Origin of the sequence: Pannonibacter anstelovis (assembly GCF_036881715.1) — a bacterium.
Classification (GTDB): domain Bacteria; phylum Pseudomonadota; class Alphaproteobacteria; order Rhizobiales; family Stappiaceae; genus Pannonibacter; species Pannonibacter anstelovis.
Genome location: NZ_JBAKBF010000002.1, coordinates 455,684 through 551,890, shown reverse-complemented (window position 1 = coordinate 551,890; position 96,207 = coordinate 455,684). Strand labels below are relative to the sequence as shown.

Annotated in this window: 83 protein-coding genes (1 of these 83 running past the window's edge); 46 read left to right on the top strand and 37 right to left on the bottom strand. The window is 61.9% G+C overall.

What is annotated here, in order from left to right; translation table 11 throughout:
* The coding region (locus V6L75_RS05305) for a Tar ligand binding domain-containing protein (RefSeq protein ID WP_334250466.1) at positions 1 to 893 on the bottom strand (893 nt) is incomplete at its 3' end.
* A gap of 767 nt (positions 894 to 1,660) precedes the next feature.
* Entirely contained in the window at positions 1,661 to 3,664 is a 2,004-nt protein-coding gene (locus V6L75_RS05300) for a HAMP domain-containing methyl-accepting chemotaxis protein (RefSeq protein ID WP_334250465.1), read from the bottom strand.
* Positions 3,665 to 3,785: 121 nt separating this feature from the next.
* Between V6L75_RS05300 and mobA the strand changes: the two genes are divergently transcribed.
* The 6 genes from mobA to V6L75_RS05270 all read left to right on the top strand — a co-directional run bounded on the left by mobA (position 3,786) and on the right by V6L75_RS05270 (position 9,518).
* Positions 3,786 to 4,412: a molybdenum cofactor guanylyltransferase MobA gene (mobA, locus tag V6L75_RS05295; protein WP_334250464.1), complete on the top strand. Its 627-nt coding sequence runs from the start codon at positions 3,786 to 3,788 to the stop codon at positions 4,410 to 4,412.
* 101 nt (positions 4,413 to 4,513) lie between these two features.
* Positions 4,514 to 5,776, top strand: coding sequence for a molybdopterin molybdotransferase MoeA (locus V6L75_RS05290; protein ID WP_334250463.1), 1,263 nt, complete (start codon positions 4,514 to 4,516; stop codon positions 5,774 to 5,776).
* Between the two features lie 260 nt (positions 5,777 to 6,036).
* Complete coding sequence (locus V6L75_RS05285; protein WP_334250462.1) at positions 6,037 to 6,813, top strand: ABC transporter substrate-binding protein; 777 nt, start codon at positions 6,037 to 6,039, stop codon at positions 6,811 to 6,813.
* A gap of 197 nt (positions 6,814 to 7,010) precedes the next feature.
* Positions 7,011 to 7,724: an ABC transporter permease gene (locus V6L75_RS05280; RefSeq protein WP_334250461.1), complete on the top strand. Its 714-nt coding sequence runs from the start codon at positions 7,011 to 7,013 to the stop codon at positions 7,722 to 7,724.
* Entirely contained in the window at positions 7,721 to 8,554 is an 834-nt protein-coding gene (locus tag V6L75_RS05275; protein ID WP_334250460.1) for an ABC transporter permease, read from the top strand. Before V6L75_RS05280 ends, V6L75_RS05275 begins: the two co-directional genes overlap by 4 nt.
* Positions 8,555 to 8,636: 82 nt before the next feature.
* Positions 8,637 to 9,518, top strand: a complete 882-nt coding sequence (locus V6L75_RS05270; protein WP_334250459.1) for an NAD(P)-dependent oxidoreductase — start codon at positions 8,637 to 8,639, stop codon at positions 9,516 to 9,518.
* A 45-nt stretch (positions 9,519 to 9,563) separates the two neighbouring features.
* Here the strand turns inward: V6L75_RS05270 and V6L75_RS05265 are convergent, their stop codons facing one another.
* The gene (locus tag V6L75_RS05265) at positions 9,564 to 9,953 is read right to left on the bottom strand and encodes a hypothetical protein (RefSeq protein ID WP_334250458.1); all 390 of its coding nucleotides are present in this window, start codon (positions 9,951 to 9,953) and stop codon (positions 9,564 to 9,566) included.
* A gap of 194 nt (positions 9,954 to 10,147) precedes the next feature.
* Here V6L75_RS05265 and V6L75_RS05260 point away from each other — a divergent pair, with 194 nt between their 5' ends.
* The 6 genes from V6L75_RS05260 (at position 10,148) to V6L75_RS05235 (ending at position 17,646) form a co-directional block, all read left to right on the top strand.
* Positions 10,148 to 12,229, top strand: a complete 2,082-nt coding sequence (locus V6L75_RS05260) for a S9 family peptidase (protein ID WP_334250457.1) — start codon at positions 10,148 to 10,150, stop codon at positions 12,227 to 12,229.
* Between the two features lie 141 nt (positions 12,230 to 12,370).
* Positions 12,371 to 13,426 (top strand): helix-turn-helix domain-containing protein, encoded by a 1,056-nt coding sequence (locus V6L75_RS05255; protein ID WP_334250456.1) that lies wholly within the window; start codon positions 12,371 to 12,373, stop codon positions 13,424 to 13,426.
* Positions 13,427 to 13,517: 91 nt separating this feature from the next.
* Positions 13,518 to 14,582 (top strand): efflux RND transporter periplasmic adaptor subunit, encoded by a 1,065-nt coding sequence (locus V6L75_RS05250; RefSeq protein WP_334250455.1) that lies wholly within the window; start codon positions 13,518 to 13,520, stop codon positions 14,580 to 14,582.
* Positions 14,579 to 15,292: an ABC transporter ATP-binding protein gene (locus V6L75_RS05245; RefSeq protein WP_334250454.1), complete on the top strand. Its 714-nt coding sequence runs from the start codon at positions 14,579 to 14,581 to the stop codon at positions 15,290 to 15,292. The genes V6L75_RS05250 and V6L75_RS05245 overlap by 4 nt, the downstream gene beginning before the upstream one ends.
* Positions 15,292 to 16,434 (top strand): ABC transporter permease, encoded by a 1,143-nt coding sequence (locus V6L75_RS05240; protein ID WP_334250453.1) that lies wholly within the window; start codon positions 15,292 to 15,294, stop codon positions 16,432 to 16,434. The genes V6L75_RS05245 and V6L75_RS05240 overlap by 1 nt, the downstream gene beginning before the upstream one ends.
* A gap of 3 nt (positions 16,435 to 16,437) precedes the next feature.
* Positions 16,438 to 17,646, top strand: coding sequence for an ABC transporter permease (locus tag V6L75_RS05235; RefSeq protein ID WP_334250452.1), 1,209 nt, complete (start codon positions 16,438 to 16,440; stop codon positions 17,644 to 17,646).
* A gap of 68 nt (positions 17,647 to 17,714) precedes the next feature.
* On the opposite strand, the gene V6L75_RS05230 is transcribed toward V6L75_RS05235, so the two are convergent.
* Together V6L75_RS05230 and V6L75_RS05225 are read right to left on the bottom strand one after the other, a co-directional pair.
* Positions 17,715 to 19,415, bottom strand: a complete 1,701-nt coding sequence (locus tag V6L75_RS05230) for a methyl-accepting chemotaxis protein (RefSeq protein WP_334250451.1) — start codon at positions 19,413 to 19,415, stop codon at positions 17,715 to 17,717.
* Between the two features lie 72 nt (positions 19,416 to 19,487).
* On the bottom strand, positions 19,488 to 19,943 hold the full coding sequence (locus V6L75_RS05225; RefSeq protein WP_334250450.1) for a cache domain-containing protein: 456 nt from the start codon (positions 19,941 to 19,943) through the stop codon (positions 19,488 to 19,490).
* Positions 19,944 to 20,353: 410 nt separating this feature from the next.
* On the opposite strand from V6L75_RS05225, the gene V6L75_RS05220 reads away from it, so the two are divergent.
* A complete protein-coding gene (locus V6L75_RS05220) occupies positions 20,354 to 20,701 on the top strand; it encodes a hypothetical protein (protein WP_334250449.1) in 348 nt (115 codons plus the stop codon).
* Between the two features lie 75 nt (positions 20,702 to 20,776).
* Here the strand turns inward: V6L75_RS05220 and V6L75_RS05215 are convergent, their stop codons facing one another.
* From V6L75_RS05215 to V6L75_RS05200, 4 genes are all read right to left on the bottom strand, one after another.
* Positions 20,777 to 20,977 carry a YgaP family membrane protein gene (locus tag V6L75_RS05215; protein ID WP_055456088.1) on the bottom strand — a complete coding sequence of 67 codons (201 nt, stop codon included), beginning with the start codon at positions 20,975 to 20,977 and terminating at the stop codon, positions 20,777 to 20,779.
* A 135-nt stretch (positions 20,978 to 21,112) separates the two neighbouring features.
* The gene (locus V6L75_RS05210) at positions 21,113 to 21,796 is read right to left on the bottom strand and encodes a Crp/Fnr family transcriptional regulator (protein ID WP_334250448.1); all 684 of its coding nucleotides are present in this window, start codon (positions 21,794 to 21,796) and stop codon (positions 21,113 to 21,115) included.
* Positions 21,797 to 21,883: 87 nt separating this feature from the next.
* Positions 21,884 to 22,801, bottom strand: coding sequence for a c-type cytochrome (locus V6L75_RS05205; protein WP_334250446.1), 918 nt, complete (start codon positions 22,799 to 22,801; stop codon positions 21,884 to 21,886).
* Positions 22,802 to 22,825: 24 nt separating this feature from the next.
* A complete protein-coding gene (locus V6L75_RS05200) occupies positions 22,826 to 23,275 on the bottom strand; it encodes a c-type cytochrome (protein WP_334250445.1) in 450 nt (149 codons plus the stop codon).
* A 201-nt stretch (positions 23,276 to 23,476) separates the two neighbouring features.
* On the opposite strand from V6L75_RS05200, the gene V6L75_RS05195 reads away from it, so the two are divergent.
* The 5 genes from V6L75_RS05195 to V6L75_RS05175 all read left to right on the top strand — a co-directional run bounded on the left by V6L75_RS05195 (position 23,477) and on the right by V6L75_RS05175 (position 28,238).
* Complete coding sequence (locus tag V6L75_RS05195; protein WP_334250444.1) at positions 23,477 to 24,601, top strand: ABC transporter substrate-binding protein; 1,125 nt, start codon at positions 23,477 to 23,479, stop codon at positions 24,599 to 24,601.
* Positions 24,602 to 24,683: 82 nt separating this feature from the next.
* Positions 24,684 to 25,727: a FecCD family ABC transporter permease gene (locus V6L75_RS05190; RefSeq protein WP_334250443.1), complete on the top strand. Its 1,044-nt coding sequence runs from the start codon at positions 24,684 to 24,686 to the stop codon at positions 25,725 to 25,727.
* The gene (locus tag V6L75_RS05185; protein ID WP_334250442.1) at positions 25,724 to 26,515 is read left to right on the top strand and encodes an ABC transporter ATP-binding protein; all 792 of its coding nucleotides are present in this window, start codon (positions 25,724 to 25,726) and stop codon (positions 26,513 to 26,515) included. Before V6L75_RS05190 ends, V6L75_RS05185 begins: the two co-directional genes overlap by 4 nt.
* 26 nt (positions 26,516 to 26,541) lie before the next feature.
* On the top strand, positions 26,542 to 26,991 hold the full coding sequence (locus V6L75_RS05180; RefSeq protein ID WP_334250441.1) for a pseudoazurin: 450 nt from the start codon (positions 26,542 to 26,544) through the stop codon (positions 26,989 to 26,991).
* An 83-nt stretch (positions 26,992 to 27,074) separates the two neighbouring features.
* Positions 27,075 to 28,238 (top strand): YbfB/YjiJ family MFS transporter, encoded by a 1,164-nt coding sequence (locus V6L75_RS05175; RefSeq protein WP_334250440.1) that lies wholly within the window; start codon positions 27,075 to 27,077, stop codon positions 28,236 to 28,238.
* A 13-nt stretch (positions 28,239 to 28,251) separates the two neighbouring features.
* Here V6L75_RS05175 and V6L75_RS05170 read toward each other — a convergent pair whose 3' ends face one another.
* A complete protein-coding gene (locus V6L75_RS05170) occupies positions 28,252 to 29,109 on the bottom strand; it encodes a branched-chain amino acid aminotransferase (RefSeq protein WP_334250439.1) in 858 nt (285 codons plus the stop codon).
* 282 nt (positions 29,110 to 29,391) lie between these two features.
* Between V6L75_RS05170 and V6L75_RS05165 the strand changes: the two genes are divergently transcribed.
* The 5 genes from V6L75_RS05165 to V6L75_RS05145 all read left to right on the top strand — a co-directional run bounded on the left by V6L75_RS05165 (position 29,392) and on the right by V6L75_RS05145 (position 32,395).
* Positions 29,392 to 30,003, top strand: coding sequence for a LysE family translocator (locus V6L75_RS05165; RefSeq protein WP_334250438.1), 612 nt, complete (start codon positions 29,392 to 29,394; stop codon positions 30,001 to 30,003).
* Positions 30,004 to 30,244: 241 nt separating this feature from the next.
* On the top strand, positions 30,245 to 30,598 hold the full coding sequence (locus tag V6L75_RS05160; protein ID WP_094462154.1) for a TM2 domain-containing protein: 354 nt from the start codon (positions 30,245 to 30,247) through the stop codon (positions 30,596 to 30,598).
* On the top strand, positions 30,595 to 31,020 hold the full coding sequence (locus tag V6L75_RS05155) for a TM2 domain-containing protein (RefSeq protein ID WP_334250437.1): 426 nt from the start codon (positions 30,595 to 30,597) through the stop codon (positions 31,018 to 31,020). The genes V6L75_RS05160 and V6L75_RS05155 overlap by 4 nt, the downstream gene beginning before the upstream one ends.
* A gap of 275 nt (positions 31,021 to 31,295) precedes the next feature.
* Positions 31,296 to 31,958 (top strand): haloacid dehalogenase type II, encoded by a 663-nt coding sequence (locus tag V6L75_RS05150; RefSeq protein ID WP_019962823.1) that lies wholly within the window; start codon positions 31,296 to 31,298, stop codon positions 31,956 to 31,958.
* A 110-nt stretch (positions 31,959 to 32,068) separates the two neighbouring features.
* Positions 32,069 to 32,395, top strand: coding sequence for a hypothetical protein (locus V6L75_RS05145; protein WP_334250436.1), 327 nt, complete (start codon positions 32,069 to 32,071; stop codon positions 32,393 to 32,395).
* Positions 32,396 to 32,548: 153 nt separating this feature from the next.
* On the opposite strand, the gene katG is transcribed toward V6L75_RS05145, so the two are convergent.
* From katG to V6L75_RS05115, 6 genes are all read right to left on the bottom strand, one after another.
* Positions 32,549 to 34,726, bottom strand: coding sequence for a catalase/peroxidase HPI (katG, locus tag V6L75_RS05140; protein WP_334250435.1), 2,178 nt, complete (start codon positions 34,724 to 34,726; stop codon positions 32,549 to 32,551).
* 582 nt (positions 34,727 to 35,308) lie between these two features.
* Complete coding sequence (locus tag V6L75_RS05135; protein ID WP_334250434.1) at positions 35,309 to 36,793, bottom strand: aldehyde dehydrogenase family protein; 1,485 nt, start codon at positions 36,791 to 36,793, stop codon at positions 35,309 to 35,311.
* A 33-nt stretch (positions 36,794 to 36,826) separates the two neighbouring features.
* Complete coding sequence (locus V6L75_RS05130; RefSeq protein ID WP_334250433.1) at positions 36,827 to 37,213, bottom strand: type III PLP-dependent enzyme domain-containing protein; 387 nt, start codon at positions 37,211 to 37,213, stop codon at positions 36,827 to 36,829.
* Between the two features lie 617 nt (positions 37,214 to 37,830).
* Positions 37,831 to 39,153: an NAD(P)/FAD-dependent oxidoreductase gene (locus tag V6L75_RS05125; RefSeq protein ID WP_334250432.1), complete on the bottom strand. Its 1,323-nt coding sequence runs from the start codon at positions 39,151 to 39,153 to the stop codon at positions 37,831 to 37,833.
* Between the two features lie 489 nt (positions 39,154 to 39,642).
* Entirely contained in the window at positions 39,643 to 41,808 is a 2,166-nt protein-coding gene (gene scpA, locus V6L75_RS05120; RefSeq protein ID WP_334250431.1) for a methylmalonyl-CoA mutase, read from the bottom strand.
* Positions 41,805 to 43,910, bottom strand: a complete 2,106-nt coding sequence (locus V6L75_RS05115; protein ID WP_334250430.1) for a methylmalonyl-CoA mutase subunit beta — start codon at positions 43,908 to 43,910, stop codon at positions 41,805 to 41,807. The genes scpA and V6L75_RS05115 overlap by 4 nt, the downstream gene beginning before the upstream one ends.
* A 290-nt stretch (positions 43,911 to 44,200) precedes the next feature.
* Here V6L75_RS05115 and V6L75_RS05110 point away from each other — a divergent pair, with 290 nt between their 5' ends.
* Entirely contained in the window at positions 44,201 to 44,902 is a 702-nt protein-coding gene (locus tag V6L75_RS05110; protein ID WP_334250429.1) for a helix-turn-helix transcriptional regulator, read from the top strand.
* An 84-nt stretch (positions 44,903 to 44,986) separates the two neighbouring features.
* Here V6L75_RS05110 and V6L75_RS05105 read toward each other — a convergent pair whose 3' ends face one another.
* On the bottom strand, positions 44,987 to 45,394 hold the full coding sequence (locus V6L75_RS05105; RefSeq protein ID WP_334250428.1) for a DUF4332 domain-containing protein: 408 nt from the start codon (positions 45,392 to 45,394) through the stop codon (positions 44,987 to 44,989).
* 185 nt (positions 45,395 to 45,579) lie between these two features.
* Here V6L75_RS05105 and V6L75_RS05100 point away from each other — a divergent pair, with 185 nt between their 5' ends.
* From V6L75_RS05100 to panC, 3 genes are all read left to right on the top strand, one after another.
* Positions 45,580 to 47,139, top strand: coding sequence for a helicase HerA-like domain-containing protein (locus V6L75_RS05100; RefSeq protein ID WP_334250427.1), 1,560 nt, complete (start codon positions 45,580 to 45,582; stop codon positions 47,137 to 47,139).
* Between the two features lie 148 nt (positions 47,140 to 47,287).
* Positions 47,288 to 48,127, top strand: a complete 840-nt coding sequence (panB, locus tag V6L75_RS05095) for a 3-methyl-2-oxobutanoate hydroxymethyltransferase (protein WP_334250426.1) — start codon at positions 47,288 to 47,290, stop codon at positions 48,125 to 48,127.
* Positions 48,124 to 48,978 (top strand): pantoate--beta-alanine ligase, encoded by an 855-nt coding sequence (gene panC, locus V6L75_RS05090; protein WP_334250425.1) that lies wholly within the window; start codon positions 48,124 to 48,126, stop codon positions 48,976 to 48,978. Before panB ends, panC begins: the two co-directional genes overlap by 4 nt.
* Before the next feature lie 12 nt (positions 48,979 to 48,990).
* Here panC and V6L75_RS05085 read toward each other — a convergent pair whose 3' ends face one another.
* The gene (locus tag V6L75_RS05085; RefSeq protein WP_334250424.1) at positions 48,991 to 50,376 is read right to left on the bottom strand and encodes a multicopper oxidase family protein; all 1,386 of its coding nucleotides are present in this window, start codon (positions 50,374 to 50,376) and stop codon (positions 48,991 to 48,993) included.
* A gap of 239 nt (positions 50,377 to 50,615) precedes the next feature.
* Here V6L75_RS05085 and V6L75_RS05080 point away from each other — a divergent pair, with 239 nt between their 5' ends.
* Positions 50,616 to 52,004, top strand: coding sequence for a dipeptidase (locus V6L75_RS05080; protein WP_334250423.1), 1,389 nt, complete (start codon positions 50,616 to 50,618; stop codon positions 52,002 to 52,004).
* Between the two features lie 45 nt (positions 52,005 to 52,049).
* Here V6L75_RS05080 and V6L75_RS05075 read toward each other — a convergent pair whose 3' ends face one another.
* Together V6L75_RS05075 and V6L75_RS05070 are read right to left on the bottom strand one after the other, a co-directional pair.
* Positions 52,050 to 52,796 carry a YoaK family protein gene (locus V6L75_RS05075; RefSeq protein ID WP_123193821.1) on the bottom strand — a complete coding sequence of 249 codons (747 nt, stop codon included), beginning with the start codon at positions 52,794 to 52,796 and terminating at the stop codon, positions 52,050 to 52,052.
* 636 nt (positions 52,797 to 53,432) lie between these two features.
* Positions 53,433 to 55,595: a malate synthase G gene (locus V6L75_RS05070; RefSeq protein ID WP_334250422.1), complete on the bottom strand. Its 2,163-nt coding sequence runs from the start codon at positions 55,593 to 55,595 to the stop codon at positions 53,433 to 53,435.
* Positions 55,596 to 55,933: 338 nt separating this feature from the next.
* On the opposite strand from V6L75_RS05070, the gene V6L75_RS05065 reads away from it, so the two are divergent.
* The 4 genes from V6L75_RS05065 (at position 55,934) to V6L75_RS05050 (ending at position 62,105) form a co-directional block, all read left to right on the top strand.
* A complete protein-coding gene (locus tag V6L75_RS05065; RefSeq protein ID WP_334250421.1) occupies positions 55,934 to 56,875 on the top strand; it encodes a DMT family transporter in 942 nt (313 codons plus the stop codon).
* 81 nt (positions 56,876 to 56,956) lie between these two features.
* On the top strand, positions 56,957 to 59,467 hold the full coding sequence (locus V6L75_RS05060) for a cation:proton antiporter (protein ID WP_334250420.1): 2,511 nt from the start codon (positions 56,957 to 56,959) through the stop codon (positions 59,465 to 59,467).
* Between the two features lie 129 nt (positions 59,468 to 59,596).
* On the top strand, positions 59,597 to 60,355 hold the full coding sequence (locus V6L75_RS05055; RefSeq protein WP_334250419.1) for an SDR family oxidoreductase: 759 nt from the start codon (positions 59,597 to 59,599) through the stop codon (positions 60,353 to 60,355).
* Positions 60,356 to 60,695: 340 nt separating this feature from the next.
* A complete protein-coding gene (locus V6L75_RS05050; RefSeq protein WP_334250418.1) occupies positions 60,696 to 62,105 on the top strand; it encodes an autotransporter outer membrane beta-barrel domain-containing protein in 1,410 nt (469 codons plus the stop codon).
* Between the two features lie 5 nt (positions 62,106 to 62,110).
* Here the strand turns inward: V6L75_RS05050 and mnmC2 are convergent, their stop codons facing one another.
* On the bottom strand, positions 62,111 to 62,869 hold the full coding sequence (gene mnmC2, locus V6L75_RS05045) for a tRNA (5-methylaminomethyl-2-thiouridine)(34)-methyltransferase MnmC2 (RefSeq protein WP_334250417.1): 759 nt from the start codon (positions 62,867 to 62,869) through the stop codon (positions 62,111 to 62,113).
* A gap of 137 nt (positions 62,870 to 63,006) precedes the next feature.
* Here mnmC2 and V6L75_RS05040 point away from each other — a divergent pair, with 137 nt between their 5' ends.
* The 3 genes from V6L75_RS05040 to V6L75_RS05030 all read left to right on the top strand — a co-directional run bounded on the left by V6L75_RS05040 (position 63,007) and on the right by V6L75_RS05030 (position 66,038).
* Positions 63,007 to 64,155 (top strand): NAD(P)/FAD-dependent oxidoreductase, encoded by a 1,149-nt coding sequence (locus V6L75_RS05040; protein WP_334250416.1) that lies wholly within the window; start codon positions 63,007 to 63,009, stop codon positions 64,153 to 64,155.
* Positions 64,156 to 64,376: 221 nt separating this feature from the next.
* Complete coding sequence (locus V6L75_RS05035; protein ID WP_334250415.1) at positions 64,377 to 64,862, top strand: YbaK/EbsC family protein; 486 nt, start codon at positions 64,377 to 64,379, stop codon at positions 64,860 to 64,862.
* Between the two features lie 81 nt (positions 64,863 to 64,943).
* Entirely contained in the window at positions 64,944 to 66,038 is a 1,095-nt protein-coding gene (locus tag V6L75_RS05030; RefSeq protein ID WP_334250414.1) for an OmpA family protein, read from the top strand.
* Positions 66,039 to 66,113: 75 nt separating this feature from the next.
* On the opposite strand, the gene V6L75_RS05025 is transcribed toward V6L75_RS05030, so the two are convergent.
* From V6L75_RS05025 to V6L75_RS05015, 3 genes are all read right to left on the bottom strand, one after another.
* Positions 66,114 to 67,421, bottom strand: a complete 1,308-nt coding sequence (locus V6L75_RS05025; protein WP_334250413.1) for a UDP-glucose dehydrogenase family protein — start codon at positions 67,419 to 67,421, stop codon at positions 66,114 to 66,116.
* 18 nt (positions 67,422 to 67,439) lie between these two features.
* A complete protein-coding gene (gene cysQ, locus V6L75_RS05020) occupies positions 67,440 to 68,315 on the bottom strand; it encodes a 3'(2'),5'-bisphosphate nucleotidase CysQ (RefSeq protein ID WP_334250412.1) in 876 nt (291 codons plus the stop codon).
* A 112-nt stretch (positions 68,316 to 68,427) separates the two neighbouring features.
* Entirely contained in the window at positions 68,428 to 68,703 is a 276-nt protein-coding gene (locus V6L75_RS05015; protein ID WP_334250411.1) for a hypothetical protein, read from the bottom strand.
* 321 nt (positions 68,704 to 69,024) lie between these two features.
* On the opposite strand from V6L75_RS05015, the gene V6L75_RS05010 reads away from it, so the two are divergent.
* A complete protein-coding gene (locus V6L75_RS05010; RefSeq protein WP_334250410.1) occupies positions 69,025 to 69,606 on the top strand; it encodes a transglutaminase-like cysteine peptidase in 582 nt (193 codons plus the stop codon).
* Between the two features lie 371 nt (positions 69,607 to 69,977).
* On the opposite strand, the gene V6L75_RS05005 is transcribed toward V6L75_RS05010, so the two are convergent.
* A complete protein-coding gene (locus V6L75_RS05005; RefSeq protein WP_334250409.1) occupies positions 69,978 to 70,364 on the bottom strand; it encodes a hypothetical protein in 387 nt (128 codons plus the stop codon).
* A gap of 419 nt (positions 70,365 to 70,783) precedes the next feature.
* On the opposite strand from V6L75_RS05005, the gene V6L75_RS05000 reads away from it, so the two are divergent.
* The 5 genes from V6L75_RS05000 to V6L75_RS04980 all read left to right on the top strand — a co-directional run bounded on the left by V6L75_RS05000 (position 70,784) and on the right by V6L75_RS04980 (position 77,236).
* Positions 70,784 to 71,407 (top strand): hypothetical protein, encoded by a 624-nt coding sequence (locus V6L75_RS05000; protein ID WP_334250408.1) that lies wholly within the window; start codon positions 70,784 to 70,786, stop codon positions 71,405 to 71,407.
* A 43-nt stretch (positions 71,408 to 71,450) separates the two neighbouring features.
* Positions 71,451 to 72,896, top strand: coding sequence for an O-antigen ligase family protein (locus V6L75_RS04995; RefSeq protein ID WP_334250407.1), 1,446 nt, complete (start codon positions 71,451 to 71,453; stop codon positions 72,894 to 72,896).
* Complete coding sequence (locus V6L75_RS04990; RefSeq protein ID WP_334250406.1) at positions 72,893 to 73,717, top strand: metallophosphoesterase; 825 nt, start codon at positions 72,893 to 72,895, stop codon at positions 73,715 to 73,717. Before V6L75_RS04995 ends, V6L75_RS04990 begins: the two co-directional genes overlap by 4 nt.
* An 82-nt stretch (positions 73,718 to 73,799) precedes the next feature.
* Positions 73,800 to 75,938 (top strand): GumC family protein, encoded by a 2,139-nt coding sequence (locus V6L75_RS04985; RefSeq protein ID WP_334250405.1) that lies wholly within the window; start codon positions 73,800 to 73,802, stop codon positions 75,936 to 75,938.
* A 395-nt stretch (positions 75,939 to 76,333) separates the two neighbouring features.
* Positions 76,334 to 77,236 (top strand): sugar transferase, encoded by a 903-nt coding sequence (locus V6L75_RS04980; RefSeq protein WP_334250404.1) that lies wholly within the window; start codon positions 76,334 to 76,336, stop codon positions 77,234 to 77,236.
* Positions 77,237 to 77,332: 96 nt separating this feature from the next.
* Here the strand turns inward: V6L75_RS04980 and V6L75_RS04975 are convergent, their stop codons facing one another.
* A complete protein-coding gene (locus V6L75_RS04975) occupies positions 77,333 to 79,765 on the bottom strand; it encodes a methyl-accepting chemotaxis protein (RefSeq protein WP_334250403.1) in 2,433 nt (810 codons plus the stop codon).
* Between the two features lie 274 nt (positions 79,766 to 80,039).
* Positions 80,040 to 80,555, bottom strand: coding sequence for a hypothetical protein (locus tag V6L75_RS04970; RefSeq protein ID WP_334250402.1), 516 nt, complete (start codon positions 80,553 to 80,555; stop codon positions 80,040 to 80,042).
* Positions 80,556 to 80,819: 264 nt separating this feature from the next.
* Here V6L75_RS04970 and V6L75_RS04965 point away from each other — a divergent pair, with 264 nt between their 5' ends.
* Both V6L75_RS04965 and V6L75_RS04960 read left to right on the top strand, forming a co-directional pair.
* Positions 80,820 to 81,083, top strand: a complete 264-nt coding sequence (locus tag V6L75_RS04965) for a hypothetical protein (protein WP_334250401.1) — start codon at positions 80,820 to 80,822, stop codon at positions 81,081 to 81,083.
* Positions 81,084 to 81,232: 149 nt separating this feature from the next.
* Positions 81,233 to 83,266 carry a methyl-accepting chemotaxis protein gene (locus V6L75_RS04960; RefSeq protein ID WP_334250400.1) on the top strand — a complete coding sequence of 678 codons (2,034 nt, stop codon included), beginning with the start codon at positions 81,233 to 81,235 and terminating at the stop codon, positions 83,264 to 83,266.
* A 97-nt stretch (positions 83,267 to 83,363) separates the two neighbouring features.
* Here V6L75_RS04960 and V6L75_RS04955 read toward each other — a convergent pair whose 3' ends face one another.
* Positions 83,364 to 84,851, bottom strand: coding sequence for an ATP-binding protein (locus tag V6L75_RS04955; RefSeq protein WP_334250399.1), 1,488 nt, complete (start codon positions 84,849 to 84,851; stop codon positions 83,364 to 83,366).
* A 330-nt stretch (positions 84,852 to 85,181) separates the two neighbouring features.
* Here V6L75_RS04955 and trhA point away from each other — a divergent pair, with 330 nt between their 5' ends.
* Positions 85,182 to 85,832, top strand: coding sequence for a PAQR family membrane homeostasis protein TrhA (gene trhA / locus V6L75_RS04950; protein ID WP_334250398.1), 651 nt, complete (start codon positions 85,182 to 85,184; stop codon positions 85,830 to 85,832).
* 66 nt (positions 85,833 to 85,898) lie between these two features.
* Here the strand turns inward: trhA and V6L75_RS04945 are convergent, their stop codons facing one another.
* Entirely contained in the window at positions 85,899 to 86,669 is a 771-nt protein-coding gene (locus V6L75_RS04945; protein WP_334250486.1) for a L,D-transpeptidase, read from the bottom strand.
* Positions 86,670 to 86,899: 230 nt separating this feature from the next.
* Here V6L75_RS04945 and V6L75_RS04940 point away from each other — a divergent pair, with 230 nt between their 5' ends.
* Both V6L75_RS04940 and V6L75_RS04935 read left to right on the top strand, forming a co-directional pair.
* Positions 86,900 to 87,967, top strand: coding sequence for a dipeptidase (locus V6L75_RS04940; protein WP_334250485.1), 1,068 nt, complete (start codon positions 86,900 to 86,902; stop codon positions 87,965 to 87,967).
* Positions 87,968 to 88,299: 332 nt separating this feature from the next.
* A complete protein-coding gene (locus tag V6L75_RS04935; protein ID WP_334250397.1) occupies positions 88,300 to 89,016 on the top strand; it encodes a GntR family transcriptional regulator in 717 nt (238 codons plus the stop codon).
* A gap of 14 nt (positions 89,017 to 89,030) precedes the next feature.
* Here the strand turns inward: V6L75_RS04935 and V6L75_RS04930 are convergent, their stop codons facing one another.
* From V6L75_RS04930 to V6L75_RS04895, 8 genes are all read right to left on the bottom strand, one after another.
* A complete protein-coding gene (locus V6L75_RS04930; RefSeq protein ID WP_334250396.1) occupies positions 89,031 to 90,416 on the bottom strand; it encodes a TIGR03808 family TAT-translocated repetitive protein in 1,386 nt (461 codons plus the stop codon).
* Between the two features lie 101 nt (positions 90,417 to 90,517).
* Entirely contained in the window at positions 90,518 to 91,516 is a 999-nt protein-coding gene (gene meaB, locus V6L75_RS04925) for a methylmalonyl Co-A mutase-associated GTPase MeaB (RefSeq protein ID WP_334250395.1), read from the bottom strand.
* A 56-nt stretch (positions 91,517 to 91,572) separates the two neighbouring features.
* Positions 91,573 to 92,196: a DUF1131 family protein gene (locus V6L75_RS04920; RefSeq protein ID WP_334250394.1), complete on the bottom strand. Its 624-nt coding sequence runs from the start codon at positions 92,194 to 92,196 to the stop codon at positions 91,573 to 91,575.
* Between the two features lie 167 nt (positions 92,197 to 92,363).
* Positions 92,364 to 92,945, bottom strand: a complete 582-nt coding sequence (locus V6L75_RS04915; RefSeq protein WP_334250393.1) for an LOG family protein — start codon at positions 92,943 to 92,945, stop codon at positions 92,364 to 92,366.
* Positions 92,946 to 92,959: 14 nt separating this feature from the next.
* The gene (locus V6L75_RS04910) at positions 92,960 to 93,997 is read right to left on the bottom strand and encodes an asparaginase (RefSeq protein ID WP_334250392.1); all 1,038 of its coding nucleotides are present in this window, start codon (positions 93,995 to 93,997) and stop codon (positions 92,960 to 92,962) included.
* A 37-nt stretch (positions 93,998 to 94,034) separates the two neighbouring features.
* On the bottom strand, positions 94,035 to 95,216 hold the full coding sequence (locus V6L75_RS04905) for an aminotransferase (RefSeq protein WP_334250391.1): 1,182 nt from the start codon (positions 95,214 to 95,216) through the stop codon (positions 94,035 to 94,037).
* Positions 95,217 to 95,400: 184 nt separating this feature from the next.
* On the bottom strand, positions 95,401 to 96,081 hold the full coding sequence (locus V6L75_RS04900) for an ATPase (protein ID WP_334250390.1): 681 nt from the start codon (positions 96,079 to 96,081) through the stop codon (positions 95,401 to 95,403).
* A gap of 3 nt (positions 96,082 to 96,084) precedes the next feature.
* Positions 96,085 to 96,207: the 3' portion of a hypothetical protein gene (locus V6L75_RS04895; protein ID WP_334250389.1), read on the bottom strand. Its footprint extends 54 nt past the window's final position; the window shows 123 of its 177 coding nt (coding positions 55-177); its start codon lies beyond the right edge, outside the window — the gene reads right to left on this strand; it ends in the stop codon at positions 96,085 to 96,087.

Below are 96,207 nucleotides of genomic sequence, written 5' to 3'. Positions count from 1 at the left end.
AGCGTCGTGGACAGGGTGTTGTCAATCCCCGCCTGCGCCTTCGGCCCAATCTCGTTCTGTGACGCTAGAACTTTGTCAGTGACAGCATCAAATGCAGCCGAAATCTGAGGTCCGACCTTGAATACGCGCTGAATAAGAGCGTTCTGACGAGCTGTGATACCCCCTTCAAGTTCATCAACTTTCAAAACTACTTCTTTGAACTTGGAGTCCAGCCCCGAAGTGATCTTGGCCAGCGCAGCGCTCTGTTCCAGCGTCTTGAACTCGTCAATCAAAGGCGGCACGTTGGCGTAACGTGACCGCGCCGCCGCAAGATCGGCCGGTGAGGCATTATATGCGTACCGCTCGACGAAGACGCGCCCGACGAGGAAATTCTCCGTCAGCTTTGCTGCAACACCAAGCGCCTGCGCATTGTCATCCTTGACAGCCTGATCAACGACGGCAGTAAGCATGGCTCTGAACTCTGAACCGAGTTTCTCAATGTTAACTACGTCCTCATTCGCAGCATCAAGCGCAAGGCGGTAGTCCTCAAAGGCTGACTGATATTCCGCCATTGCAGGATCAATAGCCAGAATGTCCGAAGCATACGGACTGCCCGCCATGAACTCGTTTAGTTTCTTTTTGCTCTGGACAGCCCCGGCAATCAGCGCATCAGCCTGCTCGCCGAATTCCTTGCTCGGCACGATGGCGTAGCGCGCAATCGCCAGACGGGATTCAGTCAGTTCACCTGTAACCCCGGACACGCTGACACTCTGGCGCGCAGCCGAACGGTAGCCTGAAAAGTAATCTGATGCGGTTTGAAGCCCGCTGTAGCCGAGCCAGGAGACCGTCAGAAGCGCGGCGACAGAAAGCCCGAAGCCACCGAAGAGTTTGGAGCGCACAGTGAGGTTTAGCATTTTTACCCCCGGTTAATTTACCTTTCAAAGCTGCACGAAAACAATATAGACATGGTTAACAGGCCTGACTTTATCTAAAAACGAAACCCAACCACCCCACCGAAATCTATTATCGTTAATCAGAGTCGATTTATTTTTTAGTTTTTCAATCAAAGATTCGAATAATAATATAATTAATACTAAAGAACTAAGCATCAAGCCCTGCAGAAACAATGCCGCTCGACTTAATTATGAAAAGGTTGCGCCTCCGAGGACAAAATCAATCATTGAGGCATATACAACCAAAATCTGGCGGAAAACTTGACTTCTTAGCAATACCACCATAAATAGCACTCAAAATAACAAACACCTCTCAGGCTTGGTTCATTTTTTCTTTTGGCGAATGAAAATTATCCCAGCTCACCAAGTGCTGGATTAACGTGACCGCCTGCAAGAAAATGACGCTGAGTTATTGTTAATTTTAACCAACGTAAAAAGCCGTACACGCTTCGGTCATTTCAAGCGAGAGAACCGCCGGAACGGCCGTTGCGCAAAAAAGCCAGCCACCTCGGAAGCCTGCGCGGCAGACACCGCCTGAACACAGCCCCGGCGTTGGCACCCAGCCGGAACTGCGGCAAACAGCAAAAGGCCGGACATTGCTGCCCGGCCTTTTGCCGTGTCTGATATCAGCGCCCTCTAGGTTTCTCTGTACACGCAGGGCTCAAGCCCGTACCGCGTCCGGGACCTTCAACCATCAAGGGACCGCATCGAAGGCGCAAGCGCCTCTCTCACGCCGCGCGCACCTGTGCGATGAAGCGGGCGACCTCGACCTTGAGGGTTTCTGCGTCCCTGGCAAGTCCGCCTGCGGAACCCAGAACTTCTGAAGCTGCAGCCCCCGTCTCTTCGGCAGCGCGGCTGACGCCGGTGATGTTGGAGGAGACTTCCACCGTACCGGCCGACGCCTGCTGCACGTTGCGGGCAATTTCAAGCGCGGCGGCATTCTGCTCCTCCACCGCAGCTGCGATGGTTGCAGCGATGCCGTTCAATCGCGCAATCGTATCCCCGACGTTCTGAATCGCATCAACAGAGGCGTTCGTCGCTGCCTGGATCTCCGCAATCTGTCCAGAGATTTCCTGCGTGGCCCGGGACGTCTGCTCGGCAAGAGCCTTCACTTCCGTTGCCACAACCGCGAACCCCTTGCCAGCCTCACCGGCGCGCGCTGCCTCAATGGTCGCGTTCAGGGCCAGCAGGTTCGTCTGGCCTGCAATGTCCGAAATCATGCTCAGCACATCGCCGATTTTCTGCGAGGCCGAGGACAGGAAGGCAATGCGTTCGCTGGCGGTCTGGGTGTCCCCGACAGCCCGGTGCGACATGCTCGAGGATTCCTCCGCCTGGCGGCCGATCTCGCGCACGGAGGCTGCCAATTGCTCGGTGGCAGCTGCAACTGTCTGCACATTGACCGCCGCCTCTTCCGATGCTGCGGAAACGGCCGTAGACTGATGTGACGTCTGTTCGGCCGAGGCACTTAGCGTGTTCGCCGCAGCCTGCATTTCCCGCGATGCGGAAGACACGGTATCAACAATCCCTCCGACAGCACGTTCGAAGCTGTCAGCCAGTTCATTCATCAACCTGCGGCGCTCTACTTCCTGCTGTTCCTTGACAGCGGCCTGCTCACGCTCAAGCTGCTCTTTCTCGATGCCATTGGCCTGGAAGACCTGCACTGCGGCAGCCATCTTGCCGATTTCGTCGGAACGGCCCGCTCCGAAAACCCTCATGGTCAGGTCGCCCGCCGCAATGGCCCGCATGCATTCAGTGATCGCGTTGATGGCGCGGGAAATGGATGTGCCCAGGAACACCGCGATGGCTGCCATCACCAGAGTGAAGAGGCTCGCCAGCATCAGCGTCGTCGAACTCGTGTTTTCAATGCCGGCTTCTGCCACCGGGCCCATTTCGTTCTGCGCATCGATCAACTTGTCGACAGCCGCCTGATATCCGGACATGATCAGCGGCCCAAGCACGTCGAGCTTGTTCTTGCGAATGTCAGCGGCTTTGGAAATAGCGATTTCCAGATAGGACGCCTCGCTGATCACCTCTTCCATCTGCGCGGGCAGCGGTGCCACAAGCCGGTTCAGCTCGGGCGACTTCTGGGCAAACTGCAGCCGCTGAAGCAGGGATGTGGCCTCATCGTAATAATTCATGGCCTCGTTCAGGTCGTCCGCATTTCCGCCGCTCGCGTAACGCTCGACATAAATCCGCGCCAGCAGAAACTCCTGCATGGCAGGAGCCACCGTTTCCAGAGCGGGATAATTCTGCTCCTCAATGGCCTTCTGCATCACGCCAGCCATGCTCTGCCGGAAGGCATCGCCCCCTTCTTTCACCTGGGTAAGGCTGAGGGCAACTTCCTCATTCACCGCGCGCAGCTCGTCAAAGGCAGCTTGATAGGCGTCAACCTGCTGGATCAGTTCCCGCAGCTCGTCCAGCAGAGGAGATCCGGCGAAAACCTCCTCGATCTGCGATGCGCCCGAGCTGATCTTTCCGATCAGGTCATTCGCCTGGGCCGCGCTATCTGCAGTTTCCTCCAGCTGATAGCGCAAGATGGCAAGCCGGGCTTCCATCAGTGCGGCCTGGGCCTCATAACCCGTCAGGCTCTGCTTCGCCGTTTCGCGAAACTGGCTGAAATAGGTGGCAGCAGTCTGCAAACCACTGTAGCCGATGTACGATACGACAAGCAGGGCGGCGACAGATGCACCAAATCCGCCAAAAAGCTTCGCACGAACGGTCGAGATAAACATGACAGCTCCTGTTCTGGATTGCGCAACAATAGGTCATGAAATCTCTAGGTGAAGTTAACAAGTCCTGCTCAACAATGCGGTGCAAACGGCCAATTCAAACACGGGAAAGTTAGAGACCACGATGATCATGGGCTTTATTATTGCCGGCGGCTCTGGCAAACGTATGACATCTGGCCATAAACCATCAACGGCACTTACGGAACTTCCGTTGATTTCGCACGTAGCAGCAAGACTTCAGAAGCAAATCAAACCTGTCATAATTATCAATAATGATCCCGGCTATTTGCCTGAAACTCTTGATCTACCGGTTGCTCGAGATTTTCAGCCGGGACGCGGAGGGCCATTGGTCGGTATTATTACGGCAATGCTTTACGCAAGGGCAAATCAGACCGAATGCAACCATCTGGTAAGTGTTCCTTGTGATGGCCCATTCTTCCCTGAAACGCTTGTTGAGCGGCTGACTGGCGCCAGCGGCCCGGATACGCCAAGCATAGCGGTGTCCAATGGCCGCAGGCATCCGCTGTTTGCCTGCTGGCCCGTTTCGCTGCTGCCGCACTTGCAGGACTGGGTGGCCGCCGGCAATGCGCGTGCAGGGCAATTCCTGAAAGACTGCGGCGCTATCGAAGTGGATTTTCCGCTGCATGAGGACGGCACTGACCCCTTTTTCAACATCAACACGCCAGAAGATCTCGCCGAAGCAGAACGAATCCTTGCTGCGCGGCGGAGCGCAGGCATGAAATATCCCTGACCTCTTGACGCATGCCCCCGATGCAGCTTGCACGCAGGCGCAAAGCAGGGAATGGTCGGCACAGCCACACAAGAGCGGCAAAAGGACAGCAGGAAAAGCGGATGCGGGGTGAGGATTGTTTCGGCGCTGATGACAGGCGCCTTCTCCATGACGAGGCACTGGACCTGCTCGCACGCCTTCCCCTGCCTGCAGCCGGTCAAGAAACCATCAAGCTCAGCGAAGGGCGGGGCCGCATTCTGGCAGCGCCGGTCATTGCCCCGCGCAATGTGCCCCAGCACGACACCTCAGCCGTCGATGGCTACGCTTTCCGCCATCAGGACTTTGATCCCTGCGGCGGGTTCTTCCGGCTGGAGACGCGCGTTCCAGCTGGCCACCCTGCCGGGCAAGCCCTGACCCCGTGGGCAGCAGCCCGCATCTTCACTGGCGGCGTGATGCCGGAGGGCACCGACACGGTGGCCATGCAGGAAGACTGCCGCCTTGAGATCAGTGGCAGCCAAAGCGTTGTTGTCATTCCTGCAGGTCTGGCCAAAGGCGCCAACCGGCGGCTGGCCGGGGAAGACCTTGCGGCGGGCACGCAGATCCTTGCGCCCGGTCATAAGCTGCGAGCCCAGGACCTTGCCGCCATCGCCTCTACCGGAACAGCAGCGGTTCCTGTGTTTACGCGGATCCGCACCGGTGTGATCTCGACAGGCGATGAGCTCGTCCGCCCCGGCACCGCCCTTGGCGCGGGCGGGCTTTATGATGCCAACCATTTCCTGCTCGCATCGCTGCTGGAAAGCTGCCCGGCAGACGTTACCGATCTCGGCATCTGCCCGGACCGGCGCGATGCGCTGCAGCTTGCCCTGTCCGAGGCATCCGGCCGCTGCGATGTCATTCTCACCAGTGGCGGTGCCAGCCACGGCGAGGAAGATCACCTTCTGGCCGTGCTGGAGCGCATCGGTGAGGCACAGGTGTTCGACCTTGCCATCAAGCCGGGCCGGAGGCTGATCACGGGCCGGGCCGGAGACTGCCTGATCATCGGCCTTCCCGGCAATCCCGTGGCGGCGATGGTCTCTTTCCTGCTCTATGCCCGCCCGCTGCTGCTGCGCCGCGCCGGCATGCCCCCTGCCCCTGCCCAGGGCTTTCAGGTGCAGGCTGCCTTCGACCTGCCCCGCCGCAAGACCGGGCGGCGGGAATTCAGCCGCGGACGTCTGGTGACGCTTGCCGATGGCACAGTCCAGGCCGAACTCTATCCCCGCTCCGGCTCCGGACTGATTTCAAGCCTCAGGGAGGCGGACGGCCTCATCGAAATTCATGAGGAAACGACCGCCATCCACAGGGGGGATACCGTCCGCTTTCTCCCTTTCAGCGGTTTTTGGGCCTGATATCGCACGAACAGACCGAGCCGGACGCTGCGTCATCGGGCAGATACCCGCAAAAATGCCAGTGCACATCTTCTGTGCCAGCATGTTTTTTCATCTGGGCGAGCCGTATTCGCCGGGATATGTTCATACAATGGGCGCTGTATCGAGCCGCTTTCTCAAGTGCAGCGAACCGCGCCCGGATGAATGAAAGAACAAGCAACCTGAGGCACAGCAGCCGCCACGGTCTGCTGCCGCGACACAAGGCGCGAGGGGTGAGTTACATGGGTATGAAGACGATTGCCGCCGCTGCAATCCTGTCCGTTGCCGCATTCGGCGCAGCCGAGGCAAAGGACTGGAGCAAGATCCGCATGGGTACGGAAGGTGCTTATCCTCCGTTCAACGTGCTGGGCTCCGATGGCCAGCTGACGGGCTTCGACATCGACATTGCCAAGGCGCTTTGCGAAGAAATGAAGGTGGAGTGTGAATTCGTCACCTCCGACTGGAACGGCATCATCCCGGCACTGCAGGCCGGCAAGTTCGACACCATCATTGCTTCCATGTCGATCACGGAGGAGCGCAAGCAGCAGGTCGACTTCACCAACAAGTACTACAATACCCCCCCGGCCATTGCCGTACCGAAGGACAGCCCGCTGACCGAAGCCACCGATGCGGCCCTCGCAGGCAAGGCCATCGGCGCGCAGAGCTCCACCACCCACTCCAACTATGCGGAAGTGAAGCTGCCGTCGACCGACCTGAAGCTCTATCCGACCTCCGACGAGTACAAGCTTGACCTCGTCAACGGCCGCATCGATGGCGTGATTGACGACGTTGTCGTGCTCTCGGAATGGGTCAAGAGCGAAGATGGCGCCTGCTGCAAGATCCTTGGCACTCTGAAGCCAGATCCGGTGATCAACGGCGAAGGCGCCGGCATCGCCATCCGCAAGGAAGACCAGGACCTCAAGGAAAAGCTGAACGCGGCCATTGCCGCCATCCGCGCGAACGGAAAGTACAAGGAAATCAACGACAAGTACTTTGAGTTCGACGTTTACGGCGACTGATGAAGTGCAGGCGGGCGGGGACCTCCCCGTCCGCCACGCTTCTGACAATTGGCCGGAACGCCGGATACAGGCACAGTCCGGGTGGCACGGTGGCGCATGCGCCCAGCCACTGCGGTTCAAGGACCTGACAAGGCGCATGTCCGGCCAGAGCCAGGATCAGGGGCACATGCCCCTGAGGCGCAGGGTCCGGGCAACCGATGGACAAATATCTGGAACTTCTCGCATTAGGCCCCACAGGATGGGGCGACGAGCTTTTGGGCGGCCTGTTCATCACGGTCAGTCTGGCTCTGGCCACCCTGCCCTTCGGGCTTGCACTCGGCTTCGTGATCGCGCTTGGCAAGAAATCGCCCGAGCCATCCCTGCAGCTTGCCAGCACCATCTACACCACGATCTTTCGTGGCCTGCCGGAACTGCTGACGCTGTTCCTCGTCTATTTCGGCTTCCAGATCGCCATCAAGACGCTGTCCGAGCGCATGGGCTATGGCATCACCATCGAGGTGAACAGCTTTCTTGCCGGCATGATTGCGCTGGCACTGGTGTTCTCCGCCTATTCCAGCGAAGTGTTCCACTCCGCCTTTCTTGGTATCCCGCAAGGGCAGTATGAGGGGGGCAAGGCGCTTGGCCTCAGCCGTTTTCAGACCTTCCGCCTCGTGGTCATGCCGCAACTGATCCGCCTTGCCCTGCCTGGCCTTACCAATCTCTGGCTCATCCTTCTGAAGGAAACCTCCCTCGTTTCTGCCGTGGGCCTTGTCGATGTGATGCGCCAGACGGGCATTGCGGCCCGCAACACCAAGGAAGCATTCTTCTTTTACGGGCTCGCCTGCCTGATCTATCTGACGCTTGCGATCCTGTCCTCCATGGTCCTGCGCCGCACTGAAGGCTGGGCCAAGCGTGCGGAGATGGCCCGATGAGCACACCTGCCGCTTCAGCCCTCAGCCGCCCGCCCCTGGCTGCCCGCCGCCCCTGGACGGCGGCCCGCATCGCCGGCCATTTTTTCATGGGCTTCTGGATTCTCAGTGGACTTGCACTCGCTCTCTATCTCGGCCAAAGCCTCTTCAGCACCTTTGCCAGCCAGTACTTGCCGAAGTACTTCAGCGGCGCGCTGGTCACGCTGCAGCTGACTGTCTATTCCTTCCTGATCGGCGCCGCGCTGTCCGTGCCGCTTGCGCTCGCCTGCTCCTCCCGGTTCTTCGCCCTCCGGAGCGTCGGCAACGCCTACGTCTACTTTTTTCGCGGCACCCCGCTTCTGGCGCAGGTTTTCCTGATCTACTACGGCCTTGGCTCCTTCCGCAGCGCGCTTGACACGGTTGGCCTGTGGTGGTTCTTCCGTGATGCTTGGAACTGCGTGCTCCTGACCTTCGCGCTCAACACGGCTGCCTATCAGGCGGAAATCCTGCGCGGTGCTGTCCAGTCCATGCCGAAGGGCCAATGGGAAGGCGCGCTGTCACTTGGGCTTTCGCGCGGCGTCACCTTCTTCAAGGTCATCCTGCCGCAGGCGCTGATCGTGGCCCTGCGCCCTTATGGCAACGAAATCATTCTGTTGCTGAAGGGCTCGGCCATTTCCTCCATCGTCACCATCTATGACATCATGGGCGAAGCAAACCGGGCGTTTTCCCGCAGTTTCGACTTTCAGGCCTACATCTGGGCGGCACTCGCCTACCTGATTGCGGTGGAAATCATTCGCCGCGCTTGGGACCTTATGGAGCGGCGGCTGACCCGTCACCTGCGCCGCAACGCCTGACACTGCCGTATTGATTAGCCATTGCACCCGCCGCCCGGCTGTGCGAGCAAAACGCAACAGTGCGCTTAATGGGAGTTCTGGCATGGCAAAGGTTGCATTCATTGGTCTGGGCGTCATGGGCTATCCCATGGCTGGTTACCTCGCCTCGCGTGGCGGCCATGAGGTCACAGTCTACAACCGCACCGCGGCCAAGGCGGACAAATGGGTGACTGAGCATGGCGGCAAGTCCGCAGCCACTCCGCGTGAAGCGGCAGAAGGCTGTGACTTCATTCTCGCTTGCGTTGGCAATGACGACGACCTGCGCGCCGTCACCACCGGCCCGGACGGTGCCTTCCACGGCATGAAGAAGGGCGCCATTTTCATCGACCACACCACCGCCTCCGCAGAAGTCGCACGCGAACTTCATGCCGCCGCCAAGGCAGCCGGCTGCGGCTTTGTCGATGCCCCCGTTTCCGGCGGTCAGGCGGGTGCAGAAAAGGGCGTTCTTACCGTCATGTGCGGTGGTGAGGAGGCTGATTTCAACGCCGCCAAGCCCGTTATCGAGAGCTTTGCCAAGTTCGTGGGCCTGATGGGCGCACCGGGTGCCGGTCAGCTCACCAAGATGGTGAACCAGATCTGCATCGCCGGTCTGGTGCAGGGCCTTGCCGAAGCCATCCACTTTGCCAAGAAGGCGGACCTTGATGTTCCTGCCGTCATTTCCGCCATCCGGGGCGGCGCGGCCCAGTCCTGGCAGATGGAAAACCGCTGGGAGACCATGCTGAACGGCAAGTTCGACTTCGGCTTTGCCGTGGACTGGATGCGCAAGGATCTCGGCATCGTGCTCGACACCGCCCGCGAGACCGGCGCACGCCTGCCTGTGACTGCGCTGGTGGATCAGTTCTACGGCGAAGTGCAGGACATGGGCGGCAACCGCTGGGACACGTCCAGCCTCATCGCCCGGCTGGAGAAGTCCGGCAAGGCCTGAGACTTCTTCAAGCCCCCGCTTCGCGCACCTCTGGGGCCGCCGCTTTTACCCCGCCGGCCCCAGCAACAGCCGTACGCCTTGAAGCGCTGCGGCCAGCACCAGAAACAGCCCGCAGAGCCGCGCCGAGTACCAGGCCTTTTCCAAAAGCTCATCGCGCATCGCCGTCGCAATGAGCGGCAGGGCAACCGCCTTGGCCGGACGGTCTTCGGGAGCAAGAAGCAACCAGACTTCCGTGTCTTCCACCTTTCGCCGGTGATGATACGTCAGGCCATACCACGCCATCACCAGCCCGGTTATGCCGCAGCCCAGCGCGCCAAAAGTGAAGCAATAGGGCGGATGTGAGGCCGTGCCCATCATCACCATGAGAATGGCGAGGCCGCAGAAGCCCCAGGCGCGCGTCACGGAAATGCGGGCAAGTCTGGTAATCCGCTCCATCAGCCCTGCTCCCTTTGAACCAGATTCCGATGCTGCCAGATACGCCATGCCTTGCAAGCCGGTTCACGCGGCACGCCTTCTGAAATCACTGTGAACGTGCCAGCGAATATGCTGCGGCCATTTCATCCATGCGGTAGTGTCGGAATCAGGTTCATGCCCTTGCTACCTTTCCTGAAAAGCCCTACCTCCCCGCCATGACACACACACTTCCCCCCCGCGCCGAAGCGCGCCCCCTCGCCCTCGAAGCTCACGGCATCACCCGTCAGGACGAATTCGCCTGGCTGAGGGCCGAAAACTGGCAGGACGTGATGCGTGATCCGTCCGTGCTGGCTCCCGATATCCGCGCCTATCTGGAAGCGGAGAACGCCTATCTGGAAACGGTGATGGCTCCCACGAAAGAGCTTCAGGACAAGCTCTTTGCCGAGATGAAGGGCCGGATCAAGGAAGACGACAGTTCCGTGCCGATGCCGGATGGCCCCTTCGAATATGGCGTGAGCTACGTCACCGGCGGCCAGCACCCGCGCCTGGTCCGCTCGCCTCTTGGTGGCGGCGCGCAGGAGATCCTCGTCGATGGCGACAAGGAGGCCGAAGGCAAGGCCTATTTCCGCATGGCCGGCGCCATGCACTCCCCCGCCCATGACCGGCTTGCCTGGGCCTTTGACGACAAGGGCTCGGAGTTCTTCACACTGCTCATCCGCGATCTCGCCACTGGCAAGGACTTGCCCACCCGGATCGAGGATACCGCTGGCGGCGGAGTGTTCTCCGCCTGCGGGCGCTACCTCTTCTACGTGCGCCTTGACGCAAACCACCGCCCGTCAAAACTGTTCCGCCATGAGATCGGCACAGATCCGGCTGCTGACGTGCTGGTTTACGAAGAAGAGGATGCCGGCTTCTTCATGGGCGTCGGCAAGACCCAGTCGGACAGCCACATCCTGATCGATATCCACGATCACGAGACCTCGGAAGTCCACGTCATTCCGGCAGACCAGCCGCTTGCAGCCCCGCGCCTCATCGCAGCGCGTGAGACCGGCATCGAATATTCGGTCGAGGAAAACGGCGGCACCTTCTACATCCTCACCAATGCGGATGACGCCGAGGACTTCAAGATCGTCACCGCCCCTGTGGAAGCTCCGGGCCGGGAGAACTGGCGCGACTTCATCCCGCATGAGGCTGGCCGGCTGATCCTGTCGCACACGCTCTACAAGGCGTTCATGGTCCGGCTGGAGCGGGCCGAAGGGCTGCCGCGCATCATCATCCACCGGCTTGCGGACCACCTCGAACACCCGATTGCCTTTGCCGAGGAAGCCTATTCCCTGGGCCTTGCCGATGGCTACGAGTTCGACACGAACATCATCCGTTTCACCTATTCGTCCATGACCACGCCTGCGCGGGTCTATGACTACGACGTGGAAACGCGCCAGCGCACCCTGCGCAAGGAGCAGGAAGTGCCCTCCGGCCACAATCCGGATGATTACATCACCCGGCGCCTGATGGCTCCTGCCCCGGACGGGGAGCTGGTGCCGGTGTCGATCCTCTACCGCAAGGACACGCCGCTGGATGGCTCAGCGCCCTGCCTGCTCTATGGCTACGGCTCCTATGGCATCTCCATCCCTGCAAGCTTCAGCACCACCAGCCTGTCACTGGTGGACCGGGGCTTTGTCTATGCCATCGCCCACATCCGTGGCGGCAAGGACAAGGGCTACGCCTGGTACAAGAAGGGCCGCCGCGAGTTCAAAACCAACACCTTCACAGACTTCATCGCCGCTGCATCGCATCTGGTGCAGGAAGGCTTCACCGCCCATGACCGTATCGTCGCACAGGGCGGCTCTGCCGGCGGCATGCTGATGGGTGCTGTCGCCAACATGGCGCCGGAGAAGTTCGGCGGCATCATCGCCGAAGTGCCCTTCGTCGATGTGCTGAACACCATGCTCGACGACACCCTGCCCCTCACCCCGCCGGAATGGCCGGAGTGGGGCAACCCCATTGCTTCGAAAGAGGCCTATGACCTGATCGCCTCCTATTCGCCTTATGACAATGTGGCGGCGAAGGACTACCCGGCCATCCTCGCGGTCGGCGGCCTGACGGACCCGCGCGTCACCTATTGGGAGCCTGCCAAGTGGGTTGCGCGCCTGCGCGAGCGCAAAACTGGCGACAGTCTGCTGATGCTGAAGACCAACATGGACGCCGGCCACGGCGGTGCCTCCGGCCGCTTTGACCGCCTCAAGGAAGTCGCCCTCGTCCAGTCCTTCGCCCTGATGCTGACCGGCAAGGCCTAAAGAAATATCGGCACCGCCCCGGTCACTCGCCGGGGCGGCGCGGATTACCTGAAACCTTTCGTCCTCAAACGTGTTTCAGGTCGAATTTACCGGCCGGGGCAGGCATAGTGCGGGTTCTGCTGGCCCCGCGTGATCTCTTCCATGCTCTTCATTCCCTTCCCCTTTGCCGCAGCCATGGTGCTGCTGATGCTCTTCGCCGGATCGCTGCGCCGGTCCGGGGGTGAAGGCCGCAATGTTCCGTTCCTCGCCCTGATCCTTCTGGCGGCCGTGCAATCGGTCCTGATTGGCCTGCGCTGGGGCTATGGCATCACCGCCATCATGCATGTCCTGCCTGTCACCGCCGCTCTGGTCCCGCCGCTGGCTTATTGCGGAGTCGCCCGGCTGGTGCGCCGGAGCACGCTGTCCCTCTTCCAGCGCCTTGCCCTGCACAGCGCCCCGGCTGTGCTTGTGGCACTGATGCTGGCCGTCCTGCCCATGGCCATCGATGTCACGCTTGTCGCCATCTTTATCGGCTATGCGGCCGCGATCCTGCGGCTCATGCGCCAGGGCACGGATGCTCTGCGGCTTGCCGCCTTCGAGGATGCCGCCCACGCCCACAAGGCCATTCTCTTCGCCGCTGCCGGACTGATCCTGTCCGCGCTCGTGGATATCTACCTTGCCCTGGATTTCGTCTGGCTTGATGGCCGTCATGCGCTTGGCGTCATCACCGGCGGCAACATCGGTGTGCTGATCGTTCTCGCCATCGCAGCTTCCGCCGCCAGCCGCACACCGGTTGACCCCTCCACATCAGACAGAAGCCTTCCGGTTGAAGCCCCGCTTCCCGAAGCAGCTGAACCAGCCGCAGACACAGCAGCAGCCGACCGTGAGGTCATGGCAGGCATCGAAGCCCTGATGCAGGCCCGCACGCTTTACCGGGACGCCAATCTCACACTGGACCGGCTGGCCCGGCGTGCCGGCATCCCTGCCCGGCAGATCTCTGGCGCGATCAACCGCACCACCGGCAAGAACGTCTCCCAATATGTCAACGAGTTCCGCATCGCAGAGGCCTGCCAGCTTCTCCAAAGCACGGACAAGCCAGTGACGGCCATCATGTTCGAGGCAGGATTCCAGACAAAATCCAACTTCAACCGCGAATTCCGCCGCGTGACCGGCCTGAGCCCGGTGGAGTGGCGCCAGCAGAAGTCCGGCGTGGCCTGAAACTCTCCTTGCAGGTCCTCGATCACGATCTGCACCCTCCCGGATCATGATCAAGGTCGAGCCGATGGGCTGACGGCGCCAGTCTGGGTCCATGACACCCCTGACAGACCAGAACCGCCAGCTCGCCGGGACGCTGCGGTCTCTCTCCCTCCCCGGTCCCGCGCACAGCGAAGAACAGCCGCAGCGCAAGCCGCGTCTTTTTCCCAGATGGCTTCTACTGGCAGGTTTTGGCACAGCCGCCCTTGCCATCGGAGCGGCCGCGCTCACCGGTACGGCCTCAGATCCCGCTTCAGTCGCGGCTCCCTTGCAGCAAGCGGGCATACCACCGCCTTTGCCTCCTGTTCCCCTTGTGCGGGAAATCACCGGCTCAGGCCATGTCATTGCCCTTCAGTCTGTGCCCGTTTTTGCCCGGTATGAGGGGCGCATCGAGCGCGTCACTGTCACGCTGGGATCTGAGGTCCGGGCCGGTGATGTCCTCGCTGTTCTCTCCGATCCTCCCGCCCGTCTTGCACTGGATCAAGCGTACGCACGGCTGCGCACTGCAGAGCTGACCCTCACAGCGCGTCAGATCACTCTTGCCCAGGCCAAAGCGGACCTGCACCGTGCTGAGACGCTTGCCGCCCGCGGCAGCCTGTCCCAAAGCGGGCTGGAAAACGCCGCCACCACCACCCGGACGGCCGCCAACAGCGCCGATCTGGCCAGCGCGGCCATTGAAGAAGCGCGGATAGCAGCAGCCATCGCCGCCGAGCGGGTGGAGGCCCTCACCATCCGCGCGCCCTTTGCCGGAACGGTCACGCAGCTGAACGCCCGCCCCGGCGCCATGATCCTCGACCGCTCCGACAGCATTCGCGAAGAAGAGAGCCTTCTCACACTTACCCGTATGGACAACCTCGCCATCGAGGCGGATGTGGCCGAGCGCAGCATTGCCGGTCTCATGCCCGGCCTTGAAGCTGAAGCAGAACTTGACGCAGCCCCCGGCGCGCCCTTCCCCGTGCGAATGACACTGGCCGCGCCCGAGGTGAACCCGGCCAAAGGCACCTTCAGCCTGCGTTTCGCCCCGCTCGCCCCACCGGTGCCCCTACGCCCCGGCATGGCGGCGCGCATCCGCATCAGCCTTCCCTCCACCACTCAAACTGCAGGAGCGACGTCCCAATGACCCAGGCCACACCACAGGACGAGACTGCTTTCATCAGCCTCCAGAACCTTGAAAAATCCTACCCAACAGGCGGCAGCCAGCTGCCGGTCTTCTCCGGCCTTGATCTCACCATTCCAAAGGGTGATTTCGCCGCGATCATGGGCCCCTCAGGCTCCGGCAAGTCCACCTTGCTCAACCTTTTGGCCGGCATAGACCATCCGGACCGGGGAGAAATCCGCATTGGCCGGGCCCGGCTGGACCAGATGGGAGAGGCCGCGCGCACCAGATGGCGGGCGCATCATCTTGGCATCGTCTTCCAGTTCTACAATCTGCTGCCCATGCTCACCGTCGCGGAGAATGTGGAACTGCCGCTGCTGCTGAAGCCGCTCTCCTCCCGTATGCGGCGCGAGCGTGTGATGATGGTCCTGGAGCTCGTGGGCCTCACAAGCCACGCCCGCCACCGGCCCTCCCAGCTTTCCGGCGGCCAGCAGCAGCGCACCGGCATTGCCCGCGCTATTGTCTCCGATCCTGAGCTGATCCTCTGCGACGAACCCACAGGTGATCTTGACCGAAAGTCCGCCGATGACATTCTGGCCATGCTGCGCGTCCTGAATGCGGAACTGGGCAAGACCATCCTCATGGTCACCCATGATCCCGTGGCCGCCGCCAGCGCAAGGCGGACCCTGCATCTCGACAAGGGCAGCTTCCTGGAAGAACGGAGGGCTGCGTGATGACCTGGCTCCGCCTTGCCCGCAAGAACGCCGCCCGCAAGCCGCTGCGCCTTGCCCTGCTCGTCTTCAGCGTGGCCATCGCCTTCCTGATCCACGGCCTCACCGCAAGCTTTCTGGCTGGTTCACAAGGCAGTTCGGCCGCAAGTGACGACCTGCTCGGTGTCATGTCTGCCGCAGGCCCAGCTCAGCCGCTGCCGCTCTCGTACATGCCCCGTCTGGAAGCGGAGCCCGGCGTCGCGGCCGTCTCCCATGTGGCCCGGCTGCGCGGCTTTCTGGACCGGGAAACCAATGTCATCGCGATCGCGGCAGTGGATCCGACCCGTGCCGCCGCCGTCAACGGACCGGAACTGGGACTGACCCCAACTCTCATGACTAGCCTAGACGAAAGTCGCGACAGTCTTCTCGCAGGCCGCGCGCTGGCCGAAGAACAGGGCTGGGCCGTGGGGGACAGCGTTGCCGTCACCGCCTTCACCATGGCGCAGAAGGATGGCAGCCGGGTCTGGCGCTTCCGTATTGCAGGCATCTTCGAGGGCGCATCAGCCAGCACCGACACCTATTTTGCGATTGCCCGCTACGAGTACATCAACGCTCTGCGGGCCAACGGCACGGATACAGCCGATGTCTTCGCCGTCCGTCCAGAACCTGGCACCAGTGCCAGCACGCTTGCTCCAGCGATTGATGCGCAATTTGCAAACTCTTCGGCGCCAACCCGCACCCAATCGGAAAAGCAGTTTCTCGAAGCCTTCCTGCGCCAGTTTGCTGATGTGAAGCTCATCACCGGCCTCGTCACTTCGGCTGCCTTCATCACCCTCTTGATGATCATCACCAACACCATGGTCTTTGCCGTGCGGGAGCGCCGCTTCGAGACCGGGGTGCTGAAAGCCCTCGGGGTGCCTCCGGCCCGCATTGCCGTTCTGATCCTTGGCGAAACAGGCTTCGTTTTCGTCATTGGCGGCGCCATGGGGCTCGGCCTCACCGGCCTCGCCGCTCTGTTCGGCCCGCCCGCTCTCGGGCTGGTGCTCACAGGTCCCGTCATCGCCGAAGCCTTGCTGCTCATGGCGGGCTTTGCCTTGCTGACCGGCCTTCTTCCCGCCTGGAGCGCCATGCGCATCCCGGTCATTGCCGCCTTCCGCAAGAGGTAACTCATGTCCGCTACCAATTCTCTTTTCCGCCAGACACATGTCCTCTTGCGCAGCAGTCTTCTCAGCCTGCCGCGCCGGGCAGCACTTGCCCTTTCCATGACGCTCTCCACTGCACTTGCCGTCAGCGTTCTGGCAGGTTTTCTCGCCATGGCCGCCGGTTTCGAGAAAACACTCAACGGCACCGGCTCACCGCGCACGGCCGTTGTTCTCGGCGGCACGCAAACGCAAGAGATAGGCTCCAGCATTTCCGCCGATGCCCTGCGCACGCTGCTCGCATCACGGGATGATTTTGGTGTCAGCAGATCACCGGAAGGCGCGCCGCTTGTCTCCCGCGAGATGGTCATTCCCGTCAGCCTGAAACAGGCGGACGGGCAGGAAACCATCCTCGCCCTGCGCGGCATGGAAATTGAAGGCCTGTCAGCCCGGCCGGACGTGAGGCTCGCCGCAGGGCGCATGTTTACTCCCGGCGCCCGCGAGCTGGTCGCGGGCAAAGGTCTGGCCCGCAGCATGCCCGGCCTTGCACCAGGCAGCAAGATCAGGCTTTCCGGTGTGGAGTGGACCGTGACGGGCCTGTTCAGCGCAGGCGGCAGCGCCTTTGAATCGGAGTTCTGGACCGGCCTTGAAGCCCTTCAGGCCGCTTTCAACCACGCCGGAGATGTCCAGAGCCTCCGGCTGCTGCTGACGGAACCGGGCATCCTCGCCCCTCTGCAGGAGAAATTATCCTCCCTTCCCGGCCCCGGTCTCACAGCCCTCACCGAAGCCCAGCTCTATGCCGGCCAATCGGCCCGTACGGCAGATCTCATCCGCCTGTTCGGCTGGCCTGTTGCCGGGCTGATGGCGCTCGGGGCGGCAGCGGGTGTGCTCAACACCATGTACAGCTCCGTATCGAGCCGCTCTGGCGAAATCGCCACGCTGCGAGCCCTCGGCTTTGCCCGTTTGCCCACCTTTCTCGCGGTCTGGATCGAGGCCATCTGCCTGGCCGGACTCGGAACAGCTCTTGGCATCTTCGGCTCATGGCTTGTCTTCAACGGCTGGCAGGCCAGCACGTCCGGTACCGGCAACACCCGCCTCTCCTTTGAACTTTCCATCGACAGCCACGTGATGCTCACCTGCAGCCTCCTCGGTCTCGCCCTCGGCCTTGCAGGCGGCGCCCTCCCCGCTCTGGCCGCAGCCCGCCTCCCCTTGCACAAGGCACTGCGGCAGATCAATTGATCTCGAAACAAAAAGGCCGGACAGTCCATAAGACTGCCCGGCCACACAATTCGCGCCGCCAGCCTTGATCAGGCTGCACGCACCTGATGCAGGAAGGCTTCCACCTGCTGGCGCAGATTGGCGGCATGTTTCGACAGGTCCACCGCCACATCAAGAACTTCCTTGGCGGCCGTGCCGGTCTGGGAGGCTGCGTCGGCCACCTCACCGATGGTGTTGCCAACCTCAGCCGTGCCAGCGGCCGCATGCTGGGTGCTCATGGCAATCTCGCGCGTGGCAACGCCCTGTTCGGACACAGCCGTAGAGATCGTGTCAGAGATCGCCTTGACCTTGGCAATGGTCGCGCCAATCGCCGAAATGGCCGACACGGCACTGCCGGTGGCTGTCTGCATGCCGGCAATCTGCGCGCCAATTTCTTCCGTCGCGCGGGCGGTCTGGCTGGCGAGGTTCTTGACCTCGGAGGCAACAACCGCAAAGCCCTTGCCAGCCTCCCCGGCCCGCGCAGCCTCGATGGTTGCGTTCAGAGCCAGCAGGTTGGTCTGCTCGGCAATGCCGCTGATCAGTTCGATGACCTCACCGATCTTGCTGCCTGCATCGGCCAGCCCGCGCACCGTTTCATTGGTGCGTGCAGCTTCGGCATCCGCCTGATTGGTGATCTGCGTGGCTTCGGCCACCTGACGGTTGATCTCACCGATGGAGGCGGACATTTCCTCCGCTGCAGAGGCTGCGGTCTGCACGTTGCTGGAGGCCATTTCGGCAGAGTGCGCCACGGTGCTCGCCTGCTGCTGGGTCCGTTCGGCCACCTGCGAGAGCGACTGCGCGGTCGTCTGCATCCGCTGCGACGAGCTTGCCACAGTTTCCACGATACCCATCAGACGGGCCTCGAACTCTCCGGCCAGCGCTTCCATGGCCGCTTTCTTTTCACGCGCTGCCTGCTCCTCAAGCGCCACCTTCTCGGCCTGCATGCGGTCAACCTCGATTGTCTTCTGCCGGAAGACCTCAAGCGCACGGCCGATCTGACCGATTTCATCCCGGCGGTCGCCGGTCATCACATCGATCTTGGTATCTCCATCAGCAAGACGTGTCATGGCCCCGATGATCTGTACCATCGGGCCGGAAATCATGCGCGAAATGATCCAGTTGACCAAAATCCCGGCAAGAACGACAACGCCGACTGTGATCAGAAACAACTGCATCGCACGGTCGGCACCGGCAAGACTGGATGCGGCAGCCCGCTCACGAATGGCACCAACCGTGGTGCTCAGATCATTCACGTCACGCAGCAGCTGGCCATGCAGTTTGATCGCTTCACCGGAAACGATGCTGGCCGCCGCCGCATCAATCTCGGCCATATCGACCGCGCTCGTGGCTGAATCGATGTACTTTCTTGAAGTTGCGATGATGTCATCACGCTTGGCATTCACTGCGCTGTCGCCGATGGCGCTGAGATCCAGTGCTTCCAGCCGCGGCAGGAATCCTTTCATCGCCGTCTGGGTTTCAGCCAGCAACACGCTGACACGATCGGCGTCAGACTCGGTCACCGCCGTCAGCAGCAGTGCGTAAAGCGCCATCTGCGCTTCCGACAGGATTTCCTTCGCCTGCCCCATGTCCGCAAGTGCAGAAATCTGCACCCGGTTCAGGCTGTCAATTGCGCTGCGCTGCGTGCCAATTGCCCGGTATGCGATGACCGAAACGACCGCGAGGCCAAGCATGAGAAGAATAGGCGTAATGAAGATCTTGGATGAGAGTTTCAGATTGGCAAACCAGCGCATTGTTCCCCCGGCAGTCGTCAAGGTATGAGCAGGGCCGGAAAACCGGCCCTGCCTTGCAGAAGTTCTCTGGTGTTACTTGTAGATACCGACACCGCAGATGCCGTCAGCAAAGGGCTTTGCGTAGGATGACTTCGGTTCGATCTTCTTGGAAACCGGATTGGCCCAGCGGTAATCCGTCCAGCCACCACCGGAAAGGCCGGTCTTTACCATCGCGCCGATGAACAGGTTTCCGTCCGCGTCCTTCAGCTCGGACAGGTTCTTGCCGATCAGCTTCTCGTTGGCACCATGCGCCAGAGCAACGCCGTCCTTGTCGAAGCAGAAGACATAGAGGTCACGGTCCTGCCAGCCTTTGTCCTTGCTGGAAAAATCGGCATAAGCCTGCTCGGCACCAGCGGCCTTGAAGTGAGCCTCTGCCTTGTCGAGCAGCTTCATGGCGTCGTCGGCGCTGGCGCGTTCTTCTGCGAAAGCAGCACCCATGGCCAGAGCCGATGAAACCACAGCAACAGCAACGCGGGAAATCTTGAGCATTCTCGCCCTCCTTTTATGTAACCCAGGAGAAAATGAACAAAAACGCGTTAAAATTCCGTTTTATACAAGCATAAAACGCGCAGTGAAAATTTTTTCCTTCAATTTATACATCGATATATTTCGGAAATATTTCGAAACAATTCAGATAAACTGATTTTTTAAACAATAAATCAGAAGTCCATTCCGTTCTTGGCAACGTAATTCCATAGCGCCCCAATCCTGCTGCCGGAGATGTGTCTTCCCAACTGACGTAACTCCCCTCATAAAGCAACAAGGGGCAGATCTGCAGGGGTACAACCCTGAGCGAATGCAATAGCCTCTGGCACGTTGAAGGTTCAGAGCAAGACAGTCACCGGATTTGTGATGATGGGAACACTTCAATCTGCCTCATGTTTGGAGAAGTCATGAAAATGTTGAACAGATCCGCGCTCGCTGCGCTGGCTCTCGTGCTGGGACAATCGGTCGCGATGGCACAGGGCAGCTTTCTGGAGCAGCTTCTTCTATCCCCGACCCGCACGCCGGGGGATGTTCCGGAAACCTATGGCACGGCTTATGACTGCCGTGCGCTAAAAGCTGCCGATCAAACGGCAGGTGTGTGGCGCGGCCTGATCGGTGGCCAGGTCTGGCCGGATGCAGGACAAAGCCGCCCCGTCAGCCGCGAAGGCTGTTTCAAGACCGAACAGGAATGCCAGGCCTACCTGGGCCTGATGAGCGGCTATATCGACTTCGTCTATTCGCGGGAATGCAAGCGCCTGTAAGCCTTCCCAGCAGAGGCAAGAAAGCCGGAGCATGGGGCTGCTCCGGCTTTCTGTCTGCGGGATCGATACAGGGGGTCAGTTTGCCCTGCAGGTCTTGATCCCGAACAGCGTATAGGCAGGGCACCAGCCGACAAGTGCAACCACTGCCGGAATGACGCCGAACCAGCCGATCCACTTCCAGCTGATGTCAGCTGGGCCGAAGAGTGCAAAACCGATCAGCGCAATGCCGATCAGGAAGCGGATAGCCCGGTCGAGGGTTCCCATGTTCACTGTCATAATCCCGTCCCCTTGGCTCAAGGTCTGTCCGGATTGTCCGGACGGTGAGACGACCCTAACGCCAGCGGACAGCCCCGTCTGTGACATGGTCACAATCCATACCAGGCAGCGTAGTTGCACTTATCTGTCTTTCATTCAGCCTGCAGCGGCAATCCGGCCCAAAGCCGCAGGGTCAAGCAGCCGCACCTCACCGCGGCCTTGCGCAATATGGCCAGCCTCGGCCCAGCGCCCCAGCAGCCGGGCGATCACTTCACGGGCGCTGCCGGTTTCCGCAGCAAGTGCAGCCTGTGTCAGGTGAATGGCAGATCCGTCTCCAGCAAGTTCCAGCAGCAACCGCGCCAGCCGGGCATCCAGCCGGTGGAACATGGCGTCTTCCATCTTCCGCAGGATGCTGGCAATGCGGAGGCTGAAGCCTTGAAAGATGCGCCTGCGGAAGACGGGCTCGCTGTCGAGCAGCCGCGCCACCACCCCAGCCGGTATCATGAAGGCCTGACAGGCCGTTTCGGTGACGCCCGAAGCGGCATAGGGCTCCTCACCCAGCAGGCAGGATGTGGTCAGCACACAGCTCTCGCCCGGGGCAACGCGGTAGAGGAGGATTTCCCGGCCCGTATCGGATGTCATCAGCACGCGTACGCTGCCGGAAGTGAGCACTAGCCAGCCGGGACAGGCCTGCCCGGGCGCAAAGACTTCGGTTCCGGCAGGAATGGTCATCTGCCGCAGGGCCTGTTCAACGGCGCGGCGGCCGGCTTCGGAGAGATCCGAAAGCCCCATAAGGCGCAGCGCCTCTTCAAAATTGCTGCCCGCCATCTGTCCACTCATGCCCCCAGCTCCGCAGCTTCCGCAATCGCTGCCAGTCTAGCGGCAGCAGATCGGGGCAAGCCAGTGCGGAAGACTGCGGCCTTTCGCCTACTGGCCCTGCGCGTGGGCGGGAATAGCCTTCAGATAGGCGGCAATGGCCTCCCGGTCTTCCGCCGTCAGCCGGGCCATGTTCTCCTGCACGGCCACCATTTCCCCGCCAACGGAGTCATAGGAGGGCGTGAAGCCGCTTTCGAGATAATAGGCGATGTCAGCAGCGGACCATTCCCCGATTCCCCCCTCTCCGCCGGTGATGTTGGGGATCGTGCCCTCTCCTGTGGGCGCCTTTGCGCCCGCAAGCCACTGGTCCAGCTTCAGGCCACCCGCCATATCCCGGGGCGTGTGGCATTCGCCGCAGTGCCCGGGCCCTTCCACCAGATACTGGCCCCGCTGCAGCTGCTCGTCGATCCTCTGCAGCACGACAGCCGGACCTGGATCGAGATACATGAGCTTCCATAGTCCCAGTCCCCGCCGCAAGGTGAAGGGAAAGGCCAGCTCATGGCCGGGCGTGGCGCCCTGCACCGGCTCCAGCGTCTTCAGGAACGCGAAGAGATCGGAAATGTCCTGATCCTTCATGCGGGCATAGGATGTGTAGGGAAAGGCGGGATAATAATGCTCGCCCTCGGGCGAAATTCCGGCCAGCATGGCATTGGCAAAGTCCGGCAGCGTCCAGCTGCCGATCCCCGCTTCAATATCCGGCGAGATATTCGGGGCAACGAAGACACCGAAAGGTGTTTCCAGCCTCAGCCCGCCACCCAGCTTAAGCTTGTCCTGACCGGATGCGCCTGGCGCGGCGTGACAGGAGGCGCAGCCGCCAGCCCAGAACATCACCTCCCCCCGCCCGGCATTGCCCTCCGGAAGGGCCGCAAGCCGCGCGGGATCAATCGGGGCAGGCGCAGTCAGCGCCCAGAAACCCATTCCACCTGCTCCCACAACAAGAGCGCCGGCAAGAGCCAGTTTCTTCAGCATCGGACCACGCCTTCCACGACTTGCTTATTTCTGCACCCTGTAGGCCTCGTGGCATGCCTTGCAGCTGCCCATGACCGGCCCCATCGCAGCCTTGAAGGCCTCCACATCAGCCGGGCCATCCTTGCCGGAGGCCTGCGCAGCGGCACCCGTGGCTGCAGCAAACTTCGCGAGTGCAGCTTCAAAACCTGCTGAATCCTCCCAGATCTTCGGGCTGGCAGACGAGCCTGCCGCATTCTGCGTGCCGTCCGGATAAAATGCCCCAAAGGCGTTGGCCGCTGCATTCATCGAAGCGATCGCTGCCTTGCCCGCTGCCGGACTGTAGGCAACGTCCCCCTTCATCATCGCACCGGCAAGACCGGCATTGGCAGCTACGGACTGCATGATGGCCTTGCGGGTCGCGACAGGGTCACCGGCAGCAGATGCCGCAGTCAGGGTTACAGCCAGCAAGGCGCCGGCGACAAAATATTTGCGCATCAAAGTCTCCCTCAAAAGAGCCGGCCGCGTCACTGGCCGGTGCGCCCATTCAGACCCGACTGCGCCGCAAAACTGAAATCACGGACGCGTGAGAGCTTCTGATCCACATAAAACTAAGGAGGATTACGGAGAGGACGGCTTTAAAGTTGACTATTTTTATCAGGTTTGACAAACGGGCACATCCTCAATCGGGAGTAGTCCATGCGCATTTTCAAGCACTTGAGAACCGGCACCCTCGCGGGTCTGCTGGGCCTTGCCGCCGCCACCTGCCTGACCACCGGCGCCTTCGCTGAAGAGAAAATCTTCACTGATGTGATCGGCCGTGAGGTCAAGGCGGACCTGCCGTCCAAGCGCGTGCTGCTCGGCTTCTATTTCGAGGACTTCATGGCCGTTGGCGGCGAAGCCTCCTACGACAACGTTGTCGGGCTTTCGCGCGAAGCCTGGGAAGGCTGGCGCCCGGCCTCCTGGACCCGCTATGTCAAACACCGCCCCTCCCTCGATGCCCTGCCGGATGTCGGCGAAGTGGAAGCCCAGACCTTCTCCGTCGAAAAGGTTCTGGAGCTGAAGCCGGACATGGTTGTTCTCGCCGACTGGCAGTACAAGGGCCTCGGCCTTGATGCCGACCGCATCGAAGAAGCCGGTATTCCGATCGCAGTCGTCGATTTCAACGCCCAGACGTTGGAACGCCATCTGGACAGCGCCCGTGTCCTCGGTTTGATCACAGGCCAGGAAGACCGCGCTGCGCAGATCGCAGGCGAATACAAGGCAATCTCAGATCTGATCACAAAGCGTATCGCCGATGCTGGCAAGCCAAAGCCGAAAATCTACGTCGAATTCGGCAACAAGGGTCCGGCTGAGCACAGCTTCACTTTTGGAAAAAACATGTGGGGCGCCATTGCCACCACGGCCGGCGGCGACAACATCGCAGCCCCCTTCGTGGAGTGGTGGGGCCCGATCAATCCTGAACAGGTGCTGGCATCAAAGCCGGACGTCATTGTGATCTCCGGGACAGAGTCCCGCAAAAATCCGGCGTCGATGCTCATGGGTGAGGATGTGACAAAGGCTGAAGCACTTGAGCGCTTGCAGGGCTTCACCACCCGCGCAGGCTGGAATCAGCTTCCCGCGGTGCAGAATGGGCGCGTCTATGGCGTCTATCAAGGCGCCTCACGCACCCTGGCCGACCAGGCCATGCTGCAATTCTTCGCCAAGGTGCTTTATCCGGACCTCTTCACGGATCTGAACCCGGAAGAGACCTACAAGGCCTTCTACAAGAAGTACCTGCCGGTAGCTCCCGAGGGCACCTTCACCCTCGCCATCAAGGAATAAGCCCTCCCATAGCCAGCGCCCGGGGCACGAACCTCCCGGGCGCGAGCATGCAAGCTGCCTCTTTCAGGGACTTCGCAAACAAGTGACCGGCACAACTCATGTTGCGACCGCGATTGCAAGCCAGCGCCACCGGGAACGGCGGCGCTGGCGCCTGCTTTTCGGCCTCACCCTCTTCTGCTGTGTGACACTGGTGCTGGACATCGGCACTGGCCCCTCCATGCTCAGTCCCGCCGACGTGCTGGCTGGCCTCCTGCGGCTGGAAGGCACGGACAGCATGACCTTGACCATCGTCAACGGCCTGCGCCTGCCTATGGCGCTGATGGCCCTTGTCGTCGGTTGCGCGCTGGGGGCGGGCGGGGCAGAAATCCAGACCCTGCTGAACAACCCCATGGCCAGCCCCTACACGCTCGGCCTTGCCGCCGCCGCCGGGCTTGGCGCTGCCTTCAGCATCTTCACCGGAGGCTTCGGCCTGCATCCGGCTATTGCCGTGCCGCTGGGCGCCTTCTTCTTCTCCATGCTGGCCGCCGCCTTCCTCTTCGCGTTGGCGGCCTTTGCCCGCGTGTCGTCCACCATGCTCGTGCTGGCGGGCATCGCACTTCTGTTTCTGTTCCAGTCGCTCCTGTCGCTACTGCAGTTCATCGCCTCGCCGGAAGTCGGCCAGCAGATCCTGTTCTGGCTGTTCGGCAGCCTGACCAAAACAACCTGGACCAGCCTCTGGGTCACGCTTGGCGTCACCGTCTTCTGCGTGCTGCTGCTGTTTCGCGATGCCTGGAAGCTCACCGCCCTGCGTCTGGGCGAGGCACGGGCACAGAGCCTGGGTGTCAACCTCACGCAGTTGCGCGTCACCACGCTGACCCTGACGGCGCTGATGACCTCCACCGCCATCAGCTTCGTCGGCATCATCGGCTTCGTCGGCCTCGTCGCCCCGCATGTCGCCCGGCTGCTGGTGGGCGAGGATCAGCGGTTCTTCTTGCCCATGTCGATGGTGGCAGGTGCGGCCTTTCTGTCCATGGCCTCGGTCATCTCCAAGGTGGTCATTCCCGGTGCCCTGTTCCCGGTCGGCATCGTCACCGCCATGGTCGGCGTGCCATTCTTCTTCTGGATCATGCTGGCGCGGCGGCGATGAACGATCTCACCCTCCAGGACATCACCCTCTTCCGCGGCAAGCACTGCGTCGCCCGCGATCTGTCCCTCAAATTCGAGCCGGGCAAGGTGCATGTCATCCTCGGTCCCAACGGCGCGGGCAAGTCCTCGCTGCTGCGTGCGCTCTTCGGCGAGTTCTGGCCTCAGGCCGGGCGCATCGCCCATGGAGAGGGATACCTCACCCGCGAAACCTTGCGCCAATGGCGCAAGGCCATTGGTTACATGCCGCAGGACACCGCTCTTGAAGCGTCCCTCACTGCACTGGAAGTGGTGCTTCTGGGCCGTATGGATGAACTGTCCTTCCATGTGGATGACGCAACGCTGCATGCCGCCGCCAACACCATGGAGGCGGCAGGCATCGCGCATCTGGCCAGCCACGACATTCTCTCGCTCAGCGGCGGTCAGCGGCAGCTAGCCCTGTTTGCGCAGGTTCTTCTGCGCGATCCGGACATCCTGTTGCTGGACGAGCCCGTCAGCGCACTGGACATGCATCACCAGCAGAAGTTGCTGGATATCGTCCACCGAGAAACCCGCGCCCGCAACCGCATCAGCATCCTGATCCTGCATGATCTCAGCCTCGCGGCCCAATATGCGGACCAGCTGATCCTGATCGGCGATGGCGAGCTGAAGGCTGCGGGCAGCCCCGCCGAGGTGCTGAAGGCAGATCTCATCAGCCGCACCTATGGCGTCGATGTGGAAATCCTCACCGACAGCGCCGGCGCCCCCGTCGTCCGGCCCCTGCGGACGCCTCACGCCACACTCCACCCCTGAACTACCGGATGCACAGCATGAAGCTCATGAGCCGTAACGCCCTTCTGGCCATCACCCTCTGCCTCACCCCGTTCAGCGCCTCGGTCAGCGCCTCCGCTGCCGATCACGAAGTGAAGATGCTGAACTACGGCACCGGGGGCAGCATGGTGTTCGAGCCTTCGTTCCTGCAGGTTGAGGTGGGTGACACCGTCACCTTCATCCCCACGAACTCAGGCCACAATGTCCGTTCCTACGTGGTGCCGGAAGGCGTTACGGCATGGAACACACCGCTTGATCAGAAGACGACAGTCACCATCAGCCAGCCAGGCGTCTATCTCTATTACTGCCCGCCGCATCTGATGATGAGCATGATCGGCATGATTCAGGCCGGCGAAGCCGTCAACCGGACCGACCTGGACCAGAAGGCGGCCAAGATCCGCTCCAAGCTGGTCATGAAAGGCGAGCGGCTGGATGAACTGCTGGCGCAGGTGAAGTAAAGACCCGCCCCGCCTTTCGGGGCACTCGCCAACGGTGCAGTCACCCGCTAGGCTCCGGCTCACCTGCCAGCCGGAGCCTCTCCGTGACCCATGCCGCCTCTTCCTCTCCCGTCCGCCTTGCCCTCGGCGGCCTACTGTCTCTGGCGGCTGCCATGGGCATCGGGCGCTTCGTCTATACGCCCGTCCTGCCCTTCATGATCGGGCAGATCCCCCTTAGCAAGGCAGACGGCGGCCTCATCGCCTCAGCCAATTTCCTTGGTTATCTGGTGGGGGCGCTGGCCGCTTCCTCCGGCTCCTTGCCTGGCAGCCGGCGTGTCTGGTTTCTCGCCTCGCTCGTGGCCAGTTCTGCCTTTTCCTTCGCAATGGCATGGACAGATAGCATTCCGGTCTTCATGTTTCTGCGGTTTCTGGCGGGCCTTGCCAGCGCCTTTGCCTTCGTCTTTTCCGCTGCCCTCATTCTGGACCGGCTGGCGCAGGCCGGACGGCCTGGCTTGTCAGCGCTTTATTTCTCGGGCGTCGGAGCGGGAATTGCGGGCTCGGCCCTCATTGTCTCCGGCCTTGCCGCCATGGGCGCAGACTGGCAGGGCTTGTGGACGGGCTGCGGCGTCATCAGTCTGGCGCTGACCGCAGTCATCGCTTGGATGATACCGGACGCGCCGGACACATCTCCACCGGCACCGGTCAGGTCCGGCCCTCGCCGCCTGCCGCCCGGGTTGCCGCAGCTGATTGCGGCCTATGGCCTTTTCGGCATCGGCTATGTGGTGACGGCAACCTTCATCGCCGTGATCGCACGCTCCGATCCCGCACTTGCCACCGCCGAACCCTATCTCTGGCTGATCGTGGGCCTTGCCGCAGCCCCTTCCATCTTCATCTGGAACCGGATTGCCGCCCGCATGGGCGTGCCGCGCGCCTATGCGCTGGCCTGTGTCATCGAGGCTTGCGGCGTTGCCCTCAGCGTCACCGCTTCCGGCCCGGAGGGCATCCTGCTGGCCGCCTTCCTGCTCGGCGCCACCTTCATGGGCATTACCGCTCTTGGTCTTATAGAAGCCCGGCGCCTGTCAACAGGAGATCCCCGCCGCACCATCGCACTGATGACCGCCAGCTTTGGCCTTGGCCAGATGCTGGGGCCAAGCCTTGCGGGCTTTGCGGCAGGCAGCACCGGCAGCTTTGCCCTGCCTTCAGCAGGAGCTGCCATCTGTCTGCTGCTGGCTGCCGGACTGGTGCTTATTCCCGCCCGGCAGCACTGAGAGAAAACAGCTTTCAGGCGTGGGCGAACTCCCAGTAGAGCTCCCGCGCCTTGGCTGCCACCGGTCCCGGCTGCAAGCTGCGCTCCTCGATACGGTTCACCGGCACCACCTTGGAATAGTTGCCGGTGGAGAAGATCTCGTCCGCCTCCTGGAACTCACGGTAACCAATGGTGCGCTCATGCACCGCATGGCCCGCCTTGCGCAGCAGCTGGATCACCCGCTGGCGCGTGATGCCATTGAGGAACGTGCCGTTGGGCGCGGGCGTGTGCACGGCCCCGTCCTTGACCATGAAGATGTTGGCGCTGGTCAGCTCGGCCACATTACCCAGCATGTCCAGCACCACCGCATTGTCAAAGCCGCGGCCCTTGGCTTCGGCCATGGCGCGGGCGTTGTTGGGATAAAGGCAGCCCGCCTTGGCATTCACCGGCATGGTTTCCATGGTCGGGCGGCGGAACGGCGACAGGGTGATCGAGAAGGAAGCACCGGCCGGCGCCATCGGCGCCTCGAACAGGCACAGGCAGAAGCGGGTGCTCTCCGGATCGCCCACGATCACCCCCGGCCCGTCGCCTTCCGCCCAGTACATCGGCTTGATGTAGACAGCACTGCCCGGCTTGAACTTGGTGACGCCCTCGCGGGTCATCTCGATCATTTCGCCAACGCTGACGGTGGGCTTGAGGCCGAGAGCCACGGCAGAATCATTCACGCGCTGGCAATGCAGATCGAGATCCGGTGTCACCCCCTCGAAGAACCGGGCACCATCAAAGACCGAAGATCCCAGCCAGGCCGCATGGGTGCGCGGCCCCATCAGAGGCGGATTGCCCTCATGCCAAGCGCCATCCACATAGGTCCAGGTCTCACTCCAGCCGCTCATCTTGCACTTCCTCCGTAGTTTTTTCACTGCCAGCGAACAAACGCCCGGAAAAAGGCAAGGTCAACCGTTTGACGCCTTTCACGCGAAAATCGGAAGACTTGCTCCAGCAAGGCCACGCCCGGAGCCGCTCTCATTCCTGAAAAGAGCCCTTGCAGGAAAATTGATCCGCAACATCGCTATCTGAGCCAGCGCGTCAGCATACAAAGCCTTTGATCTTTCATGGATTCCGCCTGATCCTTCTACCGTGCGCCCCTCGTCCGGGCGCTTCCCGGAGGACTAATCATGGACCTCTCCACCCTTCTTGCCTTCGCTGCCGCCTTCTTCGTCTTTGCCGCGAGCCCCGGCCCGGACAACATGACCATCATCGCCCGAACCCTGTCCCATGGGGCGGCATCAGGTCTCGCCTATGGCGCGGGCACTGTCACGGGCATCCTCATCTTCCTCTGCCTTGCCGCTTTCGGCCTGTCGCTGCTGGCTTCCGAAATGGGCATGGCCATGACCGTGCTGCGCTACGCCGGCGCCCTGTGGCTGATCTGGACCGGCATCCGCCTTTGGACGGCAGAGCCAGTGGTGCCAGCCCTGCAGCCCACCGGGAGCGGCAATCTGCTGTCCGCCTTTGCCACGGGCATCGCCCTGAACCTCGGCAATCCGAAGATGCCGCTGTTCTACGTGGCACTTCTGCCCAATGTGACCGGAACCGCTCTGCCCCCCCTTGGAGTGCTGGAGCTTGCCGCCGTCATTCTGGCAGTTGAAGTGGTGGTCATCGGCGGGCATGTTCTCCTCGCCATGCGCGCCCGCCGCATGCTGCGCAGCCCCGCCGTCGTGCGCCGGGTCAACCGCACCGCCGGAGCCGTCATGGCCGGAACGGGTGCCTCGCTCATCGTTACCCGCTGAACCTCCCCCTCACAGGAAGCCAGATCTTGGAACAGCGCCTTCAACCGGTTCCGGTCCCTGGATGAACATGGAGCCATCGTGATGCCGGGCTGACCTCCTGGCCTGGCCGTGGAGAAGCTGTGACTACCCGCCGGAAACCTGCAATTTGTGACCCTATGGACATGACCTTGCAGCTTTTACCGTGTTAAGACCCGCCCGCTTGTTGTGAAAAGCAACTCAATTTTCGATCAGAGGTCTTCAAATGTCGTCGAGCACCGTTTCGGTCCCCAACTCTGGCATGGGTGCCAATCCGTCCATGATTTTCTGTGGCACCTGCGGCCATCAGATTGCGTCAACGGCACCGTCCTGCCCCAAGTGCGGCGCACCGAACGCCCTGGCTGCAACGCCTGTTTCCGAGAAGAGCATGGTTGCTGCAGCACTGCTTTGCTTCTTCCTCGGCACCTTCGGCATCCACCGTTTCTACACCGGCAAGATCGGCACCGGCATCCTGATGCTGCTGACCCTCGGCGGTCTTGGCATCTGGTCGCTCATTGACCTGATCATGATCATCGTCGGGTCCTACAAGGACAAGCAGGGGCTGCCGCTCCGGCGATGAGCGAGACCCGTACAGAGCCGCAAGACGGCGGATGGAGCTTCTGCATCCACTGCGGGGACAAGATCGCTTTCCGGGCGAATTTCTGCCCGCATTGCGGTTCCCCCCAGCCGGAAACAGGCAATGCACAGGCTGAGAACGTCAGTGACAAGAGTTACGGCGTTGCTGTTGCCCTGTGCGGTGTTTTCGGCGTGATGGGGCTCCATCACTTCTACCTCGGCAACATCCTGCACGGCCTGTTCGACCTTGGGCTCTTCGCGCTCTGGATCTTCTGCCTTCTCGTGGCACCAGCCCAGGGCACGAACCTCGTCCTGATTGGCCTTCTGCTTCTGGCCATTGATGTGCTGCACACAATCTATGTGTTCTTCCGGCTCATCGTTGGAAAGCAGCGCGATGGCAGCGGACGGATTGTCGCCGTACCCTGAACCGGGACACATGTCCCTGAACAGCCCGGCCAGAGCAATTCCAGCAAAAACTAAAAACGGTTTTACGGCTGGAATTGCGTGAAACACACAGATAGAGCACTTTCGATGGCTCCGTTTTCATCGAAAGTGCTCCAGCATCCGCTGTTCAGGTCAACAGCGATATCGCCCTATACACTTTGTCCTGATTGCATCCCGGCAAATGATCGGCATATGTTCGGACACCCTTCAGCACAGCTGACGGCGGATCTTGTCCCGCGACCTCACGGAGCATTCAGATGGCCCATTCGGCCTATGTCTTTGACGCTTATGGCACCCTCTTTGATGTTCACGCCGCCGTGCGCAAGCATGCCGCCAAACTTGGGCCAGACGCACAGACATTCTCCTTCGTGTGGCGGCAGAAGCAGCTGGAGTATTCCTGGGTCCGCGCCCTCATGCAGCGTTACGAAGACTTCTGGGTGCTGACCGAGCAGGCGCTGGACACCACCTTCAACCTCTTCCCCTCCGCCGACCGGGGCCTGAGGGCTGACCTTCTCAACGCCTATTGGGCGCTTGATTGCTATCCGGAAGTGCCGGAAGTGCTCACCAGCCTGAAGCAGGCGGGGGCACGGCTGGCGATCCTGTCCAACGGCACACCCTCCATGCTGGAGTCAGCGGCCAAGGCTGCCGGCATCACCGAGCTTCTGGACGAGATTTTCTCTGTGCATGACCTGCGCACCTACAAGACCGATCCGCGCGTCTATGAGCTGGTGACCAACCATTTCCGGGTCTATCCGGAGGCGATTTCCTTCCAGTCCTCGAACCGCTGGGACATTGCAGGCGCCACCGCCTATGGCTTCCGAACCGTCTGGATGAACCGCACGGCCCAGCCGGACGAATATCCGGATCTGGCCCCCAGCGCGGTTCTGTCCGACCTGACAGGCCTGCCGTTTCTGGTCTGACCGCAAGCCCGGCAAGCTCCGGGCAAGTTAATGCGTCTAACCCTGTGATAACTGACAGGAGGATGAACGGCTGCGCATGCTGCGCGCCGCTATTGCCATTTGGACAAGCCATGACCCGCGCAACCCCGGCCCGCATAGGCCACCGTTTCCGCCCGCCGCAGCTCAAGCCAGCCTTAAGGGCCCGGATGCGCGGCGGCCGCCTGAAGACGGAAGACGGCGCGGACATCACACCTTGCACCCTGTTTGATGCGGAAAGCGGCGAGACAGGCGCCCTCATCGAGGTGAAAGTCACCCTTCCGCCCCGCGTTTTGGTTCTGGACGAACAGGACCAGACAGTCTGCACCGCGAGCGTTCTGTGGCACCATGGCCGTCAGGCTGCCCTCAGCCTGACGGGCGAGCCAATGCTCGCCAGCCAACACCCGGGTATTCAGATCTGAAGCCTTCCGGCAGGCCACTCTGGCCGCGGCCATGCGGATCCGCGCCTGATCCTTCGAGGGCGGCACATTCTGCCGTGACAAGCCGCCACATGAAAACGCAAAACGGCGCCCCGGTTTCCCGGGGCGCCGCGTGTTTTTTCGTGAACGGGCAGATCAGGCCTGCAGATCGAAACGGTCTGCGTTCATCACCTTCACCCAGGCAGCCACGAAGTCCTTCACGAACTTCTCTGCTGCATCATCCTGAGCATAGACCTCTGCATAGGCGCGCAGGATCGAGTTGGAGCCGAACACCAGATCCACGCGGGTCGCCGTCCACTTCACCGCGCCGGTCTTGCGGTCGCGGATTTCGTAGAGGTTCTTGCCGGCCGGCTTCCAAGTGTAGGCCATGTCGGTCAGGTTGACGAAGAAGTCCGCCGTCAGCGCCCCTTCGCGGTCGGTGAACACGCCATGCTTGGAACCGCCGTGATTGGTGCCAAGAACGCGCATGCCACCGAGGAGAACGGTCATTTCCGGCCCGGTCAGTCCCATCAGCTGGGCGCGGTCAAGCAGCAGCTCTTCCGGCGAAACCACATAGTCCTTCTTCACCCAGTTGCGGAAACCGTCATGGATCGGCTCCAGAACCTTGAAGGAGTCTGCGTCGGTCATCTCGGCAGTGGCATCACCGCGGCCCGGTGCGAAGGGTACGGAGACATCAAAACCGGCTGCCTTTGCGGCCTTCTCGATACCCACGCTGCCCGCCAGCACGATCACGTCGGCGAGGCTTGCACCATAGGCCTTGGCGATCGGTTCCAGCACGCCCAGCACCTTGGCAAGGCGGGCCGGCTCGTTGCCTTCCCAGTCCTTCTGCGGGGCAAGGCGGATGCGGGCACCGTTGGCACCGCCGCGCATGTCAGAGCCGCGATAGGTGCGGGCGCTGTCCCAGGCGGTGGACACCAGTTCGGCAACCGAAAGGCCGCTGGCAGCGATCTTCGACTTGATGGCGCCGATATCGTAGTTCTTCGGGCCAGCCGGGATCGGGTCCTGCCAGATCAGGTCTTCCTTCGGCGCATCCGGGCCGATGTAGCGCACATTCGGGCCCATGTCGCGGTGGGTCAGCTTGAACCAGGCGCGGGCGAAGGTGTCCTTGAAGTACTCCGGATCAGCCATGAACTTTTCGCAGATGGCGCGGTACTTCGGATCCATCTTCATGGCCATGTCCGCGTCGGTCATCATCGGCATGCGGCGGACGGACGGGTCGGTTGCATCAACCGGCATGTCCTCTTCCTTTATGCCGACCGGCTGCCACTGCTGGGCTCCCGCCGGGCTGCGGGTCAGTTCCCACTCATAGCCGAACAGAAGGTCGAAGTAGCCCATGTCGAACACGGTCGGGTTCGTCGTCCAGGCGCCTTCGATGCCGGAGGTGATGTTGTCGCTAGCGCGTCCCGTGTGGTTCGGATTTGCCCAGCCGAGGCCCTGGTTCTCAATTCCAGCCGCTTCCGGCTCGGCGCCAAGCGCACCGGCATCGCCATTGCCATGGGCCTTGCCGACGGTGTGGCCACCAGCGGTCAGCGCCGCGGTTTCCTCGTCGTTCATGGCCATGCGGGCGAAGGTCTCGCGCACCTGGGCGGCAGTGGCCAGCGGGTCCGGCTTGCCGTTGACACCTTCCGGGTTCACGTAGATGAGGCCCATCTGCACGGCGGCCAGCGGGTTCTCCATGGTCTCCGGCTTGGTCACGTCCTCGTAGCGGTTGTCGGACGGCGCCAGCCATTCCTTTTCCGCACCCCAGTAGGTGTCCTTTTCCGGATGCCAGATATCCTCGCGGCCGAAGGAGAAGCCAAAGGTCTTCAGGCCCATGTCCTCATAAGCCAGCGTGCCGGAGAGGAGGATGAGGTCGGCCCAGGAGATCTTGTTGCCGTATTTCTTCTTCACCGGCCACAGCAGGCGGCGGGCCTTGTCGAGGCTGGCGTTGTCCGGCCAGGAATTGAGCGGGGCAAAGCGGATGTTGCCCGAGCCGCCGCCGCCACGGCCATCGGCCAGGCGGTAGGAACCGGCCGAGTGCCAGGCAAGACGGATCATCAGACCGCCGTAATGACCCCAGTCAGCCGGCCACCAGTCCTTGCTGTCCTTGAGCAGCGCCTTCACATCAGCCTTCAGCGCCTCTGCATCCAGCTTCTTCAGCTCTTCGCGGTAGTTGAAGTCCTTGCCCAGCGGGTTGGACTTGGAGTCATGCTGATGCAGGATGTCGAGGTTGAGGGTGTTCGGCCACCACTCCATGTTCGAATTGCCGGTCGCTGTGTTTCCACCATGCATCACCGGGCACTTGCCTGCCTTGCTGGCATTCGTCGCGTCCATTGTCTCTCTCCGGTCCATCTGTTTTTTCAGGCAGCATGACACCGCCCGTTCTGGCCCCAAGCGGTGGTCTACCGCTCGAACATTGGCATCCCTGCGGCAGACCCTGCCGCCTGAGACACCGCATCCGGACGGCACACGGCGCGCCGCCCTCTCCTTCGGCGGACAGCGGCGGGGATACGCTGTCCGGAAAATCTGGCCCGCTTCCGTGGGTTGAAACCCGGCGGGGATCAGCCGCGGCCCCGCCCGGGACCAGCGCCAGTGAGATGAGGTTACCCAATTGCTGGAATTAGCAAAATTCGTATCTTCTGATTGTATCAATCAGATTTTCTGATCGAATAGCCGGAAACGCGGTTTGACTATGCAATTCAGGACATTGGGTCAGTTTTATGCCGGGGTATGGAGGAAGCCTGATACGTCCATTCCCTCCAAGCCGCTGCAGCGGGTCTAAGGTCACGCATCGCTGTGCCAGACACTTGACCAGCCAGCAGTCTGCTCGCCGCCCACACTGCCCCACAAAAGCAGACAGCGTCCGGCACGGTGTGTCCGGACGCTGTCAACAAACAACAACAGAAGAGGCGGACCCTAGGCGTCCTGATAGTATCCCAGCACCGACTTGACCTCGAGATACTCAAGCATCCCTTCGAGGCCATATTCGCGCCCGTTGCCGGACTGCTTGTAGCCACCGAACGGGGCGTGGGGGTCCCAGACCGGATAGTTCAGGTGCACTTGGCCGGAGCGGATCTGCGAGGCCACATGCCGGACCAGATCCATGTCGCTGCCCTGAACATGGGCGCCGAGGCCGTAGACCGTGTCGTTGGCGATGGCGATGGCTTCCTCGACCGTGTCATAGGGAAGGATGCAGAGCACGGGCCCGAACACCTCGTCCTGTGCGATCCGCATATCCGTGCGCACGTCTGAGAAGATGGTGGGCTTGACGAAGAACCCGGCCTTGAGGCCATCCGGGCGCCCCGGCCCGCCCACCAGCAGCTTGGCGCCTTCGGCAATGGCCGCGCCGATCATGGTCTGGATGCGGTCAAACTGGGCTCGGTTGGCGATGGCGCCGTGTGTCACCGTTTCCTGAAACGGATCGCCGACCACGATCCCGGCCGCAGCCCTGACGGCGAGCGCCTCAACTTCTGCCAGCCGCGCACGCGGTACGATCATCCGCGTCGGGGCGCTGCAAGACTGCCCCAGATTGCGGAAGCTGGCAGCGACACCGGAGGGAACCGCACGCGCAAGATCGGCATCCGGCAGGATAACGTTGGGTGATTTGCCGCCCAGTTCCTGAGCGACGCGCTTCACCGTAGCTGCGGCCGCCTGGGCCACCGCAATGCCGGCGCGGGTCGAACCGGTTATGGAGATCATGTCGACATCGGGGTGCGAGGCGAGCGCGGCCCCTACGTCCGGGCCATTGCCGTGGACGAGGTTGAAGACGCCATCCGGGAAACCCGCCTGCTCGATGGCTTCGGCGAACAGCAGCGCACTCAGCGGCGACAGTTCGCTTGGCTTCAGCACCACGGTGCAGCCCGCAGCAAGGGCCGGAGCCACCTTGGCCGTGATCTGGTAGAGCGGCCAGTTCCACGGCGTAATCAGTGCGCACACGCCGATCGCCTCGCGTGCAATGGCCGTCTGGCCCCGCCGCTCGATGAACCGGAAGTCCGAAAGGATCTCCCGTGCTGCCTTCACATGGGCGATGGCCAGCGGCACCTGGGCGCTCCGCGCATAGGTGATCGCGGCCCCCATTTCGAGGCTGAGGCACTGCGCGATGCATTCGCTCTGAGCCTCGAGCTGCTGTTGCAGACGCTCCAGCAGCGCTGCGCGTTCGCCCGGCTGTGTCCGGCTCCAGCTGGGGAACGCCCGACGCGCGGCAGAAACCGCAGCATCCACGTCAGCGCTGTTTCCGAGGGGAACCCGCGCAATGATCTCTTCGGTGGCCGGATTGACTACATCGGCGTAGGCTGCGCCCTTGGGGGAAACCCAATGACCACCGATGTAGAAAAGTCCGAGATGGCCGTTATCGGCGAGGTGCGTGAGCGGGGACGCCGCCCCGCCAGCTGTCAGTTTCATCTTGCTTCGTGCCTCTTGTCGTGGCGGCGGCCTTCACCAGCCGCGAATGCGTTCCCGGCGCACCTCGATACCGCCCGCTTCGCGTACTGCAGCCAGGGCATCGGCTTGTTCCACCGTGCCGAGCAGCAGTTTGAGTTTCGCGCCGGTGCGGGCGCAAAGTTCCATGGCGCGCAGGGCAAAAGCCGGCGGCAGGCCCACTGCAGAAGTCATGTCACGATAGCCATGGCTCGAGAAATATTCAGCCACGGCAACCGTGGAGACGGTGATCGGCCCCGGCCCATCCGGAAAGACACGCCTTGCCACATCAATGCTCTTTGATGCCTTCATATGCGGGCGCAGGACCATGCCCAGCTTCCTCGCTTGATCAGCCTGCCGGGTGATGTTGCGGTCGAGCAGAACCGATGGCGTGACGATGATCATGCAAGCCGCAGTGTTTCTAACGCTCTGCCTTGCCATAGGTGCAAAGGGGTCCAGCTTCTGTTGAAGTCACAGACAGGATGACATCCTCCGTCAAGGCGCCCCTGCCGTTTGCCGCAGCCAAGCCAGTGGAATCATTCGTTTTTGCCGTTCAATCGGCACAATTGGCGGCGCCCATGAAGGCAAAGATGCAGTCTGCCCCCTGACACCGCCGCCCTGAAACTGCTCCGGCCATCGGCCTGTTGCGGCACAATTCATCCATCGTACCGCCCGGCCAGCGGACCGGCCGTCTGCGCGCCGTGCTTGAGGGCGGCAAGGTCAACGCCTACCGGATCACCGCCGCCGGTATCCTTGTCATGGCAAGCACGGGTTTCCTGCCGCTCTCTTGCCGCGTGCGCGCCTTTTCTGCGACCTCCTGTCCCAATCCGTCCAGATCGGTGATTTTCAGCACGCACAGCAGGCAATCGAAGCGGGCACTCTGAAGGTCACGCAGATCGTCGGAGTCCTCAAGGGACGGGCACCCGGACGCCGCAGGACTGACACACCGGCCGGGAGAACGGCCGATGCCCACTCCCCCGCCCTCCGGCTGCCGCACGGGCGTGCCCGTCGTCCAGCGCCCGTCAGATGGCGGAGACGTCCAGCTTCGAGCCATCGACGAGGCGCGACAGGCGGAACGGTGCCGGATCGACGCTGGGCGTGTCGTTGACGATGAGTTCAGCGGCCAGATAGCCAAGCCCCGGCCCCAGACCAAAGCCATGGCCCGAACAGCCCGCCGCGAGCACCAGCCCATCCACCTTGTCCACCTTGGAGACCACCGGCACCGCGTCCGGCGTGCAATCAACGAATCCGCCCCAGGCGCTTTCGATCTTGATGCCCTCCAGCTGGGGGAAGGTCTTGCTGACGCTCTCCACCACTTGGCGGATCAGCCATTTCAGCGGCGGCGGATCCAGTTCCCGGTTCTTCTCGAAGATCCGGTCGTCGGTGGCCAACAGGGCAGACAGTGAATCAGGCCCGGACAGGAAGGACTTGCCAATGCCGAGTTTGACATTCTTCAGCCGGCGGATGAACTGCGGCATGAATTCCCGGCTGTAGCGGATGGCCTGCGGTGTGATCTCGAGGTTCGCCTTGCCGCTGATGGCGAGTGTGTAGCTTCCGTCCAGCCGGCGCGTGATCGTGCAGTAGGGCGTGGAAATCGCCTCACCGATGTTGACCGTGGGGGCGGAGCGCAGCGCAGTCTGACGGATGCTTGCCTGCGGGAAGCTAACCCCAAGCGGCCTTAAAAACCGCGAGGACCAGGCGCCTGCCGAGCACAGCACGGCACTGGTCTTGATATAGCCCTTCTCCGTATGCACACCCGCGACCTTGCCATTGGCAAGATCAATTCCCCGGGCAGCGCATCCCTGATGGATCGTGGCGCCCAGAGCTCTGGCCCCTTCCGCGATCGCAGGCGCGGCGAGTGCCGGTTCGGCCTTGCCATCGTGCTCCGAATAGGTGCCGCCAACCCATTTGCCACGTGTCTCGGGAACGCGCTCGGCCAGCTCGGCCCGGCTGAGCACGCGGGTGCCGACGCCATAATCTCTGGCGACTTCACGCCATTTTTCCCAGCCGGCGAGCACCGCTTCGTCATGGGTCGCATACACGAGGCCGCAACGCCGGAAGCCGAGATCCCGGTTGATGTCCCGCGTCAGCTCGTCCCACAGCCGCATGGAGATCACCGAGAGCGGCAACTCCCGCCTGTCGCGGTTCTGCTGGCGGCACCAGCCCCAGTTCCGGCTCGATTGTTCGCAGGCGATATGCCCCTTCTCGAGCAGAGCCACCGAGAGGCCCCGCTTTGCCAGGAAATAGGCAGCGGTGGCGCCGAGGATGCCCCCGCCAACAATGACAGCGTCGGCCTCAGCCGGCAGGCGTTCATCGCTCGGAATGCGTTCGACAATGGGCGGCATGTTCCAATCAACCTCGGCTGCAGGACTGCGGACACAAAGGCCCGATCAGCCCTTCATCGCATCATGCCGGCAAAACAATGCGCCGAAATCACTCAGAATGCCGCCAGATCTGCGGTCTTTCGGGCCGTCCGGCCGGTATGATCTGCTCACGTTTGGCAGGGGCCCGTGAATGGACACATCAGGCACAAACGCGGCAAAGTACAAAAGGGAATGCTTTTTACTCTGGAGCATGAGATGGCTGCGCCCGTTTCTGGAGGTGAAGCCCCCCCACAGCAGCGCAGCGTGCAGGTGAGGCCATCCGCCAGGGGCTGAAGATAGGAGGAGCACAGCCCCGCATCAGCCGTGCTGTTGAAGGCCTACCGGAAGAGTTCAGGGAATGGCTCATCGATTTCGGCGATAGCAGCTATACCGCCCGCGACCACTTCGACGGTGAAACCGTCATCATTCTCCCAATCCGGCACCAGAGAGAGGCCGGATACTCCTGATCCTTCATGCCGCCGCGCTCCCCTCATACCCCAGCCTCGCGTTCAGCTTGGCGATGAGGTCCACGGCGGCGTCGGCGATGACGGTGCCGGGGGGGAAGATGGCGGTGGCGCCGGAGGCGTAGAGGGCGTCGTAGTCCTGCGGGGGAACGACGCCGCCGACGACGATCATGATGTCCTCGCGCCCTTCAGCGGCGAGAGCGGCCTTGAGGGCAGGCACCAGGGTGAGGTGGCCGGCGGCGAGCGACGACACTCCCACCACATGCACGTCATTTTCCACCGCCTGCCGGGCGGCTTCCTCAGGGGTGGCGAAGAGCGGGCCAATGTCCACGTCGAAGCCGAGGTCGGCAAAGGCGGAGGCAATCACCTTCTGGCCGCGGTCATGGCCATCCTGCCCCATCTTGGCGACGAGAATGCGCGGGCGGCGCCCGTCGTTTTCCTCGAAGGCCTCCACGAGCTTCTGCACCTTGCCCACCTTGTCCGACATGGCCCCTGCCTCGCGCTTGTAGACGCCGGAAATGGAGCGGATCTCCGCCTTGTGGCGGCCGAAGACTTCCTCCATCGCCAGGCTGATTTCACCCACCGTCGCCTTTGCCCTTGCCGCCTTGACGGACAGGTCCAGCAGGTTGCCTTCACCTGAGGCGGCGCAGGCGGTGAGCGCGGCGAGTGCTGCCTGCGTTTCGGCCTCGTTGCGCTCGGCCTTGAGGCGCTGCAGCTTTTCGATCTGCATGGCGCGCACCTGCGCATTGTCCACCTTCAGAACCTCGATGGGCTCTTCAAAGTCCGGCTTGTACTTGTTGACGCCCACCACGGTCTGCGCGCCGCTGTCGATGCGCGCCTGCGTCTTGGCGGCGGCCTCCTCGATGCGCAGCTTCGGGATGCCCTTCTCGATGGCCTTGGCCATGCCGCCCAGCGCCTCTACTTCGGTGATATGCGCCATGGCCTTGGCAGCGAGATCCGCCGTCAGCTTCTCCACATAGAAGGACCCGCCCCACAGGTCGATGGGGCTGGTGGTGCCGCTTTCCTGCTGCAGGAACAGCTGGGTGTTGCGGGCAATGCGGGCGGAAAAGTCCGTCGGCAGGGCCAGCGCCTCGTCCAGCGCGTTGGTGTGCAGCGACTGGGTGTGGCCCTGCGTCGCCGCCATGGCCTCCACACAGGTGCGGATGACGTTGTTGTAGACATCCTGCGCCGTCAGCGACCAGCCGGAGGTTTGCGAATGGGTTCGCAGCGACAGGGACTTGTCACTCTTCGGGGCAAAATTCTGCTGCATCAGCTGCGCCCAGATCAGGCGTGCGGCGCGCAGCTTGGCCACTTCCATGAAGAAGTTCATGCCGATGGCCCAGAAGAACGACAGGCGCGGCGCGAACTGGTCGATGTCCATGCCCGCCGCCACACCGGCGCGGGCATATTCGATGCCGTCAGCGATGGTATAGGCCAGCTCCAGATCCGCCGTCGCCCCGGCTTCCTGCATGTGGTAGCCGGAGATGGAGATGGAGTTGAACTTCGGCATGTTCTGCGAGGTATAGGCAAAAATGTCCGAAATGATCCGCATCGAGGGCGCAGGCGGGTAGATGTAGGTATTGCGGACCATGAACTCCTTGAGGATGTCGTTCTGGATGGTCCCAGACAGCAGGTTCTGCGCCACGCCCTGCTCTTCGGCGGCAACGATATAGAGCGCCAGCACCGGCAGCACGGCACCGTTCATGGTCATGGACACGCTCATCTGGTCCAGCGGAATGCCGGAGAACAGGGTGCGCATGTCGAAGATGCTGTCGATGGCCACGCCCGCCATGCCCACGTCACCGGCCACACGCGGGTGGTCGCTGTCATAGCCCCGATGGGTGGCAAGGTCGAAGGCGACCGAAAGCCCCTTCTGTCCGGCCGCCAGATTGCGCCGGTAGAAGGCGTTGGAATCCTCCGCCGTGGAGAAGCCCGCATACTGGCGCACGGTCCAGGGCTGCTGCACATACATGGTCGGGTAAGGCCCCCGCACGAAAGGCGGCAGCCCGGGGTAGCTGTCGAGATGGGCCAGCCCTTCAAGATCAGCGGAGGTGGGAACCGGCGGCACGGCGATGCCTTCCGGCGTCATCCAGCTGTCCAGCCCCTCTGGTGCTTCAGCCTTGCCAAGCACATCGCGGAACGGGCGGTCGGCAAAATTCGGAATCCGGCTCACAGCAGCCCCTCCCCTGGTGTTCCCGCCGCAACCGGCAATCCAAGGCGCCTGTGCGCATCGGCAAGGATGTCCAGCATGGCACAGCCCTCAAAGACGAATACACCGGCACCAGCGTCTTTCAACGGAACTTCCAGTTCGCCGGGCTTTCCGGCCAGGTAGATGTGCCTGGCTCCGGCAGCAGAAAGCGCAGCGGCAGCCTCAACGCCTTGCGCTGCATAGACCTTGTCGGAGGAGACAAGGCATACGAGCGGCGCACCGCTGGCACGCCAGGCGGCAACCATCGCGGCGATGCCGTCCGTTTCCTCGCCGCCGGTCACGGACAGACCGCCTGCCCCGAAGAAGTTCTTGGCCCATGTGGCCCGTGCAGTAAAATCCGCCAGCTGCCCCAGGGCGGCAAGGAACACGGTGCGTCCGGACGGATTGGTCAGGGCAGCCGCTTCCCGCAGCCGCTCGAACGGCTCGGACAGGCGCTCTGGCGGCGGCATCTTGATCTTCAGATCGATCTCATCAATCCGCGGGCGGGAGGCCATGATGTCCGTCAGCGTCGCGCCCCGTTCCAGCGCATCAAAAATCGCCTGCATGACGGATCCCTCACCCGGACGCGGCAGGACAATGGCCGCAGAGGCAGCGTCCACCAGCAGATGCTCGCCGGACAGAACCCTCACCGGGCCCTCCTGCAGGTTAGGGAAGGCGCTGACGCCTGTGATCGGCTGGCGGCGGCGGGCAATCTTCTGTCCGCGCTCCGTCCTTGCCGCTTCCAGACGCTTCTGCACGGTTCCGGCCACCATCGCCTCGACGATGCCGCCCGCAGCTTCCGTTTCCTGAAACAGGGCCCAGGCAGCAGCAATCAGAGCCTCCGTCCGCGCCTCGATGGCCCCCGAGCCGGCGCCCGGATCAGCAACCCGGTGCAGGTTGCTTTCCTCGATCAGGATGGCCTGCGTGTTACGGGCAACGCGCCGGGCAAAACTGTCCGGCAGGCCGCAAGCGGTGGTGAAAGGCAGCACGCTGATGCTGTCCGCCCCGCCCACTCCGGCGGCAAAGCAGGCCACCGTGCTGCGCAGCATGTTCACGTAAGGGTCCGCTTTCGTCAGCATCCGCCGGGATGTTTCCATATGGATGTGCAAGGACACCTGCGGCAGGCCGCTTTGCTCCAGGACGGATGCCCAGAGCCTGCGCATGGCGCGCGCCTTGGCAATTGTGCCGGTCTGGTCTGCGGTTGCAGCCAGCGTCACGCTGATGAGCGAGGCCGGATTGTCACCGCCCGCCCCTTCTGCCTTGAAGTCACGCAGATATTGCAGGGCGGTTGCCAGCGTCCAGGCCAGCTCCTGCGCATCCGTCGCACCGCAATTGTGCCAACTGCGGCCCTCGGCGCACATCAAGGGGCCGTGCAGGCCCTTGTCACAGGCAAAGGAATAGAGATCGGCAATCCGCTTGCGCAGAACCGGCACGGCATTCTTCAAGGTGCCGGTCTGCACCAGCTTGCTCACATAGTCACTGCAGGAGATGATATTAAGCTGCGAAGGCTCCACCCCCTGGCGGCGGGCGTGACCAATCAGCAGCGCCAGCGCCGAGCTGCTTTCGTAACCTCCATCGATGCGCAGGGTAAGGAGATCGGTGTAGACACCCTCGAACAACCGGTCGAATCCGGCCGCATCCTGCGCCCCGCAACCAAACCCGTGGGCATTGGCAGAAGAGGTCAGAACCAGGTCGATGCCATCAGCACCGCCAGCCAGGTCCTCCAGCATGAGCCGGTTGGCCGTTTCGATATCCGGATGGTCAACGCGCTGCAGGATCTTCCAGGGCTGGCCTGCCAGCCGTCCGGCGCGCGGGGTAGCATCGGCCTTTCGCGCATAAAGGGGCTCAATGGCAAAACCGTCCTCACTGCGCGCAACCAGACGCTCGCGCGGAGCGCCCTTCAGCGCCTTGTCAACAGCCGCCAGCCAGGCGGTTTCATCTGGTGTCCAGTCCGGGTGCAGTTCTGCCACGACGCTCAACTCCTCGGGAATGTCACCTTTATTCCATTTGGGGGAGAGCGAGACAAGCTCGCCCAAAGGCTGAAGCCTTTTTGCCGGTACAAGCCCCGCCGCCAGGATCAATGCCACCAAGGCGCGCCTTGCCCCGCCTTTGGCAAATTGCTCCATTTGAAGAGCGCAGATTGGCGGATTTGGCAAAAACTATGCGCATATTACGGTTGGTATTTTTAGGGTTTCTAGGCTAAAAGCAAAGATAAGCTTCTGGGCAAGCAAATGTCTTGTTTCCTGGCAGCCTGCAGACCGGAAACGCTTCCCATCAAAAAACAGCGAGCGGCCTGCAGACCCGAACGAGGTCAAACTTCCGGATTCCGGAAGTATAACAACAAGCGGTTCACGCCGCCTATATATGGATGTGCACAATGATGGATGAAGCTGAACTCAGCACGCAGCTGCGTACCATTTCAGAGTCCAACTCTGCCCAGATTGTCCTTGACGTTCTGGAGACAAATCTGCGCCGCCTTGGGGCAACCCATATCCTCGTCACCGGCCTGCCGATGCCCAAGCGCTCCATCGAGAGCCTTGTTCAGCGCTACCGCTGGCCGGATACACGCTCCGGAGCCGTTGACAACCCGCCGCTCTCGGCCAATGACGCAGTCCTGTCCCTCGGTCTTGCGTCCGACCGGGCATCGGTCTGGACAGTATCAGCCGGCGACACACAGCATTCGCGCCTGATGGCTGCGGTTGGAGAAGGCTACCAGATCATCGCCGTACCGGTGACCGAGCTGCAGCCCTTTCAGGCCTTCGTCTATTGCGCCGGCCCCAGCCTGAAGGCTGACAAGTGCTCCCTGGCGGCCATCGAGATGATCGCGGAAGCCGTTTTCGTCAAGCTGCAGGACATGGGTGTCATCACCGCCCAGCGCCCCGGCGCATTGTCCACCCGCGAGCGCAAGGTGCTTGAACTCACCGCCTTCGGCAAGACCGCAGGGGAAATCGCCGAGCTGCTGGATATTTCCCAGCGTACCGTGCACGCTCACCTGCAGAATGCCAGCGTCAAACTGAACGCCTCCAACAAGACCCATACCGTGGTTGAGGCCCTGCGCTACGGCCAGATCCGCGTCTGAGTTCCGCCGGTTCCAAAGTTTTAAAGGCCCGCTGGCTGCGTCCGGCGGGCCTTTTGTCTTTCCGGCGCCTGCAAGATTCTGCCGTCAATATGTCAGGACAGCAGGCAGCTGCTTGGCCTCTTCGACCCAGCGAGCCACCATCGTCTCGGACGGCACCTGGCGCACAAGCTGTTTCACCGCATTCACCTCGGCCATCTTCGCGGCCAGATTTGCGGGCACCCGGTGCTTCAGTTCTTTCACTGTATCGACACCAGCCGCTTCCAGCAGTTCGGAATACTCCTCTGCGACGCCCTTGATCCGCATCAGGTCGGCCATGTTGGCCCATTTCAGGATCCGCTTGTGGTCGATACCGGTTTCGGCGCCCAGCGTCTCACGTCCCTTGGGATCCTTGGCCCGGTCAAGCAGATCGGCGGTCGTCCGGATGTTCACGGCATGAAGCTTTTCGGCATAGACAGGACCGATGCCTTCAATATCGATGACTGGATAGGACATGCGTATTACTCCCTTTAGCTCCCACTGGTGCGGCGCGGCGGCGCCAGCCCCAGTCTATTGAAGCCGTTGCGTTAGAAAATGCAATCACCCGTGCCGGAACATTTTCCTGAGACAGATTTGGCTCTGGACCAGGCCACTTGCGGTGATAGAACTCACTGACGGACAGACGCCAGGGAACGGGAAACGTGACGGACAGCATTTTCATTGGCAGCAGCGGCAAGGACGAAGTGCTCAACCTGAAGCTTGCCAACCGGCACGGCCTCATCACCGGTGCTACAGGCACCGGCAAAACGGTGACATTGCAGATCCTCGCCGAAGGCTTCTCAAAGGCCGGTGTTCCGGTCTTCTGCGCCGACGTGAAGGGCGATCTGTCAGGGATTGCCATGCCGGGCGATCCCAAGGACTTCCTGCTGAAGCGGGCGCAGGACATCGGCTTCGCAGACAGCTATGAGTTTGAAGGCTTCCCCACGGTGTTCTGGGATGTCTTCGGCGAACAGGGCCATCCGCTCAGGGCAACCGTTTCCGAGATCGGGCCTCTGCTCCTGGCCCGGATGCTGGACCTCAACGAAACGCAGGAAGGCGTGCTGAACATCGCCTTTGAACTGGCCGATGACGAGGGCCTGCTGCTGCTGGATCTGAAGGACCTGCGCGCCATGATCGCCCATGTAGGCGAGCGGGCGCCAGAGCTGTCGCGCATTTACGGCAATGTTTCTTCCGCCTCTGTCGGTGCCATTCAGCGCGCCCTGCTGGTGCTGGAGCGCGAGGGCGCCGGCACATTCTTTGGTGAGCCGGCTCTCGACATCCGTGACTTTGCCCGCCAGAGCCGCGACGGGCTTGGCACCATCAACATTCTGGCTGCCGACCGGCTGATGCACTCGCCCCGTCTCTATGCCACCTTCCTGCTGTGGATGCTGTCGGAACTGTTCGAGGAGCTGCCCGAGGTGGGCGATCCGGAAAAGCCGAAGCTGGTGTTCTTCTTCGACGAGGCGCATCTGCTGTTTACAGGCGCTCCGAAGGCCTTGCTGCAAAAGGTGGAACAGGTCGTCCGCCTCATCCGCTCCAAGGGCGTGGGCGTGTATTTCGTCACCCAGAACCCGATGGACGTTCCCGAGACGGTGCTGGCCCAGCTTGGCAACCGCGTGCAGCACGCCTTGCGGGCCTTCACCCCGCGCGAGCAGAAGGCCGTGCGGGCAGCGGCTGAAACCTTCCGCCCCAACCCGAACCTTGATACCAGCAGCGTCATCATGGAACTGGGCGTTGGCGAGGCTTTAGTCTCAACGCTTGAAGGCAAGGGTGTGCCCTCTGTCGTGCAGCGCACGCTCATCCGGCCGCCCTCCTCCCGCCTTGGCCCCATCAGCGCGGCGGAGCGGCGCGACTGCATCCAGTCCAGCCCCCTCTTCGGCTTGTACGAGCGCGCCCGCGACCGGGAATCCGCCTATGAAATGCTCACCGAACGGGCCCGCGACCAGGCCCGCGTCGAGGAACGCCAGCGCGAGGAGGATCTGCGCACTGGTGCCTATGACGGGGAAGAGCCTGTCCGCCGCACGCGCACCGGCTTTCAGCTGCCAGATTTCGGCCGCGATGACAGGCCGCGGCAGGACAGCCAGACCCAGCGGCGCCAGCGGGCCTCATCGCGTGACAGCGTGCTGGAGGCAGGCATGAAATCTGCCGCCCGCAGCCTTGGCTCCTCACTGGGCCGGGCCCTCGTGCGCGGTGTTCTGGGATCGCTGAAGCGGGGCTTCTGAGCCAGACTTCAGCGCCGCAGCGCACAATTCACTTCGCAGGCGCAAGAAAATATGCCAATGACGCAGGCCATGCGCAACGCATCGGCCTGCGGCGGCCCCGCCTGGACCATCTGGCAGCCTCCGCTTTCAGGCTTCTGGGAGGAACTGCATGAGCTCTTCGGCTTTCGTCAGCGGCCTGACGCCGCCCGAGATCAAGGCCCGCAAGGGCGGCACTCCACTGGTGTGCCTCACCGCCTACACCACCCCCGTCGCCCGCATTGCCGACACCGCCTGTGACGTGGTTCTGGTGGGCGACAGCGTCGGTATGGTGCTGCATGGCCTGCCCTCAACCCTCGGCGTCACCATGGAGATGATGATCCTGCATGGACAGGCCGTGCGGCGCGGCGTCGAAAAGGCACTGCTCGTCATCGACATGCCCTTCGGCTCCTATGAGGAAAGCCCGGAACAGGCCTTCCGCAATGCCGCCCGGCTGATGCGCGAAACGGGCGCAGGCGCGGTCAAGCTTGAGGGCGGCGAGACAATGGCGGAAACCATCGCGTTTCTCACCCGGCGCGGCATTCCCGTCATGGCCCACATTGGCCTGACGCCGCAGGCAGTGAATGCTTTTGGCGGCTACAAGGTGCAAGGACGGGGCGAAGATGCCGCACGTATCCTGGCCGATGCCCACGCGGTGATGCAGGCCGGCGCCTTTTCGGTGGTTCTCGAGAAAGTGCCGGACAGCCTCGCGCGCCAGATCACGCAGGAGCTTGCCATTCCCACCATCGGCATCGGCGCCTCGGTGGATTGCGACGGCCAGATTCTCGTCGTCGACGACATGCTCGGCATGTTCACCGCCTTCCGCCCGCGCTTCGTCAAGCGCTACGCCGAACTGGGCCACACGGCGGAAGCTGCCGTTGCTGCCTATGCCGAAGAGGTGCGCGCCCGCAGGTTTCCCGGCCCCGAACATGTCTTCGCTGACGCGCCGCGCTCCAAGGGAGAAAAAGCATGAGCCTTGAGACGATCAACCGCCTTGCCGCCCTGCGTGCCCGCACTGCCGGCTGGCGGCGCGAGGGGCTGACCATTGCCGTGGTGCCCACCATGGGCGCGCTGCACGACGGCCACCTCAGCCTTGTGCGCACCGCCCTCACCCGCACCGACCGGGTCATCGTCACCCTCTTCGTCAACCCGAAGCAGTTCAACAACGCGGCGGATCTCGCCGCCTATCCGCGCACGGTCGAAAGCGATTCGGCCAAGCTCACGCCGCTCGGCACCCATGTGCTCTATGCGCCGGAAGTGGAAGAGATCTATCCCGACGGCTTTGCCACCAATGTCTCCGTCAGCGGCATCAGCGAAGGTCTGTGCGGCGCACACCGGCCGGGACACTTCGATGGTGTCGCAACGGTCGTCAGCAAGCTTCTGCTGCAGACCGGCGCTGACCTTGCGTTCTTCGGCGAGAAGGATTTCCAGCAGCTGCAAGTGGTCAAGCGCATGGTGCGCGATCTCGACATCCCGGTGGAGATCGTCCCCTGCCCCACGGTGCGCGAGGCGGATGGCCTGGCCATGTCCTCCCGCAATGTGCGCCTGTCAGCGCAGGCTCGCAGCACGGCAGCAGCCCTGCCCGCAGTCCTCTTCGCCGCCGCAGAGCGCCTGTCTGGCGGCGACGCGGCAGAGCCCGTTCTCGCGGATGCCCGCGCAGCCATTGCCGCTGCTGGCTTCGGCGACCTTGAATATCTGGAACTGCGCGCCGAAAGCGACCTGACGCCCCTGTCCCGCGCCGACCGCCCCGCCCGCCTCCTCGCTGCCGCCTGGCTCGACGGCGTGCGGCTGATCGACAATGTGGAGGTGATGCCGAGGGGGTGAGCTGCCCTGTCGTCACCCCTCAACGGCGATATAGCCCGTCAGTCCGGTCTTCTGGTGCTCGATGACATGGCAATGGAAGGCCCAGTTGCCGGGGTTGTCGGCCACAAGGCCGACCTCGATGGTTTCCTGCGCCATCAGCAGCGCCGTATCGGTCACCAGCGGCGGCAGCTCTCGCTTGTTGGAGCGCAGCAGCTGGAAGGAGAGGCCGTGCAGGTGGATGGGGTGGTCGTTCTGCGTTTCGTTGCGCAGGCGCAGCACATAGGACCTGCCCTTGCGCAGCACCGCCAGCGGATCGACCGGCCCCGGCGTATCCCCCTGCCAGGCAACGCGGTTGATCGACCAGAAGTTCAGCCCCAGCGTGCCGCAGATGCTGGGCTGCGGCGCGGTGCCATCCGGCGTCCAGCCGAAGACGAAGTCAATTGTCTCCGCAGAAGCCAGATCCGGCAATGGAACGGGATTGGCAGGCAGTGGCTTCAGCTCCGCAAGGCTGCGCTTCAGGCTCTGCCCTTGCCCCTTCAGCCGGGCCATCACACGCGGCCCCTTCTGGTTAGCCAGCGTCACCAGCACCTCCTGCCCTTCCCCATCCGGCATGCGCAGCGCCACATCAGCGCGCTGGCCGGGGGCAAGGAGAATGCTGTCTGCGGAAAGCGGTGAAGCCAGCGGGTTGGAATCGAGCGCAATCACCCTCGCCGCGCCGCCTGAAACAGCAAAGGTTCCAACGCGCGTTACATCCGTCATGATCAGGCGCAGTCGCACAAGCCCGCCCGCCGGGGCCTCATAGACGGGCTCTTCCTGCCAGTTTGCCGTGGAGACCGTGCCCAGCGTACCGCCTCTGGCCGCATTGCGCAGCTTGTAGAACTCGATGAACTGCCCGTCGCTGCCGAGCCGGAAATCGCGCAGGTTCAGCGGCAGATCGAGATCAAAGCCGGGGTCTTCCGCCTCTTCCACGATCAGCACCCCCGTGAGGCCGCGCCCCATCTGCTCCAGCGTGTTGCAATGCGGATGATACCAGAAGGTGCCCGCATCCGGCGCGGTCAGCTCGTAGCGGAAGCTCTGTCCCGGCTCGATCGGGTCCTGCGTCAGATAAGGCACGCCGTCCATGGCATTGGCGATGCGCAGGCCATGCCAGTGCACCACGGAAGCCTCTTCCAGCTGGTTCTGCACATCGACAATGAAGGGCTGGCCCTGCTTCAGCCGCAGCACCGGCGGCAGGCCCGTCTCGCCGAAACCCATCATGCCGCGGGTAACGATGCCGGGGCGCAATTCATGCTCGCAAGGGCGGATCGGCAGAACGAAATCCGCAGCCTTTGCCCGGCTTGCGGCAAGACCGCCCGCCCCGAAGGCCGCAAGGCTTGCGGCTGTCCCGGTCAGGAATTCGCGGCGGGAGATGGAGAACATGAGTTTTTCCTTCAGCTTGTGCCGGCGATCCTAACACCGGCACGGCCAGATGCAATTTGGCCGGAAGGAACGGATTGACGCAGGGCACAGCCAACTGTGTCCTTTGTCCGCAGCACACTTGCCCCGCTGGTCCGATGCCGCCATTGTGGCGCAACCGGAGCAAGGTCCCATGCCTTCGCCCCCCGCCTTTTGCCCCCCCTTTTGCCCCTTGATGGCAGACATACCCCAGGAGCCTCTTCATGAGCCAGATCGACAAGGTTCTCGCCCGCATCGACGCGGATCTCGACAACGCCCTTGCGCGCCTCTTCGACCTTATCAAGATCCCCAGCATCTCCACCGACCCGTCCTACAAGGCCGATTGCCGCAAGGCGGCCGAGTGGCTGGCGGCTGAGCTGACCGGCATCGGCATTCCCGCAAGCGTGCGCGACACGGCGGGCCATCCGATGGTTGTCGGCCACCGCAAGTCCGGCAAGCCCGGCCCGCATGTGCTGTTCTACGGTCACTATGACGTGCAGCCGGTCGATCCGCTGAACCTTTGGGAAACAGATCCGTTCGAGCCGCGCATTGTCGCCCGCGCCGATGGCTCGAAGATGATCGTTGCGCGCGGCGCCGCCGACGACAAGGGTCAGCTGATGACCTTCGTCGAAGCCGCCCGCGCCTATATCGCCGAAACCGGCGATCTTCCGGTGGATGTCTCCATCCTGTTCGAGGGTGAGGAAGAATCCGGTTCGCCTTCGCTGCATCCCTTCCTTGAAGCAAACCATGACGAACTCTCCTGCGACCTCGCCCTTGTCTGCGACACGGGCATGTGGGACCGGGACACCCCTGCCATTGCCCTGATGCTGCGCGGCATGGTGGGAGACGAAGTCATCGTCAAGGCCGCCGCCCGTGACCTGCACTCGGGCAGCTACGGCGGCTCGGCACAGAACCCGAACCACATCGTCGCCAGCATCATTGCGGGCCTGCATGACGAGAACGGCCGCATCACCCTGCCCGGCTTCTATGACGGCGTGCATGATCTGCCGGAGAGCCTCGCGGCCATGTGGTCGAAGCTCGATTTCTCGGCGGAGGAATTCCTCGGCGAAATCGGCCTCAAGTATCCGCGCGGCGAAAAGGGCCGTCTGCCGCTGGAGCACATCTGGACCCGCCCGACCGCCGAAGTGAACGGCATGTGGGGCGGCTATCAGGGCCCCGGCTCCAAGACGGTGATCCCGGCGGAAGCCCACGCCAAGTTCACCTTCCGCCTTGTCGGCGATCAGGATCCGGACAAGGTGCGCGAAGCCTTCCGTGCTTATGTGCGTTCCAAAGTCCCGGCGGACTGCACCGTGGACTTCATCGCCAAGGACGGCAGCCCGGCGATTTCCCTCAACCCGGACATGCCGGCCATTGCCAAGGGGCAGGCCGCGCTGAAGGCCGAATGGGGCAAGGAAGCAGCTCTCATCGGCATGGGCGGCTCCATTCCCATCGTCGGTGACTTCAAGCGCATGCTCGGCATGGACAGCATGCTCATCGGCTTTGGTCTTGATGACGACCAGATCCATTCGCCGAATGAGAAATACGAGCTGAAGAGCTTCCACAAGGGCATCCGCTCCTGGGCCCGCGTGCTGGAAGAACTGGCCAAGGCCTGATCAGACGCCTTCTGCCTGACCGTTCCGGACAATGCTCCGGAGCGGTCAGGCCCCGGCGCCCGAGGCGCCATTCTGGCGGCTGCGCTTGCGCACGTGGAAGATGGCCCGCGTGGCAATGAGGCTGAGCGCGCCGGAGCAGATGAACAAGAGCCCGGCCCCGATCTCCCGGTAGACGAGAACGCCCGCCACGCCTCCGGCGAGGAACGACAGGATCGTCGCGCCATGCAGGCGCAGCTTGGCCATGTTGTGGGCCGCGTCCGTCTGCGTATCGCGCCCGCGCGCAATATCAACGGCAACGCCGATCTCGATGCCGATATCCGTCGCCATGCCTGACACATGCGTCGTGCGCACCCGCGCATCGGAAATGCGGGTCACCGTGGCATTCTGCAGCCCCATGAGGAAGGCAAGGCCCAGCACCAGCACCGTGCTGCGCCATTCCGCCAGCAACCACAGGTCAGCTGCCGCCAGCGCAGCCAGCAGAACGGCCTCACTGAAGATGCTGTAGGCATAGATGCCGATATTGCCTCTGCGGCGCCCGGCGCTGATCATCAGCGCGGACACGGCGGCACCGGCGATAAACACCACGACGATCGTCAGGAAAAACAGGGCCGGCAGCCAGTTGCCCTCAGCCGCCTTGTCGGAAAACAGCGAGACATTGCCCGTCATGTTGGCCGAGAAGAAGCCGACAGCGTAAAAAGCTGCCGCATTCAGCGCGCCAGAAATCGCGGCAAGCGAGCAGGCCAGCGCCAGATCGATCCGCTCGTTGCGGGCAAGCCCTTCCGCAATCAGCATGGTGACAGCCCCGCTTCCATCCGCAACACCCCGTTTGCGGCAAGGCTACAGCGGGCGCAGCAGAACGCAAGGCACTATGCCCGTCAGATGGCAAAACACCGGGTGGGTCCGCAAAAGAAAACGGCAACCCCGCTGCCGCAGCTGCAGGGTTGCCTTCTTCAAACAATTGACCAGCCCAAGGCGGACAGTCAGTGCAGTCTCCCCAGTCTCCAGAACAGGCAAAAGCCTGTATCGGACTGGAAACAAGCACATTCTCGTCTGTCTCCCCGGCTGCAGGCCTTGCAACCGGAGCCCGGCACCGGGAGCCTTCTGGCTCTTCTCGTACCGGTGGTACAGTGTCGATGGGGCGCGTTATGCGTTCTGTACTAACGCCAAGGTATGCTTGTCCAATTGCGCTTTCAAGCTGAATGAGCGGGACGAAGTGAACTTGTCTAGATGAGCACCACCAAAGTCTTACGATGTTCACGGAAACTACTGAAAGACGCCCCAAAACGGCACAACCGTTATACATCCTCACTGTCTGAGCGGCCAAATATCGAGAATCAAGCAGGTTTTCACTGCACACACAGCTCCCGCCGAAATGAAAAAGGCGCTGGCGTAGGGGCCAGCGCCTCTTCTTTTTCAATAGCAGAATGCTCAGGCGCGCTGGCGGGCCTTGGCCTCGCGGCGGCGGGCGTGAAGCACCGGCTCGGTATAGCCATTGGGCTGCTCAACGCCCTTGAACACCAGATCGCAGGCCGCCTGGAACGCGATGGAGCCGTCGAAATCTGCGGCCATCGGCTGATAGGCCGGATCACCGGCATTCTGCCGGTCCACCACGGCAGCCATGCGTTTCATGGTCTCCATCACCTGTTCGCGGGAGCAGACCCCATGGCGCAACCAGTTGGCGATATGCTGCGAGGAAATGCGCAGCGTCGCCCGGTCCTCCATCAGCCCGACATTGTGAATGTCCGGCACTTTGGAGCAGCCGATGCCCTGATCCACCCAGCGCACCACATAGCCGAGGATGCCCTGGGCATTGTTGTCTAGCTCGGCCTGGATGTCTTCCGCGCTCCAGTTCGGCCATGTGGCCACCGGAATGGAGAGGATGTCCTCCAGCTTCGCCTTCGGGCGGCTCTTCAGCTCCTGCTGGCGGGCGGCGACGCTGACCTTGTGGTAATGCAGCGCATGCAGCGCCGCTGCCGTGGGCGACGGCACCCAGGCGGTGTTGGCACCAGCCATCGGGTGGCCGATCTTCTGCTCGATCATCGCCTTCATCAGGTCCGGCATGGCCCACATGCCCTTGCCGATCTGCGCATGGCCCGGCAACCCGCAGGCAAGGCCCACATCCACATTGTTTGCCTCATAGGCCGAGATCCATGCGGCGGCCTTCATGTCGCCCTTGCGGATCATCGGCCCGGCTTCCATCGAGGTGTGCATCTCGTCGCCTGTACGGTCGAGGAAGCCGGTGTTGATGAAGAACACCCGGTCCTTAGCGGCGCGGATGCACTCCTTCAGGTTCACCGTGGTGCGGCGCTCCTCGTCCATGATGCCCATCTTCAGCGTGTTGCGGGCCATGCCCAGCACGTCCTCGATGCGCGCAAACAGCGTATCGGCAAAGGCCACCTCTTCCGGCCCGTGCATCTTCGGCTTGACGATATAGACCGAGCCCGCCCGGCTGTTGGCGCGCCGCCCCTTCGGCCCGATGTCATGCAGCGCAATGGCCGCCGTCACCATGCCGTCGAGAATGCCTTCCGGCACCTCGTTGCCGTCTGCATCCAGCACCGCATCGATGGTCATCAGGTGCCCGACATTGCGCACCAGCATCAGCGAGCGGCCATGCAGCGTGAAGGTGTCTCCTCGCGGCGACAGATAGGTCCGGTCGCCATTGAGGCGGCGGGTCATCTGGCGCCCGCCCTTCTCGAACGTGTCTTCCAGATCGCCCTTCATCAGGCCCAGCCAGTTGGCATAGACCGTCACCTTGTCTTCCGCATCAACTGCAGCAACGGAATCCTCGCAGTCCATGATGGTGGACAGCGCCGCCTCCACCACCACATCGGCAATGCCCGCCTTGTCGGTGGCGCCGATCCGGTGGGTGCGGTCCCGCAGGATTTCCAGATGCAGGCCATTGCGGCGCAGCAGCACCTTCTCCGGGTCCTGAGCACCGCCCGTGTAACCGGCGAACTGCTCCGGCGCGGCAAGCCCGGTCTTGCCGGACATGAGCGAACAGACCAGCGCCCCGCCTTCAACGGCAAGCCCGGTCACCTGTGACCAGGAGCCTTCGGCCAGAGGTGCGGCCTCATCCAGCACCTTGCGGGCATAGGCAATCACCTCAGCCCCGCGCGCGTCGTCATAGCCGCCACCTGCGGGCGGTGTGCCCATGGCATCGGTGCCATACAGCGCATCATAGAGCGAGCCCCAGCGGGCATTGGCGGCATTCAGCGCATAGCGCGCATTCATCACCGGCACCACAAGCTGCGGCCCGGCGACCTCGCCGATTTCCGGGTCGACATTCTGCGTACCGACCGCAAAATCCGCGCCTTCCGGCACCAGATAGCCAAGCTCCGTCAAAAAGGCCTTGTAGGCCTCCATGTCCGGCACACCCGGATTGGCCCGGTGCCAGGCATCAATGGCGGCCTGCAGCCTGTCACGCTTTTCCAGCAGCTGCCGGTTCACCGGTGCCAGATCCGCCACGATCTTCGCAAAGCCGCTCCAGAACACCTGCGGACTGACGCCGGTGCCCGGCAGAGCCTGATCATTTACGAAGTCATGAAGCGTGCGCGCAATCTTCAGGCCATCGATTTCAATCCGTTCCGTCATGTCCAGCTCCCGGCAACCGCCCTGTGCAAACACCTCTTGCGGCACATCCCGCCGCATCATGCCCGCACTCTCTCCGCGAGCAGGCTTTGCGTCAATCCAACGAAATCCCACATAACCTTTTCCTTCAGGGAATAAATCATACTGCTGGCTGCCTCAGGAGAGGGCTGGAAGCGCAGGATGCAGACGCAAGGCCGTGAGGATTTTTCAGGCGGGGCCGCTTGCCAGCGGTGGATCAGCTGTGCAACGTCTTCTGGTACACCACGCAACGTCCGACCTCCCAGCCAGAAGCGCCTGCAGGCGCCGGAGCCTCCCTTTGGGGCGCCCGTCATGGAGCCATCATGATCCAGCCGCTTTCACGCCTCCTGCGGAGCGCCTACGACCGTCCCGTTCTCATGCTGATGCTGGCGACACTGGCCTGGGGCGGCAATTCGGTGGCGGGCAAAATGGCAATTGGCGAAGTTTCGCCGATGGTCATCGTATTCCTGCGGTGGGCCATCGTCGGCAGCATTGTGCTTGTGACCATGCGCAAGGGCATCGCACAGCATTGGCCGCAGATGCGTCCCTATTTCCCGCATCTGACGCTGATGTCACTCTTCGGCTTTGTTGGCTTCAACATGCTGTTCTACATTGCAGCCCATTCAACCTCTGCGGTCAATCTCGGCATCATTCAGGGCGCCATGCCTGCCCTTGTGCTTGTCGGGGCGATGATTGCTTTCGGCACACGGGTGGCCGCTCTGCAAGTGGCTGGCATCTTTGTCACGATGACGGGCGTCGCTCTGGTGGCGGCCAAGGGCGATCTGAGCAATCTGGCGGCACTGGAGATCAACCTGGGCGACGGCATCATGCTGATCGCCTGCGTCTTTTACGCAGGCTACACGCTCGCCCTGCGCAACCGTCCGCTCGTGCCGGGCGCCATCTTCTTCGGTGTCATGGCGCTTATCTCCTCTGCGGCATCCATTCCTCCGGTGATCTACGAGGTAATGGCGGGAGATGCTCTCTGGCCGACACCAAAGGGCTGGCTGATCGTGCTTTTCATCGCCATCTTTCCGTCTTTCCTCTCGCAGATTTTCTTCATGCGCGGCGTGGAGCTGATCGGCCCGGCACGGGCGGGTATCTTCATCAATCTTGTGCCCATCTTCGGCGCCATTCTGGCGGTTCTGATCCTGAGCGAGCCTTTCCACCTCTACCACGCCCTTGCGCTGGGTCTGGTGTTCACCGGCATCTGGCTGTCCGAGCGGCGAAAGGCACCGGAGGCCGCCTCTGCGTCAGGCGAGGGTTAAGCACATAAAAAAACTGCTCTCAAAACAGCTTGGCAGAGAATTTTAACCACATTTTGCCACATCGCACGCCAAGATAGGCACATGCACACTCCTGTCGTCATCGCGGCCTTCGCCAGCCTTCTTGTTGTCATCGCATTGCTGCAGCCCCTGGCGCGGCGGCTTGACCTCGCGCCCAGCGTTCTCATCGCCGCGGTGGGGGCCATGATCGGCGTACTCGCGGCCTATCTGCTCTACACGCCGCGCACCGACGCATTCAACGCGCTGGCCTATGTCTTCGTCGATCCACCGATCGATTCCGAGACGGTGCTCTACGTTTTCCTGCCGCTTCTGCTGTTTCAGACGACACTGACGCTGGATGTGCGCCGAATCCTGGAAGACTGGGTTCCAATCCTGCTGCTGGCAGTCATCGCCGTGCTGGTGGCCACCGCGATCATCGGCTTTGCATTGTTTCCGCTGGCGGGCGTTTCCCTGGTGGCCTGCCTGCTGCTGGGCGCCATTGTTGCCACCACAGACCCCGTAGCCGTTGTCTCCATCTTCCGCGATATCGGCGCCCCCGGGCGCCTCGGACGCCTCGTTGAGGGCGAAAGCCTGCTGAATGACGCCGCCGCTATCGTGCTCTTCGTTATTCTGCTGGGCATGCTGACTGGTGCGCAGACCCCCGAACCGATGGCGGCTGTCGCCACCTTTTTCCGGTCCTTCATCGGCGGCATCCTTCTGGGCCTCGTTGTCGGGCGCGGAGCGGTGGCCTTCCTGCCGATGATGCGGGAGAACAAGCTGGCGCAGGTCACCTTCTCCGTTGCCCTGCCCTATCTCGTCTACGTGGTCAGCGAGCAGCTGGCGGATGTTTCGGCCGTTGTCGCCGTGGTCGCCAGCGGCATCGTCTTCAATCTCTATGGCCCGGCCCGCATCACGCCGGACGCCTGGTCCTACCTGCATGATGTGTGGGAACAGATTGCCTTCTGGGCCAGTTCCCTCATCTTCGTGCTCGCCTCGATCCTGATCCCCGAGCTGCTGACAGGCTTCCGGATGCTGGACGCCCTGCTGCTGGTCGTCCTCATCGTTGCTGCGCTTGGCGCCCGCGCTGTAGTCATCTTCGGGATCATGCCGCTCCTGGAAATGATGAAACTCAGCGAACCGGTCAATACACGCTACAAGACCGTCATTCTCTGGGGCGGCATGCGCGGCGCGGTGACGCTGATCCTGGCGCTGTCGATCACCGAGCACCGGACCCTGCCGGATGACGTGCAGCGTTTCGTGGCCGTTCTCGCGACCAGCTTCGTGCTCTTCACCCTGCTGATCTACGGCACCACGCTGAAGCCACTGATCAAGATCCTGAAGCTCAACACCCTGTCACCGCTGGATCAGGCGCTGCGGCACCAGTTCCAGGCTCTTGCCCTTTCGGATGTGCGGGACGAGGTGGACGAGGCCGCGCACGCCTATTCCATCTCCGATGCCATCGCCCGCAAGGTCAGTGACGACTACGCGGCGCGCTCGGCGGAAGCGGCTGAAATCAATGCCTTTGCCGAAGACATCATGGACCGTGAGCGGGTGCTGCTGGGTCTCATCGCCCTTGCCGACCGCGAGCGGGTTCTGGTGCTGCGCCATTTCCGCGAGGGCACCGTCTCCAACCGCACCATCACCAGCCATCTGGCCATTGTCGGGCGTATCGCCGATCAGGCGCGGACCAAGGGCCGTACCGGATACAACCGCTCGGCCCGCCGGATCGTCTCTTTCGGCAGGCTGTTCCGCCTTGCCCAGTGGACGCAGCGCTGGCTGAAGATCGACCTGCCGCTGCGCATCCTCGTGGCCGACCGTTTCGAGCGGCTGCTGCTGACCCGCATCGTCCTGAACGAGCTGATCGAGTTCAACAGCAACCGCATCAAGCCGCTTCTTGGCGACCGCGTGGCCTCGATCCTGCACGAAACCCTCGACATCCGCCGTGAGGACATCGTGCAGGGACTGGATGCCATGCGCCTGCAATATCCCGATTATGCCGATGCACTGGAGCTGGACTTCCTGCGCCGCACAGGCGAGCGATTCGAAGAGGCGGCCTACTCCGATGCCTATACCCAGACGCTGATCGGCACCGAGCTTTACAACGATCTGAAGCACGAGCTGTCCCAGCGCCGCACCACAGGCGGTGGCCGCCCGCGCCTGGACCTTGGCCTGAAGACCCGCGATCTCGTTGCCCAGAACCCGTTCTTCTCCGGGCTGAAGGATGCCGAGCGTGAGGAGATCGTCCGCCTGATGCGTCCGCGCTTTGCAACGCCCGGCGAATACATCATCCGCAAGGGCGAGAAGGGTGATGCGGCCTATTTCATCTCATCGGGAGCAGCTGAGGTGCGCACGGCCTTCGGCACTCATGCTGTCGGACGTGGTGACGTGGTGGGCGAAATCGCCCTTCTGACCGGCCAGCCGCGCAGTGCCGACGTGGTGGCCCTTGGCTACTGCAATCTGCTGGTGCTTTCCGCCACAGACTTCCGCGCGTTGATGAAGCGCTCTGCCGATCTGCGCGCCCACGTGGAGCATCTGGCTCAGGTCCGCCTTGGCATGAACCAGGCAGATGCGGCAGCGCTTGCCACGCCGGAATAGCTTTCCCCCGCTGCAGAACACTTTTGCCGCCTTCCGGTCTTGCCGGAGGGCAGGCCCGCGGGCTAGCTTGCAGCCGGAGTTGTCAGACAACATGGCCGCACAGGCCTGTGGCCGTATGGGAGATGTTTCATGGATTTCACCGGCAAGACCGTTCTCGTCACCGGCGCAAGCTCCGGCATTGGCCGTGCCACCGCCATTGCCTTCCTGAAGGCCGGTGCGAATGTGGTTCTCACCGGCCGCCGGGAGGATGCCCTGGCGGACACACTCGCGCGTTCGGGCGCAGCCGCTGACAAGGCCCTGATCCTCGCCGGAGATGTCAGCACCGAGAGCTTCACCGATGGTCTCTTTGCCCGTCTGGGCGAGCGGTTCGGCCGTCTGGACGTTGTGTTCAACAACGCCGGCATCAGCCTGCCCTCGACGCTGATCGACGACATGAAGCCGGAGGACTTCCGCAAGGTGCTCGACGTGAACGTCTACGGCGCTTTCCTCATTGCCCGTGGCGCCTTCGGCATGATGCGCCGCCAGTCGCCGCAGGGCGGGCGCATCATCAACAACGGCTCGATCTCTGCCGCTGTGCCGCGTCCGGGCTCAGTCGCCTACACAGCGTCCAAGCATGCTATCACCGGCCTCACCCGCACCCTGTCGCTGGATGGCCGCCCATTCTCCATCGCCTGCGGCCAGATCGACATTGGCAACGCCGCCTCGGACATGACGGAAGTGATGCAGAAAGGCGTGCCGCAGGCCAATGGCACCATCGCCCCGGAACCGGTGATGGATGTCGCCCATGTCGCCAATTCCGTGCTGCACATGGCCAGCCTGCCGCTGGAAGCCAATGTCCAGTTCATGACCGTTATGGCCACAAATATGCCCTTCATTGGCCGCGGCTGATTTTCTTTCAATATCTCAGGCAGACGCCATCGGACCTTCCGGCGGCGTCTGTATTTTGCAACTGACCTGAGATTAAATCTTTCAGATGGCAAAAAATATTCCAATAATAAATAATAATATAACTCGAAAATACTTTCAGAATTTTTCTGCAAAATCGCCACACAAACACCAAACCGGCAGTTCATCCTAACTTAATGTGCAGCTTTGTCAGTTTCCGGCAAGGCAGAGACATTGTTTTTGATTAGGAATTCGCGGAGCCGGTCCCGTGCATCACCCGCTCTTCAGCTTCCGGCGTATGCGGTACAGTCTGCTTCCGGCTGCTATGCTGTTGCAGGCAGGAATGATGCCGGCCAATGCGCAAGCCGTCTCACAGGGATGCCTCGAGATCAATGCCGGACATTTCAACGCCATGTCCGGCAATCTAAATCAGATCGAGCGGACGGCAAGCGGCTTCGGCAGTGGTGATACCGTGACCATCACCTTCACACCGGACAGCAGCACGCCCTATCGCTACACCCTGTATGAAACCGGCGAAACGCCCAGATCTGCGGCCCCCGCAGGGGCAATGACAATTACCCGCACCATCGAGGGGGCAAACAGTGCATTGACACTGCAGTTCCGGACGGAGGGGCTCTATTTCGGCACGGTCACCGTCACCGCATCCTGTGTGCCATCCCGGGAAACGGGACCTCTCAGCCCGGAGGCAGCCAGCATCCGCAATTTCCGGCAGGCACAGGGGCGGGCGTCTCTTTCCGCCTTGGCGGCCTCGGCCAGCACCATGAGCGATGTGGTGAGTGGCAGCATCGGCACCGGCTTCGGCGGGGGAAAATTCTTCGCGGCAGCCCCCGGCTACATCACCCTCAACCTTGGCGAAGGCATCGCCGCCAAGGAGAATGCGGCACGCAACCGGAAACTCTTCCGAAAGCTGCGGCTGGACGAAAAGCTGGCGCTTGCCGCCACCCGCCAGCCTGTCCCGGTACAGCGCCCGTGGACAGCCTGGGCCACCGTGCGCGGCAGTTGGCTGAGTGGCGGCCCGGAAAGCACCGGCAGTCAGATCAATGCCCTGTCGGGCGTTGGGTACCGGATGGCACCGGATACGATCCTTGGCGTCATGGCCGGGTCCGAGCGCTTCGATTACGGCTACACCTCCGCCAGGTCCGGCCTGATCGGCGAAGGCACCACTCTTGGCAGCTATTCCGGCTGGCGGCTGACGCCGGCACTGACGCTCACCACCATGGCCGCATGGTCGGGCCTCACGTACAAGGGCCGCTCTGATGGCATTGATGGCAAGTTCTCCGGCTCACGCTATCTTCTGGGCGCCGGCTTGAGAGGCCGTCAGACATTTGGTCCCATTACCCTCTCTCCGGAAGCTCGATTCTATGGCGCTTACGAGAGGCACGGCGGCTTCACGGCCAGCAATGGTACCTCGATGGAGGCGATGGACGTGTTTCTGGGGCGCACGACCCTGGGCGCGAAAGCCAGTATCACGCAGACGCTTACCCCTTATATCAAGGCCACTCCTTATGCGGGCGTCTACGCCAACCTGCGTTACTCGCAAGCCCTTGACCTGCGCCACCCCAATACCGAGCCAATGGTGGCCGGAACCTGGTCTGCCCTCACCAGTGCCAGTCTCGGTGTCAACTTTGCTGGCCGCCGGGGCGCCAGCCTCAATCTGGGCGGCCAGGTCTCGGACATTGGAGCCAGCAGTCAAAGCTGGAGCGCCACAGGGCGCCTCTCCATCGGCTTTTGAAGCGCTCAGCGCCGAATGCCCCGCATCATCTGCCGCTTGCCCGCAAAGCCCTTGATGCGCTCCACCTCGAAGCCTGCCGCCTCAAGATTGCGCCGCACCCATCCGGCAGCGCTATAGGTGGCGAAGGTGCCGCCTGCCGCCGTCAGGCCATGGACAGCCCTCATCAATTCCGGGCTCCAAAGCTCCGGGTTCTTCGCGGGAGAAAAACCGTCGAGAAACCACGCGTCCACCGGCAGGGCAGACAGCAGCCCGTCCGGCCCCTGCTCTGCTGAAAGTCCTGGCAGCAGGCTGCGCGCGTCACCAATCCCAAGCCACAGTCTTACGCCGCCCATCGCCGCCAGATGCCAGCCCGGTATCAGGGCACTGTCCTCTGAGGCCATGCCAGCAAGCGCCGCCCGCAGTTGAGCCGCCTCCCCGGCCACCTCCGGAAAGGCCGCATGCGCCCGCTCAAGCTGCGCCAGCGTCATGGGATAGGCCTCGAAGGACAGAAAGGTCAGCTGCGGCGGCGCCTCCAGTGTCCGGATCAGTTTCAGCGTCGCCAGAAGATTGAGCCCCGTACCGAAGCCAAGCTCGCCGATGCTGAAGCTCTGCCGCCCCGCCATCCGCTGCGGCAGGCCATTTCCGGCGTGGAACACATGGCCCGTTTCCGCCAAACCTCCTGCGCGGGAGAAATAGGTGTCGCCGAAGCTCCCGGCACGGGGCACCCCGTCTTCCAGCCATTCCAGCTCCGGCGCTGTGCCTGCCTGCGGCAATTCAGCACTCAAATCCTCTTGCCCTGCCTGTGTCATGCGCTACTGATCGGTTCGTGACAGTTGCATTGGCTTGCATCAACTCCGGATGAGATGTCAAAGCCAATCCATCCTTCTGCCCGCGCCATCAGCCCAAGCCAAGGACGCCCCGCATGACCCAGCAGCCCAGCCCCGCCATCCTTCAGGGGGCACCGGATGTTCTGGTCATCGGCGCTGGTGTCTTCGGCCTCTCCACCGCACGGGCTGCGGCAGAGGCCGGTCTGTCGGTCACGCTGGTGGAAGCAGCTCAGGTGGGGTCAGGCGCCAGTGGGGGCGTTCTTGGCGCGCTGATGCCGCATATGCCCGCCCGCTGGAACGCCAAGAAGGCCTTTCAGTTTGAGGCCCTTGCCGGTCTTGAGGGGCACATTGCCCGGCTTGAGGGCGAGACGGGCCTTGAGACCGGCTACCGCCGCTGCGGCCGGGTTCTTCCCATCACCACGGCGGATCTTCTCGCGCACCACAACGCCCGGGCGGCTGAGGCGCGGACGCACTGGAACACCCCTGCTACCGGCTTTGCCTACGAGATCGAGGAGGCGGGGAACCACGCTGCCTGGCTTGCCCCCGAGGCTGCCCCCTTTGGCGTTGTCCGCGAGACTCTGGCCGCGCGCATCAGCCCGCGCCGCTACCTTCAGGCGCTGGCGCAAGCCTTTTCCGCGCGCGGACGCCTCATCACCGGTGCGCCCGTTGCCAGAGTCAGTGGCAGCGCCCCTTCCGTCACCCTCGCGGATGGCCAGGTGCTGAGCGCCGGGGCCGTCGTTCTGGCGCAGGGCTTTTCCAGCTTTGCCGTGCTGGAGGCGCTGACCGGCAAGCCTCTTGGCGAAGGCGAGAAGGGACAGGCCCTGCGCTTGGCCGCCCCGGAGCTCTCCACCATGCCCGCCGTCTACTGCGACGGCCTCTACGTTGTGCCCCATGGGGACGGCACCGTCGCCATCGGCAGCACCGCGATTGCCGGCCGCACGGACACCGAAGCGGAGCCGGGCCCCGCCGCGGCCCTGCTCGCCCGCGCCATCCGCTTCTGCCCGGCCCTTGCGGGCCGCGAGCTTGTGGAGACCTGGGCCGGAGTGCGGCCAAAGCCGTTTGGCCGTGATCCCCTTGTGGGCCGCATTCCCGGCTTCAACCGGATCTTTGCCGCCACCGGAGGCTTCAAGATCAGCTTTGGCATCGCCCACCTCGTGGGGGCGGCGCTTGCCGCCGAGCTTGCCGGCAAGGAGCCTGAGCACCCCCTGCCCCCGACCTTCCGCGCCAGCGCCCACTTTGCCTAACCGCACAGTTGTTCCTGCTGACATTCCGGCCTCCATCTGCCCCTGGAGCCAAGCCTCCGGACGGCGCTGCTTGCTCAACAAAGGCTTCCATTCCTAAGGACGCCGGGACACTGCACATGTGAGGCGAAGGGCTGGACAGCCCGGCGGCGGTTTATTACTCTCCCTGAAACGAACCGAACGGTTCGGTACGCAAACCGTCACCAAAGTTGCAGGGGAAGACTATGAGCCTTGAAAGCGTACGCGCCTTCTTTGCCAGCAAGGCACCGGACATCGAGGTGATGGTGAAGGACGCCAGCACCGCCACCGTGCTGGAAGCTGCCGCAGCCCTTGGCGTTGAACCGGCGCAGATCGCCAAGACGCTCTCCATCGCCGCCGGCGATGAGACGATCCTTCTGGTCACACGCGGCGATGCCCGCCTCGACAACAAGAAGGCCAAGGCCACATTCGGCAGCAAGGTGAAGATGCTTGGCCTGGATGTGGTGGAAGAGATCACTGGCCACCCGGTTGGCGGCGTCTGTCCCTTCGGCCTTGCCCGCCCTCTGAAGGTCCACTGCGACGTGTCACTGAAGGCCTTCGATGTGGTCTTTCCGGCTGCCGGCGCCGTCAATGCTGCGGTCTGCATCACGCCGGAGCGCATGGCCGAGCTGACGGATGCCATCTGGGTGGATGTCTGCCGCGAGCCGGAAGCCGCCACGCAGGACGCCTGAACGCCGTCCTGCAGCTTCATCTTGCCGCCGCATTCTCTGGCCTTAATGCCGCTCCAGATTTCTATTCGCGGAGCGGACCAGATGATTTCAACCCGTTATTCTCTTGCCCGGCTCGCCGCCATCTCACTTGCCGGCGTTTCCATGACCGTTTTTCCGGCAAGTGCCGGGAGCATCAACGTTACATTCACTCTGTCTGGCGAGGCATTTGACGGCCCGCCCGCCTACGAAATCAGATATGGTGACCAGGAAATAGCCAAGGGCACTGTTGAAAACGCAATCGATACATCCACAGACGGACCGCTCTCCAAGCTGACGGACTGGCAGGACCATCAAAAGTCAGTCACCGTCACTGTCGATTCTGCCGATCTTGAGAAGAACCAGCCTTTCTCCGTCCACTTCACCAATGACAAATGGGGCGGCGCGGGTAGCGGGCTCGACCGCAATCTTTATGTGATTTCCGCACAAGTTGGCGACGTGAAGGTCGCCTCCGGGGACATGAAGGTCCTCGACAAGGCTCAGCCCAAAGACAACGCCACCGGACCGCGCGGTGCCCGGCTTGGCAACAATTCCAGCATTGCCGTGATTGCGCCCCCTGCAACCGGCTGGCTCCCCGCAGCCATGCAGGCCACATCAAGTGCGGGTGCGCCGCAATCTGCCGCAGCTGCCCCTGCCGCCCCTCAGGCCGGAACGTCCCCGTCAGCGCTAGCCGCAGAGCCTGCGCAAGAGGCGTCTCCCGCGGCCGGCTCTCAGACAGATGCCACAACACCAGCTGCGCCGGAAAAAGTGCCGAATGCGCCAAAGTCAAAGGCCTCGACCAACACGGCAACCCCCAGCCCGAAAGCAAAATGCGCACCGAAGACGCTCGGCGTTTCCGGTTTCCCGCTCAATCGCTCGGATCTTCCCGCTGATGCTCTGCCGCAGTTGAAGGCTCTGGCCGAGGCGGCTGCGAAGGAGGGCTGCAAACTGGAAGTCACCGGCTTCAGCTCCGTCGCAGGTCCGCGCAAAATGAACGAAGCCCTTGCCAATGTGCGTGCAGATGCTGTTGCAGATTTCCTCAAGGCCCAGGGCGTCAGCGCAGACAGCATCACCGTTGTATCCGGTGGAGAAACCCGCCGCTTTGGCCGCAAGGGCGTCCTCAACCGCCGCGTTACTGTGGAAGTCGTGGACGGAAACTGAGACCAGTTCTCCCGCGAAATGAAAAATGCCCCGGCTCATCACCGGGGCATTGCTGTGTCAGGCTGACGCCAGATCTCAGTAGCTGCGGCCCACGCTGACGTAGTTGAAGCCGCGCTGGGTCATGTCTTCCATGCGGTAGATGTTTCGCAGATCAACGACATTCGGCGCCCGCATGATCGACTTCAGACGGGTGAGATCCAGCGCACGGAACTGGTCCCATTCGGTGATGATCACCACTGCATCCGCATTCTCGACCGCATGATATGGGCCGTCGCAGAACATCACGTCCGCCATCGACTTGGATGCCTCGTGCATGCTCACCGGATCGAAGGCGCGGATTGTGGCACCGGCTTCCTGCAGGCGCTTCACGATCGGGATGGACGGTGCTTCGCGCATGTCATCGGTGTTCGGCTTGAAGGCAAGGCCAAGCACGGCGATCGTCTTTCCGGCAATGTCGCCGCCGAGATGACGGATCACCTTGTCGGCCATCGCCAGCTTGCGGTCATCGTTGACCTTGATCACCGTATCGACGATCTGCACCGGAGACCCGGCCTCATGGCCGATCTTGGACAGGGCCAGCGTGTCCTTCGGGAAGCAGGAGCCACCGTAGCCGGGGCCTGCATGCAGGAACTTGGAGCCAATGCGGTTGTCGAGGCCGATACCACGCGACACTTCCTGAACGTTCGCTCCCACCTTCTCGCAAAGGTCGGCCATCTCGTTGATGAAGGTGATCTTCACAGCGAGGAACGCGTTGGCGGCATATTTGATCAGCTCTGACGTGCGGCGGCGCGTCACCAGGATCGGCGTCTCGTTGAGATAGAGCGGGCGGTACAATTCGCGCATCACCTGCACGGCGCGCTGGTCATCCGTGCCGACAACAATGCGGTCCGGACGCTTGAAGTCCTCAATGGCCGCACCTTCGCGCAGGAACTCTGGGTTGGAGACAACGGCAAAATCAGCTGCCGGATTGACCCGGCGGATGATGTCTTCCACCTCGTCGCCGGTGCCGACCGGCACGGTGGACTTGGTCACCACGACCGTGAAATCCTTGATGGCGGCAGCGATCTCTTCGGCCGCACCATAGACGTAGCTCAGATCAGCATGCCCGTCGCCACGGCGCGACGGCGTGCCCACGGCAATGAACACCGCATCCGCGCTGGCAATGGCTTCAGCCGCGTCGGTGGTGAAGGACAGACGCTCTTCGCGCACATTCTTGGCCACCAGTTCAGCCAGGCCAGGCTCATAGATGGGGATCTGCCCCTTGTTCAGGGCTTCGATCTTGCTGGCGTCCTTGTCGACGCAAATGACGGTGTGACCAAAATCCGCAAAGCAGGTGCCGGACACAAGCCCGACGTAACCAGTACCAATCATTGTCACGCGCATGGCGATAACCTCATTTACTCAAATATTGCTTGCTTTCAGAACCACCGGAGCAAGCTCCGGATCGCCGATCGCGATGAAAGCGGAATTCTCGAGCCCACTGCCATCCCGGGAGGCGGGAGCGTGGTACGCGAGTTCCGTGGCCTCTGCCCCGCCCGGGGTCAGCGACAAAACCCGTCCGCCGGCTGCACGCAGAACCGCATGCCCGGCAGCAATATCCCATTGCATGGTCGGCGAGAGGCGCGGATAGACATCCGCACGCCCTGCGGCCACCAAGCACAATTTCAGTGAAGATCCTGCGGATGTAACGTCCGCGACAGGCAGTTGCTCAATCAACTGTTTCGTATGCGCGCAGGCATGGGAACGGCTGGCCAGCACCGTCAAGCCGCTCTCCGGCGCAGGACGGACATGGACCGGCACGCCTTCCCCCGCCTCAAGCGCGTCAGATCTGACCCAGGACATGCGGGCATCCACACCACTGGTCCAGTAGATTTCACCTGATGCGGGAGCATAGACGACACCAGCCACCGGAATGCCCCGGTCAATCAGCGCAATATTGACTGTGAATTCGCCGTTGCGGCTGATGAACTCCCGGGTTCCATCAAGTGGATCAACGAGAAAATAGCAGCTGGCTGCAGCTGGCACATACCCGGCAGAAACCGCCTCTTCCGCGATAACCGGTATGTCCGGAAAGAATGTGGCGAGCCCCTTGAGAATAACCGTCTCAGCAGCTTGGTCAGCCAGGGTAACGGGCGAGCCGTCCTTTTTTTCGGCAGCTCCGTGGGCACCGGTATAGATCTCAAGGATGGCGCGGCCAGCTTCCAGCGCGAGGCTGATCAACGGCTTGCAATCAATGGCAGCTTCGCCCGCTGCAGCCATTTGGCCAAGCTTTGTCACCCAAGATCCCCACGCTTTGCACTGCTCTTCTCATACAGAGGAAAACAATGAAGTGCGAGCAGAAATTGGCGGCAGAAGGTGCGAGTGAAATCAGCGACTTCCCAGGCACTGCTCAGGCAGCGAGACGTTCTGCGGGCTGGCTTGCAGCACTTGTGCGGGCCTGCGGACGAAGGACGGGGCCAGCCTTTGGCCGCATCATCAGTGCGGCCAATGTCGCAACGGCAAGCGCAACGGGCCAAAATAGCGCCGAAACCACGGCGAGTGCGGCAGAAAAGCGGGAAGAATTGCGGGTTTCAATGAGCTCGGCGAAGGAGAAGGTCAGAAAAAAGCCAGCGATGACACAATAGATCCCACCACCGAAGAGGCTCAGAACAAGGGTTCCAGTCATCGCATACTCCACACCGGGTCGACTGCCGATGCCAATCTCCAGAGGCACTCCTGCCCAATGGAGATCCACGGCATTTGAGTAATTTGATTCATAGACTGGCAATCATTAACAAGGCTTGAACTTCCGCAGCTGCACTACTGTCCCGCAGCATTTCTCTTCAAGCGCCAGAAAAAGTGCACTTCGATAAAATTGTCCAGATCCATTTAAAATGGCCTCAGTAGGAGACGCTGTATCACTGGAACAGGATCAAGGGAAAGCTCCGCGCCGTAAGGTCTCCCCTCGGCGGCAGCAGCTTCCTCCATTAAAAATGGGAAAACGGTCATGTTCAAGAAAGTACTTGCAGCGGCAGCGACATCGCTTTTGCTCAGTGCACTCGCATATCAACCTGCACAGGCCAGTTGGTTTGGCGGTGCCCGTACGCTTGGCGACCCCGAAATCTCGCGCGCCGAACCGAAAAATACGGCACGTGCACCGCTCGCCTATCAGGTCTTTTGTCTGCGCAATAGCAAGGAATGCCGCAAGACGAAGGGAGCTTCCTCAGTTCCCTACACCGCCGGACTTGCAGCCAAGGTGCGCCGGGTCAATCTGTCCGTGAACCGCTCCATGAAGTGGAAGCAAGACGAACGTGAGATCTGGAAGATTGGTGGAGCAGCCGGCGACTGCGAAGACTTTGCCCTGACCAAGCGCAGCCAGCTCATCCGCATGGGCATTCCGGCAGGCGCCCTGCGCATGGCCGTTGTCAAGACCCGCAAGGGGGAAGGTCACGCGGTTCTTGTGGTTCGCACCAGCAAGGGGGACCTCGTCCTGGACAATACGAAGGACGAAGTTGTCACACGCGAGCAGACCAACTACCGCTGGCTTGCCATTGCCTCGTCAGACCCCAGCACTTGGGAACGGCTCTGAGCCCGGCCAGGAACACAACATGAGTGCCCCTGCGGCATTCGTATCACACCGTATCTCAAGACTTTCCTGCCGCGTAAGCCTGCAGCCCAAGACGCTCCGACATGAGCTCGTCCCTGATTTACATCAGGGGCGCCTCTTGTAGCCGTCAACTTCAATGCCCCCGCCTCTGGCAGGTCTCCTTGGACTGGTCAGCCTCATCATCAGAGGCGCATCTGGCCTTTGTTCAGCCTCTCAAAAAGCAGGTGCTGGGCGTAAAGCAGATAAGCCATATAAAACAAGGCGCGCCAATGCCGGCGCGCCTTGCGGGAAATGAAACTTTTTTTGCCAGTTTCAACGCCTCTCGGCACTGCAACAGCAAGAATACGCCGGTATTAGCCGCCGCTGGCAGCCGTCTCGGTATCGATGGTGTTCTGATTGCCGCCACCAGTGTTGCTGGAGACAGTGTCAGCAAGGTTTGCGAGCTGCTCGCGCTGGTTGGCATCAGCGCTGAACTCGGCTGCAGCTTCGATCCCGGCAGCCACATTGGCACCGGCACCCGGAATTTCGGCAAGCTGGGCAGCCAGATCCGCGATCACTGCGGCACGCCGGGCAGCAGGAACGTTAGCGAGAACAGCGCGCACCAGAGCTGCGCAATCACCACCGGAAGCGCAACCGGCGACGGCGGTTTCGACAGTCTGCGCCTGAGAAAATGCGGGGGCAGAAACGCCTGCGATCATCGCGGCAGCTACGCCCATACGGATCAGCTTGAAAAGAGCCATATCGTGTCTCCTAAACTATAAATTTAATCACGCAAAAACGCGCATGCCGTAACGTCGGGCATCTCTCAATTTCCTGTATGCCATACCCTCTAACACTTGTCATCAGTTTTTAAAGATCTCGTTAACCCACCTTGCCTTCATGGTTACCGCCATTCATGCGCATCGCAAGCCCGGCGTTCCGGCATTCTTGGGGTGGATCTGGGCACCGCCGCTTTCCGCTTCTATTCAGTTTTTCAGTGTAATACGCAATATCGTGATGTGGGTAACAGACATGGTCATGCTAGACGCATCACCATGGTTTCAGGTTCACGTTAAGCTTGCATTGCAGGCAAAAATGCAGAGTGATTTTAGCCTTGGCCTCCCGTAGAGTTAACTTCCCCGCCGGCCGCGCATTTGCCGGTGCTCTCGCCGGTTTATGCATGGCAGCAGCAGGCCTCGATGCCGTGCTTGGCGAAAGCAGTGCCTTCTTCACCCGCTCCGGCAACATGGCAGAACGGCTGGAACCGCTTTACAACGGCACCGCCCATGTCAGCCACTCAACCTACGCAAACAAACTTCTGATGCGCGATTGTGACGAGGCACTTTCCTCCGTCTATGCCCGGCTGCTGCCTCAGGAACAGCGGCTGGCCGGCGCGCGCAGCTGCCTTGCCCTGTCAGAGGGCGTGAACGCGTCCTCCCCGGCAGATGGGCTAGCCTGGCTCATTCAGGCAAAGGCACAGGACGCCCTTGGGGATATGCCTGCTGCTACCGCTGCCCTCAGGCGCTCCCAGGAGGCCTCTGCTGGCGAAGGCTGGCTGGCGGTCTCGCGTATCCGTTTTCTGCTGCCAAGGCTTTCCGGGATGGGCGAGGCAGCTCAGGCTGTCTTTGTGCCGGATGTGACGTTACTGGCAATGTCCAGGAATGGCCCTGCCCGGCTGGCTGAGATCTACAAGCAGCACGGAGAAAACGGACAGGCATTGATCGGCGTTATAGACAAGTTGCCAGATACGGCGAAGGCCCAGTTTCTAAAGCAGTTGCGTGCACTGTCCCGTCAGGATTCCTGACAAGCCTCAACGAGACAAGAACAGTGTTTTCAGAGATCATCAGATGTTGAGCAGCAGGACCAGAACTTCCCGAAACAGCCTGTCGGCAGGTGGCAGCGGCACAACGCGCCTCAATGACATGGCCGGCCGCATTCTCATTGCCGTCATATTCGCCGCGCCGGTGCCGCTCGGCAGCAACAGGCCTGTTTTCTGGGCGCTCTGGGCGCTGGTCCTAGGGCTCGTGTTCTCCTGGTATTGCTTCCAGCTTGGCCGCTCCGGTGGTGGCACCCTGCGGCTGCCCCTGTCATCGGCATGGCCCGTGGTCATCCCGTTCCTTGGCGCCGCCGCATTCATGCTGTTCCAGATTCTGCCCATTGGCAGCTTCACCTTCAAGGGGCAGACAGGCGCAACGTTTGAAACCGGTACTGCCAGTCTGGTTCCCGGCGACACGTTTCTGGCACTCCTGCGCTGGCTGTCTTACGGTGTTCTCTTCTTCCTTGCCGCCCAGGCCGGTGTGCGCAAGAACAGGGCGCGGCGGATCACCCTGTTTCTGACAGGCATCGTGACGCTGCAGGCGCTCTACGCCATCGTTGCTCTGCTCTATCTTGGTGACGGGGTGCTCTTCATCGAAAAAAGCCAGTATATGGGCGATGCGACCGGCACCTTCGTGAACCGCAACTCGTTTGCAACGTTCATCGGCTTCGGGGCCATTCTGGCTGCCCTGCTTGCCCTGCCGCCGGCGGCAGATGAACCTGGCGTTCCACCGCCGCAATTGCGGGGCGTGGGCCAGCGCAGCGGCCTGCCGAAGCGTGGTTTCAGAATTTCCTCGTCACAGGTTCTGGCGGCGACGGCCTTCCTCATCATGACGGCAGCTCTTGCCGCCTCAAACTCGCGCATGGGGCTCTTTGCTACCGGATGCGGCCTGGTGACGGCCATTTTGCTGCGCCTGTCCACCCTGCGCGGACGACTGACCGGACTTGCCCTTATGGTCGCGGGTGCCATTGCCATCATCGCCGTCTATGGACAGGGTACGCTGGAACGCAGCCTGACCGTCGAGCGCGATGCGGATGTCCGCCTTGCCGTCTATGAGAACACCTTGAAGATGATCCAGGACAGGCCTCTGCTCGGCTTCGGCGCCAGCAGTTTTGAAGCCGCCTATCCGCTTTACAACATCATGCCCCGGTCCACTGCCGTTGTTTATGACAGGGCGCATTCCACCTATCTCGCCCACTGGAGCGAAATGGGTATCGTTTTCGGCTCTCTTCCGATGGTCATCATAGCCCTCATCATGATTTCATTGCTGGGCGCGGTCTTGCGCCGCGGCAACAGGCAGATCGAGATCTGCGCCGCAGCGGGAGCCATTGTCCTTGGCGCCGTCCATTCGCTTGTCGATTTCAGTCTGGAGATCGAGGCGGTCACCTTCCTGTTCGTCGTTCTGTTAGGTCTCGGGTATGCCGGTGCCAGCGAGCGTGCCGGTCGCCAGAGCGCAGAGAACGGGGGCCAGCCTTGAAACGCTTGCTGGCAGCCTTCAACAGCCTGCTTTCCGGTCGCAACAGCATAAAAGAATCAGGCAACCCGCGCGTCATCATTCACGATGACCGGCCTCAGGTGCTCTATGCCATCGGCGACATCCACGGACGGCTGGACCTGTTCGAGGAACTGGAGGCGATGATCCTGGCCGACGCAGCTGGTTTCCCCGGTCCAGCACTGATCGTCCTTCTTGGTGACCTTGTCGACCGGGGCCCTGCCACGGCGCAGATGCTTGACCGCATGCTGGCCCCACCGCGCGGCGGCATGGAGCGCATCATCCTTGCCGGCAACCACGAGCTGATGATGCTCGGCTTTCTGGAAGACCCAAAGGCAAACATGGCCTGGCTTGCCCACGGCGGACAGGAAGCCCTGTTCTCATATGGCATGAGTGCCGACGAGACCGACAGCCTGCGGCGCAATCCAAAGGCTGCCTACCCGCTGCTGCGCAGCTACATCCCGGAAGAGCACCTCAATCTGCTGGACAGCCTGCCGACTGCCTGCGCAATGCCCGGCATCATATTTGCGCATGCAGGAATCCGGCCAGGTGTGCCGGTTGCCCTGCAGAACGACATCGACCTGACCCGCATCAGGGGCGGCTTCCTGGACAGCACGGCCGATCACGGCGCCATCGTGGTGCATGGCCATACAGTGGTCGAGACGCCGGAGGTGCACCGGAACCGCATAGCCATCGATACTGGTGCCTACGCGACAGGAATACTGACTGCACTGCGCGTGACCTATGATGGCGGCATCTCGTTCCTGCAGACCGGTGCTGGACGTATGGGCACGGCTCAAGTATGACTTTCCGCGATAATGCTTTATCTTCAATCATTGACCCAAGACCTGAGCCCTCCCCTCAGTCTGACAGGAAAGATTTCTTTTCATGGATGACGCAGAGATTGATTTCCGCCATATTTTCGGCATCGTCCGCCGCCAGATCCGTCTCATCCTTGCGACCATTGCGATCGTTCTGGCCGTCGCAGGGATAGCGCTCTTTTCGATTACGCCGCTCTACACAGGGACCGCCCTCGTACTGGTGGATCCAAGCCGCAAGAACCTCCTTGATCCCAGCAGTGCCCTCGGGTCCACGTCCGCAGACAGCGCGCGCGTGGAGAGCGAGGTTGAGATCGTCGATTCAGACGCAGTTCTCCTGTCCGTCATTGCCGAAAAGGGGCTGGTGACAGATCCCGAGTTCGGGGTCAAAATCGGCCTTCGCGACAGGCTGCTCGCCTTTCTTCGCATCAGGGACCTGAGGCTGCCGGCCGGAGAGGAAGCGCTTGGCAACGTTCTGGCCAAATTCAAGAACAATGTCTCGGTCTCGCGCCGCGGTCTGACCTATCTGATTGCAGTCAGCGTGCGCTCCGAGGATCCGGCAAGAGCTGCCGAACTCGCCAATGCCATCACCACCACCTACATCCGCCTGCAGATCGAATCCAAGACGTCGAACACGCGGGACTCGCGCGATATCGTGGAGCGGCAGGTAGCGGATGCAGAGTCTGCCGTCATTTCCGCCGAAAAGGCCTATGACGACTTCATTCTCTCCAACGTCAATGCGATTGCTGAACAGACCGGACGAACCGATCTGACCACGATGCGCGGCCGGATCGACCAGCTGCTCTCCGAACGGTCGATGACCGAAAACCGGGTGCAGGCCCTGCGCCAGAGCGTTTCGCAAAGCGACTGGCAGAGCGTTGCGGATAATCTCCAGGATGCAGCCGTGGCGGAGTTGAACCGTCAGCGCATGGAACTTGAGCGCAGTCTGGCGCAGGCTGAAAGCGGATCTGCCCGGGCCGTCAACCTGCGCGCGGAACTGGACAAGATCAACGCCGGGCTCAAGGAGCAGTCCACCACCGCCCTGCAGCAGTTGCAGAACTCCGCTGCCACCTACGAGCAGGAGGCCGCAACGCTGCGGCGGGACCTGAGCAGCGCGATCCTCAACAGCAACCTGCCGGCCGACATGCTGGCCCAGATCTACCGCCTGCAGCAGATCTCCCGCAACGCCACGACACAATACCAGACGCTGCTGGCCAGGTCGCAGGCGCTGGAAACCGAAGCGGCGCTACAGATCGCCGACAGCCGCGTCGTGTCTCCCGCCTATCCGCCGAACCGCCCCAGCTCGCCCAAGGTCCCTCTGATACTTGGTGTGGCGACTCTCTTCGCCATCGGAGCCGGCCTGGCACTTGCCTTCATCTTCGAGAATTTTGTCGGTGGCTTCACCGATGAAGAGCAGGTTCAGGCCGTCACACGCCTGCCGCTGGCAACTGTTGTCCCACGGCACACGGCCAATACGGCCGCCATGCATTCGGTTTCCGATGCGCTGGTCGACAGCCCCTTGTCAATGTATGCGGAATCCATCCGCAGACTCCGGGCAACGCTTGATAATGCGCTTCAGAACTCCATGGCTCCGAAGCCTGAAGATGCCAAGAAGGCCGGACGTGTGATCATGCTGTCTTCCGCCATGCCTGGCGAAGGCAAGTCGACGCTCGCCCTCTCGCTGGCCCGAACGCTTGCTCTTTCGGGCGCAAGCACGCTGATCATCGATTGTGACTTCCGTAAGCCGAGTATCCAGCGCCATCTGAACATCGAGCCGTCCAATGGACTGGTGGACTTCCTGATCGGCGACATCGGTTCGGATGAGTTGCTGCAGAATATCGTGAGGTCCGACCCGAAAACTTCACTCACAGCTGTCGTTGGCGCCCGCCGGGCAGACGTGCCGACGGATCAGCTGCTCACACAAGAGAAGTTTTCCCGGCTGATCCAGACTGCGCGTCCCCGCTTTGACTACATCGTCCTGGATTCCCCGCCGATCGAGCCGGTCGTCGATGGCCTTTATCTCGCGAAGTATGCGGATGTGATCACGTTTGTGATCCGTTGGGCCCGGACTCCGCAGCGCATGTGCGTCAATGCCATCCAGCGCCTCAACCAGACAAAGAACGAACGGTGCCGTATTCTGACTGTCCTCAATCAGCAGGAAGGCAAGCACTCGTTTTATAACACTTACTCTGACTATTACAGCGAGTGACACAAAGGACATCAGGCAGATAAATTGCATCATCCCCGCAAGGATTGTTCAACGCAGGTTGAGAAACTGACCTGATATCTGCTCATTCTCAAGTTCATTGCCGGGCACATGCCATTGCCCGGCAATTTTTCGATGCGCTTTCATAGGCACTGCCTCGCATGAATGGACGGCGCAAACATGCGGGCGGCTGAAATCTGGGCTCCCGCAACGGAAAGATGCTCAAAAGTGCCGCAGCATCCCAATTGCGCTGCAGTGCGGGATGTGTTACGTAAAAGTTAAAAGAAAACTGAGAATTATTCAGATTGTTACACACTGCGCCTTTTTGAAGCGCAACCTGATTAAAGCAGCCCGTCACGGACGGGCAATATTGATTTCTTATGCGTTTGGAGATTGCGATGGTGCACGAGTTTATGGATGGCGAAGCACGCAAGCGTTCGACTCCGGTGAAGGCTGCAAGACGCCTTCCCTTCTTCTCCAGAGCCCTTTCCGAACGCAATCTTGCTCCCGGGCGCCACGTAGGCCCGTTGACAGCAGGCCGGCAGCATGGCGTTGCTCTGCCGGTTGAACTTGGGGCACCTTTGGCTGCTCAAACGGGCACCAGCCAAGTTCATCAACCCGCCATTCCAGCCCCGGAAGAGACCTTGCAGGATGCGCTGGCCGCCGCCAGCGGTATCCACAACGGCCTGCGCGCCCGCATCCGTCCCTTCCTGAAGCGCAGCATTGACATTGCCGGCAGCGCTGCAGGCCTTATCCTTCTAAGCCCCCTGCTTGCTGGTCTTGCCATTGGCGTCAAATTGTCGAGCCCAGGCCCGGTGATCTTCCGTCAAGCGCGCTACGGCCGTAACAACGAGCTGTTCATGGCGCTCAAGTTCCGCTCCATGTATGTGGCCAAGCAGGATGCGACCGGCGTCGCCCAGACCCGGAAAAACGACCCGCGCATCACGCCGATTGGCCGCTTCCTGCGCAAGTCTAATTTCGACGAACTGCCGCAGCTCTGGAATGTGCTGAAAGGCGAGATGTCTCTTGTCGGTCCCCGCCCCCATGTGCCGGGCATGCTCGCTGCAGGCAAGCTTTATGAAGAGTTCGACACCCGCTACCTGACCCGCCATCAGGTGCGGCCCGGTATCACCGGCCTTGCGCAGGTCAACGGCTTCCGCGGCGAGACGACCGATCCCTACCATGCGTCCATGCGGCTGGAGTATGATCTGCAGTATCTCAAGTCCCAGAGCACGCGGGGCGACCTGAAGATCATCGTGATGACCGTGGTCAACGAATTCACACGCGGTTCCGGCTACTGATCCCAAGCAATAGCGGCATGCCATCAAAAAGGGCACAGAATCAGCTGTGCCCTTCTTTCCATTCCCAAGCTGAACGGCAGGCCGTCTGCTCAGCGATTACGCCGCCGCGATACCGTCGAGGAAGCGCTCCACTTCACTGCGCAGGTCCGAGGTGCGGGCGGCGAGCTTTTCGCTTGCCTCCAGAACCTGGCCAGACACTTCGCTGGCCTGTTCCACCGTCGCAGACAGGGCGTTCATGTTGCCGCGCACGGCCTGCGTGCTCTCGGCTGCCTTCTGAACGTTGCCGGAGATTTCACCCGTCGCTGCCCCTTGCTGCGTCACGGCCCCTGCAATGGCCGTGGTGTAGCTGTTGACGTCAGACATGGTGCGGGCAATGCCCACGATGGCCTCGACGGCTGCCCGGGTGGAATCCTGAATGGCGGAAATCTGTCCGGAAATTTCCTCAGTCGCCTTGGACGTCTGCGTCGCAAGTTCCTTCACCTCGGAGGCCACTACCGCAAAGCCGCGGCCGGCTTCACCGGCACGGGCGGCTTCGATGGTGGCATTCAGGGCCAGGAGGTTGGTCTGCTCGGCAATGGCACGGATCAGTGTCACGACCTCGCCGATGCGGTCGGCAGCTTCCGACAGGCTTTCAACCTTGCGATTGGTGTCGTCCACAGAGGCGGCAGCCATTTCAACAACCTGGCTGGTGCGCTGCACCTGGGAGCCGATTTCGCCGATGGAGGCTGCCAGTTCCTCGGCGGCGCCTGCAACGCTCTCGACGCTATGGGCCGCCACGCCGCTGACATCCAGCGTATTGCCGGCCTGGCGCGCGCTTTCGCCTGCTATTCCGGCAAGCGCCTGCGCAGTGCCCTCCATACCGGATGCCGTTTCACCCACAGCCGCGAGCGTTTCCTGCACCCGGTCCCGGAAGCTGGCAATCAGTGCCGTCATCCTTTCCTGCCGCTCCGCCTGGGCGCGGGCTTCCTCTTCATTGGCCGCTTCAAGCCGCTGACGCTCGAGGATGTTGTCGCGGAAAACGCGGATGGTGCGCATCATGCCGCCGAACTCATCCCGGCGCGCCTCCTGCGACAGATCAATGTCTGTGCGCCCTTCTGCCAGCCGTTCCATCTGCCCGCCAATGGCGCGCAGCGGCCGGGTAATGAGCATGGCCAGCAGGACCGCTAGGCCGATGCCTGCCGCAATGGCAAGAGCAACCGCGCCGCCAATCGTGCCCAGAGCACCGTTGGCGGCGGAGAACGCTGCCTGAGACTGGGCGCTGGCGAGCTGGCTGATCTGCTGACGCACATCTGCCGACAAGGCATCCAGCGCAGCCGCGGTTTCGGCCAGTTGCTGCAGGGCACTGGTCAGGCTTGCGAATTCGGCCGCATAGACATCCACCTCGGCCGTAATGGCCTCCACGGCGGGTTTGATTTCGGGAAAGGCACCTGCGTCAGCGGCCAGCGTGTTGGCAAGGGTCCGCAGGGATTCCATGCGGTTCAGCACCGGATCGGGCTTGAACGGCCCATCTGCGGCCAGTGTTTCCATCGTGGCCGAGCGCAACTCCAGTACGGCGCGGGTCAGCTTGTCCACGTTGCTCTTGACCAGATCAACAATCCCGGCCCTGCTCTGGGCAGCGGCTGCCGATTTGCGGGCCTCATCCTGCACAGCGTAGAGGTTTTGCTGCAGAGTGGAGGCCTGCTTGCGCACCCCTTCCAGCTCTCCGGCCAGAACAGCAACCGCCGCGCGGCGGCCCCAAGGGTTATCCATTGCACCAAGCGGCTGCAGGCGGGTGGCAAAGGCCGTCAGGCCTTCGGTCAGCGCCGCCAGACTGGCAGGCTCAATGCCGCTCCCCTTGACCTTGGCAATCGCCCCGGCGGCATCTGTGAGATGCCCACTTAGGGAGACGGCATCGCCGATAAGAGCAAGATTCCCGTCGCGCCCTGCACGCAGCAGCGTGATCTCGACCATCAGCAGGTTTTCCAGCATGCCGGACAAGGGCCGCACCACGCGGTCGGCCCGGTCACGCGTGCCTCCAGCCTTCTTGCTTTCGTCAATGGCAGCGCGCTGCGTCTGCTGCATCTGGTCGCTGATCGATGTCACGAGCGTGTCGAGTTTACCCGCAGAAGCCGTCAACCGCTCAAGCTGAGTCTGCCGGGCGGCGATGGTGCCGACAACTTCGGTGAAATTCGCCTGCAGCTCCGCGACTGCGTTCGAGGCTGTCTGTGTCGCGGCCCGGGCATCGCCTTCAACAAGGCGGGACTGGAGCTGGGCAAGCTGGCCCGCCAATGCTGAAAGCCTGTCTTCTGCCGTTTGTGCAGCTTCTGCGGCAGGCGCTGCCAGATAGGCCTGCCGTGCAGCCGATGCCTCCTGAAGCGCGGCAATCGACTCCGTCGCCAGACCACTGATGGCCTGCTTTTCCTTGAGGTCCAGCACAGCCAGTGTACCTGCCCCGCCCGCCAAACCCGTCAGAAGGATCATGGCGGCGAAACCGCCCGCCAGCTTGGTGGAAACTTTCAGATGGGAAAAACCCCCGCGCAGCCCCGGCATACTCAACTCCCGTTACCCTTGCAGGAATTACGGGGTAGCGGAATAAAAATTCAGTAAATTTGGTCAGATTAAATAAATCACCTCGAGCCTCCGGAAGCACTTCAAGCTTAAAAGCCGCACTCTCCGGCGGAATGACTCTGCACCAGAAACCAGGAGACTCTGCCTCGACTCCGGCGCAGGCACTTGCCCGAAATAAATGAGGCAGCAGGATTCCCGGGACCGAAGGTTAGGCAGACTTGCCGTCAGCCGTTTCATCAAGTGCCTTGCGGTCAGCTTATTGGCTGCCTGCGGCACTCAATTCCGACTTGATCGAGAAGGGTGCGCCATCCATCGACAGCACGATATCATCGACGACCGGCTGGCCGTTCTCGACGATAACCTTGAACAAGGTTTCGCTGTAAGCCTGATACTCGGCTTCCTGCCCAAAACAGGTGACGGCCTGAAAACGGGCCTTCACATCTGTCACGGCGCCCTGCGGCGGAGCGGCGGTGATGGTGACATTCTTAAGCGGACAGCCATCCTGAGCGTTGACGATCACATCATAATCGAATGGCGAGCCGCTCTCGCGGGCATACTCGCCCTGCATCGCCTTCTCGTAACTTGCAGCAAAATCGGAGCTGAACAGGGCCTTCAGCCGGCTGGCGTCAAATATGTCCTGATATTCAGTCCCGCTCTCGGACCAATTCGCTTCCGTCATCTTCATGATCTCGCGCACAGGCGCAGTGGCGTCGGCGGCAAGAACAGCCCCCGGCAGGACAAGCCCAATTGCGAACACGGTTGTCTTCAGCATTTCCGGCACTCACCCCATGTGGCGCACCCCGGTCTGCGCCGGGACCGCAGCAAATTTTAAAGCAGCAGAATCCCTGCCATCCCGCTTTCTGTCTCAAGCGATCATGTCAGTCTTGCGGCAAAGCGCAAGCCGGGAATGGACAGGTGTTGATGCTGATCCGGAAGGCCCTGATTGAGCAGCCCCAGGCAGGAGCGGAGACTCCTCTTGCCTGCCTGGAAGGAACGGGATATAAGAACAAAAAGAGAACGAACCAGAGTCACTGCCATGGACGGACAGATGGATATCAGCATCACCCGCTTCGAAGTGGAAGACGTTGCGCGCTATCTGCGGGCGACGCTCAATCAGGCCAGCCGTATCCGCAGCAATGCCCCGGCCGGCAGCTATCTCGACACAGTGCTCGCCCGGACCATTGAAGGGTTGGAGCTGGAACTGGCGCAACTCAGGTTTTTACTGGCGGACCCGGAGTTTCCGGTTCCATCCGCGCAGCCTTCCACTGCCCCCATGTCCCGGATGCGCCGTGCGCTTTAGGTGGCGCGCCCTTCATCTTACGCTGAGGAATAAGTGGCCATATATTCGATAGCTGGCTATCAAATTTGTATTTATTCCTGAAGGGTTACTCTTTTTTCACTGCATGCACGCAGAATTCCGGCACTTGTTCAAGATGTTCGGAGCATTCCATGTCGCTGAAAAGCCGCATCTTCATTTCGGCGAGTGCCGTATTTGTCATCGGGTTTGTCGTGGTCATCGCAGTGATCTCGGCAATGATGCAATCTTCTGCCCGCAGGTCAGGCGAAGAGCAGGTTACTCAGGCAACGCTGTCTCTCGCCACACAGGTCAGCAAGACCGTAGCAGAGGCTCAGCTGGCGGCACGCTCTGCCGCAGATGCGATGGAAGGCCTGCTCCATGCCGGAATTACGGATCGCAATGCCTACGGCGCCGTGATGCAGCAGATCATTGCCCGTAACCCGCAGTTCGTTGGCGGCGGCGCCATTCTTGAACCCGATTACGCCGGTCTTGATGCGGACAACAAGGGAACCAGCTTCTCGGACGCCAACGGCCGTTTCATTCCCTATTTCTACCATGCGGACGGCAAGGTTGCGATGGATCCGCTGATTTTCGGCGGAGATAGCGGATCGGAAGAGTGGTATGACAAGCCCCGTCAGCTGCGGCAGGATACAGTCACCGAGCCCTATCTCTATCCGGTCAACAACGTTGATGTCCTTATGGCGACTGCCTCTTCGCCCATCCTGGACACAAAGGGCAGCGGTGCTGGCGGCGCTACGATCGACGTGTCCCTGGAAGGACTTCAGAAGCAGGTAGCCTCCTTCGATCCCTACGAGACCGGCTACGTCGGCCTGATCAGTGAGGGAGGTGTCTGGGTTTCCCATCCTGACAGCAGCCTGTTGGGCAAGAAAGCGGATCAGAGCCTGATTTCCCGCCTTTCGCAGGCCCAGGACGGCATCTCCATGAAGGAAACGGATGGCGTCTATGAAGCGATCCGCGCCATTCCGCTCGTGAACACCAGCCAGAAATGGTTCGTCATTCTCAGCGTCGATGAGAGTGAGCTGCTGGCAGCGGCCATCACCACACGCAATACCGCAATCATCCTGGCTCTGGTCATCCTTGCGGCAGGCACGGCATTGATGTGGCTTCTGGGCGGCAATATCTCCCGTCCCATTTCCCAGCTGACCCAGCGCATGCGGGGTCTTGCTGCCGGGGATGTGGACAGTCCCGTCGCACACCGGGAGCGGAAGGACGAGATCGGCATGATGGCCGGTGCTCTCGGCGTCTTCGTGGAAAATGCGATCGAACGGGTGAAGCTGCAGGGCGAAAGCGAGGCGGCGCAGCAGGCGCGCCTTGCCCGGCAGGAGCATGTCGAGGCACTGATCCAGGACTTTGAGGCAGAGGTCCGCCAGGCCATTTCCGAGGTTTCTGCCAACTCGGGCCGGATGGAACAGACGGCAGGTGCACTAACCTCCATTGCTCAGGCGACCTCCAGCAAGGTTTCCACCGTTGCAGCCTCTTCGGAAACGGCACAGATCAGCGTCCAGACAGTTGCTTCTGCGGCCGAGGAGCTGTCCGCTTCCATCGGTGAAATCAGCCGCCAGGTGGACCAGACCAAGGGCGTGGTTGAAGCTGCAGCCCGTGCTGCCGCTCTCTCCAACGACCGGGTCGGCAGCCTTGATATTGCAGCCCAGAAGATCGGCGAAGTGGTGCAGCTCATCCAGGCCATTGCCGAGCAGACCAATCTTCTTGCCCTCAACGCCACCATCGAGGCAGCCCGTGCGGGCGAAGCCGGACGGGGCTTTGCAGTGGTTGCAGCGGAAGTGAAGGAACTGGCCAACCAAACCGCCAAGGCAACCGAGGAAATCTCTTCGCAGATCAGCGGTATTCAGTCTTCCACCCGCGAGGCGGTTGGCTCGATCCAGGAAATTGCCGAGACCATGGGTGAGGTGAACCAGTTCACCACCACCATCGCCGATGCCATTTCCCAGCAGGGCGAGGCAACGCGTGAAATCACGGTGAACGTTCAGCGTGCCGCAGATTGCACCAGCGACATGAGCGGCAGCGTCGGCAATGTGATGCAGTCGGCACAGGAAACCAGCGGATCTGCCAGCGATGTTCTGCAGGCCTCGCAGGACGTGACCCGGCAAGCGGCAAAGCTGGAAGAGACAATCGCAAGCTTCCTTCAGCGCGTCCGCGCCGCCTGACAGGAAACCGCCATCAAAAGGAACCGAAGGGGCGCTGCGGCGCCCCTTTTTCATTTCAGCACGGCGGGCTCTGGCACGTCAGACCTTGAGAAGGCTCTCAAGCGGCCGCTTCCGCATCGCCCGGGGCTGTCTGCCATCCCAGATCCGTCAGCGTGACAATCCGGTTGCCGCGCATGTCTGTGGCGCAGAGCAGAAAGCCCCGTTCCTCCATATGGGCCAGCAGCCAGCGGGCGCGGCCCGGCGAACGGGTGCCATAGGCCTTGGCGATTTCAGCATTCGGCGGGCACGGCGCCTTGGCCAGCGCCGCCTTGGCCAGCAGCAGATAGACGCCGCGCATGTCCTCCGGCAGCTCGGCTGCAATCAACGCAGCCTTCTCCCAGTCGCTGGTGTCCACTTCACCGCTGTCGACGCCCGCACGGGCGACCGACAGCTTCTCGCGGAAAACGGACAGATCCGGCACACCGCCAGGCACCTTGGCGATACGGCAACGGACCTGGAAGTCCTGATAGAGCGCCGCCACCGGCTGGAAGGCTGCCTCGGGCTCCGCCAGAATTTCCGTCATGATCACGTCAATGGCCGCGTCCCGTTCAGCCGTGTCCACCGGCGGTTCATCAGGCTGCGGCGCGGGCTGGTTGCGCGCGCTCTCCATGCGCCCCGCAGCCGACAGCTGCGTCAGGATCTCCGCCGTCGAAACCGGCTCTGGTGCGCGCGGGCGGATACGTACGGCTTCATCCGGCATGGGCGTGAAGATCAGGTCCTTGGCATCTTCCGCGGGCTTGTCTGGAAGTGGCGTCAGCTTCGGTCCGCCGCCGCGGCCAGAGGTCTCCACCGGCCCGATGCGCACCGGCACAGGACGGCGGGACATGGCAGGCCCCAATGCGATGAAATGGCCCCGGTCGAGATTGCGGAATGCTTCCGCCTGCCGCCGTTCCATGCCCAGCAGATCGGCCGCGCGGGCCATGTCGATGTCCAGGAAGGTTCGGCCCATGAGGAAGTTGGAAGCTTCCGCCGCCACGTTCTTGGCCAGCTTGGCAAGGCGCTGCGTCGCGATGATCCCTGCCAGCCCGCGTTTACGGCCGCGGCACATGAGGTTTGTCATCGCCGTCAGCGAGCGGCGGCGCGCCTCTTCGCTCACCTCACCGGCAGCGGCAGGGGCAAAAAGCTGCGCCTCGTCCACCACCACCAGCATCGGATACCACTGGTCACGGTCCGCATCGAACAGGCCGTCAAGGAAGGTCGCTGCCGCCTTCATCTGCCGGTCCGCATCAAGGCCTTCCAGATTGAGCACGACGGAGACCCGGTGCGCCCGCACGCGGGCGGCGATCATCTGCAGGTCGCGCTCGGTTCCGGCGGCGTCCACCACCACATGGCCGAATTTATCGGCGAGGCTGACGAAGTCACCCTCAGGATCAATGATCGCCTGCTGTACCCAGCTGGCGGATTGCTCGAGAAGACGGCGCAGAAGATGCGACTTGCCAGAGCCGGAATTGCCCTGCACCAGCAGGCGCGTTGCGAGCAGTTCTTCCAGATCCATCAGCGCCTTTGCGCCGCCTGACATTTCGCCAATATCGATGCTGACCGTCATTCCCCGTCCCGTGCCGCTGAAATCCGGTTAGGTCCACAGACCTTGGGCATGGCATTGCCACCCCTTGAATCCTGCCGGTTAAACCCTGTTGTCCGGCGGTACTCCCTCAAGATAGGCAAGGTCAATGCTCTGCGCCGCAAACATAGCGATTTTCCGCGGCGGGTGAAGCCGATTCCCCCGTTCTTCCACCTTCCCGTTATTGAAGCCAACCACCGCTTGCCATTTCCTGTCCCAGCCCCGATGCATGACATTTCTTGCAGTAGGTTCTGGCCTTCCGGCCGATCTGACGTTACGTTGACGTAACCGGAAAGCGCGGCAGAAGAGGGACACATGCGCGAACAGACGAGAGCAGAGCGGATTGCAGACGGAGCGGTGCATGTCATCGGCATAGCCCTGGGGATAGCGGCCACCATCATTCTTCTAGCCCTTGTCCTCCCGCAGGAGGACGCGGCCGGGCGAATTGCCAGCATTTCAATTTACACCGCTTGCCTGATGGCCATGCTGATCTGTTCGGCGCTCTACAACATGCTGGCCAAGAACAACCACGCCAGCTGGTTCCGCCGGCTCGATCATGCGGCCATTTTTCTGATGATCGCAGGGACATACACTCCCTTTGCGGCCATGGTTATCGGCGGCTGGCCAGGCATGCTGGTGCTGGCAGCCGTCTGGACCGGAGCAATCACCTGCGCAATCATCAAGCTGGTGCGCCTGCAGCGCTTTGACAAGTACACTGTGCCGATCTGCCTGGCGCTTGGCTGGGTCATTGTTTTTGCCTATCAGCCGCTGCTGGAAAACGCGTCCCCGCTGGGCTTCTGGCTGCTGGTGGCAGGCGGCGCGCTCTATTCTGCAGGCACGGCCTTCTACGCCTGGAAGGCCCTGCCCTTCCAGAATGCCATCTGGCACAGTTTCGTCCTGGCTGCAGCCATCTGCCACTTCGGGGCCATTCTCTCCGATGTGGCCCTGACACCCGTTCTGACCTGAGCTGGAACGAAAAGGCCCCGCACGCTGCGGGGCCTGGTCTACTCGAAAAGCCGGAATGAAAGCGGCTCAGCCGGCCTTCTTCTTTTCGGCCTCGGCCATCTGCTTCTTCACGCTGTCCGGAATGGCATCACCCAGAACAACGACCTTTGTGTTCATCGGAACACGTTCGTAAAGGTCAATAACGTCCTGATGCCACATGCGGATGCAACCGCTCGATACGCTGCGGCCGATGCTCTGAGGCTCGGTGGTGCCGTGAATGCGGTAAAGCGTGTCCACATTGCCCTGCCACAGATAAAGCGCGCGGGCACCGAGCGGGTTCTCGATGCCGCCCTCCATCTTGCCATCCTTGTACTTCTTCAGTTCAGGGCGGCGCTCGATCATTTCCTTTGGCGGGAACCATGCGGGCCATTCCTGCTTCATGCGAATCGTCGCATCGCCAGACCAGCCAAAGCCTGCCTTGCCGACACCGATGCCATAACGCAGGGCTTTCTTGCGGGAGATGGTCCAGTACAGGAAGTGATTGTAGGGATCGACGATGATCGTCCCCGGCGCTTCCTTGCTTTCGTAGTCCACAACCTGGCGCCAGAACTGCCGGTCGAAGTTCTTGTACTTGATCGCCGGAATATCCCACTCGCCATCCTTGCGGGCGGCATAGGCCAGATCATAGTCGAACTTCTCGTCGGGCAGCGGCGGCTGATTCGGCAGACCGACAGGCTGCACCAGCGTCTGGCACCCTGCGGCCGACAAGGCCATGAGCGCCGCACCTGTGAAGAGAAAACCGCGGCGGCTCAGTCCGCGCGATCCATTTTCAAATTCCGAAGCAACATCAGCTGCCATTTTGGGCTCACCCTTGACCTGACGAACCGTCATAAACGCCACCTTTTGCGCCGGTTCATGGGGAGAAGGCAATATTCGCGCGGAATGAACAAATGAAATCCCCGCGAGCGCGGCAATTCCGCCACAGATATACGGTTCGGCTTGCCATGCTGGGCGGTGGAATGCCTATATGAAAAGCATCCCAGCCTGCAGCCAGCCTAGAGCCCTGCCCCCCTGACGAGGTCCCCTTGATCGAAGCACATCACGGAAATCCGCCTGTTCTTGTCTTTGATGGTCACAATGACACCCTCCTGAAGCTGGAGATGCGTGAACGCGCAGGGCGCGGCAAGTCTTTCTTCGAGCGTTCCTCAGAGGACCACATAGACATGCTCCGAGCACGGGAAGGCGGCTTTGCCGGCGGTCTCTTCGCCATGTTCGTCCCCAGCGTGCAGGACATGCAGCTGATGCGCTCGCTTGGCTCCGCCGATCCGCGCCACTACCAGCGGCTTGGGCAGGAAGAAGCCCTCAGCTGGACCCTGTCGATGACCTCGCGTGCCCTGAAACTGGAGACTGAATCACAAGGCACCTGCCGCATCACGCGCAGTACTGGCGAGATCGAGGCGGCGATGGCTGCAGGACAGATGGCAATGGTGCTGCATATCGAAGGGGCAGAGTGCATTGGCCCGGACCTTGCTGCGCTGGATGTTCTCCATGCGGCGGGCCTGCGTTCCCTCGGCCCGGTCTGGAGCCGCCGGAACATCTTTGGTGATGGCGTTCCCATGGCGTTTCCCTCCTCTCCCGATACCGGCGAAGGGTTGACAGATCTTGGCCGCCAGCTCGTGCGCCGTTGCAATGCGCTCGGCATCATGGTGGACCTGTCGCATATCACCGAGAAAGGCTTCTGGGATGTGGCTGCCATTTCGGACAGGCCGCTCATCGCCTCCCACTCCAACGCCCATGCCCTTTGCCCCAGCGCCCGCAATCTGACAGACCGCCAGCTGGCGGCCATTGCAGAAAGCAAGGGACTGGCAGGCGTCAATTTCCATTGTGCTTTCCTGCGCGAGGACGGGCGCCCCGACAGCAATACGCCGCTCGAAACAATCGTCCGTCATGCGGCCTATCTCATTGAAAAGCTGGGCGAGGATCACGTTGGCCTTGGCTCCGACTTCGACGGATGCCTTGTACCCCGCGATATAGGCGACGTTTCAGGCCTGCCGCGCCTGATTGCAGCCTTCCGGAAACATGGCTTCGGTGAAAACCTGATCGAAAAGCTGGCGTGGAGAAACTGGGTGTCTGTCATTGCGCGCAGTGGAATCTGACCTCGGCCTGTCCGGATAAATTCAACCCGGCGCAAACTTGTTTAAAATACTATACAAATTTCATGATATTTTGTGATATGTATGCGCATAAATGCGGCGTTTAGACTTTTCTACATGCACTACAGACCGTTTGCTTCAGAATGAGACAATTCCGGCAAACAAAGTAATTTGGCTGGCTTGTTCATTCAGGAAGGTTCTTTCAAAAAAGCGGCTCAGCAAGCATTCTGCTGTCAGCGGCAAGCATCAGCCTGCGGTACCACTTGCCTCCGCCTGCTGTTTTCTTCCGATCCGCTGCTCGGAGCGCGCATACCAGAAGGTAGGGACACAGCCGCATGTCAGTGGCGATGCAGATGAAGTTTCCGACGCTTCCAAAGGAAAGCGGGCGAAAGTCGAATGCAGTTTATGGCAGCTTGAGGCGCCTTATAATGCTGTCAGAGCTGAATGGCGGCAGCATTCTGACCGAACAATCTCTCGCTCATGAGTTCACCTGCTCTCAAGGCACCATCCGCGAAGCACTGCTCCGGCTGGAACAGGATGGACTTGTCGAACGCAGGGGATACCAGGGAACCTTCGTCACAAGTATAAGTGACGCGGAGGCCGAGATCCTCATCCACCAGCGCATCGCCCTCGAAAGTGCAGGCATCGCACGGGCCTGCCTGAACATTGATACGGCAACCCGTGAGTTCATGCTTCAGTCTGTCGAGGATTACCGCAAGGTTCGCGACCTGGGCGATGGCTATCTTCTTAGCCGTGTCGATCTCGCTTTTCATATGAAGCTCTTCGAGCGCGCAAACCTGCCCAACCTTCTTCCGGTCTTGGCGCGTACCCTGCAGCTGGTGCACCGTTTCATGATGGCCCAGCGCGCTGGTGAGACCTTCTGGCTGGACCTGTTCCCGGAGCAGCACGTCTCCATCATCGAGGCGTTGGATCAGAAGGACCCAGAGGTTTGCCGCCAGCTTATGGCTCAGCATATCGCGTCCAATATTGCAGCTTTCCATCCTGTCATGCACAGGCGGCTGTTCGGCAGCCTCGAGCAGCCTTCCGTCTGAGGGATTTTCCTCTTTCAGCCGCTTACCGTATTCCCGGCGATTGTCAGGTGCGAGGGGATCGCAGCGCCCGCAGCAAGGTCACCGGTCACAGCATCGCGCCAGTGGTACCCCACAACGGCACCGCGAGTAGCGCCTGAGATGACGTTTCCTTGAATGACGGCTGCCCCTGCCCCATCCACCACGGTCACGGCGATCCCCAGCGGGCAGTCCCTCAGAATGTTCTGGGCAATCAACAGGTCACGCATATAGGGCCCCCAGCCCGCAAGAATGCCGTACTTGGGCGCGCCCTCAATCACATTGCCGCTGACCACCGTATCGGCCTCGACGGCAATCCCGATGCCAAAGCCCGCCACTTCTTCCGGATAGGGGCCATCCAGGCGGATGTTGCGCACGATATTGCCCGTGACGGATGCCAGCCGCCCGCCCTGCTGGAAATTGGCTACGGAGATACCCATGGTGCCGCCATCCACCAGATTGCCGGAGATGATGGCTCCCTCGAAGCTGAATTCACTATAGATCGCCGTCTCGCCCGAACGCAGGCAGGTGTTGCCGCTGATCTGCACATTCGAGGCGGAGTTCGCCCGGATGGCGGAGAAGGCGCAGTCCGACACATGGTTGCTGGCGATAATCACGCCATCGGCGCGAAAGACATTGATGCCATTGCCATGCTGGCCCGTCCCCCCTGCCTTTGCGGCAATCGCGCTAATCCGGTTGCCCGTGATCAGCGTGCCATCCTCGCCTTGCGTCCAGCGCAGCACCAGCAGTCCGCCATTGGCGCAGCCTTTGATGGTGTTGCCGGAGAATGTCAGCCCAACGCCTTCGACGGAGCGGATGCCGGCTTCCGCGGCACCGGAGATCACGCAGCGCTCCACATGCCCGCTGCAGCGGTCCAGCGCCAGTCCCGAACGGCTGGAACCGGTAATCTCGCAGTCCGTCATGCCGAGATTGGTGACGCCGGTAAAATGCAGCAGACCGAATCTGCCCTCCCCCAGCATCTTGTTGCCGCCGTCAAAGGAGAGGCCCTCCAGACGGATGCGGCTGGCGCCATTGGCTCCCATCAGCACACCGCCGCCGCCCAGATGCACCAGTTGCGTACGTCCCGGAACGCCGACAATCATGGCGCCGGAGGGAAGATCGAGGTTGGAAACGGGATAGCTGCCAGCGGGCAGAAACAGCGCCTTGCCGCGGGCTACGGCCCGGTCGATGGCCTTTTGCATCGCCGCGCTCTGGTCTTCGGGCCGGTCCGGCACAAGGCCCAGATCCTGCCCGTCAATGCTGCCGCGCAGATCCGCCACCTGCGTCAGCGCCAGAACGGGTGTGCCGGAAAGGCACAGGCCCAGCCCGGCCAGAAAGCCCCTGCGGCCCATCTTCAGCCTGTCTGACTTGCAAATCCCGCTCATCGCCTCACCGCACGTTTCAATCTGGCGCAGCAGGCGGCGCTGCCACCTGCTATTTCGGGGAGCGGAGCAAGAAGTATACCCGCAGGCAGGGCGAGCCAGGGTCAGATGCCGGTAAGTTTTGCGATGTCCTCCACAGCGGCGGAAGCGGGAACCTCGCCGGAACGCACTTTGTCCTCAAGCGCGCAAATATGGGCGGCCCGGCCGGGATCGCGGGTCAGGGCCTCCATCAGCCGCTGTTGCAGCATGTCCCACATCCAGGACACCTGCTGGCGGGCACGGCGGTCCTGCCATTCACCGGTCGCCTGCATCTTGTCACGGTGCAGTTCCACCTGCGCCCACATCTCGCGCAGGCCTTCGTTAGCAAGGCCGGAAACTGTCACTACCGGCGGCGACCATGTGGGCGAGCGAGGCGCCATGATATGCAGGGCACTGCGGTAATCGGCAGCCGCCGCCCGCGCCCGTGTGGCCCCATCACCGTCAGCTTTGTTGACAGCGATAAGGTCGGCAATCTCGAGAACGCCTTTCTTGATGCCCTGCAGTTCGTCGCCAGCGCCCGGCAGCATGAGCACGAGGAAGAAATCAACCATCTCCGCAACGGCCGTTTCCGACTGGCCGATGCCGACCGTCTCGACAAGGATCACATCAAAGCCGGCCGCTTCACACAGAAGCATGGTCTCGCGCGTGCGTGCCGTCACGCCGCCCAGCGTTCCGGCGGAGGGGGATGGACGGATGAAGGCCTTCGGATCGACAGCCAGCCGCGCCATGCGGGTCTTGTCGCCCAGAATGGACCCGCCGGTGCGGGTTGAGGATGGATCAACCGCCAGCACTGCGACCTTATGGCCATCTGCGGTCAGGTTACTGCCCAGCGTGTCGATGGTGGTGGATTTGCCGACGCCCGGCACACCGGTGATGCCGACGCGCTGCGCCTTGCCCGTATGGGGCATCAGCAAGGTCAGCAGATCCCTTGCCGCCTGCCGGTGCTCCGCCTTGCGCGATTCCACCAGCGTGATCGCCCGGGCCAGCATGGCACGGTTCCCGGCAAGGATCTGCCGGGCGAGATCGTCAACAGACGGTGTGCGGACAACGGATTCGGCGCTCATGCTTTCAGCCTTAGCCGATCAGGTCCGCCCCGTCACCTTCGCCGAATGTCTGGGTGTCAGCCCTGAGCGGTAGGTGTCCAGACGATGCGCTGCAGAGCGGCACCGCGCAGCTGGCCTTCATCGGGCAGAGCGTCCCAGGGGCCTTGATACTGCGGAATGGCAAAGACAAGTTCCACATTCGGCGCGCCCTTGGAGCGGCAGATGGCCATGCCGCGCCACAGGTTCTGACCGACGCGGCAATCAGAGCGGCGCATGCCTGCCTCGGCGAAGGTCATGCCGATGCGCTCGCCATTGGGCCCGGCCAGATGGTGGGTCACCCCGTGCACGGCGCGTACATTGCCATCCTTGCCACGGAAGATCTGCAGCACCTGGAAGCCATCCGAGTTGAAGGCGCCCAACGCGTTTTCGGTGGTGGTTTCTTCCGCTGTCTGGATGGTGTCGGTGGTGAAGCCCGGAAGGGCGGCCTGGATGGCCTTGGAAGAATAGGCCGTGCCTGCGCGGATACCGCCAACACCGGCCCCCGTTATCTGCACCAGCGTCACGTTAGACGTCCGCGCGGCCGGCACCGCTGCATAGGACATCGTGCTGACCGAAGACGTGGTCTCCGCATAGTTCGAAGATTGCGAGCATGCGGGCAGAAGCAGGGCAAGACCAAGTGCAGCGGCAAGCGAAAGACGCATGTGACAATTACTCCGGACACGAAAATGATGGTTCGGCAAGACGGCAGGCAGCCGGGCCAGACGGCATTCCTTTGCCAGCCAATTGGGGCAGCCCTGCGGCAGGCCAGCCTTTGCTGTCCGGCACAATGGTTGATCCGGGTTAACCAGCCGTTTCAATCGCCGGACGGTCAGGTATCCTGCTTCTTGATCCACTTGGAAATCACAGGCGGCACATAGGCTTCAAAGCCTGCAATGAGGTGTGCAGGATGTTCTGCGACCAGCAGCATGCCGCGCATCTCCGCCCGCACAAATCCTTTGGCAACCTGCTCGTCCAGAAAGGTCAGCAGCGCATCATAAAAACCTGCCGTGTTGAGCAAGCCGAAGGGCTTGGAGTGATAGCCAAGCTGCCCCCAGGTCCAGACCTCGAAGATCTCTTCCATGGTGCCCGTACCGCCCGGCAGGGTGATGAAGCCATCGGAGAGTTCGGCAAACATCGCCTTGCGCTCATGCATCGAGCGGACGATGTGGATCTCGCTGAGGCCCTTGTGCTCCAGTTCCTTGGCCTTCAAGGCTTCGGGAAGAACGCCGATCACCTTGCCGCCAGCCGCCAGCGCGCCGTCAGCGACCGCGCCCATCAGTCCGACAGCAGCCCCGCCATAAACAAGGGTCTTGCCCGCCTCGGCAATCACTCGCCCCGTCTCGCGGGCCGCCTGCTCGAATGCCGGGTCCGTGCCGAAATTCGATCCGCAGAAGACGCAAATGGACTTCATCAGAGAACGTCTCCTCATGCACTGACACTGGCGGCACGGCGCAGGTCCGTGAGGAAATCCGGTGAGGGGCGGATAAGGCCCACGTCTGCATCCCTACGGCTTTTCAGCACCGGCTGACGCAGATCCGCCAGCAGGCGGGCTTCGTCGTCATTGAGATCAAGGAAGGCTTCCAGCACGGCAGCCATCATCACTTCCGAGGCCCGCGACGCACCGTCATCACACTTCAGCGCAATGCCCAGCCCAAGCTCCGGGATCGCGGCACAGAAAACGCCCTCTGCCCCGGTCTTGACGAAGACGCGCTGGCGCAGGCCTTCCATGGCGCGGGTGCAGAAGCGGCCGGTGCCCGCCACCATAAACGGGTGCTCGACGCAGGCCCTGAACAGCCGCTGGGCTGCCTCAGCCCGCTTCGGCTCCAGCCCCTCGCCGGTGCCGAAAGCTGCAAAGGCTCGGGCAAAGCCGTCCAGCGGGCTGGCATAGGTGGGAATGGAGCAGCCGTCGGTGCCGCAGACATCCGCCGACAGGCTGTCCCCGGTCAGGGATTCCAGCACAAGGCGGATTTCCTGCTGCACCGGATGCTCTGCTTCCACATAGCCTTTGGTCTTCAGCCCCATCGCCTTGGCAAGGCCCAGGAAACCGGCATGCTTGCCCGAGCAGTTGTTGTGCAGGGCACAAGGGGTTTCATCGGCGCGAACGAGACTTGCCACATCCTCCAGCCGTGACGGCCACTGGCTGCCGCATTCGAGGGCATCCTCGTCGAGCCCGGCCTTGATCAGCATGACGCGGGCCGCATTCACATGCCGCTCCTCGCCGTTGTGGGAAGAGCACGCCAGTGCCAGTTCCGGCGCCTCATAGCCCAGCGCATCGGCGGCTCCCGATTCAATCAGCGGCAGCGCCTGCAGCGCCTTGATGGCCGAGCGCGGAAAGACGCGGGCGCCCGTGTCTCCGATCCGCAGCACCGGATCGCCATTGGCATCGAAGATGGCAATCGCGCCCCGGTGGCGGCTCTCGGTCATCTGCCCGCGTGTCACTTCCACAAGAACCGGATTGCTCATTTATGCCAATCTCCCCAAAAGGTTTGCATGTCCGGCCTCAGCCGTTGCTCGCCGCCTTCATTGGCAGCAGCCAGGCTCTCAGCCTGTCCAGAGCCTCGCTCAGCACCTCATCGCGCTTGCAGAAGCAGAAGCGCACGTAATTGGGCGGCGCGTCGGTGATGTAGAAGGCAGACACCGGCACCGCAGCCACACCAGCTTCCGTCACCATGCGGCGGCAGATGTCCACATCCGTGCCCTTGATGCCCAGCGGTGCCACATCACAGGTGAGGAAATACGTGCCCTCACAGGGCAGCACACCGAAACCAAGCTCCTCAAGACCGGCAGCAAAGAAGTCACGCTTGGCCTGCAGATCGGCGGCAAGGCCGGTGAAATAGCTGTCATCCTTCTGCAGCCCATAGGCTACTGCCTTCTGCAAGCCTGGCGGCGTGGTGAAGGTGACATACTGATGGGCCTTGGCAATGGGGTCCAGCAGCTTTGCAGCACCCGTGACATAGCCCACCTTCCAGCCAGTGAAGGAAAACGTCTTGCCGGCCGAACCGATGCGCACCGTGCGTTCACGCATGCCCGGAAAGCTCATCAGCGGACGATGTTTCACCCCGTCGAACAGCAGGTGCTCGTACACCTCGTCGCAGATGGCAAACACATCGTACTCCACGCAAAGCTCGGCAATGCGCGCCAGCTCCGCCTCAGTGAACACCTTGCCGGCCGGATTCATCGGGTTGTTGATGAGAATGGCCTTGGTGTTTTCGGTGAAGGCCTTTTCCAGCGCCTCAAGATCAAGGCTCCAGGTCGGCGGCGTCACCCGCACCCGCACCGGAATGCCGCCTGTGCGGCGCACCATCGGCAGATAGCAGTCATAGAGCGGCTCGATCAGGATCACCTCGTCGCCCGGTTCCATGAGGGCGAGCAGACAGTCCGCAAGGGCCTCCGTAGCCCCGGAGGTGACCATCACCTCGCTCTTCCAGTCCACGTCGAGACCGTAGAAGCGGCTGGCGCTGTCCGCCACCGCCTGCCGCAGTTCCGGCAGGCCCAGCATGGGCGGATACTGGTTTGGGCCGGAAATGAAAGCCTCGGCCGCCACGCGCCGCACATCCTCCGGGCCATCCACATCCGGAAAACCCTGCCCGAGATTGACCGCCCCATGCTCGTTGGCAAGGCGGGACATGGTCTCGAAAATCGTGGTCTCAAGCCCGGTGAACACCAGGTTCGTCGGCTTCATGGAAAAGCACCTCCTGCCCCGTCCAAAGCATCAGGCCCGGCAGACGCACCCGCACAGACCTTCCATATGCGGCAGAAGACTCACCCCCGCCCGCTCCCCTCACCTTTACCCCCCACCCCGCCCCCCGCCAAGCGCGAAAGAAGGGCAGGCGCTGACAGGTACCGGCCGTAGCAATTCCCGTAATCTACCCTTCAGCATCCGGTTCAGCGCCGTGAATGGGGGAATTCTGGACAGGACGGATTGGGCCGGTGGTTTTGAAGCCACCGTCGAGGTGCACCAGAGCATAGGCCTCGCAGACTTTGGCCGAAAACAGACGATGCAGTTCCTTGCCCTCATCGATGGCGGATGCCTTGACCTCCCCGGAGCTGATCCGGATCACCTCATGAGGCTGGATCGCGCTGTTGTCGATCAAAAGGACTTCGTCAGCCCACCTCAGGGCTTCCGCCAGATTGTCGAGTGACCGCTTGTAGCGCTTGCGGATGACGGTCTCGGGGATGTCATGACCGCCCTTGAGTACACGCTGCCGCACGCGCTCAACATTCGTCTCAACATCATCCAGAGCAACGTAATAGAGGCCAACCAGAAACCCGGCTGCCTTGGCACGTGACATCAGATTGATGGAATGCCGGCTGCTGAGCGTTGCCTCGAAGACAAACGGCTGGCGTGCCCCCACCAACTCCGAAAGCTGGCGCAGTGCAATCTCGGATGCCCGGCGTTCTCTCGACTTGCCGCCACCGGAGTCGGGCAGAGCACGAGCAATTTCGTCGGCATTGACCCAAACACCATCCAGATTCAGCTTTGCAAACGCTGATGTTTTACCCGAACCATTCGGGCCGCCTAGGATGATGCAGGAAGGCTGAAGCAAGCTCTACCGCCTCATGGCCGTAAGAGTACGTTCTTCCTTTTCGTGTTCTGCACAATCCTTGGCCTCATTCTCGAGATCCTTGGCAGAGATTGGCAGCCCCAGACGGCGGCTCTCGGCGATCGCCTC

Bases quoted from the DNA above. Each gene is read 5' to 3' on its own strand.
- V6L75_RS05300 (WP_334250465.1), bottom strand. From the start codon at position 3,664: ATGTTTATCTCGACCGTTCGTGCGAAGCTTTTTGGCGGATTTGGTGCA.
- mobA (WP_334250464.1), top strand. From the start codon at position 3,786: ATGATCATGGGCTTTATTATTGCCGGCGGCTCTGGCAAACGTATGACA.
- V6L75_RS05290 (WP_334250463.1), top strand. From the start codon at position 4,514: ATGCGGGGTGAGGATTGTTTCGGCGCTGATGACAGGCGCCTTCTCCAT.
- V6L75_RS05285 (WP_334250462.1), top strand. From the start codon at position 6,037: ATGGGTATGAAGACGATTGCCGCCGCTGCAATCCTGTCCGTTGCCGCA.
- V6L75_RS05280 (WP_334250461.1), top strand. From the start codon at position 7,011: ATGGACAAATATCTGGAACTTCTCGCATTAGGCCCCACAGGATGGGGC.
- V6L75_RS05275 (WP_334250460.1), top strand. From the start codon at position 7,721: ATGAGCACACCTGCCGCTTCAGCCCTCAGCCGCCCGCCCCTGGCTGCC.
- V6L75_RS05270 (WP_334250459.1), top strand. From the start codon at position 8,637: ATGGCAAAGGTTGCATTCATTGGTCTGGGCGTCATGGGCTATCCCATG.
- V6L75_RS05265 (WP_334250458.1), bottom strand. From the start codon at position 9,953: ATGGAGCGGATTACCAGACTTGCCCGCATTTCCGTGACGCGCGCCTGG.
- V6L75_RS05260 (WP_334250457.1), top strand. From the start codon at position 10,148: ATGACACACACACTTCCCCCCCGCGCCGAAGCGCGCCCCCTCGCCCTC.
- V6L75_RS05255 (WP_334250456.1), top strand. From the start codon at position 12,371: ATGCTCTTCATTCCCTTCCCCTTTGCCGCAGCCATGGTGCTGCTGATG.
- V6L75_RS05250 (WP_334250455.1), top strand. From the start codon at position 13,518: ATGACACCCCTGACAGACCAGAACCGCCAGCTCGCCGGGACGCTGCGG.
- V6L75_RS05245 (WP_334250454.1), top strand. From the start codon at position 14,579: ATGACCCAGGCCACACCACAGGACGAGACTGCTTTCATCAGCCTCCAG.
- V6L75_RS05240 (WP_334250453.1), top strand. From the start codon at position 15,292: ATGACCTGGCTCCGCCTTGCCCGCAAGAACGCCGCCCGCAAGCCGCTG.
- V6L75_RS05235 (WP_334250452.1), top strand. From the start codon at position 16,438: ATGTCCGCTACCAATTCTCTTTTCCGCCAGACACATGTCCTCTTGCGC.
- V6L75_RS05230 (WP_334250451.1), bottom strand. From the start codon at position 19,415: ATGCGCTGGTTTGCCAATCTGAAACTCTCATCCAAGATCTTCATTACG.
- V6L75_RS05225 (WP_334250450.1), bottom strand. From the start codon at position 19,943: ATGCTCAAGATTTCCCGCGTTGCTGTTGCTGTGGTTTCATCGGCTCTG.
- V6L75_RS05220 (WP_334250449.1), top strand. From the start codon at position 20,354: ATGTTGAACAGATCCGCGCTCGCTGCGCTGGCTCTCGTGCTGGGACAA.
- V6L75_RS05215 (WP_055456088.1), bottom strand. From the start codon at position 20,977: ATGACAGTGAACATGGGAACCCTCGACCGGGCTATCCGCTTCCTGATC.
- V6L75_RS05210 (WP_334250448.1), bottom strand. From the start codon at position 21,796: ATGAGTGGACAGATGGCGGGCAGCAATTTTGAAGAGGCGCTGCGCCTT.
- V6L75_RS05205 (WP_334250446.1), bottom strand. From the start codon at position 22,801: ATGCTGAAGAAACTGGCTCTTGCCGGCGCTCTTGTTGTGGGAGCAGGT.
- V6L75_RS05200 (WP_334250445.1), bottom strand. From the start codon at position 23,275: ATGCGCAAATATTTTGTCGCCGGCGCCTTGCTGGCTGTAACCCTGACT.
- V6L75_RS05195 (WP_334250444.1), top strand. From the start codon at position 23,477: ATGCGCATTTTCAAGCACTTGAGAACCGGCACCCTCGCGGGTCTGCTG.
- V6L75_RS05185 (WP_334250442.1), top strand. From the start codon at position 25,724: ATGAACGATCTCACCCTCCAGGACATCACCCTCTTCCGCGGCAAGCAC.
- V6L75_RS05180 (WP_334250441.1), top strand. From the start codon at position 26,542: ATGAGCCGTAACGCCCTTCTGGCCATCACCCTCTGCCTCACCCCGTTC.
- V6L75_RS05170 (WP_334250439.1), bottom strand. From the start codon at position 29,109: ATGAGCGGCTGGAGTGAGACCTGGACCTATGTGGATGGCGCTTGGCAT.
- V6L75_RS05165 (WP_334250438.1), top strand. From the start codon at position 29,392: ATGGACCTCTCCACCCTTCTTGCCTTCGCTGCCGCCTTCTTCGTCTTT.
- V6L75_RS05160 (WP_094462154.1), top strand. From the start codon at position 30,245: ATGTCGTCGAGCACCGTTTCGGTCCCCAACTCTGGCATGGGTGCCAAT.
- V6L75_RS05155 (WP_334250437.1), top strand. From the start codon at position 30,595: ATGAGCGAGACCCGTACAGAGCCGCAAGACGGCGGATGGAGCTTCTGC.
- V6L75_RS05150 (WP_019962823.1), top strand. From the start codon at position 31,296: ATGGCCCATTCGGCCTATGTCTTTGACGCTTATGGCACCCTCTTTGAT.
- V6L75_RS05145 (WP_334250436.1), top strand. From the start codon at position 32,069: ATGACCCGCGCAACCCCGGCCCGCATAGGCCACCGTTTCCGCCCGCCG.
- katG (WP_334250435.1), bottom strand. From the start codon at position 34,726: ATGGACGCGACGAATGCCAGCAAGGCAGGCAAGTGCCCGGTGATGCAT.
- V6L75_RS05135 (WP_334250434.1), bottom strand. From the start codon at position 36,793: ATGAAACTGACAGCTGGCGGGGCGGCGTCCCCGCTCACGCACCTCGCC.
- V6L75_RS05130 (WP_334250433.1), bottom strand. From the start codon at position 37,213: ATGATCATCGTCACGCCATCGGTTCTGCTCGACCGCAACATCACCCGG.
- V6L75_RS05125 (WP_334250432.1), bottom strand. From the start codon at position 39,153: ATGCCGCCCATTGTCGAACGCATTCCGAGCGATGAACGCCTGCCGGCT.
- V6L75_RS05110 (WP_334250429.1), top strand. From the start codon at position 44,201: ATGATGGATGAAGCTGAACTCAGCACGCAGCTGCGTACCATTTCAGAG.
- V6L75_RS05105 (WP_334250428.1), bottom strand. From the start codon at position 45,394: ATGTCCTATCCAGTCATCGATATTGAAGGCATCGGTCCTGTCTATGCC.
- panB (WP_334250426.1), top strand. From the start codon at position 47,288: ATGAGCTCTTCGGCTTTCGTCAGCGGCCTGACGCCGCCCGAGATCAAG.
- panC (WP_334250425.1), top strand. From the start codon at position 48,124: ATGAGCCTTGAGACGATCAACCGCCTTGCCGCCCTGCGTGCCCGCACT.
- V6L75_RS05085 (WP_334250424.1), bottom strand. From the start codon at position 50,376: ATGTTCTCCATCTCCCGCCGCGAATTCCTGACCGGGACAGCCGCAAGC.
- V6L75_RS05080 (WP_334250423.1), top strand. From the start codon at position 50,616: ATGAGCCAGATCGACAAGGTTCTCGCCCGCATCGACGCGGATCTCGAC.
- V6L75_RS05075 (WP_123193821.1), bottom strand. From the start codon at position 52,796: ATGCTGATTGCGGAAGGGCTTGCCCGCAACGAGCGGATCGATCTGGCG.
- V6L75_RS05070 (WP_334250422.1), bottom strand. From the start codon at position 55,595: ATGACGGAACGGATTGAAATCGATGGCCTGAAGATTGCGCGCACGCTT.
- V6L75_RS05065 (WP_334250421.1), top strand. From the start codon at position 55,934: ATGATCCAGCCGCTTTCACGCCTCCTGCGGAGCGCCTACGACCGTCCC.
- V6L75_RS05060 (WP_334250420.1), top strand. From the start codon at position 56,957: ATGCACACTCCTGTCGTCATCGCGGCCTTCGCCAGCCTTCTTGTTGTC.
- V6L75_RS05055 (WP_334250419.1), top strand. From the start codon at position 59,597: ATGGATTTCACCGGCAAGACCGTTCTCGTCACCGGCGCAAGCTCCGGC.
- V6L75_RS05050 (WP_334250418.1), top strand. From the start codon at position 60,696: ATGATGCCGGCCAATGCGCAAGCCGTCTCACAGGGATGCCTCGAGATC.
- V6L75_RS05040 (WP_334250416.1), top strand. From the start codon at position 63,007: ATGACCCAGCAGCCCAGCCCCGCCATCCTTCAGGGGGCACCGGATGTT.
- V6L75_RS05035 (WP_334250415.1), top strand. From the start codon at position 64,377: ATGAGCCTTGAAAGCGTACGCGCCTTCTTTGCCAGCAAGGCACCGGAC.
- V6L75_RS05030 (WP_334250414.1), top strand. From the start codon at position 64,944: ATGATTTCAACCCGTTATTCTCTTGCCCGGCTCGCCGCCATCTCACTT.
- V6L75_RS05025 (WP_334250413.1), bottom strand. From the start codon at position 67,421: ATGCGCGTGACAATGATTGGTACTGGTTACGTCGGGCTTGTGTCCGGC.
- V6L75_RS05015 (WP_334250411.1), bottom strand. From the start codon at position 68,703: ATGACTGGAACCCTTGTTCTGAGCCTCTTCGGTGGTGGGATCTATTGT.
- V6L75_RS05010 (WP_334250410.1), top strand. From the start codon at position 69,025: ATGTTCAAGAAAGTACTTGCAGCGGCAGCGACATCGCTTTTGCTCAGT.
- V6L75_RS05005 (WP_334250409.1), bottom strand. From the start codon at position 70,364: ATGGCTCTTTTCAAGCTGATCCGTATGGGCGTAGCTGCCGCGATGATC.
- V6L75_RS05000 (WP_334250408.1), top strand. From the start codon at position 70,784: ATGGCAGCAGCAGGCCTCGATGCCGTGCTTGGCGAAAGCAGTGCCTTC.
- V6L75_RS04995 (WP_334250407.1), top strand. From the start codon at position 71,451: ATGTTGAGCAGCAGGACCAGAACTTCCCGAAACAGCCTGTCGGCAGGT.
- V6L75_RS04985 (WP_334250405.1), top strand. From the start codon at position 73,800: ATGGATGACGCAGAGATTGATTTCCGCCATATTTTCGGCATCGTCCGC.
- V6L75_RS04980 (WP_334250404.1), top strand. From the start codon at position 76,334: ATGGTGCACGAGTTTATGGATGGCGAAGCACGCAAGCGTTCGACTCCG.
- V6L75_RS04975 (WP_334250403.1), bottom strand. From the start codon at position 79,765: ATGCCGGGGCTGCGCGGGGGTTTTTCCCATCTGAAAGTTTCCACCAAG.
- V6L75_RS04970 (WP_334250402.1), bottom strand. From the start codon at position 80,555: ATGCTGAAGACAACCGTGTTCGCAATTGGGCTTGTCCTGCCGGGGGCT.
- V6L75_RS04965 (WP_334250401.1), top strand. From the start codon at position 80,820: ATGGACGGACAGATGGATATCAGCATCACCCGCTTCGAAGTGGAAGAC.
- V6L75_RS04960 (WP_334250400.1), top strand. From the start codon at position 81,233: ATGTCGCTGAAAAGCCGCATCTTCATTTCGGCGAGTGCCGTATTTGTC.
- V6L75_RS04955 (WP_334250399.1), bottom strand. From the start codon at position 84,851: ATGACGGTCAGCATCGATATTGGCGAAATGTCAGGCGGCGCAAAGGCG.
- trhA (WP_334250398.1), top strand. From the start codon at position 85,182: ATGCGCGAACAGACGAGAGCAGAGCGGATTGCAGACGGAGCGGTGCAT.
- V6L75_RS04945 (WP_334250486.1), bottom strand. From the start codon at position 86,669: ATGGCAGCTGATGTTGCTTCGGAATTTGAAAATGGATCGCGCGGACTG.
- V6L75_RS04935 (WP_334250397.1), top strand. From the start codon at position 88,300: ATGTCAGTGGCGATGCAGATGAAGTTTCCGACGCTTCCAAAGGAAAGC.
- V6L75_RS04930 (WP_334250396.1), bottom strand. From the start codon at position 90,416: ATGAGCGGGATTTGCAAGTCAGACAGGCTGAAGATGGGCCGCAGGGGC.
- meaB (WP_334250395.1), bottom strand. From the start codon at position 91,516: ATGAGCGCCGAATCCGTTGTCCGCACACCGTCTGTTGACGATCTCGCC.
- V6L75_RS04920 (WP_334250394.1), bottom strand. From the start codon at position 92,196: ATGCGTCTTTCGCTTGCCGCTGCACTTGGTCTTGCCCTGCTTCTGCCC.
- V6L75_RS04915 (WP_334250393.1), bottom strand. From the start codon at position 92,945: ATGAAGTCCATTTGCGTCTTCTGCGGATCGAATTTCGGCACGGACCCG.
- V6L75_RS04910 (WP_334250392.1), bottom strand. From the start codon at position 93,997: ATGAGCAATCCGGTTCTTGTGGAAGTGACACGCGGGCAGATGACCGAG.
- V6L75_RS04905 (WP_334250391.1), bottom strand. From the start codon at position 95,216: ATGAAGCCGACGAACCTGGTGTTCACCGGGCTTGAGACCACGATTTTC.